The sequence below is a fragment of the Desulfosporosinus shakirovi genome, assembly GCF_020595055.1.
Taxonomy (GTDB): domain Bacteria; phylum Bacillota; class Desulfitobacteriia; order Desulfitobacteriales; family Desulfitobacteriaceae; genus Desulfosporosinus; species Desulfosporosinus shakirovi.
This window is the reverse complement of the sequence record NZ_JAJDOO010000004.1, coordinates 115,343-230,685: the sequence shown is the minus strand read 5'-3', so window position 1 is coordinate 230,685 and position 115,343 is coordinate 115,343. Positions and strand designations below refer to the sequence as shown.

The 115,343-nt window shown below is 40.8% G+C and carries 112 protein-coding genes, 1 riboswitch and 1 other annotated feature (1 of these 114 cut by a window edge); of the genes, 26 read left to right on the top strand and 86 right to left on the bottom strand.

The features are described 5' to 3' along the window. Positions 1–121, bottom strand: the start of a protein-coding gene (locus tag LJE72_RS05895; RefSeq protein WP_229246694.1) for a cache domain-containing protein. 1,037 nt of this gene lie to the left of the window's left edge; 121 of the gene's 1,158 nt are visible here — the first part of the coding sequence; the start codon lies at positions 119–121; the stop codon falls past the left edge of the window. A 166-nt stretch (positions 122–287) separates the two neighbouring features. Here LJE72_RS05895 and LJE72_RS05890 point away from each other — a divergent pair, with 166 nt between their 5' ends. Further along, positions 288–743 carry a YbjN domain-containing protein gene (locus LJE72_RS05890; RefSeq protein WP_229246693.1) on the top strand — a complete coding sequence of 152 codons (456 nt, stop codon included), beginning with the start codon at positions 288–290 and terminating at the stop codon, positions 741–743. Between the two features lie 91 nt (positions 744–834). Here LJE72_RS05890 and trhA read toward each other — a convergent pair whose 3' ends face one another. After that, on the bottom strand, positions 835–1,485 hold the full coding sequence (gene trhA / locus LJE72_RS05885; RefSeq protein WP_229246692.1) for a PAQR family membrane homeostasis protein TrhA: 651 nt from the start codon (positions 1,483–1,485) through the stop codon (positions 835–837). Between the two features lie 215 nt (positions 1,486–1,700). On the opposite strand from trhA, the gene LJE72_RS05880 reads away from it, so the two are divergent. Further along, positions 1,701–1,907 carry an alpha/beta-type small acid-soluble spore protein gene (locus tag LJE72_RS05880; RefSeq protein ID WP_073032711.1) on the top strand — a complete coding sequence of 69 codons (207 nt, stop codon included), beginning with the start codon at positions 1,701–1,703 and terminating at the stop codon, positions 1,905–1,907. Positions 1,908–2,002: 95 nt separating this feature from the next. On the opposite strand, the gene LJE72_RS05875 is transcribed toward LJE72_RS05880, so the two are convergent. From LJE72_RS05875 to LJE72_RS05785, 19 genes are all read right to left on the bottom strand, one after another. Then, positions 2,003–2,200, bottom strand: a complete 198-nt coding sequence (locus LJE72_RS05875) for a hypothetical protein (protein WP_073032712.1) — start codon at positions 2,198–2,200, stop codon at positions 2,003–2,005. Between the two features lie 247 nt (positions 2,201–2,447). Further along, positions 2,448–2,648, bottom strand: coding sequence for a CopZ family metallochaperone (locus LJE72_RS05870; RefSeq protein WP_229246691.1), 201 nt, complete (start codon positions 2,646–2,648; stop codon positions 2,448–2,450). A gap of 239 nt (positions 2,649–2,887) precedes the next feature. After that, a complete protein-coding gene (locus tag LJE72_RS05865; RefSeq protein ID WP_229246690.1) occupies positions 2,888–5,629 on the bottom strand; it encodes a heavy metal translocating P-type ATPase in 2,742 nt (913 codons plus the stop codon). A 28-nt stretch (positions 5,630–5,657) separates the two neighbouring features. Continuing rightward, the gene (locus LJE72_RS05860; RefSeq protein WP_229246689.1) at positions 5,658–5,951 is read right to left on the bottom strand and encodes a metal-sensitive transcriptional regulator; all 294 of its coding nucleotides are present in this window, start codon (positions 5,949–5,951) and stop codon (positions 5,658–5,660) included. 392 nt (positions 5,952–6,343) lie between these two features. Next, complete coding sequence (gene hutH / locus LJE72_RS05855) at positions 6,344–7,912, bottom strand: histidine ammonia-lyase (protein WP_229246688.1); 1,569 nt, start codon at positions 7,910–7,912, stop codon at positions 6,344–6,346. Between the two features lie 150 nt (positions 7,913–8,062). Further along, positions 8,063–8,503: a HutP family protein gene (locus LJE72_RS05850; RefSeq protein WP_229246687.1), complete on the bottom strand. Its 441-nt coding sequence runs from the start codon at positions 8,501–8,503 to the stop codon at positions 8,063–8,065. Between the two features lie 170 nt (positions 8,504–8,673). After that, entirely contained in the window at positions 8,674–9,276 is a 603-nt protein-coding gene (locus LJE72_RS05845) for a methyltransferase family protein (protein ID WP_229246686.1), read from the bottom strand. A 72-nt stretch (positions 9,277–9,348) separates the two neighbouring features. After that, a complete protein-coding gene (locus LJE72_RS05840) occupies positions 9,349–11,499 on the bottom strand; it encodes a heavy metal translocating P-type ATPase (protein WP_229246685.1) in 2,151 nt (716 codons plus the stop codon). A gap of 90 nt (positions 11,500–11,589) precedes the next feature. Beyond that, complete coding sequence (locus LJE72_RS05835) at positions 11,590–12,015, bottom strand: ArsR/SmtB family transcription factor (RefSeq protein WP_229246684.1); 426 nt, start codon at positions 12,013–12,015, stop codon at positions 11,590–11,592. A gap of 225 nt (positions 12,016–12,240) precedes the next feature. After that, positions 12,241–13,821 carry an oleate hydratase gene (locus tag LJE72_RS05830; RefSeq protein WP_229246683.1) on the bottom strand — a complete coding sequence of 527 codons (1,581 nt, stop codon included), beginning with the start codon at positions 13,819–13,821 and terminating at the stop codon, positions 12,241–12,243. Between the two features lie 259 nt (positions 13,822–14,080). After that, a complete protein-coding gene (gene dhaS / locus LJE72_RS05825; RefSeq protein ID WP_229246682.1) occupies positions 14,081–14,656 on the bottom strand; it encodes a dihydroxyacetone kinase transcriptional activator DhaS in 576 nt (191 codons plus the stop codon). Positions 14,657–15,037: 381 nt separating this feature from the next. After that, positions 15,038–15,532 carry a spore coat protein gene (locus tag LJE72_RS05820; RefSeq protein WP_229246681.1) on the bottom strand — a complete coding sequence of 165 codons (495 nt, stop codon included), beginning with the start codon at positions 15,530–15,532 and terminating at the stop codon, positions 15,038–15,040. An 87-nt stretch (positions 15,533–15,619) separates the two neighbouring features. Further along, the gene (locus LJE72_RS05815; protein WP_229246680.1) at positions 15,620–16,915 is read right to left on the bottom strand and encodes a methyl-accepting chemotaxis protein; all 1,296 of its coding nucleotides are present in this window, start codon (positions 16,913–16,915) and stop codon (positions 15,620–15,622) included. Positions 16,916–16,966: 51 nt separating this feature from the next. Further along, a complete protein-coding gene (locus LJE72_RS05810; RefSeq protein ID WP_229246679.1) occupies positions 16,967–17,866 on the bottom strand; it encodes an MBL fold metallo-hydrolase in 900 nt (299 codons plus the stop codon). Positions 17,867–18,028: 162 nt separating this feature from the next. Next, positions 18,029–19,801 carry an acyl-CoA dehydrogenase family protein gene (locus LJE72_RS05805; protein ID WP_229246678.1) on the bottom strand — a complete coding sequence of 591 codons (1,773 nt, stop codon included), beginning with the start codon at positions 19,799–19,801 and terminating at the stop codon, positions 18,029–18,031. Beyond that, the gene (locus tag LJE72_RS05800) at positions 19,792–20,082 is read right to left on the bottom strand and encodes a hypothetical protein (RefSeq protein WP_229246677.1); all 291 of its coding nucleotides are present in this window, start codon (positions 20,080–20,082) and stop codon (positions 19,792–19,794) included. Before LJE72_RS05800 ends, LJE72_RS05805 begins: the two co-directional genes overlap by 10 nt. A 123-nt stretch (positions 20,083–20,205) precedes the next feature. Beyond that, positions 20,206–21,363 (bottom strand): thiolase family protein, encoded by a 1,158-nt coding sequence (locus tag LJE72_RS05795; protein WP_229246676.1) that lies wholly within the window; start codon positions 21,361–21,363, stop codon positions 20,206–20,208. Positions 21,364–21,375: 12 nt separating this feature from the next. Next, positions 21,376–23,763 (bottom strand): 3-hydroxyacyl-CoA dehydrogenase/enoyl-CoA hydratase family protein, encoded by a 2,388-nt coding sequence (locus LJE72_RS05790; RefSeq protein ID WP_229246675.1) that lies wholly within the window; start codon positions 23,761–23,763, stop codon positions 21,376–21,378. A 52-nt stretch (positions 23,764–23,815) separates the two neighbouring features. Further along, positions 23,816–24,403, bottom strand: coding sequence for a TetR/AcrR family transcriptional regulator (locus tag LJE72_RS05785; protein WP_229246674.1), 588 nt, complete (start codon positions 24,401–24,403; stop codon positions 23,816–23,818). Positions 24,404–24,647: 244 nt separating this feature from the next. On the opposite strand from LJE72_RS05785, the gene LJE72_RS05780 reads away from it, so the two are divergent. From LJE72_RS05780 to LJE72_RS05765, 4 genes are all read left to right on the top strand, one after another. After that, positions 24,648–24,818, top strand: coding sequence for a hypothetical protein (locus tag LJE72_RS05780; protein ID WP_229246673.1), 171 nt, complete (start codon positions 24,648–24,650; stop codon positions 24,816–24,818). Positions 24,819–25,148: 330 nt separating this feature from the next. Then, positions 25,149–25,877, top strand: coding sequence for a (Fe-S)-binding protein (locus LJE72_RS05775; RefSeq protein WP_229246672.1), 729 nt, complete (start codon positions 25,149–25,151; stop codon positions 25,875–25,877). Further along, positions 25,874–27,289, top strand: a complete 1,416-nt coding sequence (locus tag LJE72_RS05770; RefSeq protein ID WP_229246671.1) for a LutB/LldF family L-lactate oxidation iron-sulfur protein — start codon at positions 25,874–25,876, stop codon at positions 27,287–27,289. The genes LJE72_RS05775 and LJE72_RS05770 overlap by 4 nt, the downstream gene beginning before the upstream one ends. Positions 27,290–27,294: 5 nt before the next feature. Next, the gene (locus tag LJE72_RS05765) at positions 27,295–27,984 is read left to right on the top strand and encodes a LutC/YkgG family protein (RefSeq protein WP_229246670.1); all 690 of its coding nucleotides are present in this window, start codon (positions 27,295–27,297) and stop codon (positions 27,982–27,984) included. Here LJE72_RS05765 and splB read toward each other — a convergent pair. The 3 genes from splB to LJE72_RS05750 form a co-directional block, all read right to left on the bottom strand. After that, positions 27,981–29,024 (bottom strand): spore photoproduct lyase, encoded by a 1,044-nt coding sequence (splB, locus tag LJE72_RS05760; protein WP_229246669.1) that lies wholly within the window; start codon positions 29,022–29,024, stop codon positions 27,981–27,983. The two genes, LJE72_RS05765 and splB, sit on opposite strands and share 4 nt — an antisense overlap. A 40-nt stretch (positions 29,025–29,064) precedes the next feature. Beyond that, positions 29,065–30,744: an ABC1 kinase family protein gene (locus LJE72_RS05755; RefSeq protein WP_229246668.1), complete on the bottom strand. Its 1,680-nt coding sequence runs from the start codon at positions 30,742–30,744 to the stop codon at positions 29,065–29,067. A gap of 171 nt (positions 30,745–30,915) precedes the next feature. Further along, positions 30,916–31,206, bottom strand: coding sequence for a phasin family protein (locus tag LJE72_RS05750; protein ID WP_229246667.1), 291 nt, complete (start codon positions 31,204–31,206; stop codon positions 30,916–30,918). Between the two features lie 564 nt (positions 31,207–31,770). Here LJE72_RS05750 and LJE72_RS05745 point away from each other — a divergent pair. After that, positions 31,771–32,481: a C40 family peptidase gene (locus LJE72_RS05745; RefSeq protein ID WP_229246666.1), complete on the top strand. Its 711-nt coding sequence runs from the start codon at positions 31,771–31,773 to the stop codon at positions 32,479–32,481. Positions 32,482–32,587: 106 nt separating this feature from the next. On the opposite strand, the gene hprK is transcribed toward LJE72_RS05745, so the two are convergent. Continuing rightward, on the bottom strand, positions 32,588–33,481 hold the full coding sequence (hprK, locus tag LJE72_RS05740; protein WP_229246705.1) for an HPr(Ser) kinase/phosphatase: 894 nt from the start codon (positions 33,479–33,481) through the stop codon (positions 32,588–32,590). Positions 33,482–33,678: 197 nt separating this feature from the next. Here hprK and LJE72_RS05735 point away from each other — a divergent pair, with 197 nt between their 5' ends. After that, complete coding sequence (locus LJE72_RS05735) at positions 33,679–33,966, top strand: UxaA family hydrolase (protein ID WP_229246665.1); 288 nt, start codon at positions 33,679–33,681, stop codon at positions 33,964–33,966. A gap of 45 nt (positions 33,967–34,011) precedes the next feature. After that, positions 34,012–35,169 (top strand): UxaA family hydrolase, encoded by a 1,158-nt coding sequence (locus tag LJE72_RS05730; protein WP_229246664.1) that lies wholly within the window; start codon positions 34,012–34,014, stop codon positions 35,167–35,169. A 278-nt stretch (positions 35,170–35,447) separates the two neighbouring features. Here LJE72_RS05730 and LJE72_RS05725 read toward each other — a convergent pair whose 3' ends face one another. Next, entirely contained in the window at positions 35,448–36,659 is a 1,212-nt protein-coding gene (locus LJE72_RS05725; protein WP_229246663.1) for an NADP-dependent isocitrate dehydrogenase, read from the bottom strand. 356 nt (positions 36,660–37,015) lie between these two features. On the opposite strand from LJE72_RS05725, the gene LJE72_RS05720 reads away from it, so the two are divergent. After that, a complete protein-coding gene (locus LJE72_RS05720) occupies positions 37,016–37,588 on the top strand; it encodes a xanthine phosphoribosyltransferase (RefSeq protein WP_229246662.1) in 573 nt (190 codons plus the stop codon). A gap of 178 nt (positions 37,589–37,766) precedes the next feature. Here LJE72_RS05720 and LJE72_RS05715 read toward each other — a convergent pair whose 3' ends face one another. From LJE72_RS05715 to LJE72_RS05685, 7 genes are all read right to left on the bottom strand, one after another. Then, complete coding sequence (locus tag LJE72_RS05715) at positions 37,767–38,165, bottom strand: TIGR02328 family protein (protein WP_229246661.1); 399 nt, start codon at positions 38,163–38,165, stop codon at positions 37,767–37,769. A 149-nt stretch (positions 38,166–38,314) separates the two neighbouring features. Further along, a complete protein-coding gene (locus tag LJE72_RS05710; RefSeq protein ID WP_229246660.1) occupies positions 38,315–39,031 on the bottom strand; it encodes a M48 family metallopeptidase in 717 nt (238 codons plus the stop codon). Positions 39,032–39,193: 162 nt separating this feature from the next. Then, the gene (locus LJE72_RS26015; RefSeq protein ID WP_229246659.1) at positions 39,194–40,585 is read right to left on the bottom strand and encodes a methyl-accepting chemotaxis protein; all 1,392 of its coding nucleotides are present in this window, start codon (positions 40,583–40,585) and stop codon (positions 39,194–39,196) included. A 336-nt stretch (positions 40,586–40,921) separates the two neighbouring features. Continuing rightward, entirely contained in the window at positions 40,922–41,404 is a 483-nt protein-coding gene (locus LJE72_RS05700; RefSeq protein ID WP_229246658.1) for a methyl-accepting chemotaxis protein, read from the bottom strand. A gap of 77 nt (positions 41,405–41,481) precedes the next feature. After that, complete coding sequence (locus LJE72_RS05695) at positions 41,482–42,561, bottom strand: methyl-accepting chemotaxis protein (RefSeq protein WP_229246657.1); 1,080 nt, start codon at positions 42,559–42,561, stop codon at positions 41,482–41,484. Between the two features lie 260 nt (positions 42,562–42,821). Further along, entirely contained in the window at positions 42,822–44,792 is a 1,971-nt protein-coding gene (locus LJE72_RS05690; protein WP_229246656.1) for a PAS domain S-box protein, read from the bottom strand. 316 nt (positions 44,793–45,108) lie between these two features. Further along, the gene (locus LJE72_RS05685; protein ID WP_229246655.1) at positions 45,109–45,540 is read right to left on the bottom strand and encodes a DUF2695 domain-containing protein; all 432 of its coding nucleotides are present in this window, start codon (positions 45,538–45,540) and stop codon (positions 45,109–45,111) included. 298 nt (positions 45,541–45,838) lie between these two features. Between LJE72_RS05685 and LJE72_RS05680 the strand changes: the two genes are divergently transcribed. After that, on the top strand, positions 45,839–46,273 hold the full coding sequence (locus LJE72_RS05680; RefSeq protein WP_229246654.1) for a hypothetical protein: 435 nt from the start codon (positions 45,839–45,841) through the stop codon (positions 46,271–46,273). A 116-nt stretch (positions 46,274–46,389) separates the two neighbouring features. Here the strand turns inward: LJE72_RS05680 and LJE72_RS05675 are convergent, their stop codons facing one another. The 5 genes from LJE72_RS05675 to LJE72_RS05655 form a co-directional block, all read right to left on the bottom strand. Continuing rightward, positions 46,390–47,331, bottom strand: coding sequence for a DMT family transporter (locus LJE72_RS05675; RefSeq protein WP_229246704.1), 942 nt, complete (start codon positions 47,329–47,331; stop codon positions 46,390–46,392). 234 nt (positions 47,332–47,565) lie between these two features. Continuing rightward, positions 47,566–47,856: a hypothetical protein gene (locus tag LJE72_RS05670; RefSeq protein WP_229246653.1), complete on the bottom strand. Its 291-nt coding sequence runs from the start codon at positions 47,854–47,856 to the stop codon at positions 47,566–47,568. A 176-nt stretch (positions 47,857–48,032) separates the two neighbouring features. After that, positions 48,033–48,233: a YjfB family protein gene (locus LJE72_RS05665; protein ID WP_282437839.1), complete on the bottom strand. Its 201-nt coding sequence runs from the start codon at positions 48,231–48,233 to the stop codon at positions 48,033–48,035. A 137-nt stretch (positions 48,234–48,370) separates the two neighbouring features. Next, positions 48,371–50,242, bottom strand: a complete 1,872-nt coding sequence (locus LJE72_RS05660) for a putative ABC transporter permease subunit (RefSeq protein ID WP_229246652.1) — start codon at positions 50,240–50,242, stop codon at positions 48,371–48,373. Between the two features lie 4 nt (positions 50,243–50,246). Continuing rightward, positions 50,247–51,020, bottom strand: coding sequence for an ABC transporter ATP-binding protein (locus tag LJE72_RS05655; protein WP_229246651.1), 774 nt, complete (start codon positions 51,018–51,020; stop codon positions 50,247–50,249). Between the two features lie 377 nt (positions 51,021–51,397). Between LJE72_RS05655 and LJE72_RS05650 the strand changes: the two genes are divergently transcribed. The 3 genes from LJE72_RS05650 to LJE72_RS05640 all read left to right on the top strand — a co-directional run bounded on the left by LJE72_RS05650 (position 51,398) and on the right by LJE72_RS05640 (position 53,195). After that, entirely contained in the window at positions 51,398–52,003 is a 606-nt protein-coding gene (locus LJE72_RS05650; protein WP_229246650.1) for a DUF3793 family protein, read from the top strand. Between the two features lie 34 nt (positions 52,004–52,037). Then, positions 52,038–52,241 (top strand): hypothetical protein, encoded by a 204-nt coding sequence (locus LJE72_RS05645; protein ID WP_229246649.1) that lies wholly within the window; start codon positions 52,038–52,040, stop codon positions 52,239–52,241. A gap of 408 nt (positions 52,242–52,649) precedes the next feature. Further along, a complete protein-coding gene (locus LJE72_RS05640; protein ID WP_229246648.1) occupies positions 52,650–53,195 on the top strand; it encodes an NADH peroxidase in 546 nt (181 codons plus the stop codon). Positions 53,196–53,250: 55 nt separating this feature from the next. On the opposite strand, the gene LJE72_RS05635 is transcribed toward LJE72_RS05640, so the two are convergent. The 6 genes from LJE72_RS05635 to aroF all read right to left on the bottom strand — a co-directional run bounded on the left by LJE72_RS05635 (position 53,251) and on the right by aroF (position 59,163). Beyond that, complete coding sequence (locus LJE72_RS05635) at positions 53,251–53,862, bottom strand: phosphoribosylanthranilate isomerase (RefSeq protein ID WP_229246647.1); 612 nt, start codon at positions 53,860–53,862, stop codon at positions 53,251–53,253. After that, complete coding sequence (gene trpC, locus LJE72_RS05630; RefSeq protein WP_229246646.1) at positions 53,859–54,653, bottom strand: indole-3-glycerol phosphate synthase TrpC; 795 nt, start codon at positions 54,651–54,653, stop codon at positions 53,859–53,861. Before trpC ends, LJE72_RS05635 begins: the two co-directional genes overlap by 4 nt. Then, positions 54,650–55,666, bottom strand: coding sequence for an anthranilate phosphoribosyltransferase (trpD, locus tag LJE72_RS05625; protein ID WP_229246645.1), 1,017 nt, complete (start codon positions 55,664–55,666; stop codon positions 54,650–54,652). The genes trpC and trpD overlap by 4 nt, the downstream gene beginning before the upstream one ends. Further along, the gene (locus tag LJE72_RS05620; RefSeq protein ID WP_229246644.1) at positions 55,663–56,244 is read right to left on the bottom strand and encodes an anthranilate synthase component II; all 582 of its coding nucleotides are present in this window, start codon (positions 56,242–56,244) and stop codon (positions 55,663–55,665) included. The genes trpD and LJE72_RS05620 overlap by 4 nt, the downstream gene beginning before the upstream one ends. Further along, entirely contained in the window at positions 56,244–57,710 is a 1,467-nt protein-coding gene (trpE, locus tag LJE72_RS05615) for an anthranilate synthase component I (RefSeq protein ID WP_229246643.1), read from the bottom strand. Before trpE ends, LJE72_RS05620 begins: the two co-directional genes overlap by 1 nt. Positions 57,711–58,146: 436 nt before the next feature. Beyond that, positions 58,147–59,163: a 3-deoxy-7-phosphoheptulonate synthase gene (aroF, locus tag LJE72_RS05610; protein WP_229246642.1), complete on the bottom strand. Its 1,017-nt coding sequence runs from the start codon at positions 59,161–59,163 to the stop codon at positions 58,147–58,149. Positions 59,164–59,247: 84 nt separating this feature from the next. Next, positions 59,248–59,502, bottom strand: a binding site (T-box leader). 304 nt (positions 59,503–59,806) lie between these two features. On the opposite strand from aroF, the gene LJE72_RS05605 reads away from it, so the two are divergent. Further along, a complete protein-coding gene (locus tag LJE72_RS05605; protein WP_229246641.1) occupies positions 59,807–60,877 on the top strand; it encodes a branched-chain amino acid aminotransferase in 1,071 nt (356 codons plus the stop codon). 269 nt (positions 60,878–61,146) lie between these two features. On the opposite strand, the gene LJE72_RS05600 is transcribed toward LJE72_RS05605, so the two are convergent. The 3 genes from LJE72_RS05600 to LJE72_RS05590 form a co-directional block, all read right to left on the bottom strand. After that, complete coding sequence (locus LJE72_RS05600) at positions 61,147–61,362, bottom strand: FeoA family protein (protein ID WP_229246640.1); 216 nt, start codon at positions 61,360–61,362, stop codon at positions 61,147–61,149. Positions 61,363–61,463: 101 nt separating this feature from the next. Continuing rightward, the gene (locus LJE72_RS05595) at positions 61,464–61,604 is read right to left on the bottom strand and encodes a hypothetical protein (protein WP_229246639.1); all 141 of its coding nucleotides are present in this window, start codon (positions 61,602–61,604) and stop codon (positions 61,464–61,466) included. Positions 61,605–61,628: 24 nt separating this feature from the next. Next, entirely contained in the window at positions 61,629–64,493 is a 2,865-nt protein-coding gene (locus LJE72_RS05590; protein WP_229246638.1) for a phosphodiester glycosidase family protein, read from the bottom strand. A 337-nt stretch (positions 64,494–64,830) separates the two neighbouring features. Between LJE72_RS05590 and LJE72_RS05585 the strand changes: the two genes are divergently transcribed. Next, positions 64,831–67,530, top strand: a complete 2,700-nt coding sequence (locus tag LJE72_RS05585) for a UPF0182 family membrane protein (RefSeq protein WP_229246637.1) — start codon at positions 64,831–64,833, stop codon at positions 67,528–67,530. Positions 67,531–67,574: 44 nt separating this feature from the next. Here the strand turns inward: LJE72_RS05585 and LJE72_RS05580 are convergent, their stop codons facing one another. The 15 genes from LJE72_RS05580 to LJE72_RS05510 all read right to left on the bottom strand — a co-directional run bounded on the left by LJE72_RS05580 (position 67,575) and on the right by LJE72_RS05510 (position 80,883). After that, the gene (locus LJE72_RS05580) at positions 67,575–68,048 is read right to left on the bottom strand and encodes a VanZ family protein (RefSeq protein ID WP_229246636.1); all 474 of its coding nucleotides are present in this window, start codon (positions 68,046–68,048) and stop codon (positions 67,575–67,577) included. 118 nt (positions 68,049–68,166) lie between these two features. Further along, complete coding sequence (locus LJE72_RS05575) at positions 68,167–68,925, bottom strand: Uma2 family endonuclease (protein WP_229246635.1); 759 nt, start codon at positions 68,923–68,925, stop codon at positions 68,167–68,169. 257 nt (positions 68,926–69,182) lie between these two features. Further along, entirely contained in the window at positions 69,183–69,446 is a 264-nt protein-coding gene (locus LJE72_RS05570; protein ID WP_229246634.1) for a hypothetical protein, read from the bottom strand. A gap of 53 nt (positions 69,447–69,499) precedes the next feature. Then, positions 69,500–70,339, bottom strand: coding sequence for a hypothetical protein (locus tag LJE72_RS05565; protein WP_229246633.1), 840 nt, complete (start codon positions 70,337–70,339; stop codon positions 69,500–69,502). A gap of 10 nt (positions 70,340–70,349) precedes the next feature. Beyond that, a complete protein-coding gene (locus LJE72_RS05560; RefSeq protein ID WP_229246632.1) occupies positions 70,350–72,557 on the bottom strand; it encodes a heavy metal translocating P-type ATPase in 2,208 nt (735 codons plus the stop codon). A gap of 13 nt (positions 72,558–72,570) precedes the next feature. After that, positions 72,571–72,945, bottom strand: a complete 375-nt coding sequence (locus LJE72_RS05555; protein WP_229246631.1) for an HMA2 domain-containing protein — start codon at positions 72,943–72,945, stop codon at positions 72,571–72,573. Next, positions 72,942–73,520 carry an HMA2 domain-containing protein gene (locus LJE72_RS05550; RefSeq protein ID WP_229246630.1) on the bottom strand — a complete coding sequence of 193 codons (579 nt, stop codon included), beginning with the start codon at positions 73,518–73,520 and terminating at the stop codon, positions 72,942–72,944. Before LJE72_RS05550 ends, LJE72_RS05555 begins: the two co-directional genes overlap by 4 nt. A 619-nt stretch (positions 73,521–74,139) precedes the next feature. Next, entirely contained in the window at positions 74,140–75,237 is a 1,098-nt protein-coding gene (locus LJE72_RS05545; RefSeq protein ID WP_229246629.1) for a GGDEF domain-containing protein, read from the bottom strand. Positions 75,238–75,510: 273 nt separating this feature from the next. Then, entirely contained in the window at positions 75,511–75,894 is a 384-nt protein-coding gene (locus LJE72_RS05540) for a NifB/NifX family molybdenum-iron cluster-binding protein (protein WP_229246628.1), read from the bottom strand. A gap of 198 nt (positions 75,895–76,092) precedes the next feature. Further along, on the bottom strand, positions 76,093–76,350 hold the full coding sequence (locus tag LJE72_RS05535) for an NADPH-dependent FMN reductase family protein (RefSeq protein ID WP_229246627.1): 258 nt from the start codon (positions 76,348–76,350) through the stop codon (positions 76,093–76,095). A gap of 531 nt (positions 76,351–76,881) precedes the next feature. Continuing rightward, entirely contained in the window at positions 76,882–77,031 is a 150-nt protein-coding gene (locus LJE72_RS05530) for a FeoB-associated Cys-rich membrane protein (protein WP_229246626.1), read from the bottom strand. 2 nt (positions 77,032–77,033) lie between these two features. Beyond that, a complete protein-coding gene (gene feoB / locus LJE72_RS05525; RefSeq protein ID WP_229246625.1) occupies positions 77,034–79,037 on the bottom strand; it encodes a ferrous iron transporter B in 2,004 nt (667 codons plus the stop codon). Between the two features lie 75 nt (positions 79,038–79,112). Further along, positions 79,113–79,325 (bottom strand): FeoA family protein, encoded by a 213-nt coding sequence (locus LJE72_RS05520; RefSeq protein ID WP_229246624.1) that lies wholly within the window; start codon positions 79,323–79,325, stop codon positions 79,113–79,115. A gap of 397 nt (positions 79,326–79,722) precedes the next feature. Continuing rightward, positions 79,723–80,271 (bottom strand): hypothetical protein, encoded by a 549-nt coding sequence (locus LJE72_RS05515; RefSeq protein WP_229246623.1) that lies wholly within the window; start codon positions 80,269–80,271, stop codon positions 79,723–79,725. Between the two features lie 177 nt (positions 80,272–80,448). After that, entirely contained in the window at positions 80,449–80,883 is a 435-nt protein-coding gene (locus LJE72_RS05510; protein WP_396390449.1) for a DUF3102 domain-containing protein, read from the bottom strand. 71 nt (positions 80,884–80,954) lie between these two features. Between LJE72_RS05510 and LJE72_RS05505 the strand changes: the two genes are divergently transcribed. Together LJE72_RS05505 and LJE72_RS05500 are read left to right on the top strand one after the other, a co-directional pair. Then, positions 80,955–81,242, top strand: coding sequence for a hypothetical protein (locus tag LJE72_RS05505; protein WP_229246622.1), 288 nt, complete (start codon positions 80,955–80,957; stop codon positions 81,240–81,242). A 726-nt stretch (positions 81,243–81,968) separates the two neighbouring features. Beyond that, a complete protein-coding gene (locus LJE72_RS05500) occupies positions 81,969–82,349 on the top strand; it encodes a metal-dependent transcriptional regulator (protein ID WP_229246621.1) in 381 nt (126 codons plus the stop codon). An 87-nt stretch (positions 82,350–82,436) separates the two neighbouring features. Here LJE72_RS05500 and LJE72_RS05495 read toward each other — a convergent pair whose 3' ends face one another. The 7 genes from LJE72_RS05495 to LJE72_RS05465 form a co-directional block, all read right to left on the bottom strand. Then, entirely contained in the window at positions 82,437–83,663 is a 1,227-nt protein-coding gene (locus tag LJE72_RS05495) for a hypothetical protein (RefSeq protein ID WP_229246620.1), read from the bottom strand. Between the two features lie 114 nt (positions 83,664–83,777). Further along, entirely contained in the window at positions 83,778–84,026 is a 249-nt protein-coding gene (locus LJE72_RS05490) for a TIGR03905 family TSCPD domain-containing protein (RefSeq protein WP_229246619.1), read from the bottom strand. 231 nt (positions 84,027–84,257) lie between these two features. Beyond that, the gene (locus LJE72_RS26010; RefSeq protein WP_229246618.1) at positions 84,258–84,914 is read right to left on the bottom strand and encodes a pentapeptide repeat-containing protein; all 657 of its coding nucleotides are present in this window, start codon (positions 84,912–84,914) and stop codon (positions 84,258–84,260) included. Positions 84,915–84,979: 65 nt separating this feature from the next. Further along, positions 84,980–85,180 (bottom strand): hypothetical protein, encoded by a 201-nt coding sequence (locus tag LJE72_RS05480; protein WP_229246617.1) that lies wholly within the window; start codon positions 85,178–85,180, stop codon positions 84,980–84,982. 231 nt (positions 85,181–85,411) lie between these two features. After that, on the bottom strand, positions 85,412–86,209 hold the full coding sequence (locus tag LJE72_RS05475) for an ABC transporter permease subunit (protein WP_229246616.1): 798 nt from the start codon (positions 86,207–86,209) through the stop codon (positions 85,412–85,414). Between the two features lie 76 nt (positions 86,210–86,285). Beyond that, positions 86,286–87,083 (bottom strand): ABC transporter permease subunit, encoded by a 798-nt coding sequence (locus LJE72_RS05470; protein WP_229246615.1) that lies wholly within the window; start codon positions 87,081–87,083, stop codon positions 86,286–86,288. Between the two features lie 5 nt (positions 87,084–87,088). Continuing rightward, a complete protein-coding gene (locus LJE72_RS05465) occupies positions 87,089–87,973 on the bottom strand; it encodes an ABC transporter ATP-binding protein (protein ID WP_229246614.1) in 885 nt (294 codons plus the stop codon). Positions 87,974–88,199: 226 nt separating this feature from the next. On the opposite strand from LJE72_RS05465, the gene LJE72_RS05460 reads away from it, so the two are divergent. From LJE72_RS05460 to LJE72_RS05450, 3 genes are all read left to right on the top strand, one after another. Further along, positions 88,200–88,526 carry a DUF421 domain-containing protein gene (locus tag LJE72_RS05460; RefSeq protein WP_229246613.1) on the top strand — a complete coding sequence of 109 codons (327 nt, stop codon included), beginning with the start codon at positions 88,200–88,202 and terminating at the stop codon, positions 88,524–88,526. Beyond that, positions 88,517–88,807 carry a YetF domain-containing protein gene (locus LJE72_RS05455; protein WP_312038896.1) on the top strand — a complete coding sequence of 97 codons (291 nt, stop codon included), beginning with the start codon at positions 88,517–88,519 and terminating at the stop codon, positions 88,805–88,807. Before LJE72_RS05460 ends, LJE72_RS05455 begins: the two co-directional genes overlap by 10 nt. A gap of 165 nt (positions 88,808–88,972) precedes the next feature. Next, positions 88,973–90,295 carry a radical SAM protein gene (locus LJE72_RS05450; RefSeq protein WP_229246612.1) on the top strand — a complete coding sequence of 441 codons (1,323 nt, stop codon included), beginning with the start codon at positions 88,973–88,975 and terminating at the stop codon, positions 90,293–90,295. Between the two features lie 132 nt (positions 90,296–90,427). On the opposite strand, the gene LJE72_RS05445 is transcribed toward LJE72_RS05450, so the two are convergent. The 10 genes from LJE72_RS05445 to LJE72_RS05400 form a co-directional block, all read right to left on the bottom strand. Next, a complete protein-coding gene (locus LJE72_RS05445) occupies positions 90,428–90,772 on the bottom strand; it encodes a hypothetical protein (protein WP_229246611.1) in 345 nt (114 codons plus the stop codon). 94 nt (positions 90,773–90,866) lie between these two features. Continuing rightward, on the bottom strand, positions 90,867–92,579 hold the full coding sequence (locus tag LJE72_RS05440; protein ID WP_229246610.1) for an ABC1 kinase family protein: 1,713 nt from the start codon (positions 92,577–92,579) through the stop codon (positions 90,867–90,869). A gap of 62 nt (positions 92,580–92,641) precedes the next feature. Continuing rightward, positions 92,642–92,908: an AbrB/MazE/SpoVT family DNA-binding domain-containing protein gene (locus LJE72_RS05435; protein ID WP_229246609.1), complete on the bottom strand. Its 267-nt coding sequence runs from the start codon at positions 92,906–92,908 to the stop codon at positions 92,642–92,644. Between the two features lie 329 nt (positions 92,909–93,237). Beyond that, the gene (locus LJE72_RS05430) at positions 93,238–94,113 is read right to left on the bottom strand and encodes a dimethyl sulfoxide reductase anchor subunit family protein (RefSeq protein ID WP_229246608.1); all 876 of its coding nucleotides are present in this window, start codon (positions 94,111–94,113) and stop codon (positions 93,238–93,240) included. A gap of 33 nt (positions 94,114–94,146) precedes the next feature. Then, entirely contained in the window at positions 94,147–94,698 is a 552-nt protein-coding gene (locus tag LJE72_RS05425; protein ID WP_229246607.1) for a DMSO/selenate family reductase complex B subunit, read from the bottom strand. 15 nt (positions 94,699–94,713) lie between these two features. Beyond that, positions 94,714–97,257, bottom strand: a complete 2,544-nt coding sequence (locus LJE72_RS05420; protein ID WP_229246606.1) for a molybdopterin-dependent oxidoreductase — start codon at positions 97,255–97,257, stop codon at positions 94,714–94,716. A 38-nt stretch (positions 97,258–97,295) separates the two neighbouring features. Beyond that, positions 97,296–98,006, bottom strand: coding sequence for a TorD/DmsD family molecular chaperone (locus tag LJE72_RS05415; protein WP_229246605.1), 711 nt, complete (start codon positions 98,004–98,006; stop codon positions 97,296–97,298). A 182-nt stretch (positions 98,007–98,188) separates the two neighbouring features. Then, positions 98,189–98,734 (bottom strand): 4Fe-4S dicluster domain-containing protein, encoded by a 546-nt coding sequence (locus LJE72_RS05410; protein WP_229246604.1) that lies wholly within the window; start codon positions 98,732–98,734, stop codon positions 98,189–98,191. Further along, entirely contained in the window at positions 98,731–100,791 is a 2,061-nt protein-coding gene (locus LJE72_RS05405) for a molybdopterin-dependent oxidoreductase (protein WP_229246603.1), read from the bottom strand. Before LJE72_RS05405 ends, LJE72_RS05410 begins: the two co-directional genes overlap by 4 nt. Positions 100,792–100,834: 43 nt before the next feature. Next, positions 100,835–102,058: a PucR family transcriptional regulator gene (locus tag LJE72_RS05400; RefSeq protein WP_229246602.1), complete on the bottom strand. Its 1,224-nt coding sequence runs from the start codon at positions 102,056–102,058 to the stop codon at positions 100,835–100,837. Positions 102,059–102,370: 312 nt separating this feature from the next. On the opposite strand from LJE72_RS05400, the gene LJE72_RS05395 reads away from it, so the two are divergent. Beyond that, positions 102,371–103,261, top strand: coding sequence for a hypothetical protein (locus LJE72_RS05395; RefSeq protein WP_229246601.1), 891 nt, complete (start codon positions 102,371–102,373; stop codon positions 103,259–103,261). 80 nt (positions 103,262–103,341) lie between these two features. Here LJE72_RS05395 and LJE72_RS05390 read toward each other — a convergent pair whose 3' ends face one another. The 3 genes from LJE72_RS05390 to LJE72_RS05380 form a co-directional block, all read right to left on the bottom strand. After that, positions 103,342–103,791, bottom strand: coding sequence for a CBS domain-containing protein (locus tag LJE72_RS05390; RefSeq protein ID WP_229246600.1), 450 nt, complete (start codon positions 103,789–103,791; stop codon positions 103,342–103,344). 125 nt (positions 103,792–103,916) lie between these two features. Then, positions 103,917–105,167 (bottom strand): MBL fold metallo-hydrolase, encoded by a 1,251-nt coding sequence (locus LJE72_RS05385; protein ID WP_229246599.1) that lies wholly within the window; start codon positions 105,165–105,167, stop codon positions 103,917–103,919. Between the two features lie 17 nt (positions 105,168–105,184). Further along, positions 105,185–105,388, bottom strand: a complete 204-nt coding sequence (locus tag LJE72_RS05380; protein WP_229246598.1) for a DUF3006 domain-containing protein — start codon at positions 105,386–105,388, stop codon at positions 105,185–105,187. A 334-nt stretch (positions 105,389–105,722) separates the two neighbouring features. On the opposite strand from LJE72_RS05380, the gene asnB reads away from it, so the two are divergent. After that, positions 105,723–107,609 carry an asparagine synthase (glutamine-hydrolyzing) gene (asnB, locus tag LJE72_RS05375; protein ID WP_229246597.1) on the top strand — a complete coding sequence of 629 codons (1,887 nt, stop codon included), beginning with the start codon at positions 105,723–105,725 and terminating at the stop codon, positions 107,607–107,609. A gap of 134 nt (positions 107,610–107,743) precedes the next feature. Here the strand turns inward: asnB and LJE72_RS05370 are convergent, their stop codons facing one another. From LJE72_RS05370 to LJE72_RS05355, 4 genes are all read right to left on the bottom strand, one after another. After that, positions 107,744–109,057, bottom strand: coding sequence for a hemolysin family protein (locus LJE72_RS05370; RefSeq protein ID WP_229246596.1), 1,314 nt, complete (start codon positions 109,055–109,057; stop codon positions 107,744–107,746). A gap of 143 nt (positions 109,058–109,200) precedes the next feature. Next, positions 109,201–110,523, bottom strand: coding sequence for a hemolysin family protein (locus LJE72_RS05365; protein ID WP_229246595.1), 1,323 nt, complete (start codon positions 110,521–110,523; stop codon positions 109,201–109,203). Between the two features lie 147 nt (positions 110,524–110,670). Further along, a complete protein-coding gene (locus tag LJE72_RS05360; RefSeq protein ID WP_229246594.1) occupies positions 110,671–111,138 on the bottom strand; it encodes a hypothetical protein in 468 nt (155 codons plus the stop codon). After that, positions 111,135–112,244: a ParM/StbA family protein gene (locus LJE72_RS05355; protein ID WP_229246593.1), complete on the bottom strand. Its 1,110-nt coding sequence runs from the start codon at positions 112,242–112,244 to the stop codon at positions 111,135–111,137. Before LJE72_RS05355 ends, LJE72_RS05360 begins: the two co-directional genes overlap by 4 nt. A 170-nt stretch (positions 112,245–112,414) precedes the next feature. Further along, positions 112,415–112,589, top strand: a riboswitch (cobalamin riboswitch). A gap of 110 nt (positions 112,590–112,699) precedes the next feature. Here LJE72_RS05355 and cobT point away from each other — a divergent pair. The 3 genes from cobT to cobS all read left to right on the top strand — a co-directional run bounded on the left by cobT (position 112,700) and on the right by cobS (position 115,247). Beyond that, a complete protein-coding gene (gene cobT, locus LJE72_RS05350; RefSeq protein WP_229246592.1) occupies positions 112,700–113,779 on the top strand; it encodes a nicotinate-nucleotide--dimethylbenzimidazole phosphoribosyltransferase in 1,080 nt (359 codons plus the stop codon). Between the two features lie 83 nt (positions 113,780–113,862). Beyond that, positions 113,863–114,504 (top strand): bifunctional adenosylcobinamide kinase/adenosylcobinamide-phosphate guanylyltransferase, encoded by a 642-nt coding sequence (cobU, locus tag LJE72_RS05345; protein WP_229246591.1) that lies wholly within the window; start codon positions 113,863–113,865, stop codon positions 114,502–114,504. A 5-nt stretch (positions 114,505–114,509) separates the two neighbouring features. Further along, positions 114,510–115,247, top strand: coding sequence for an adenosylcobinamide-GDP ribazoletransferase (gene cobS, locus LJE72_RS05340; protein WP_229246590.1), 738 nt, complete (start codon positions 114,510–114,512; stop codon positions 115,245–115,247). Positions 115,248–115,343: the final 96 nt, after the last annotated feature.

Here is a 115,343-nt window from a genome sequence, read left to right as displayed (position 1 = left end):
CAATTGCTGCATCAACTGCACCATGCTTAAAATGCCACCCTAAAACGAAGATTAAACTTGATGCTAAGACAACTAAGGAACCAAGCATTAGCAAAAGAATCTGATGTTTTAGTGAACGCAATAGCACTCCTCCCTCGGAGATAAATTTTCTTTAAGATTAATTCGTTGTCAAACTATTAAAAACCTTTCTTCTATTATACTATTTATTTATATTCTAAAATTGGAAGGAATTTGCTATCTTAATGTTGAATTTGTTAAAAAACAAGCGAAGATTTAGGAGGGTAATTATGTCCTTATTTCGAGTACTCTATGAAATTCTAAGTCAAAACGGTTGGGAATTTGATTTTGACAACAAGAATGGAATCATCAAACTTGAGATTAGCGGCATAAATACTGATTTTCACGCATTCCTTTTTGTTGATGAAGAACAAGAATCATTGCTCTGCAATACTCATATTGATCAAAAAATCCCCTCCTCTAAACGCCTTGAAGTTTGTGATTACATGAGTCGTGTTAACTACGAACTGATCAATGGTAACTTTGAAATGGATATGGATAACGGGGAGATAAGGTACCGTACATTTCTTGATCTGGCTGACGCTCGCCCTTCGCAAGACCAAGTACTTAACATTGTTTGGAACGGAGTCCTCGGGTTTGACACATATTACCCTGGTCTAATGAAGCTCGTCTATGGAGATTACAGCGCAGAGGAGGCAGCCGCCTTTTGCTCTGATGAAACATAAAAGGAGTGGTATCAAAAAATACCGCTCCTTTTATTTGCATAAATTTATTGAACCAATTGATGTAACTTTGATTCATTATAGAAAACCCAGTCTATTCTGTCATGGGAATAATGTATATAAGAATCATTATATAATGCACGATACTGCCGGCACCAATAAATAAATGAAATATCTCATGAAACCCAAAGCGCTTCGGAAAGAAATCACAGATCTTAGTAGCATATATAATAGCACCTACGGTATAGGTAAGTCCTCCTAATGCCATGAGAATAATTGCACCCATCGGCAAATTCTTGATAAGCTGCAAGAATGGAACCAACGCAATCCAACCTAAAGATAAATAGAAAGCAGAAGATACATATCGAGGTGCATGGATAAACCAAATTTTTAATAACATTCCTATTAAGGCCAAGCCCCAAACAACACTTAGCATTGCCCAGCGCCATGCCCCTTCCAATCCATAATAAAAAACCGGGGTATAGGAACCTGCAATTAATAAATATATTGCTATATGATCGACCTTTTTCAAAAGAAGTTCTTTTTGAGGAGTTGTTCGAACCCAATGATAAAGCGAACTGGCACCGTAAAGCAAGATCATACTAACACCATAAACCGTCATTGTAATAAGCTTAGAGATATTATTCTTACTTAGGATAATTAGGAATACTAGTCCAACAATTGCAGCCACAAACAAAACAAAATGAGTCCAAGTGTTTACCGGTTCCTTCATCTTCAAAACCATTTTGTATCCTCCCAACTATCCAAGTACTACTAAGTACATTCTAATTCTAAACCTTATAATCTATAAAATCAACTAGAATCAATCTTTAGGCCAAACAATTCTGAAAAGGAAAGGTCTCTATATTGTAGCAATAATTACCTGAGTAAGAAATCGGCATAAACACATAATAAGAATGTTCCAGTACACAAACATAAATTTAAAGGAGGGTACCTATCATGGCAGGAGAAAGAAACACTAATACACCCGCAACTAAAGGTGCTTCACAGCAATTGGATCAATTTAAGTATGAAGTAGCAAATGAAATGGGCCTTCAATTAGGTGGCGACCGCACAAGCCGTGAAAACGGTTCAGTTGGTGGTCAAATGACCAAACGCATGATTCAGTTCGCGGAAGAACACCTTAAAGGTGGAACCAAAATCTAACTTCCAATGTTAGTTACTGTTAAGAAGGATATCGAAAGATATCCTTCTTACTATTATGTTTATAAACAGCAAAATTTAAAAGGAGCTTTGGGCTCCTATTTAATCGTTCCGTCTGTTTCTTCAAGGTGTTTTTTCTTCGAAGCTAAATGGGCTTTTACATCTTTAATTTGGTGAGCACTTAACTCTTCAGCATTTTCCAATAAAAACTCTTCGTTTTTATGGATGTTCCGCAGTGTCAATTCAATCTTTTTTAAATCCTCATTTTTTGTCTTATTGCCATCATTTCTTGGCATTGTCATCACCTCATAAATAGTTTATCCAAAGATAATTTATTAATCCGAGTTCTCTTCTTGAAAGGCTTCTCGAAGGATTTTATCTATTTCTATGGGATCAATCATTGATAGTTAGTGGATGGTGTAATCCAGAATGACAAGTATAGCTCATAGGAGTAATTAGAATTAAAAAACCTGTATCTTCTATTAAAATAATAAAAGATACAGGCACCAGTGTCTTGATCTAAATTTTACTTGAAATTGAGGCTCAGTCTTCAACGGAATATCCAGCATCCACTACAGCTTTAACAAGATTCGCAGGTTCTGCATTTCCGGTTATGACAGCTTCTTTGCTCGCGAGATCGACTTTGACACTTTCAACGCCGCTTACCCCTTGCAGTGCTTTTTCAGCTCTCATTTTACAATGGTTACAGGTCATACCCTCAATTTTTAGGACGGTTTGGCTCATTTTTTCACCTCCTAGTTCAGAAGTCAGGGATCAGAGGCCAGAAGCCAGATGACAGTTAACTTCCGCAAAGATATAAGCATAAGATTACTTGGAAAAGGTTCAACTCAATTTCTTAATGACCAGTTGTCTCAAAGTATTATTCAAAATTGAGTTATATCTTTATCCTCTTACATGTAATGTACTTTAGAGGAATAATTACTTCTAAATGCCAAACTTTCTACAATAAATAAATCTTAATTCTAAGCAGCCAGCTTTTTATCATAGTTTTTCAACAGGAGAGAACTAGTTACTACGGACACTGACGAGAAAGCCATGGCCAGCCCTGCCCACTCGGGCGGTAATAGTTGTCCAGTTAAAGGATATAGGACACCTGCGGCAATCGGGATACCAATGACATTATAAATCAAAGCCCAGAATAGATTTTGCTTGATTTTACGAAGTGTTTTTCGCCCTAATCGAATCGCACGTTCTACATCAAGCAGGTCATTGCGAACCAACACCACATCCCCGGTTTCCTTGGCCACATCAGTCCCTGATCCGATGGCAATTCCGATATCGGCTTGAGCTAAGGCCGGAGCATCATTAATTCCATCTCCAACCATCGCCACCTTAAAGCCTTGGTCTTGATACTTCTTAATAATGCTGATTTTATCTTGTGGTAAGATTTCGGCAATCACCTCATCAATTCCGACCTGCTCACCGACAACAGTGGCGACTTTTTTATTGTCTCCAGTGATCATAAACGTCTTCAAACCCAACTGATGTAGCCTTTTAATAGCCTCTATCGTACTCTCTTTAACCACATCAGCCAGGGCGATCAGTCCGATTACTTGTCCTCCTAAGGCTATGAAGCTAGTCGTTCTGCCTGATTCAGCCAAACGCTGAAAGTCACGCTCTGACTCTTTAACGTCTATCTTGAACTTGTTAATCAGTTTAATATTTCCAATTAGTAAAGTTTGCCCTTCATAGGTACAGATAACACCATAGCCGGCCTCTTCATGATAATTCTCAACCTCTTGAATTGCGAGCAGTTCCTTCTTTCCCGCTGCAACGACCGCCTGAGCCAAGGGATGAATCGAAGGATTTTCCCCTGCTGCAGCAATTTTCAGGACATTTTGTCTTGAGTAATCCGCATAGGGTATGATATCCGTTACTTCGGGAGTTCCCTTAGTTAATGTCCCCGTTTTATCGAACCCAATGGCTTGCAAATGAGCAATCCCTTCCAGCACTGCTGCAGATTTAAAGAGGATTCCTCTATTTAGCCCCACCCCACTGCCAACCATAATTGCCGTAGGAGTCGCTAACCCCAAAGCACAGGGACAAGCAATCACTAACACTGCAATAGCAGCTGTAAAGGCAAAAACAAACGTACTGTCAAGTACAACGTACCAAATCAAATAGGTAATAACCGAGATGGCAACTACTGTTGGCACAAAATAATTAGAAATCTTATCTGCCAGTCTCTGAATCGGAGGCTTTACTCCCTGAGCATCCTCGACCATTTTAATAATTCCCGAAAGGACGGTATCCTTACCCGTTTTAGTCGTTTTAACCTTGATACTTCCTGAACGATTTATGGTAGCCCCAATTACAGGGTCCCCGACTCCTTTGTCAACAGGAATGGATTCCCCGGTCAGCATTGCCTCATCAATGCTCGCTGATCCTTCGATAATCTCACCATCCACCGGTATTCTTTCTCCGGATTTAACAATGGTAATATCCCCAATTTTCAGATCTGACGCAGCAACTTCCTGAACTTCACCACTGACCCATAAATGTGCTTTATCAGCCTGTAACTCTAACAGCTTTTTCAAGGCCTGACCTGCTCGCCCTTTTGCTTTTGCCTCAAGATATTTTCCAAAGCGTACAAAAGTAATCAACAATGCCGACGTATCAAAAAAGTTGGGCCCTTCAAAAAAAATTGAGGGGATAAACATATGAAGGGTTGTCATTAAACTGTATCCATAAGCAGCTGTAATCCCAATCGCTACCAGGACATCCATATTAGCTGAGCGGTTTTTCAAAGCATGGTAAGCACCGCGATAAAATGTCCAACCAGCTGTAAACTGGACGATAGTTGCAAGGATAAGCATTGTATACATTAGGGATCTTGACATGGGCAGGAACATAATCGGCATTATAGGCAAGGAAAGAATCGCACTGAAGATGAGCCAATTTCGTTGTCTAATCGCCGTACGATCATCTTGATTCTCGTCCTCATTCGCCATCGGAGTATACCCTGCATCACGAACCTGCTCGAAAATTTCTTTCATATTCACAACACCGGGATCAAACTCAACAGTCACTGTTTCACTCGCTAAATTAACGGCAACGTTCTGGACTCCCTGAGTTCCCTTAAGTTTCTTTTCAATGGCCAAAGCACAGTTTGCACAGGTCATTCCGCCAACTTTAAATTGTTGCTTTCCATCGTCTGCACTCTGTGCGCCATACCCAAGATCTTTGATCTTCGTCAAGAGATCGTTTTCCTTAACCACATCAGGGTCCATTGCCACTGTAAGTTTTTCAGTGGCAAAATTAACTGCAACTGATTTGACCCCCGGCATAGATTTAAGACCTTTTTCAATGGTCAAAGCACAATTTGCACAGGTCATGCCACTGATCTTGAAAAGTTGTTTTTGCTCCGCCTTGGCGGACATTCCCTCTGTTTCATTAAGCTCTTCAATATCTTCTGCTCTTGCCAATTCTTGTTCTTCTACTTGCTCCAAACTCACTTGATCATCCAGACCAACGTTTATGTTTTCTAATGAATAACCAGCCTCTTCAATTTCCTGCTGAACATCCGACAAATTGACCTGAGCAGGGTCCCAAGTAAAAGTAGCCTTTGAGTCTTCCAGCGATACTTGAACCTGTTCTACACTGGGGAACTTTTCTAGAATCTTAGTGACATGGTTAACACAATGCTGGCAGCTCATTCCATATACAGGAATCTCTTTATTCTCACGGTTTGCTTCTTCCATCATTTTAATCCTCCAAACTAAGATCCCAGTACTACCGAATCATGCGGAATATGGTCTTTAGTACCTCATCAACAACTTGATCATCATCCCCTTGGAGTCTCTCTTTAACACATGATTTCATATGCTTTTCCAAAAGTAATCGAGAAGCTCCATCCAGGGCAGATTGAGCGGAGGAGATCTGATTTAAAATATCATCACAGTAAACATGACGTTCAATCATCCCTTTAATTCCACGAATTTGACCCTCAATTCGATTCATTCTAGTTACAAGTTCTTTGATTGTTTTATCGTCATGATGACTCAGTCGTTCACCTTGCTCCGTCACTTCACTCTCACAGACTGAACACTTGTGTACTTGCTTTTCTTCGGATTTCGTCTTAATCACCTCTGTTTTATAGTATACCCCCCTATACCATATGTCAATTGAAAAATGTCCATTGATATTGAATAAAGTAATTATTTATACGTTTCCCAATTAATCCTTTACTATCCTCTTACCTACAGTACATTGAACTTCTTTGTAATAAATTATTTAATATATTTTCAGTTACATCAAAACGTTTTGTTGGTTATGGTTCAAACAATTTAATTTTAAACGAATCAAAAAGTGCTTCATTGAGCTATATGAATTTCATATCGCCAACGAAGCACCATTAAAATCTATAGGTTGCCTAACATCTAAACATCAAACTATTTATCAGAAATTGTGTTTATACTTCACGAAAATATAATCCCTTTTCTGTCCAATTCAAATCGAACAGCGTTAGCTATTTTTCCTGAAGAAATTAACTCCTTGGCCAGATTAAGCTCCATATACATGACACGATCCTCTCCAAGTGAAGCTACCTTAGACCTAACAAGCCGGTAAGCACCTTCACTTCCCTTGCCAAGTTGAAGTTCTTCTTTGCCGGTTCTGAGATCCAGACCTTGACAGGCTGCTAATAATTCCATCCCCAATACATGCCCTGTGTTTTCTATGATACTTCGGGCCTTACGGGCTGCAATTGTTCCCATACTTACATGGTCTTCCTGGTTTGCGGAGGAGGGGATCGAGTCCACACTCGCCGGATGGGCTAAAACCTTATTTTCCGAAACTAAGGAGGCAGCAGAATACTGCACGATCATAAATCCGGAATTCAAACCTCCGTTGGGGGTTAAAAATGCAGGCAGCCCACTTAGGTTAGGATTAACCAAACGTTCTAAACGTCGTTCTGCGATATTGGCCATCTCTGCCATTGCTATGCCAAGAAAGTCCATCGCCAAGGCAATAGGTTGACCATGAAAATTTCCACCCGAGAGAACTGCGCTTTCATCTGGGAAGATTAATGGATTATCAGTGGCCGAATTGATCTCGGTTTCTACGACTTTTTTTACGTAGGCAACTGCATCTCCAGAAGGGCCATGGACTTGAGCAATACAGCGAAGTGCATAGGCATCCTGCACTCTGGGATGTTGTTCATTTGCTACGAAAGTACTTCCCTCCGTCAACTGGCGGATCTTTTTTGCAACGTCGTTTTGCCCCTGGTGAGGACGTACTGCATGAATTTTCGGATCAAAAGCATCAAGAATCCCCTCCAGCGCTTCAAGAGACAAGGCAGCTGCAATATTTGCTGACTCACATAAGATCTCAGCATCCCAGACAGCCAAAGCCGCAATTGCTGTCATAACCTGGGTTCCATTAATAAGAGCCAAACCCTCTTTTCCTTCCAGAACTACGGGCTCTATCCCTGCTTGCGCAAGAGCCTCCCGCCCATTCATGCGACGCTCTTTATAAAACGCTTCCCCTTCACCCAGTAAAACCAAGACTATATGGGACAAGGGGGCTAAATCTCCACTTGCGCCAAGGGATCCTTTTTCTGGTACGACAGGAACAATTCCAGCATTCAGCACATTGATCAATGTCTGGAGAGTTGAAAGTCGAATGCCTGAAAAACCTTTTGCTAAGGCATTTGCCCTAAGAAGTAAAATCCCCCTTACAACTTCCGGTGCTAGGGGTTCCCCTACACCCGTTGCATGGCTCATGATAAGGTTGCGTTGTAACTTTTTGGCATCATCTTTGGAAATTAGCACATCGCTAAATTTGCCGAAGCCGGTAGTGATTCCATAGACGGTTTGATTTCCTTCGATTAATTGATCCACATACTCTCTGGATTTCAGAACTCTTTCCTTGGCTGTCGGGTGCAATTCCACCTTGGCGGCGTACCGTGCAACCGCAACCACTTGCTCTAATGTAAGGGTTTCTCCATCCAAAGTGACTTTAGTTTTTTCTGCTAATACAACGCTCATGTTTTGTCCTCCTTTTAGAGCAATGAAAAAAAGAGGATTAAGCTATAAACTTTCGTCTACAGCTTAGCCCTCAAACATCTAATAACTCTGAGCATACTCTATTTTATTGCAACTTTCTAAAATAAATACGTTAATGCAAGTTCAAATCTTTTAAAGATGATTTATTCCTAAACCACAAACCTCATGTTCATGCCCTTTAATAGGTGCACCAATCATTCCGTACATGCTGACAGCAATCCAGAGGTCATCTAAATCCTCCAGTATACGCGGCCCTTTGACAATTGCAAAGCGTAGTCCCACTGTGCGCAAAATATTTCCCAGCTGAAGCGGTCCCCGTCCTAACCCTTGCAGAGCATCAAGAATGGCATGATAAAGGGCATGTTGCGAGCGATAACTATCATCGGTTAGCCCCCCGCGTTTGGCTGCTGTTTCAACAGCAGCGATAATCTTTTGGACATCCATAGAACCAACCTTACCAGTCACGACATCAAAGCCCATTTCTCGAGCACGCGTAACATAGTCGTCAGTTTCATTTCCTTCAGCCATCGCAATTAGTAAGGCCGTTTTGCCAATAGATGAACAATGTATCATAACTGCCCCCTAATTAAAACGTGACTCTTCTTTTATCTATGTCAAGCCTCTGATTACTTCCTAATCGTACAGCTGACCCTACTCTTATAATAGACGAGAAACGCGCATCATTCAATAAAAATTTTCACTCGGGTTAATAATTCAAACCCCTGGGGCTGGCATATCCGGACCTAGATATATCTCCTTGTATTATAGAAATATTTTAAATACTCATCATGAAATGTTTCTTTCAAATGCTTTTCTTCTTGTACTATTAAGTGATGAATCGCCCAAATATTGAGGACGGCTATACCTAAGGTTAAGATATTGGGGTAAGTAACAAAAAGTCCGATAAACATCAAGTCAAATCCTACAAAAGCAGGATTTCTTGTCAACTGATAGATTCCATCAGTTACAAGAGATGATTGGGTACTCTTATCAATACCTACACGCCAAGACGTTTTCATCGAGATCATTGCCACAATGAAAATTGCTAACCCCAATGCCATGATCAGAATTCCTAAACCGCTCAAATACTCATTTCTAGCTAAAGGAACGATCCGGTAAGATATAGCCGGTTCAAATAGGGAGAGTAAAAACCACATTAACCCCCATATAAACGTTGTAGATTTTACAAATGCTTCAGTTCTTCTTATTTGAGAGTCGGTTTTACCTTTTGTGAGGACATTGGCCTGTATTTTATGCTTTTTCTTTAGAATCATTAATTTTACCAAATAAGAGAAAAGAAATATTAGAAATAAGAGTAAAGAGAGACTATTCTTTATATCCGACACAGGCTTATTCCTCCATAAAATGAACTCGTTTAATCAAAGATGATACTGCCTCTTCCACACTTCGCGAAAAGTTTATGGGCGAATAATTAGCGAAGGGCTGGTATAACGCCTCACTCGAGTTGCATTCAAAACTGCTAAAAGGGCTACCCCAACATCGGCAAACACCGCTTCCCACATAGTGGCAATTCCTATTGCCCCTAAGAAAACAAAGCCTAGTTTAATCCCTAAAGCAAATAAAATGTTCTGCCAAATGATCTTCTTTGTAAAACCGGCGATATTAATCGCAGTAAGGAGTTTGACTGGTTGGTCTTCCATGAGTACCACATCTGCGGCTTCGATTGCTGCATCTGATCCCAATCCACCCATAGCTATTCCAACATCTGCACGTGTAAGGACTGGGGCGTCATTAATTCCGTCCCCTACAAAGATAACCTTCTCATTACTGCCTTTTTCAGCCATCAGCCTTTCTAACCAAGCAACCTTATCTTGGGGCATTAAATCCGCATGGAATTCTGAAACCCCCAAATCATCCGCCACGCTTTGGGCTACCGTCTGAAGATCTCCTGTCAACATGACAGTTTTAATACCTGAGTTCCCTAAGGCTTGAATGGTTTCCTTGGCCCCAAGCTTTAGACGATCTGCAATAAGAATATACCCCGCATATTCCCCTGAAACCGCTATATGAACTAGAGTTCCTGCTTGCCCATAGTTCTCAGTATCGGGAATCTGAATACCCGCTTCCCTCAATAGAACGGCCTTTCCTACTAAAACATCATACCCTTTGATTTTTGCTTGGACTCCTTTTCCGCTTATTTCCTGGTAGTCCTCGATGGTCCCTGGTTCAAGGGGTAATCCGTAACTGTCACGAATCGATTGGGCAATTGGATGACTGGAATGGATTTCCGCTGCAGCCGCAATCTCCATGAGAAACTCGGAGCTATATCCTTTAGCCGGGCTTAGTTTTACAACTTCGAAAACTCCTTGGGTTAGCGTCCCTGTTTTATCAAAAACAACCGTCTTAACCTTGGTCAGCGCTTCAAGGAAGTTCGCCCCCTTAACTAGAATCCCCTGTCGTGATGCTCCTCCGATACCGCCAAAATACCCTAAAGGAACCGAGATTACTAAGGCACAAGGGCAGGAAATCACAAGAATTGTTAAGGCACGATAAATCCATTCACTGAACGTCCCTGCCCCAAGAAGGGGAGGAATTACCGCAATTCCCAAAGCAATTAAAACCACTGCCGGTGTGTAATAACGTGAAAATGTAGTGATAAACTTCTCTGTGGGTGCTTTACGAGAGCTGGCGTTTTCCACAAGGTCCAGGATTTTTTGCACAGAAGACTCAGCATAAGGTCGAGTAACTCGAACTGTGAGCACACCACTTGAATTGACCATCCCAGACAAAATCGCATCTCCGGTTTCAATATTCCTTGGAACTGATTCTCCAGTCAAGGCTGAAGTGTCCACAAATGATGAACCTTGCACAACTTCCCCGTCCAGTGGAACCTTTTCACCCGGACGAACTAAAATTGTTTGCCCAACTTGAACCTCTTCAGGGGCAACCTTGAGAACTTCTAATTGATGAACGAGGTTTGCATAATCTGGCCTAATATCCATTAGGGCTTGGATCGAGTGTCGAGAACGGTTCACCGCCAAGTCTTGAATATACTCCCCAACTGTATAAAACAACATAACCCCGACTGCTTCCGGCAATTGATTAATGGCAATTGCTCCGATCGTGCCTATTGACATTAGAAAATTTTCGTCAAACAATGCCCCTTTAGTAATATTTCTCAGGGCTGTATATAAAACTTCATATCCGACCAGAACGTAAGCGGTTAAAAAAACAGCATATTCTAAGACCCAAAAGAGATTGAACCCAAGTATTGGTAATAACAGTCCTACAGCAAGCAAAACACTTGCAACAACCATACGAATTTTTTGCCACTGACCATCTGAGGAGCTTTCCTCTTGTTGCAGGCTCTTACCTAGTTGGTTTACTGGTTTTAATATTACTCCTGGCTCAATTCGATCAATAATACCTTGGGCAACCTCAACGGCTGTTAATGGCAGATAGACCGTCTGGGTAGCAAAATTTAAGGAGGTTTCTCCAATCGTTTCTTCAGAGCAAAAGGCTCTTTCAATTTTTAGGGCACAATTTGCACAACTTAAACCTTCTAAACGGTACTTGATCCGTTCTTGACTTTGTTGTTCTAGACTCATTCTTTTCTCCTCCAAACCAAATATCTTAAATTGTTAGCTGCTGGGATGTCGAGGTTCGAAGTCACAATTTAAATATCGCTCTGCCAAATGTCAGTAAGTTTCCTTACGACCCTCCGAAATGTGCTCCAAGCCTTCACGGTAAAGTGCCATAACGTGGTCGTCATCTAAAGAGTAATAAACCATCTTTCCTTCCCTGCGATACTTTACAAGATTGTCACTCCGAAGAACACGCAATTGATGGGAGGTAGCCGATTGACTCAATCCTAAAAGTTCCGCTAAGTCACAGACGCAGAATTCGTTTTTTGCTAAGGCGTCCATGATTCGTACTCGTGTAGGATCTCCAAGTGTCTTAAATAAATCAGCTAAATGATGGGCCTGTCCCCCGGGGATGAGTGTTTTTCGAACTGATTCGATCAAATCAGTATGGACACATAAGATCTCACACACCGGGATATCTGAGGACTGTGTTGTAGATTCCGAAAGTCGATTCTTCGATTCCTCCGTATTTCCAGCCATGGTAAAGCATCTCCTCACGTATGATTATATGTTCATATGTATATTATACCGAATAACTATTTTTTATCAATCCTTTTTGCCACGAGATTTCCAATTTATTTTAAGACTTCATGATGTTCTTCATGAAATTAAGCTGCCACACCCAAGGAAAAATCGGGCAATAGCAGCTTAACTTGTATTTATGGAAACTCGTTTTTACAGAATTTAATTAGACTTATGGCATTTTTATCTGTAGGAAGTCACAAAAGCACTAAACAAGCTTCTAATATCATATTGATACTGATTGATGGAATTAATTTCTTTATTGATCCCAAACAATTTGTAGACAGCAATCCTTGCCGAACGTATAGAGTATTCTTCAGTGAAGACCACATCATTCGGTATTTCGCAAAATTGGCCGACAAAAGCCAAATTGGTCGATCCTTCGGGAATGATCTGCGGTCTGTCTCCAATGGCTCTGGGCATGAATTGAGACGTGATAAATGGCATCATACAAGGTATACAATTAGCTGACTTTAAGATCGCTTCATGATCGTTCTCAAATTTCAGATGATATAGCAGCTCAGTTAGAATCTCCTCACCAGTACATTCACTCATCCTTTTCTTAACATAATTCCCAACATTGTCAGGATATAGCCCATACCCCCAAAACACCTTGACCTTTCCAGGCTGGTTTAAAAAGTGCGGTTGATAGGCCAGTACGATTGACATTAGCCAATTGGAATCTTTAAAGGTAACCAGAGCTCCTGAGCCCGCCTTATTACGCGAAAATTTCTCCATCAAATCAAAGAATCTGGAATCTTGACATGTGACTGTGAAAGATTCCCACTTTGAGCCGGCAATATCGTTATCAAAGGAAGTTGGGTTTCCTAAACCCGGCTTTTTCTTAGCGATTGTATCCCACAATTTCCAAGAGTTCCCCTTACCGTTCAGAATTGGCGCTTTAGTCATTGACCCCAAGCTATAACCATCCGTCATGGATCCGTTTGTGACGATAATCCGATCTCCTTCATTAAGCTCGATCAATCCTATAACATCGTTTTTAGTATAATGAATTGCTGTTACGGTAATGCCATCTGAATCTTTAAAGTCCAGATCTGTCACAGTACATTTCATTTCAAAATCAACTTCGTGCTGATCTAAATATTTTTTTATTGGCAGAATGATTGAATCATATTGATTATACGGGGTTCTCGTAACCCCTTCTAAAGTCTGAATTCTTGGGAACTCATGCATAAAACGAATCATATAGCGTTTTAATTCGACCGCACTGTGCCAAGGTTGAAAAGCGAAGGTAGTCGCCCACATATACCAGAAGTTGGTCTCAAAGAAATGATTGCTAAACCAATCACTGATTCTCGCCTTACCCATCTTTTCCTCAGGGGTAATAATGAGTTTGGCCATAGCCAGGCGATCACTAAGATCAAACCCCATTGACATAACATCTTCTATCTCACCGTCTTTGTTAACCAGCCGAGCCTTAGCATGAGTCGGATGTGCCCTATCGAATTCCAAAATTTCGGTTCTCACCGATCGATTTGCATCATCCAGAGAGGGTATAGAACTTAATAACTCCCAAGTGTTCTCATAAGTTTCGTCATTGAGCATTCTTCCGCCGCGAATAACATATCCCTGCTCGGAATCTCCAGCCCCATCATTGCTTCCGCCGATAATTTTCATTTCTTCGATAATATGAATATTCTTGCCCGGAAAAGCGCAATCCCTAATCAAATAAACCGCACCGGCCAGAGAAGCTAACCCGCCACCAACAAAATAAACCTGTTCTTTTTCATAGTCTTTTTTCATTATACCTAACCTCCATCATTTCGTTTTCGATCCTCTTTAGATTCGACACTTTATTTATAACGTTTTGAAACCCGCATTAATATGAACACAATACTCGCAGTGTTTAATTTTTTTACACAGAAAAGAATTTGTATAGTTTTTTATATTAGTTCTATAGACAACATGCAAATGTTCAAAAACAAATTTCAAAAAAAGAACCTACAGGTAAAACACTCTCTCAAGTGTCCAGTCTGTAGGATTGATCAAATCACCATCTTTGTTATAACTGATTATTTCTTTTTTCATATCTTTTTAGTGCACTGGCAAAATTCCCCTCCACCAGCTCGCTTAGTTTTTCTACGATAACTTCAGGTTTTTCCTTCATATCTGTTTTCATCCATTGAATCACCAACCCGATAAATGCCAGTGTATAGAAATCTGCTATGAACTTCTTATCCTCGTCCTTAACCTTCATGTCTTTAGATACTTCATTGACCACACCCATTAGTAATTCAAACGAAACCGAATGAAGAAAGGAGTCTAGATGATCTCGACCTAAAGATTTTAAGGTATTTACACAAAAAGCCTTATTCTTCTCGATATAAAGGAAGATTTTTAAAAACCCATCCTCCCAGGTCGTATAAGTCTTGTAGTTAGCTATACTCTCTACCGCTTCTGTTGTATAGATCCAACCTAACAAATCAAAAATATCCTGAAAATGATAGTAGAAGGTTTGACGATTAAGCTCGCAATCATCAACAATTTCTTGAACTGTAATCTTGTTCAGGGGGACCTTTTCCATCAAACGCTTTAAAGAGGTTGCCAGCGCTTTTTTAGTCAATGATGACCTTGGCATTCTTCTTCCACCTTTTTATAAGTATATTAAGCACACTCGCCTATGACTTGCAAAGTATTGCAATTAGTACCTCTCAATTATAGCATAATCGAGCAGTCTTCCTAGCTATGCTCGCCTTTTACTTTTCATCCTATATCTTTTAAAAATATGTTATCTTATATGGCAGAAATGACAAGCGTATCTTCGCGACGCTGTCATTCCTTGTACAGTCAAAAGTGGTGTAAGGGTTCAGCAAATAAGCCATTGATTCATCACACATGAATCAATGGCTTATTTGCTTACTTCTTCTTAGCATTCATCACTGTCTCAGAGATTTCGACGTAAGTCTCCACTGGAGACTTACGCCACTTAAGAATCGATGTTTACAGCTAAGTTAGAGATCTACTGTACTTGATACATACCTTGGCTTTGCATATATTGAAAAATTCCTTCGCCATGTTGCTGTTCTTCTTTTTGAATATGATTGAGAACTTGCCGTACATTAGTATCTCTAAATTCAAACACTGCAGTATCATAGGCACCCGATACATATTTTTCTGTCATTAACATGTCTTTACAGAGTTTAGCATCTTCTTGGTTATAATTGCCTTGAACTGTCGAGGTCGTTTGGGCTTGATTTCCAGCGGTTTGCTGTTGGTTCTGAGCTTGCTGACCTTGTCCTTGTTGTCCCCCCATATTAGGCACTTGTCCGATTAATAATTGATTAATCGTATTCAAGTGTTCTTGCTCCTGTGCTGAATAAGAGTTAAAGAGCTGTTTCAATTGAGCATCTTGGGCTTGATTAGCATATTTAGTGTATTTATCGACGCAGGTCTCCTCGTGAGTTCTTTGATCCATCAACAGCGATTTTTCCTTTTGTGATAGTTGAATTGGCAATATAAAGCACCTCCTTATTTCTGCTTTATATTGTTTTCATTATTCCCGATTCTATGCATACCTTTATCGATTTGAGTTTACAGGGCCCTATATTTGAAATTTATCAACTTCATTCTGAAGCTGACTAGCGTTTTGAGCCAGAGATTGGGCTGTTGTTGCAACAATTTGCATAGATGCCGCGACTTCCTTAGTTGATCCCTCAATAGTTTCAGCTTTTATCACCGACTCATCTGAAACCTGCTTAACTCTATCTACATAGAGGTTTATTTCTGCCATACTTCCAAGCATTTGCTCGCTTGAGGCAGCTATATCCGAAATATTACCTGCGACATCTTTAGTCGAATCCGTAATAACCGTTAAAGTTTCTTGAGCCTCATGAATCGTTGCCACACTTTCTTTGACTTTAGCATCTGTCAGCATCATTCCTTGAACTGCATGATGAACGCTATGTTGAATAAGAGTCGTTATTTCCGTAACATCTCGCGTTGAAGAGGCTACATTTTCTGCCAGTATACGAATTTCATCGGAAACCACGGCAAAACCTTTTCCATGTTCCCCAGCCCGTGCAGCTTCAATTGCAGCATTAAGCGCCAAAAGATTAGTTTGTCTTGCTACTTGGGCAATCGTTTCTGTGATCGAACCGATGCGATTCGATTGCTCGGCAAGTTCTTCAATTAACTGCACGGATTTGTTCACTGCCCTATTAGTTTCTTCCATAGTGGTTACGATGAACGAAAGCTTGGCTAACCCATCATTCGAATGTTTTTCGGATTTTATCGCTTCGAGGGAAACAGATTGAGCTTTTTCAGCGATCATTTGAGAGGCTTTTTCAAGTTCTGTTACCATAACCTTCATCTGTTGCTGTATTCGCGCCTGATCTCGGGTCTCTAAGGCCATATGAGCAGTATAATCGGCAACACTGCTGTTCGTAGCCGTTACCTCCTCAGAGCTGGCTGATAATTCTTCTGCCGAAACAACCCAGGCCTTCGACATCATGCCTATCTCCCTTATAACACCTCCAAAGTTATCCATCATATGGTTAAATGCCTGCGCTAATTCTGCGACATCGCTCTTTTTTAAAACACTGATTCTTTGGGTTAAATCCCCTTGAGCTACCTTAACAATTCTTTCTTGCATCATATAGATGGGTTTTAGAAAGCTCACATACTTTTTTAAGGAAGTAAAAATCCCTGTTAGGATGCCTGATAGTAAAAACAAAAGAAATAAAGAAATCGAATTTGACCGATCAAGTTCCATGACATAAATAATAACAAGTCCCATTGCGGCTACCATAGGAATGACCGTCAATAATGTTTGACTTATATACTTGACCAAGCTGACCGTTTGCTTCTTTTCTTCAAAAGTCCCATCCCTAACTTCCATTTAAATGCCTCCTTTCTCATGTCCCCAATATACTTATACTGAATCATAAGGTCAGCCTATCCGGCTTTTTAACTGTTCCCATCCATAAATATAGTGTAATTGTATAAAAAGCACTCCCGGATGGATCTTTTGATTGCCCTTTGAGGCGCTCAAATAAACGCTCTCAGCTGGACGATGCTTAGTCTTCTGATGATACAATTTTTCTCTGATTTCTTGACATCGAGTAATCAAATTTCCACTGGGTAAACCATGCCCCGGTAAATACATCTTGGTCTGCAGGGCCTCAATTCTATTTAAACTCTCTAGATAACTCGGCATGCCGCTTACCACATGCCCCTCTTCTTCCCAGATGCCGGGATAGGGAATCTCATCCGGGAGCAACATATCTCCTGAAAAGAGTAAAGAATCTTTCTCATTATAAAAAGAGAGATGTCCTGCCGTATGACCCGGTGTCAGAATAGCACGCAACAGATTATCACCTGCCATAACGGTCTGTTCCGGTTCGATTAATACTACCTGATCTGGTAAGGCTGTTAAGCATTGCAGTCGTTTATATATTTTTAGCATTCCTGGGATCTCCATTTCTGGCACACCCCATTCTTGGGTTGCCCATTTATTAAGACTGGAAAAGGCTTGCCCTTGAACAAAACCAGTCCACTCTTGGTAATCCCGTGAACCTATAATTATTTTTGCTCCTTCTTGTGCAAAGGTATTTGCCGCTCCTGAATGGTCAACATGCCAGTGAGAAACCAAGACCTGTTCCAACCTTTTTATCCCTACCTTTTTCATTCCTTCATGAACTGCTTCGATTACTTCCGGGGTATTAGTTCCTGTATCTAATAAGGTAGGAAGCTCTCCTGCAAATAGGTATAAGTTAACTGCTTCCACATTGATGGGGACAGGAATTTTCAGCATATAAACATTGTTAGATACTTCCTGTATGTCAACCATATATAAAATACCTCCTAGAAATAAATGAATGTTCATTATTATTATATCTATAATAAAGTACAATTAAATAAGTAAAGAATAATTGATTAACAAAAGGCCATGTCATAAACAGACGATGGCCTTTTTGTTGTAGTCACAGTTATTTAGGTCTCTTTGTATACTTTAGTAGTTTACTGGATAACACTCTTTCTCAATAATATATTTAGCAATTTCTTGACGCATTCCGATCATATCGACATTCGGCCTGCGGACAAGCTTGCGCATTCCTGCCAGAACAGTACTGAGAGAATCCCCTTTCTCTACTGCACAAAGTACTTCTTTTGCCTGTAACTCAAGAATATTAAATGCTGCATAAGCTCCCAGGGTTGCGGCTCTCTCAACGAATGCTTTATGCTCGTCGGAAACATTCATGTTTTGAACTTTCTGCGCACGAAGAACACCACTTTCCATGGCGTAGACTTGGAGGACCATCTCGGCCATACCTGTCAAAACAAATTGATTGTCTTTCAAAGCCATACCCAGGTTCTGAGCTGCCAATCCTGCAGCCATTAAGCATAGTTTCTTTGCTTTCTGTGTCATTTGGTTAAGTGCTTCTAACCCTTCTGCATCTCCGCCCATTCCAATGGAGACCAGATCTTTGCTGACAGCTTGAGCTGCTTGAAGCAATGGAAGTTCACCCGTCATAGCCCTTTTCAGGAGTGTTCCCGGCACAAGCAGACGGTTGATCTCATTCGTTCCTTCAAAAAGACGATTGATGCGGGAGTCCCTATACATACGTTCAATTGGATATTCTTTAATAAATCCGTAACCGCCATGAATCTGAACCCCTTCATCTACGGCAAAATCCAAAACTTCAGAAGCGTAGACCTTATTTAAGGAACATTCAATAGCGTACTCCTCTAAAGCCTTACCAGCTTCTTTACGGCAATCACCAGTCAGATCAAGTCCATGGAAGCCACTCTCCATAAGACCTGCAGTACGATAAACAACGCTTTCAGCCATATATGTCTTGGTAGCAATTTCTGCAATTTTATGTTGAATCACCCCAAACGTATTGAGAGATTCTCCAAATTGTTTACGCTCGGAAGCATACTTTAAAGCAGTTTCCAAGACAACTTGGACACTGCCGATTGCCCCAGCGGCCAATTTAAAGCGGCCAACATTCAGGATATTGAAGGCAACAACGTGTCCTCTTCCAAGCTCACCGACTACATTTTCTACAGGTACCTTAACATCTTCCAAGATAACCTGACGTGTAGAAGATCCTTTAATCCCCATCTTTTGTTCTTCCGGTCCAAATGAAAGACCCGGTGTTTCTCGTTCAACGATGAAATTAGTCATTTTCCCATCTACTTTAGCATAGACCAGGAAGACATCCGCAAAGCCAGCGTTAGTGATAAATTGTTTAGTTCCATTAAGGATATAATGAGTACCCTCCGCATTAAGAACAGCTGTGGATTTCGCACCCAAAGCATCTGATCCTGAGCCAGGCTCAGTTAAGCAGTAAGCAGCAACTTTAGTGCCGTTGCCAAGCCCTGGGAGATATTTAGCCTTTTGCTCAGGTGTACCAAAATAAACGATTGGCAAGGTCCCAATCCCTGTATGCGCTGCATAGGCAACTGCAAAGGATCCACCGCGGGGAACTTCTTCACCCACTACTACCGTCGAAGCTTTATCAAGAGCCAATCCGTCAAACTCCTCAGGAATTTCCAACCCCAGCAATCCCAATTCCCCGGCTTGGCGCATAAATTCACGAACAACACCTTCTTGTTGCTCTTCCATTTCTTCTATCTTCGGAGCAACTTCTTTTGACATAAAATTATGGGCCATCCTCTTAAGCTGCTTATGATCCTCATTTAACTCCTCACGAACATATACCTGATCCGGAGAAACTTCAGCTAGCAAAAATCCGCCTCCGCGTAATTCTAATTCCATAATATATCCTCCTCATTCTCGAGATACAAAGTTCGACGTTGGAGGTTCGCATTGAGACGTTCAGTTTCGAACGGTATAACATTGAACCCATTTCTTTCAACTCTGCACCCTAACATCTTCTCTTTTCTTCTAAAACCTACATCTCTACCCACAACGTTCCAGGCGTACTCCCGTCCCACGTCCCCTTCTTCAGCCCATCGACCAGAAAGAAAGGGGACAATTGCCAAGTGAACCCATTCGTGGGAGTTCACGTTAAAGCGAGTGCCGATGCTGAAGGCCAATTTCGCCCTGGTTCACATCCTGCGCCACCCAGAGGTTGGCGAAATTCCTTCAGCATCCAACGAGCCAGGGAACGGGAACGTGGGTGAACGGGCAATTTCCCCTGACTTTCACAGACCCCCAAATTATAATAACTCGTAAACTCCAGCAGCACCCATCCCGCCACCGATACACATGGTCACCATACCGTACTTTAACTTCCGCTTAGTCATTTCACTTAAGAGTGTAGCGCTAAGCTTAGCACCAGTACAACCGAGCGGGTGTCCGAAGGCAATAGCTCCCCCATTAACATTTACCTTTGACGGATCTATGTCCAGCGTCTTAAGGATCGCCAGGGATTGAGATGCAAAAGCCTCATTTAATTCAAACAAATCGATTTGGTCAAGGGTCAATCCGACTTGTTTTAACACTTTAGGAATCGCCTTAATCGGACCAATACCCATCAACTCTGGTTCAACACCAGCCACTGCAAATCCGCGCCATACGGCTATAGGTTTCAGACCAAGCGCTTTCATTTTTTGTTCTGACATAAGCAGGCTCATGGCTGCACCGTCACTGGTCTGGGATGAGTTTCCAGCCGTCACTGTACCACCTGCCTTAAATGCTGTCCTTAATTTCGCAAGTGACTCTGCAGTGGTCTCCGCACGAATTCCTTCATCTTTGGTGAACCACTTTTCACCGGGTTTTCCATACATAGGCAACGGAACCGGTACTATCTCATCATCAAAACGCCCGCCGCTTTGAGCAGCCCAAGCCTTTTGATGACTAGAAGCTGCAAAGGCATCTTGTTGTTCACGGGTTATTTCGTATTTCTTGGCAACATTCTCAGCAGTAATCCCCATAGATACATAAGCCAGTGGGGAATGCTCTGCCAAGTAAGGATTTGGTGCAGGTTTCATACCGCCAAGTGGAACGGCAGACATGCTCTCTGCTCCTCCGGCAATCATCACATCTGCTTCGCCTAAGCGAATTCGGTCAGCTGCCATAGAAATCGCCTGCAATCCTGATGAGCAGAAGCGATTGATTGTTACGCCAGGGACATCAATCGGCAGGCCCGCACGCTGAGTCATTATTTTGGCCATATTCATCCCTTGTTCTCCTTCAGGAAAGGAGCAACCAATGATGCAATCATCGATCTCTGTTTGATTAAGTGACGGTAGTCTTTTTAAAATATCTTGTATTACATAAGCGCCCAAGTCATCTGGACGTACAAGTGCCAAGGAACCTTTAATTGCTTTACCTATGGCTGTCCTCTTCGAGTCTATAATGAAGGCTTCTTGCATTCTTTTCCCCCCCTAATTCCGTAATGGCTTGCCTTTGGCGAGCATGTGACGAATACGATCCTGGGTCTTTGGTTCGCCAACTAAGCTCATAAAGGCTTCACGTTCCAGGTCTAAGAGATATTGCTCATCCACGAGCATTCCTGCCGGGCGATCTCCGCCGGTCATTGCAAAAGCAATTTTCTTGCCTATATGCTGGTCATGCTCTGAAATATAATTTCCTTCACGCATTCCATGCAGAGCTATTTCTAAGGTTGCACGAACGCCGGCCCCACCAATTTTGTATTTCGTTGGTAAATTAGGTCGGAAGTTACGAGCTAAGTCAATGACTCGCGCCTTGGCGTCCAATATAAGATGGTCCGGATTCATGCTATAGCGATCATGGACACGTAAGAAGCCAAGCTGTCGCGCTTTTTCTGCGCTTGTTGAAACCTGAGCCATGGCCACGATTTCAAACCGTTTGGCAAAGAAGTAATCAGGAGAGACTTGCACGCCTGGGAGAATTCCTTCCATAGCCCGTATGGCCATTTCCTTGGTTCCTCCGCCGCCAGGAATCAAACCAACTCCAACTTCAACCAGGCCCATATAGGTTTCTGCTGAAGCTTGAATGGCATGGGAGTGCAGGCAAACTTCCGCTCCGCCTCCCAGAGTCATACCGAAGGGAGCCGCTACGACAGGCCTTTTAGCAAATTTCAATGCCATTGTTCCATTTTGGAATTGACGAACCATGTAATCGAGATCATCCCAGTTTTCTTCTTCAGCTTCTAAGAGAATCTGCATTAGGTTTGCGCCCACGCAGAAATTCTTGCCTTGATTGCCTATGACCATTCCCAGAAAGTTTTTCTCAACTTCTGCCAGCGACTTATGAATCATGGTTAAAATATCGGCACCAATAGAATTGCTCGGAGAGTGGAATTCCAAGCAGGCTACTCCATCCCCCAGGTCAATCAGACTTGCTCCGGCATTGCCCAAAATTTTCTTGCCGTCTTTATGAGCTTGCTTGAGCGAAAACTCATAGGGACTTATTGCTTTTTTGTGATACTCGCCTGCTTCGAAATAAGAGACTTCTCCTGACTCTTTCTTTTGATAAAAACACCCATTCCCTTTAGAGAGCAATTCTTCGACCAGAGGAGGCAGGGTTCCACCTTCTGCGACCACGCGATCTGCGATTGTTTTAACTCCAAGAGCATCCCAAATTTCAAACGGTCCCATTTGCCAGTTAAAGCCCCAACGCATCCCTTCGTCAATTCCGGAAATATTATCTGCAATATCTTTGGAGATTGTTGCTGCATACAGCAAGACAGGCTTTAATACATTCCAAGCAAACTCTGCCCCAAGATCTTTACCATTTACTAAAGTGCGAATCTTTTCGGTCAAGCCGCCTGCAGCTTTTGCTTTATCGAGAGAAGCAAATTTAACACTTTTTTTCGGAACATAAGTCATCGTATGCGGATCGAGAACTTCAATGACTTTGCCTTGAGGTCCTTTAGATTTCTTGTAGAATCCTTGCTTTGTTTTATCTCCAAGCCAGCCATTAGCCAGCATTGTTTGCATGAATTCAGGCAATGTAAAATTCTCTTTTTCGGCAGGGACCCCAACTGCTACAGTATTAGCTGTATGAATAAAGGTATCTAAACCGACAAGATCAACTGTTCTAAAGGAAGCACTCTTTGGACGTCCCATCACGGGTCCAGTGAGAGCATCTACCTCATCCACGGTCAAGCCGGAACGCAACATTTCCTGAAGCGTCACCGCTAAGCCAAACACACCAATACGATTAGCGATGAAATTTGGTGTATCTTTCGCTAGGACAACCCCTTTGCCCAAGACTCTCTCTCCAAACTCGGATAGGAATGTTATAATTTCCGGGTCGGTATTAGGGCCGGGGATAATTTCTAAGAGTTTCATGTAACGCGGGGGATTAAAGAAATGGGTTCCGAGGAAATATCGAGTAAAGCTTTCTGGCAACTCTTCTACCATAGCTTTTAAGGAAATTCCAGAGGTATTAGAAGTGACAATCGTGCCTGGACGGACGTGGGCAGCGATTTTCTTGAAAAGGTCCACCTTAATGTCGAGACGTTCCACGACAACCTCAATTACCCAATCAACTTCGCTTAAGCGCGCTAAGTCGTCGCTTAGATTTCCAACTTCAATGCGATCCGCGAATTCTGGAACTAATAATGGGGCGGGATTCATTTTCAATAACTTAACCTTATTGCCTTCCGCGATACTATTTCGTACCTTCCGATCCTCCATTTTCAATCCGGCTGCTTCTTCTTTAGCCGACAGTTTGGAAGGAACAATATCCAACAACAGGCTCGGGATTCCGGCATTGGCCAAATGTGCAGCGATGGTGCTCCCCATCACGCCTGACCCTATTACCGCTACTTTATGAATCTGCATTTCCATCCTCCTCTCGTTTCGGTTCAACGGCACCTCGTTATATATCTTACGGTTATTTTCTTAACCGAAGTGCGCCCTCAAACAAAGCTAACATTGGTTCTATTCCGCTGCTGAGTGTTCGCGGACTCCGCGCCATCACCCAATCGGTTGTGGCCTCATCTAAGGATCCGAAGATCATTTGACGAGCTGTTCGTTTATCAATCTTAGGAACTTCTCCACACTCTATACCTTGCTGGATCACCCCCTCAATAAGGTTAAAGTAAGCTGATACAGTAACATTAATGGGTAACCGCACACGCGGTTCGGACTGCCTAAGCTCCAGTTGAGTCACGATGGCAATTGACCTGTTTTGTTCCATATAAGTAAAATGTGTTCTTACAATCGTCCGTAAGCGCGCTTTTGTCGTCTTGCACTGTGAAAGTTCACGACTTACACCTGCAATAAACTCCCCCATTCGTTCCTGAAAAACGCGTATGAGAATGTCTTCTTTGCTTTTGAAGTATAAGTAAATGGTGCCATCTGCAACTCCCGCTAAGCGGGCAATCTTGTTTACCTGACATTGATGAAAGCCGGATTCTGCAAAAGCTTCAATAGCAGCATCGAGAATCCGTTGAAATTTACCCTCGCGCTGCATGTCCATGAAATCTGCTCCTCACCTCTCAAATCAGTAAATAATTCGATACTGAATGAATAACCATTCATTAAGTCAATCATACCATAGCCTCGTCGGAAAATAAATAGATTTTTCAGAACCTTTGGCTCAATTTTAAATTAAATTTATGGATCTTGACAATAAGTACGTCTGCCTTATGATTAAGTTGTGGAATACTTCGATTAAATACCCCTCAATCAATTAATATCACCCAGTTGAAAGGACGAATAGAATGAAAGTCAAGATTTTCAGTTCCCCTGATTCCCGAATCTTAGAAAACCAAGTCAATCAATGGTTAGATGACAACAGTTGGATTAAGGTGCTTAATATCACTCAAAGCGCTGGCTCAGCCACTGTCCTCTCCATCTGGTACGACGAACCTAATGTACCTATTCTCGGTTAAGTCCGCCGGTCATGACGATAAGCGGACGAGCTTATTGCCACACTGCAACTCATTACGCATACTCCAGCACTGTGGATTGGCCAAGTGTCCCTGTAGCCATACTCGAACAAGGATGTTCGAGGTTAGAGCATCGCCACGGATGGCTCGATGCCGTGACGGCAAGAAGGGACTTCCATATAAGTTTAAAAAGAGAAGCTAAAGCTCTGAAAGGCTAATAGCTTCTCTTTTTGCATATAAAAACACCCTGCCCGCATCAAAATCCAATTGATGAGGAAATACTAAGACAACTGCCTCCCCATAAAAATAGTGATTTTCAAAAGGATGGTGTTTATGAAGGTTTCTCTCTTCGCAACCTGCCTGACTAATGCCTTTTATCCGGAAGTGGATCTGACAATGGCGAAAATATTAAAACACTTAGGGCATACTGTCGACGTTCCCGAAGGGCAAGTCTGTTGCGGCCAAATTGCTTTTAATTCCGGCTACGTTGACGATGCTCGAGAAGTTGCCCGGACACTTATCGATTCCTTTGAACGAAGCGAAGTTGTTGTAGGTCCAAGCGGCTCGTGTATAGCGATGATTCATCACTATTACCCTACCTTATTTGAGAAGGAGCCTGTTTACCTGAAAAAAGCAGAAGATCTCATTCACAAGAGTTATGAGTTTACCCAATTTGTCGTTGATGTATTGAACAAGCCTGATCTGGGAGCTCACTACAAAGCAAAGGCTACCTATCATCCTTCCTGCCACGCGACACGGCTTCTAGGGATTGGTGAAGCTCCCCTGAAATTGCTTCAGCACGTGAAGGGACTCGAACTTCTCCCCCTGCCCGAGGCCCAACTTTGTTGTGGGTTTGGTGGAACGTTCTCTGTGAAAATGCCTAAGATTTCTGAGGCAATGGTCGCCGAAAAAGCAGAGCACGTTCTCACATCTGGTGCAGATATACTCCTGGGACTCGATATGGGTTGCCTTATGAATATTTCCGGCTACTTAGAAAAGATTAATAAACCCGTGAAAACTATGCATATCATACAGTTGCTGGGGGAGGGAATGAAATCATGACCATGTACAACCTAACCACCGATCAACGCGTAGATAAGGCCCTCGCCGATAACTTCTTACGCCAAGCCACTCGCAGGGCTACTGATCGTTTACGGAATAACAAGTACAAAGCATCTGACGAACTGGGAAATTGGGAAGAGTGGCGTAACGCTGGAGAAACTATCCGTAAACATGTGATTGCTAACTTGGACTTTTATTTACAGCAACTAATTGAGCAAATGGAAAAACGAGGAGTGCATGTTCATCTGGCCAAAACCCCAGCTGACGCTGTAGGCATCGTCCGTAACATTGTTCGTGAACATGACGCAAAAAGCGTACTGAAATCTAAATCCATGATCTCTGAGGAAATTCACCTCAATCACGCCTTAGAGGAGGATGGTGCCGCCGTCGTCGAAACAGACCTTGGGGAATATATCATCCAAATTGCCGGCGAGCCCCCTTCTCATATCATTGTTCCGGCAATGCATAAAACACGCCAGCAAGTTGCGGATTTATTCGAACCTATCGCTGGTCACGCCTTAAGCTCTGACACCCCGACTCTTACCCGTTTCGTCCGTATTCAAATGCGGGAACAGTTTCTCCGAGGGGATATCGGAATCACCGGGTGCAATTTCGCTGTAGCAAATACGGGAAGCATCGTCATGGTAACCAACGAAGGAAACGGACGAATGGTAAGTACTTTGCCCCGAGTCCAGATCACACTCATGGGCATGGAGCGGATTGTCCCCTCATTTCGGGAACTCGACATTATGTTAAATTTACTCGCCCGGAGTGCGACAGGGCAACGGCTCTCAAGTTACACAACCATCCTCACCCCTCCTAAGAAATCCGCCGATTCGGATGGTCCGGAAGAATATCACCTTGTAATCCTAGATCATAACCGCTCAGAAATTCTGGGAGATAAGCTGTTCCGCACAGCTTTGAACTGTATTCGCTGTGGAGCATGTTTCAACGTATGTCCAGTATACCGCCAACTTGGAGGACATGCATACGGCTCTGTATATTCTGGCCCCATCGGATCTGTGATCACTCCGTTATTGGAGAAAGATTGGAAAAAATGGGGTCACCTCCCCTACTTCTCTTCACTTTGTGGGGCTTGTACCGAGGGCTGTCCTGTCCGTATCCCTCTCCACGATCTCTTAGTAAAACTTAGGATGCGTAAAACTCAAAGCGGACACACTCCTCAAGTTGAGCAACAGATCTTCAAAGCCTATCGCTACCTCTTCACTCGTGAGAAAACCCTGCGCAGAGCACTCCGATTAGGCGCTCATTTGCAGCGGCCATTCGTGCGAAATCATCGGATTACCGGCGGTCCGGCACCACTTTCCAACTGGACCAAGAGCCGCACCCTCCCCATGGTTGCCCCCAAACCCTTTATGCAAATTTGGGCTGATTTAAATAATAAGAGGTGAGAGCAATGACCAATACTACTGAATTTATCAATCACCTGGCGTCCAAACTAGGTCGTCCCACCCCCACTGAAACTCCTCCTCCGGTTGAGATATCTGTTCCCCAATATCGTTTATCCAACACAGAAGAACGAGCCTCTATCTTCTTGCAAAATTGGCAAGCCTTAGGGGGCAAAGGGGCTATAGTAAAATCTGACAACGATATGCTCCAATGCCTCAAAGAATGGTTTGGAGACCTGCCTGTCACTTGGTTTAAAGATAATCCTCAAGCCCTCATTGCTTGGGATATGCTCCCCTCAATTGCGGAATCCGCCTTTTCCACATTAAACTGGCCCCTTACCCGCTACACTCAATCATCCCTAGACCCTCGCGACCGTTATTCCATCGCTGCTCATGCAGAACTTGGCATTACAGGTTCTGATTTGGGAATCGCGCTTTCCGGTACAATCGTGATGAATAGTGATCCCTTGAGAGGACGGGCAGTAAGTCTGCTCCCCCCTCGTCATCTCGCCTTTATTGAGACCACAAAGATTCGGAACAACCTCTTCGAAGTCCTCGAAGAAATCTCAGCGTTAGGAACTCCCCCGGCGGCCATAGAGATGATCTCGGGCCCCAGCCGAACATCCGATATAGAAATGGATCTATCCATCGGGGTACACGGTCCCATTGAAGTTTATGTTGTCGTGACAGACAATTAGATAAAATACTCCACCTGGGCTAAGGGAAAATAACCCTTAGCTTCTTTTAAGAAAAATTCTTTCATTTCCAATAGTTCTTCCGGTTGGTAGATGTATTTTCCGTAACCAAACTGCCCGTACTTAAATTTTCGCTCAGCCTCTTCCATGGGTAAGGAGGAGTTCGGAAAAACTCCCAAAATATTAGTTTTTGCTCTTGAAGTAAAGCGATGGGAGATAAATTCAAAGGTTAATTGCTCTGAGGACCAACCGGACGGAGCCCTTTTTACCAATTCTTCTGAGGTGCGCTCCAAAAGCCTGCGATAGGCATCTTGCCATCCTTCAAACCTAAAAATGGGAGCAATAATAAAGCCTAAAGGATACCCCGCTTTCAAGACTTTCCCTGAGGCAATAATGCGTTCTTCTGGAGAGGGAGTTCCATGTTCATATTTTTTTACCACCTCAGAGCAATTCAAACTAAAGCGAAACCGAGTATGACCTTCATGTTTAGCGTCGAGTAGACTATCTACCTCCGTGAACTTGGTGACAAAGCGAAAACGCCCGTTGGTTTCACGTCCAAAAAATTCGATTGCCTGCTTCAAGGCCCCAGAGTATCTCTCCACCGGTACCGGATCTGAAGTTGCAGCCCCTTCAAACTGAGTAATTTCCGGAAGTCGCTCTAGAATCAATTTTGAAGCTATACCTAAAATCTCTTCCAGATTGACATAAATCCGCACGTAGGGTTTCTTCCCTAAAGTGGTTGCCAAATAGCAGTATTCACACATGCCTGGACAACTCGTGACAAGGGGCAACTGATAATGAGCAGACGGTTTACACGATTGAAATGTCCCACTGCGACGCACCCCGATCACCAATGTTCGCTTGGCTTCCCGATACTGAGTTGTTGCAGTATTCCCCGGAATTCCTGTAATTCGATTATGGGAAGAAGTGGGACTTACCGATATCCCCATCTGTCGGAATTTCTCCTCTAAGGTTTTTCCTAAGGGATAATCAAGAGCACTTGGCTCATAAAATACTCGAGTCGGAATAAATTCTAAGGACATTTTGATCACCTCAGGAGTAGGTTGCCCTAAGATTGACTAACTAAAACTTCCCCGATTTAAAAATAGAGATAAACAGCCAAAGCAACATCAGACCAGCCATCGCTGCTCCAATCTCAATAACGGAGATATGCCAAAACATAATAGGTTGCTGGCCTAAAGCTGAAGCAACAATGATTCCTGCCATAACGATACTAAAGGAAAGCAAAACAATACTAAAGGATATCTGATTTGTAATCCGATCCAATTTCCTAAGGAAAATATCCAGCTCCGGAACGCTGACTTCTATGCGAATACGCCCTCGTACTAAATTCCCCATCAAATCTTTCATTTGTTTAGGAAGATCGACTAAAAGATCACCATAATCCGAGACATTATGCCATAGCCTGCCCGCAATGGTACTTGGTTTGTAACGTTCCTTAAGGAGTTGAATTCCAAAGGGTTCTGCCATATCCATAATACTCAAATTGGGATCTAATTTTTCCACAATTCCTTCTAAAATCAGTAAGCACTTGGCCACCATGGTAAAATCTGAGGGAATGCGTATCTGATGGCGGAAGGCAACTTCAAAAAGGTCGCTAATCGCCTCACCAAGACTGATCCGGCTCATAGGAACATCCATGTACTTTTCTCGTAATTCATCGACATCATTACCTAACAGGGATAGATTGACATCCTCAGGAACTATCCCTATTCGTAAAACCGCTTTAATCATACTCTCAGTGTTCTGACGCATCATAGCGATAATTAAGGAAGCGAAATTATGTTTCATATCTAATGTAAGTCTGCCAACCATACCAAAGTCGATAAAGGAAATCACGCCCCCCCGTAAAAGAAAGACGTTTCCGGGATGGGGGTCAGCATGAAAAAAGCCTTCGATTAATATCTGATGGAAGAGCGCTTGAACAAGTTGTTCTGCTATTACTTTATGGTCGTACCCATTTTTCTCAAGAGCTTCAAACTGATTCAGCCTTAAACCTTCAACAAACTCCATGGTTAATACTTTTCGAGTAGAGTAATCCCAATAAATCGAAGGAATGTGAACCAACTTATCATTCTTAAACTGCTTTGCTATTTTCTCCGCATTTCTGCCTTCAATAGTATAATCCAATTCATTACGAAGCGACTTGGCAAACTCTTCGACGACATCGCACAATTGGAGACGTTCCATTCGTTTCATACGGTTTTCAGCCAAAGCGGCTAAATCCAACAGGATTTCTAAATCAGTTTCTATCATAGCTTTTATCCGAGGACGCTGTACCTTAACAGCAACCAGTTCTCCAGTAGCACGCAGTTGCGCACGATGAACCTGACCAATAGAGGCAGCTGCAATCACTTTTTTATCAAATGAGGAAAAGATATCCTCAAGGGGGAAACCTAGTTCTTCCTCAATAATCTCAGTCACTTCTTCAAAAGAGAAGGAGGGTACGTTTTCTTGCAGTTTTTCCAGTTCACAAAGAATTTCTTGCGGGAAGATATCCGCACGAGTACTGGCAATCTGCCCGATCTTAATATATGTAGGACCCAACTCCTCAATCACTAAGCGTATCCGCTCCCCAACCGACATAGGGTCCATCTCTTCAGTATCCGTAAAAAGTCGTTTAGGCAGAGAAAGCATATGTAAAAGTCCCATCTCTTCCACAAAAAAACCAAAGCCGTGGTGAGCTAAGACTTTAGCGACATCTCGATACCTTTTAATATGGCGTATTCTTTTGCCAATCATAAGAATTCGTCCCCTTTATTCGAGGTTCGTGATTCAGATTCAAAGTTTAACTAACGCTCCTGATACTTTACCATTACGTTAGCTTACTAACTATTTAAAGATCTGCTATATTGAGGGCCTGAATTTTATTTCAGGCCCCGTTTGAGTATCCTTGATTTGATTTAAGCTGTTCTATTGCTTGTTTTCCAGTTCCTGAATTCGTTTTTCTAATCGCTCAAAATCCGCTTTACTCGGAACATTTAGGTCTCTGAGAACTTTTTCCAATTGTTCATGAATTCGGGCATTCATCTGTTTCTGCTCAGCTTCCCCTTTCTCTAACAATTCTTTAATGAGGTCTTTAGATTCTGCAGTAGACACTTCACCCTTTTTAACTAATTCATCAACAAGCTTCTCAATTTGTTCTTTACTCACCACCGCTAAACCTAACCCAAGGGACAACCCTCTTTTGATAAGGTCTTTCATAACGCTCTCCTCCTTTATCCGACTTGTACCATATTTATAAACCATTTGTATCATTATAACTCGTAGTATCTTAGTTACACTAATAATTGTTTACAAAAACAGTTAAATTTATTTATTCGTGACTAAATACTCATTGAAATAATCTGTGCTCTGTAAAACTCATTATGATTACCCGTCCACCATGCACCTCAATTTTTGCTCACCAGCAAATACCCTTATTCCATCCATTAGTTATTCTTAAAAATATTATTGGCAAAGCATATACAATAAGGCCTCTGCGAATTAATCGCAAGAAGCCTTATTGTAATACCATTTAAACGGCAAAGGATTAACCCTCTTCCAAAAGTCTAATTCCTCTCTTATACTTTTAAACCAACATCTTCCAAAGACAAGCTGATAATTATCCGTTATACTAGGGAACAACTTCAACAAACTTAGTCAGTTGGGAGTTCCCTTTAATCTCTTATCACGGCATCTGGCCATTTTAGATTTCAAAACCTCAGCTAAGAATATTATTTTTAATCCAACTTTTCACAAATAACGCAAACGAAAGGAATGACGAAATTGAAAGCTATTAAAAATATAAAGTGGTCCGTTCTCCTAGTTCCCCTTATTTCAGCATTCTTCTTTGTGACAATTATCACAGCCGCCCCGAAAACAATAACCGCTAAAATGGATGATCAAGAAATTCAAACCATTGCCGCAGCGACGACAGAAACGACAAATGATCTCACAGCGCCCCAACCTGCTGTAGACCCACAAGCTGTTCCTATTCCAGCTAACACAAGCACCCCTTCTACTACACCAGCTCCAGCTAACACTCCGGCGAAAAAGGCACAGTCATCTCGGTCAACAGATTCAAGCAGTACTCCGAGTAAACCTACAACCGCCAAACCGACTTCACAACCAACAAACGCAAGTGCCATTATCGCTACTGGCAAACAGTATATTGGAGTAAAATATGTTTTCGGTGGAACTACACCGGCTGGATTTGACTGTTCTGGGTTCGTTCAATATGTTTTTGCTAAAAACGGCATAAATCTTCCTAGAGTTTCTCGTGATCAGTTTAAAATAGGTACTGCTGTATCATTTAGCAATCTGCAACCAGGAGACTTAGTCTTCTTCTCTTTAGCCAAAAACGGAGTAATTGACCACGATGGAATCTATGTAGGCAATGGTCAATTTATCAATGCATCCAGTTCTAAAGGCGTAACCATCTATACTATGGGAACTTATTGGAAATCCGCTTATGTCGGAGCAAAACGAGTTTTATAGTCATTATAAGTCAGTCTATTCAACGCTAAAATATTAAGGCGGGGGTCTAACAAAACATCTTTGATTTCGTTAGCCCCCCGCTCTGTATAAGCTTTCACTTTATTTTTCACCTGTTTCTGATAGGAGGCGTTACTTGCCCTTTGCAATTGCGATTCCAATTTTGGATCACAGCTACTTCAATAAGCGTTGCAAGATTGCGCCCCGGCCGAACCGGAATCGTAATCTCAGGAACCGAGATTCCTAAAATCTGTCGTGTTTCAGGAGTATCAATCCCCATACGATCATAAATCTTATCTTGCTTCCAATCTTCCAAGTGAACGATAAAGTTAATTACTTTTTCATCTCTCGCAGAACCTGCTCCAAAAAGCGTCGTAACATCAAGTATCCCTAAACCACGTACCTCAAGCTGATGCCGAATTCGTTTTGGTGCAGTGCCCAGCAGCCTTTCTTCATCTACTCGCCGAATTTTCACGATATCAGCAGCAACCAACAAATGCCCGCTCTTTATTAGTTCTAAAGCAGCCTCACTTTTACCAATCCCTCGCTCCCCAGTAATCAGAATCCCTGCTCCGTAAACATCAACTAACACTCCCTGAACATTAGTACTGGGAGCTAACTGGTTTATAAGGTAACGAATTAAAAGATAAAAAAGTTGAGTCGAAGAGCGAGGGGTTGTTAAGAGAGGAATCTTCCGCTCACTGGCCAATTCGATAAACTCCAGGGGAATGGTTAAACCCCGGGTAATAATTACACAAGGTACTTCTGCAAGCATTACTTGAGCGAGTTTTGAACGGCGCACAGAATAATCGAATTGCTGGATTAATCCTAATTCAGTCCGACCGTATACTTGAATACGTTTGGGCGTCAAATGTTCTAAATAACCCGCCAATTCAGCACTCGGACGTTTTAAGCTATATTCTGTAATCTCTTTGTCCAATCCCACATGCCCTGCTAAGACCTCAAAATTAAATTTCTCTACCAATTGGTTTACCGTAAGCAATTTTAACCCTCTTTCCAAACAGGGGATGCCCCTCCGTTTTCATATGTTTCCCGCTATAGAAATATATTATAAACTATTTCTGAAAATCTTGCTTCCTTTTGTCCTTAAAATATTTAGAAAGTGTTTACAATACCCCTTGTTTCCAATATTCTAAGGGTTAGGCATAATTTATATTTACAGTAATAGGAGGTAACCCCTTGAAGAAGCAGGCCGTCGTGATAAACCCTAAAGATAACGTTGCCACAGTAGTGGAAGACTTCCCTTCCGGTACTATCATTCATTTTTTTATCGGTCAATCAGAACATTCTCTCCAATTATTAGAAGACATTCCCCTTGGACATAAACTTGCTATTTGTGCAATTCAGGTCGGACAAGATATCCTCAAATATGCTGAAAGTATCGGGGTCGCCACTGAATTGATTCGACCCGGACAACATGTTCATGTACACAATTTAGAAAGTCGGCGCGGAAGCAGAGATAAATAATTATTCTATGAAATACAAACATCATTGATCTTAAGGAGGATACTCATGGATATATTAGGTTATCGTCGTCCCGATGGTAAAGTAGGCATTCGTAATCATATTTTAATTATCCCCACTTCCGTCTGTTCGAGCACCGTCGCAGCAAATATTGCCAATCAAATCCCAGAAGCAGTGGCACTTCCCAATCAACATGGTTGCTGTCAAATAGGTCCCGACCACCTGCAAACTGTTAGAACATTGATTGGCTTCGGCAAAAATCCAAATGTCGCTGCCGTACTTGTGGTGGGTCTTGGATGTGAAGGGATTCCTATTCGAGAAACCGCCGCGGAAATTGCTGCATCCGGCAAACCAGTTGAGGTCGTCATCATCCAGGAAATCGGCGGCACCTTAAAAACTGAAGCTGAAGGCCTGCGCAAAGTAAGTGAATTAGTCCGCCAAGTTTCACATCTTCAACCCGAAAAGGTTGATATCTGCGAACTAAGTTTAGCCATAGAGTGCGGAGGATCTGACTTCACCTCAGGACTTGCCTCTAACCCTGCTGTCGGTATCGCTGCTGATCTATTAGTTGCTGCCGGAGGCAACGTCATGTTGTCTGAAACTACAGAATTTATCGGAGCGGAACATGTCCTTGCACGTCGAGCTAAGACGCCGGAAGTTGCTGAAAAACTATTTAAAATAGTGCAAGACTGTGAAGAACGGGCCAAGTTTTTAAACGTCGACATTCGTGATGGCCAGCCCACACCCGGTAACATTGCTGGTGGCATTAGCTCCATTGAAGAAAAATCTTTAGGGTGTATCTATAAAGCAGGTCATGCCACCATTCAAGACGTACTTAAATATGGAGAAATTCCTAAGGGCAAAGGGCTTTATATCATGGATACGCCTGGTCAAGATATTGAATCTATTACTGGAATGCTCGCTGGAGGAGCTACGGTTGTGATCTTTACTACGGGGCGCGGAACTCCAACCGGTTCTCCAATTGCGCCTGTGATTAAAATTACCGCAAATAATCGTACGTATAAGACGATGGAAGACAACATTGACCTTGATGCATCCCCCATCATCTCCGGTGAAGAAACCATCGAGCAAGTTGGACAACGAGTTTTTGAAGAAATCCTGGCAGTGTCAAATAGACGAAGAACAAAAGCAGAGAGCTTAGGATATAAAGACTTTGGAATTTACAAGATTGCACCCACCTATTAATCAGACAGAATTTTTCGCAGAACAAACTTCTTGGGTAATCGCTAATACGAGTTAACAACGTCGAAGATATTATAGAGCCCTCATCATTACTGCGCTTCATATGAATCTCATTATTTGAGAAGGAGCCCTTCGCCGGAAATTACCGGCCAAGGGCTCCTTTTGACGTTTTACTCAACTTGCAGTCCTCATAATTAAATTCCCACACAACATTGCCATTCCAGTCCACACAAAAAAAGCTCCATCGGCAGTTCACAGCGACCGATGGAGCCGGATCATAATTATCCGCGTATTTTATCAAGTGTCTGCCTTATCTCGATAAGAAAACGTTCTGTACTGACCGTTTTCTTATTAGGAAGTTCCGAGATAAGCGCCAGATCTTTTGTCATAATTCCTGCTTCAATTGTTTTCAATGAAGCTTCCTCTAATTGATTCGCAAACTCAACCAATTCCTTTAGTCCGTCAAGTTCTCCGCGTTTTCTTAAGGCACCCGACCAAGCAAAAATTGTCGCCATAGAATTCGTCGAAGTTTCTTCCCCTTGAAGATGTTTATAATAATGCCTGGTAACAGTACCATGAGCAGCCTCATACTCGAAATTGCCATCCGGTGATACCAATACTGACGTCATCATTGCCAAACTCCCAAAGGCTGTAGCGACCATGTCAGACATAACATCACCGTCATAATTTTTACATGCCCATATGTAACCTCCTTCGGAGCGAACCACTCTGGCAACTGCATCGTCAATGAGAGTATAAAAGTATTCTATCTTAGCCTCTTCAAATCTTTCCTGATACTCCTGATCATAAATTTCCTGGAAGATATCTTTAAAGGTATGATCATATTGCTTGGAGATTGTATCTTTGGTGGAAAACCACAGATCCTGCTTTACTTCAAGGGCGTAATTAAAACATGCGCGTGCGAAGCTTTCAATGGATTGGTCAAGATTGTGCATTCCCATGAGAACACCCTTATCTTTGAATTCAAAAATCGTCTGACGAGTCTCTTCCCCTTTTTCGTTGGTAAAGACAAGCTCAGCCTTACCTGGTCCGTCTACTCTATACTCTACATTCCTATAGATATCTCCATAGGCATGACGGGCAATGATAATGGGTTTCTTCCATGAAGGTACTAATGGCTGAATACCCTTTGCAATGATAGGAGCACGAAAAACAGTTCCATCAAGAATCGCTCTTACAGTGCCATTAGGACTTTTCCACATTTGCTTTAGCTTATACTCTTCCACTCTCTGAGCATTTGGTGTAATCGTCGCACATTTGACAGCTACCCCATATTTCTTGTTTGCCATAGCAGCATCAATTGTGATTTGATCCTCTGTTTCATCCCGTTTCTGGAGACCAAGATCATAATACTCTGTTTTTAATTCGATGTAGGGTTTAAGTAAGATTTCTTTAATGGAATTCCAGATGATTCTAGTCATCTCATCTCCATCCATCTCCACTAACGGGACATTCATTTGAATTTTCTGCACGTTTCCATTTCCTCCTTAGTGATGCCTCGTCGAATCTAGGACTAGTCCTAGATTCCAATGTTTTTATACTTCGACAAAATAAATGTTTTTCCTTTTCCTCAAACACGTTATCAACTAGGTTTATCTCCGTTATACAATATTATTCGTTAACCTTGATCACTAACCTATATAAAAGCCCCAGATTTTTATATTAAACAGCTAACTCCCCAACTCAATTGAAAAACCAGCCCTAACTAAAAAAAATTAAATTGATTTTTTACGATTATCAAGATATTCTATTCATTAATACATTTTGTATATCTACCTTATTAAAAAGAAGCAGTGTTTTATACTTAGAAGGGAGTATTTTACCACATATGAAGCTCTTGAAAGAAAAAATTCGTAATAGCGCAAAAATAACCGAAAATAGAATCATTCAAGTTGATAGTTTCTTGAATCACCAATTGGATATTACTTTGTTCAATGAAATAGGTAAGGAATTCAAACGCAGGTTTTCAACTAAAGAAATAACAAAAATTGTAACCATCGAAACCTCTGGTATAGCCATTGCAAGTATTACCTCTCAATACTTTAATAATGTACCAGTAGTCTTTGCCAAAAAACATGCCGGCCTCAATATGAATCACGATGTTTACGAATCGAAAGTTTATTCTTATACTAAAGACCAGGAATATACTATTAAAATATCCAAAGAATTCATATCCTCAAATGACAAAATATTGATTATCGATGATTTTCTTGCTAGTGGAAGTGCACTCCTGGGTTTAGTTAGTTTAGTATCTCAGAGCAACGCTGAAATCTCTGGTGTGGGTATCGTCATAGAAAAATCATTTCAAGGGGGAAGAAAACTCGTAGAGGAAAAAGGCCTGCAGGTAGAATCTTTGGCGATCATCGACTCGTTGAAAGACGGTCAAGTATTTTTTAACTAGGCTAATATTAAGCAAAGCAGATGTTAGACATGTTGAAAATTGCTACAGGTGGCTTGATAAAACAAAACTACAAGATACCCTTAGAGGATGTCTTACGACACATCCTCTAAGGGTATCTTATCTTATCTTATCTTTATTTGCTTCCGGCTAGGTCAAACTGTATTTAGCTCTGCCTCCTTCATCCATTAAACAAAATGATTATTCCTTTACTGCGCAGGTTTTCCAAACACTCTTTAAGGTACTTTTCATTGTGTTCGGGATACACAAGAAACATCTTGCTTTCCTCGTCTCTCAGATGTTGAATTTCTCGATGATCAGGCTGGAATCGCGGTGCCGATTTCCCACGGTATCCGGGATCAATCCAACAACTTTCGGGATTGTATCCGCGCCGCTTCATCTCGTTCATTACCCTCACATGATAACTCCACAATCGTTCTCGAGAATAGCGAAAAACATAATTAACTACTGAATGAGGCTTTCCCCAGCTGTTCCCACGAAGTGCGCAGCATTCCCTATGTTGTCCCAAAAGTTGTTGTCTTGGCAAAAGTGAGAGCAAATTTTCATGCCATAAACGCATACTGTACTCTCCCTTATTTTTTTATTTGATTAATAAGAAGTTCTTATAATCATCACTCCCCCAAGAGTAATATATAAGTGCTCTAGGGGGAGTGATATAATCAATTAACATAGGCACCTTTATGGCTGATTGAGAGCTGGTTTTGGTCATCACAGTCTTAAATTTTGCCCATGATCCTTAAACCACTTTCTCCAATCTGCGTATTCCGGTATAAACTCTGCAACCCTCTGCCAAAACTGCTTAGAATGATTGAGATGGGTCAAATGAGCCAGCTCATGAATAATAATGTAATCCATCGCTGAATCAGGGGCCATAATAATACGCCAATTCAAATTAAGATTACCTTTACTTGAACAACTCCCCCATCTTGTCTTCTGTTCCTTAAGTCGAAATGTTTGGAAGGAAACCTGCATTCTCTTGGCCTGTTTATCAAGCTTATCTTGCAGAATCTTGCGCGCTTGCGCTTTATACCATAACTTGAGTGCTTCCATGATATTCAACGCACAGTCCTGTTCTAGTAAATCCATTGGCAAGTTAACCACGAGCAATTGACCCTCCAGAAAAACTCTAATCATTTTACGAGGATACCTTATAATTTTTAACTCTATGGTATTTCCACGATATAAAAACTGTTCACCATCGATATATCTTGCCGGGACTTTCAGCGTATCTCGCTTCACGAGCCAATGTTTTAAAATCCACTCCTGCTTGGTGCTTAATAAGTCTTGCAGTTGCTTGGCAGACACATTTTTGGGCGCTGAAATGCGAACGCGATCTTCAAGAATGCTCAGTGTTATTCTTCGATAACGAGTACTCCGTCGTTCCTCATAAGGAATAGTATGATCTCTTATAGTCAGTTGCTCCATTAAAGGTTGCTCCTTACTGAATATGGCCTTTCAAATTTTACAGTAGCTTAATCCTTTGTTGATGTCAATACGCTCCATAATAATCTTACATATAAGTAACCCTCAAAGTGATCTACCTAATCACTTTGAGGGTTACTTGTATTCATCACGCAAGTTCAGCAGTCAATCTCTGCATTCTGCTTGAAGTTGGCTTAATATGTTAACAACTTCTTGAGAAGACTGGGTCATTTGCACAAGAATTTGTTCTGCTTTTGCAGAATTTCCTTCTTCGAAGGCTTCTGCTGCTTGGCGGGCCAGCTCATGGACTTGTTTATGGGGAACTTCAAGGTCATTAATAGCAGGTAAATCGGCGCATTTATTGTTTGCTAGATTATCTACCCATTTTCCCAGACGACAATCATGGTGATTACCTACTTCACTAGACTTAATATTTTCAAAGCCCAATATCATGTTGTATATCCGCCAAGTCCAGAGCAGATGGTCCGTCTTGTAGAGTTCTAACGCTTGGAGAATATCCATTTCAGGGACTCTCTGAATTTGCTCAAACCTAATGTTTTGCAGATCTCGACTGAGGTTATAAATCCCCTGGCCTGTAATCATAGCGATATCATTGATATTCTCAGAAGCCTGGGACACCGTACCAATACTCCTTGAAGATTCCTCGCTTGCAGCACTTTGTTCCTCGCTTCCGGCTGCAATATTATGAATGTCATGAGCGACCGACTCGAAATTCCGAATAATTTGTTGCAGAGACTCGGCAGCCTCTTGCATCACAGACTTTCCACTCTGCATTGTTTGACTAAGTGACGTAATCTTTTTTGTTGTTTCTACTGAATTATGACTTAAGTCAGTAATTTTATGACTAATATCGGAAACTGATTCTTTTGTATACTCCGCTAATTTACGCACTTCATCTGCAACGACTGCAAAGCCTCGCCCATGTTCTGCAGCCCGAGCTGCCTCAATAGCCGCATTGAGAGCTAACAGGTTAGTTTGGTCCGCTACCCCTGATATCACGCCCACAATTAGCTCTATCTCCTGCATTGAACTCATAACTTCCTGAACTTGCTGACTAACTTTTTCAAACTCATCAAAGGAATGCTCCACAAATTGGATAGCCTGTTCAATCTTTTGTCCTCCGGTAACTGCAGCCCTGGTTGATTCCTCTACAAATCCTGATGAATTGGTTGCTGATACGGCAACCTCACTGGCGGCTGCACCTAGCTCTTCAGCCTGGGCCGAAAGGTTTCCCAGTTGCATGGTCTGTTCTTGAATTTGTTTCAGCATCTGACGAATCGACGTCATACTAGTGAGATCTTGAACTGCTCTATCAAATTTTTTCAATGAGAGCTTCGTTGAGTCTTGTTGCTCCGAGATGACACGGTTCAAAATTTCAACAGTCGGATATAATGGACTTGCAGAATGGATGTCGATTTCGATCTTTTGTGTAAAATCGCACCCTTTTAAACACTGATATAACTTTTCATAATCTGACTTTTCGTCCCCTATCGAAGATTCCTTCGATATTTTTTTAGAGAATAATATTTTGCCCACGTCCCCTTAACTTCAAAAATTAATACACAATGGATTTTTTCCAAGTTATAGCAAGTTTTGAATTTTAAACTGAATTTACTCTATTTTGTATTCTTAGAATTATTATAGGTGCATTAGATCCTAAATTCTATGATTTGCATAGATATATTTTCAAACAAAAAGAGCATCTTATCTATCCTTGAAGGATAAATAACTATTCGACTATTGACATAAAGTCTGTGCCGTAAAACCTAATAAATATATAGGCCAGCTTTAGAACCATAGTCAAGAGACTAATTTCTCTAAAACCTAAACTTGGAAATCCCCTCTTGTAACCTTTCGGTACTTTTCTTCGAGCTATTTTGTTAATTCTAAAATACCATTAGATTTTAGGGTGATATCTGTGGCCTCTTGAGCAATATTTGTCGTTGCCCCAGCTCCCTCATAAGCTGCCTTGGAAACTCCATCAATCGTCAAGAAGACCTCTTTCATCGAAGCTAAAATTTCTTCTGAAGCAGAGCTAAACTCCGAAACGAGATCATCTACAAACTTTGCATCTTCATTATACCTGTCAGCAACATTGAGCATTGTACTATAATCGTCATGAACATCTGCCGACATAAATTGGAGCAATCTATTGGCACTGTTAGTAAGACCATCCACCGCACTAATAACCTTGACTGTAATATCTTGTATCTTAATGACAGTATCTTTGGACTGTTCGGCGAGTTTTCTGATTTCTTCCGAAACTACTGAAAAACCTTTCCCCGCTCCTCCCGCTCTGGCCGCTTCTATTGCCGCATTTAAGGCTAGAAGGTTAGTTTGTGCGGTTATTTGCATTATGGATTCAGATAAAATGCTAATCTGGTTAACTATTTTTGAATTTTCTATAGCTATTTCAAGTTCATGCTTAGTCCCTAAGAAAATGTCGAAGGCCTTTTTGCTACATTAACCATTTCTTTCGTTTCTGATGCTCTATTATTAATCTTCAAGACTTCTAATGCGCCACTTTGAGCACTTTCGGCTAATGATTCAACAGTTTTCTCAATTTCTTGAGCAGTAGCTGTCATTTCTTCTGCTGAAGCAGCAGTTTCTTCCATACCCGCAGACAATTCTTCAGTGCTCGCAGATACATCTTCTAAACCCGAATTAAGAGCATTTACATTTTCCGAAACACATCTAACTACAACTTCTATATTTTCCGCTTCACTTTGTACATTCATTATCATATTTTTAATGTTTTGTATCGTACTATTCAGTCCATCTGCAATTTCTTTAATTTCATCGTTTGAAGTTACCTCACAGGTATTTGTTAAATCTCCTGAAGAAATTTTGGTGAGGGAACTATGAATTCTAGCAATGTTTTTAGAGATACTTCTAACAAGGAGCACCGAAATAATAATTCCCAATAAAATGGCAACTATGGAAAAGGTGGCAATAGAAATAATAATTTTGTTTACTTGCGCTGCTACACTGCCTTTTTCTACTCCAACAAAAAAAGCGCCAATTGTCTTGCCATTGGAGTCTTTAATCGGAGTATACTTTGTTTGATAAAGCCTATTTGTTACAATCGCATCTCCTTCATAAATTTCTCCTTGCTTTATAACTGTATTTGCCACTTGTTCAGACATTTTGGTACCCGTCGCTCTTTTGCCGTCTTTCATAACATTAGTAGCAATTCTTGTATCAAATAAAAATATTGTGCTAATGGAGTCCGTATCACTTTTTATAGCATCTACTAACTCGTTATCATCATTTATTATTTTCGTCCCTTTTAAGAGTTTATCTCCATCAGTTTGCCATTCACCTGGATATCTTTCATCCAGTAGTCTATAACCGCTCTTTGAACTGCTTTGAATTTGTTGACTCACATTTCTTTCAACCATAGCATTAACTCCAAAATAAACCTCTACTAAAATAGCAACTGCTAGAAACATTAACAAAGAACTTATCGTAAAAATAATTTTAGCTTTAAATTTCAAATTAACTCTTTTCATAACTCGTCTTCCTTTTTAAAGGTAAAGCAAAATACTTTACATTATAATTATAAAAAATATCATTAAAGATTAAAGTAGAATTTCATTCTATTGTTATACGCGAAAAAATCCATCATATTTTCGGATTTGACTATCAATATAAATTAAATTCTCTGACTATATCATGAATTTAATCAAACCTCTTTTCTATATCCTTCATGGATATAACTTTCAACAAATAAATACGTTTCTTATCTTTTGTGGCTATTCATTTTCCCTTATTATCTAGGGGTTGGATTACTAATCATCAATTTGTGTAATTTGATGGCAATAGCAAGTGCTAACCTGATATCAACGTTATCAAGGGACACGCCTAGAATCTTTTCTAATCGTTGTTTGCGAAAAAACAACGTCTTATAATGAATAAATAACTTATTCGCAGCATCTTTCAGACTATTATTTTGCAGAATCTCTTCTAGAGTAATTAAAAGGTCTGATCCTTTTTCAGAGTCATGTTCAATTAGAGGGCCTACCATTTTCCGAACAAATTCTAAAGAATAGTCTTTTCCGTAAATCAAAGAAAGAATCTGAAAAAGCCCGACATCCTTATGGTAATAGATTCCCCCTTGACCTTGCACTTGACATTGTGCTGAAATAAGAGTGTTGCTTGCTTCTTGATAACTGTCCTTTATACTGTTGGTACCACAATGGATATCACTTATTCCTATTATAATATTAAAATTCAATTTTGATCTTCCAATAATTTCCTTAAGTTCAGACGCTGCTTTCATACTATTTTCCCAAGAGTCCTGTGGATTTCCATCCTGACACAATACCCCTATCTTATCTCGATTATCCCAGACAATATATCTTGAATGAGTACTTATAAGATAGAGTATTTGATTCATTTGACTCTTTGAGGGTTTAGAATTTTGGTTGTTTCGATTTTTCACATCAGATCCTTGGAGCAGAATTAAGCAACAGTATAACGGAGAATCTAAAGTAATCCCAATTTCTTTGGCCATCATGTGTGTTTTTTTATTGTCAATTATCATGCCACTAAGAATATCATTTATAAAATCGCTTTTACGTTGCAATTCATATGTGAATTTAAGCATTTGATCAACTTCAAAACGCCCCGTGATGTCAGATATGACCACAACCACAGTCCTCTTCCCGTTAATCCGGTATTGCATCGGACCTATACGCCCCTCAATATAGCGTTTCTCAGACCCGAAATACATTTCTCGAATCATCGTTTTATTCTCGCCGGTTGATACGACATTACTGACGTCTTCCAGCATCAAATCTGCAAGATCTTGAGGAAACAATTGATGAAATGTCATTCCCTGCATTTTTACGCTGGACTCCATTTGTACTCCACTGTTTCCAAACACCTCTACATAGCAGCCATCTTCGTCAACGATGGCACTGTTATCAGGAATAGCTTGAGCAAAGTCCCTTAGCTTATTTTCGCTTTCTAAAATTCGACTCTCTGTTTCTTTCATTTTGGTAATATCTGTCATGACTCCTACTGCCCGTACTGGTTGCCCTTTTTCATTGCGGATGATTTTCCCTATGGCATTGACCCATCGGTATGAGCCATCTTTGTGGAGCATACGATGCTCAACTTCGTAATGATCGGTCTTTCCATCCCTGCTTTGTTGTATTGCCAAAGTAAGTTTCTCGTTATCTTCAGGATGCCAACGACTTTGCCACTCTTTTGCACCACTAGTTAGCTCATGTTCTTCATAACCAAGAATCCCTTTCCATTGTTTATCCATATAGGCAGAATCGTTAATCATATTGTAATCCCAAATCCCAGATTTTGTACTAGAGAGAACCAGCTCTAACCGCTCACGATTCTCCCTCAGTTCTTTTTCAACCTGCAATCTTTCCGTTACATCTACCATTGATAAAATAATATGTTTTTTTTCTTTTAAATTAATGATTCGTGAAGAGATTTCTACATCTCGAATTTCACTGCTTTTGAGTCTATGTTTGCTAATCAAAGTTTTAGGCCTGCTTATATCCTTCATCCACTCAGAGATTAATGACGGCTCCCCTGTGTCTATGTCAAATATCTTCAACCTCAGGAATTCATTAGTGGAATAACCATAATAATCAATGGCAGTTTGGTTCACTTCTGCAATGTCTCCTGTGTCTATATCTATAATAATCATAGCCGTCGGACTAAAGAAATAAATTTCTTGGTACTTATCCATGCTATAATGCTCAATTCTCTCAGACATAAATCAACCTCTCTCTTGTATATCTCCATATTATTCTATAATTCGACATTTTAATAAAATTACCTCTTAACCTTATTATTTGGCTATAAAATTTTCCACAGTATGATTTCTGCCTATATGCCACCAGATCGCTAATATAATTATTGCAGATATTCCATTGAATCAAAAAAGGATGACTCCTGTTTAATACAGAAATCATCTTCTTTAGTTCAACCGTTTATATGTCCTTTAGACAGCTCATGGCTTGACTTAAAGTTAACTCTTTCAGTGTTCCTATTGTTACGACACCAGTTTTAGCCTACTTATTTATTGAAGGCTATTTACCTATCAATTGGCTCTCGATATTGTAAAGAATCTCACAATCACAATTCCCATCATTTTTTTTAAACACCTCAAAGATTTCGTTAATTTTTCCTCTGCTTAATTGCATTTGAGTAAGGATTTGTTTGCTCAAACGCAGCGTATGGTCACAGTTTAGTCCGGATAGCTTCTCATTTAACCTGTAAAAAAACATTCTGTGAAAGAGTAAACTTAGTAATTCACAGTCCTTGTTTAGGCTTGCTTTCTCATAATTATAGAGAGAGTCGTATTCTAGACTTATAGTTTGTAATCCAGAGACAAGTCTGCGATTGACTTCTTCTTTTACTAGCTTCCGGTCTTTAGAAACCTCCTTGTCTGGAGATAATTGTTCCCTGAGTTCTCTTCGTTTCTCTTTATTAGCGGTTCTTTTAGCGTTACCTAGTGACATGAAATCGCTCCCCGTTCTATAGTTTATACTAAAGATATAAATAACTTATATTGAGAGTAGTTTCAATGCCCAATATCTTGCTATGAAGCAAATAAGATAATTATAACTTTACTTCAGTTACCTTTACTTTTACCGAAGATTAACGGATTATTCCTTTATTATAGACTCTTATTTAGAAAAGAGTAGGAATTAACCCCTCAACCAAGTGCTGAGTATAACTGTTATTTAATAATTTACTTACTTTTGAATATTAATTTAAATACAGGCTATAATATCTCACATTAAGGAGGTATCCCATTTGAGAGATAGAGTTGTACAAGGTTTTATCGGAGGAGTATTTGGTGCAATTGTGATGAATATTATTGATTGGCTTATATATTTTAGTGGCTTCCATAACGAAAGATTATTTGATTGGGCTTCTATTGTTTTACTTGGTAAATTAGCGTCAGGGACTGGTGAAGGTATTTTTGCTCAATTAGCGCAAATCTTCTTTTCCGGATTTATTGGCATTCTCTTTTATTTTCTAATACGAGACAATAATCATCTCATATTTAAAGGGTGGATTTTCAGCATATTTATATGGTTTTTCTTATATGGAGCAGCGATTGGATTTAAGTTACCCCATTTAGAAAACCGTGCTTTATTTGCTGGCATATCTCATTTTATCTCTGCTTCTTCCTTCGGACTTGTACTTGCATATTATCGAAATAGAAATATGACGTTGACAAGCTAATACATTCAAGGGAATATCGCGCCTCTCAGGCATTGTAATACGCTCCCCTTGAAGTATTTATTAGGAGCTTCGAATGAGTCCTTTTCTCCACTGCTGTAAACTTTCGTAAAGGGCAATCAGCTTTTCTCCCTTTGTCCGAAGAAACTATGTAAGATCATGCCCAGAACGATAAGAAGCATTCCTGCCATCGACCACATTGTCGGAAACGGCCCCTGAAGAATTACCAATTCACCTAAAAGGGCAAAGATTACTTCCCCAGACTGTGTCGCTTCCACTGCAGCAAGCTTGTGGACATCACCCTTGGTCATATCAGTTGCTGAAAAGAAAAGAATCGTTGCGATAACACCGGATGAAAGTGCGACAATAACCGATTGCATCGTTTGATTGCCGCTCGGAAGTCCGACCTTCACTACCCCTATTATCGATAATATAAGCCAAAAAGGCAGACTCGCAAGCGTCATTCCAAGGACTCTTTGATAGGTGTCAAATCGTCCTGCACACTCCTCCATCATCTTACGATTACCTAAAGGATAAGCAAATGCCGCAACCAAAACGGGTAAAATTCCAAATATTATCTCTTTAGCCGTAAGAACCTGAGCCTGTTGCAGTTGCATCAGACCAATGCCCAATAGAATGATTAATGAAATGGCAAGGCCTTTCACAGGTATAGAAGAGCGGACTTTCTTTAACCCCGTTTCTGTTTGAATTGCAGTATGAAAAAACGGAACAAGTAAAGAACCAGCTACGATGGTAATCTGCCACATGCTTGCCACTAACCAGGCTGGTCCATAATCAGCTGCCAAGCAAAGAGGTGCATAAAAAATCCCGAAGCCAATCGTGCTCCATAAAAGCCAAATCATAGGTCTCTGGCCCATATCTAATAAGAGCGGTTTTAGATTTCTCCTTGCCAAAACAAGGACAAGAAGGGGCGGTAGCATAAATGCATATCTTAGAACTGCGCTCCAAATCCAACTTCCACCTGACAAATCCATAGCACGGTTAAAGACAAATGTCACTGCAAAAAAAAACGATGCCAAAATACCAAGCATAATTGCCATCAAACTCATCTACCTCATCAATCTATTGTCATTTTTATATGTTATAAAGATAACACAAGTTAATTACATTAAGTAGTGTAAGTCAAAGGATTTGTCCCTCAATCCAGCCGAAATCATGACCATAAAATATCCAATTTTTGAGGCTTAGAGCTTATATGTAATTAACTTATAAAATTATAGTCTTTGAGTGCTTAAATGACTAACAAAAAGTCCGCACTAGGCGGACTTTTAAAATTATTGGAAGCTTTGACCTTGTTGATTTTGACTTTGTTGAAATGCTTGTTGTTTCTGATTCATCTCTTCTTGAGTCATATTTCGATTTTTCTGTTGTGCAGACTGTAATTGTTGTGATTGACTCTGTTGCATATTTTGGAATTGCTGCGATTGACCTTGCTGTGTACTTTGATCAGAATTTAAGGAATTAAAGTTTTCAGCTTTTTGTTCACCTTGTTGTGCCTGCTGAGCTTGTTGTTCGAACTGTTGTGCACTTTGTTGAGCTTGTTGTCCCTCAGTGTTGTTGATCATTAGAAACCTCCTCAAGTTTATTTTCAAAGTTTAGTATTATCCTAATTTGTTAGTTTTATGTTTTTGATTTTGATTTTGATTTTAAATATACAAGAAACCAAATAGAAAAGGGGCAGGTAGGCTGTTTCAATTTATCTAAAACAGCCTACCTGTCCCTCGTTCCCTTCCCTTATACTTTAGGCTTGTATATCTAAATTAGCTCCTAGGAAAGGCTGGACAGACGTTTCCATGGCCTTAGCATTCACACCTTCGAGAGACATCAGTAAATCACTTTGATTTACGGCAACATCCATTGCCATTTTCATAACGGCTAGACTCGCCTGTTCATGAACTTTGTTTTGATTAAGCACTGTTGACATGGCTGCAATGTCCAACATTGATCCCTCCTCGGCAGTGCGTCATTCAGACGACGCTCCTTTTTAATTATATCCAATATTAATCAACTTTCAAGAGCCCCCTTCTCTTGTGATAGAAAAAGGTGCCACTACATGATTTTGTATGATCAAGGCTTTTTTCAAGACCAACGTTTTTTACCTAACTTTTTCTTTCCGCCTGTGACGAGTTCAACCCGAAAACCTTTCCTGCTCTGGCGAACTGTAGCCGCCATGAATCCAAAAAACATCAAGGCCCATACTCCACCCGTTACGATAATTCCCAGCAAAATCCTCAAAGTTGTCGACCACAGTAACGGCCGGCTCAAGAGATATAACGCATAAATTATTCCTGACAAAAAACCGCCTTCAAAGGTTACGGGCGGCAGATCCCGAAGAATTGCGACTAACTCATCAGGCAGAAAAATATACGTTAACCCTAATGCCAATAAGAGTGTAAAGAATAAGTTAATCAGATACATAAACAAAGTCGCCCCAGGGGAAATACGCTGTTGCGGAGAGTCTGGATTATAGCGGCAGTTATTAATGGAATAAAAGAGCCCGATGGCACTTGACCCCAAGGAAAGGAACACAGCTCCAAATGCCAGTGCCAAGGTTAATGTTGTGGAGACACCTATTGCTAAAGCAGTGCCGACTAACAAGGCTTCCATCAACAACAAGGTTGGTAGAATAGCAGCCACTAATTTCCCCCATACCACCGGCCATCCTGCAAGTGGAACACTATTCAGAAGCCAGTCGGATTCGCCCTCCCTGCCAAAAGATTGTAAAGCCAAATTACCGCTGAACATAATAGTGTACATAATTAAAACTAATATTAAGGAGGCTCTGCTGGATTCTGCTTTGAAAAATAGAAATTGAGCGACAAAGAAAAGCATGATGATCAAGGGAACCAAATAACCGAACCATTCCCGAGTGTCACGTTTCATGGAAAGCAAATCTTTCTTGGCTACCGCCCACATTCCTAACCAGGGAGAGGCAGTACCGCTAACTTCTTCTTTAAACGCTAAATAGGAAGTCAGCTCCTGTTGATGATGCTCTTCCCCACTCGCTGGGACAATTCGTTTTTTACGACGCCTGCCGCCTTCTCCTTGGCTAAGCGAAATGAATCCTCTGCGAAATCCCCGCTCAACAAGATTGAATGCCATCATAAAAAGAAATGCACCCGCTAAGAGTATCAACAAGCTCCATCCCAGTCCGACAAGGAAGCTTCCCGAAATTCCTGCAACTAAAGCAAGCGAACCCCAGCCCCAAGGGAAAAAGTCCATTGCGCTAAGCATTTGCTCCTGCCCGGCTATCCAAGAACCTATGTTGATCTCACTCTGGTTGTTTAACAACAGATTAGGAATTTGAAATACAAGGGCAATTAAAATCCCTGCCAAAGCTCCAATAAAGCCTACGGCCTCTTTACTTCGATGCGGGGGTACAATGCGCATGATTATCAGATTGATTAGTTCAGCTATTGCTGTACCCATTGCCCACAACCCAATACCCACCAAGAAAACCAGGATGTAAAAGGAGGCCCCGGCTTGAAAGAGTAAGCCATAAAAAACTCCCGGTAAGAAAGCAAACAATATTGCTGTCAATAAGTTACTTCCGATAACTGCCAGGGACTTTACAGCGAAAACTACCTTGATGGGGATTGGTGCCATGAATAGGAGTTCTAAATCATCGGACATGTAAAGGGCAGCAAATGCGGCTGTAATTCCAAAGAAAATTTGGCTGACTAATCCAACCATAAATAACAACGAGAGAAACCCTTTGGCTGTTTGAGGGGGCATTGTCTTTAAGGCTCCATAGGCAAAATAACCCAAAGAACCTAGGATGGCGAGCAATCCAAGCAAAAGGACAGCCATCCCAATCAGTGTGCCCACTGGCCTATGACGCATCTTATTCCAGCTCACGCGCATTTGGTTTTTAAGCAGCAACATAAAGTCTTGTACAAAAGAATGACTTTGTGGCGGATCACTTAAGGGAGGAGGCAATAATATTTTCATGATTTTATCCCTCCTCCAGACTCTTAATTAAATCAGCATTTTCATTCCCTCCAGTTAGCTCCAGGAAGATATCTTCCAAGCTTTCCCCACCATGCCCAACCTTCTGGCGAAGTTCCTCGGGACTCCCCTGAGCAATCAGCTGACCGTCCTTAAGAATTGCCACACGATGGCACATTCTCTCAGCAATTTCAAGAATATGAGTAGAAACAAAAACTGCTGCCCCCTGCCGCGCCAGCTCCTGTAAGACATCCTTCAACAAGCGGGCACTTGCAGGGTCTAGTCCGACAGTCGGCTCATCCAGAAGGATTACTTTGGGCTGATGGATGAGTGCTGATGCTAACACTACCTTTTGACGCATACCGTGGGAATATCCTTCTAATAATTCATCAGCTCGATCTCTAAGTCCAAACATGCCCAGAAGTTGTTCCGCCCTTTCCTTCATGACATCTTTAGGAACCCGATATAGAGCAGAAATAAGATATAAAAATTCCCGTGCTGACAGCTTACCGTATAATTTAGGCTGATCAGGCACATAGGCCATCAGCGCCTTAGCTTTAGTAGGCTGTTTGCTAATATCATAGTCACAAATAAAAGCCTCTCCTTCACTGGGATCGAGCAGGCCGGTTAACATTTTAATGGTGGTAGTTTTACCCGCACCGTTCGGTCCCAGGAACCCGAATATTTCTCCGCCCTTAACCTCTAGGTTAAGACCTTTGACTACCGAAACGGGACCATACCGTTTAGTCAATTGATGGGTCTTGATTAAGATACGTTCCAAGAATAGCGCCCCTTTAAAGTTTATTTAATTGTTAATAACTTGATGCAAATGTTTACTGAAGTTTTAATTGCCCTTAGCCTTATCTTCCAAAGAAACTTGCACCAACTTCCTAGGTTTTAGTATCCTACATCTTTGCGAGGAATAATCATAAGAGCCGGAATTTATGGCGAATAATTCTAATTTCGCGTTTGTTGTTTAAAATCCCTTTATAAAGGTTCCCATAGATCAAAAACCATTTCTGTATACAGTTAATCCCCAGCAATGACTTTTACCGTTTAACTATTAACGATGCCACAAATCAAATATGGAGGAATAAATAGTGTTTGACCGTAGAATATATAGAGTATAACGACTAAATTAACACAAAGGAGTTAAACGTGCAAGAACAGTTGGATCATCTCAATACTATGCATTTGGGGAAACTCGTAGCTTGGGCGAAAGACAAAACCTTTCATGAGAAAAGTCTCTTTTTAGTCGAGAGCCTTGCATCTCTGGTCTTAGGCATAAAACCATCTGTGCTCCTAAACGTGTCAGTAGAGAATGAAGCAGAATGGATTGAATTTGTAGCGTTATTTACTCAACAAAAAGGTCTGCAGATCAAGGAAATTCGAGAACTAAACGGGCGGCTGCAAGTGATTTTTTATCAAAGAGAGAAGTTAGACTTCGTATTGCGACAAAAACCTGTTCAAGAATTTTTAAGGACTTTAAACTATCCCAAGCAATACTCGCTGGAGGCCTATCTGAGTCTTCTCAAACACAGGATAATATCGCTTAAATTCCCTCATGAGGTCGGAGTTTTTTTAGGATATCCCTTGAAGGATGTCTTGGGTTTCATGGGACTTCTGCCCCTTCCCTATAAAAGAACACAAGGTTGGCGGATTTATGGAGATGAACTGCCTTCAAATAAAGTTTACGAGAAGTACCGACAAGCTCGCAGTATAATGAGAAAGCTGGCCGTAAATATTGATCAAGAGACGACTTAGAATAGGATTGAATGTAAGAAAGTGAGTGTTAGCCATGAATTATAAATGTCCCTACTGTAATACTGTCCATAGTGGGATTGAGTGGGACTCGGTAACGCTAAAGGAATTGGCTATAGACAAGATTAATGACTTTAGCGACAATGATATCGAGTCGATCGAAATGAGTATCCCTGGCTATCATTACCTTTGCCCATGCTGTGGAGCGGATATAAATACTAGCGAGATTAAGAAAGTGTAATAGGTCAGGTCGTTTTTTAGGGGACTTCTGGGCACTTGGTGCGAAGGAGCTAGACTCCATCCTACGGCGCGAATGTATTCGTCTGTGGATATGCCCCTTCGGCATAAGTCTAACCTCAGCACAATTGTATTCGTTACGGGCCGTGCGCTTTCGGCGATACTCTCCACCGGAGACTATCGTACTGGAGTCTTACGTCACCGAAGTCTCGATGTTCAGCTTTAACTGAACGAGTTCCTTGTTAAACCTTTGTTTGAATTGTAAAGTTCAAGTAAAGGTTTTTTATATGAACGGAATAAAAACTTTATGTAATCACTTGACTTTTATAATAATTATAATATAATAAGAAATGTAAAAAGCGTACAGCTAACGACGCATAAAATAATAATATTTAAAGAGGAGAGGATTTTAATGAAAAAATTTGTTTGCGCTATCTGTGGTTACATTCATGAAGGAAATGAGGCTCCCGATATTTGCCCTCAATGTAAGGCCCCGAAGGGTAAGTTTTCAGAGAAAGTTGAAGGGGTTTTGGAGTGGGCTGATGAGCATAAAGTAGGAATTGCTCAAGGGGTTGACCCAGAAGTCATCGAAGGATTAAGAGCTAATTTTACCGGTGAATGTACAGAAGTTGGTATGTACCTAGCGATGAGCCGTCAAGCGGATCGGGAGGGTTATCCTGAAGTCGCCGAAGCTTACAAACGGTTTGCTTGGGAAGAAGCAGAACATGCAGCGAAGTTTGCCGAACTTTTAGGAGAAGTCGTTGATGCAGACACCAAGAAGAACCTGCAACTAAGGGTGGAAGCTGAATGTGGTGCAACTCAAGGGAAAAAGGACCTGGCTACTTTAGCGAAGAAACTCAATTTAGATGCAATTCATGATACAGTTCATGAAATGTGTAAGGATGAAGCTCGTCACGGTAGAGCCTTCAAGGGATTACTTGACCGTTATTTCAAATAAGCAAAATTAGTCATACAATAAGCACGCCGAAGAATGTCGGCGTGCTTTGCTTATTTTATATACTCCTAATCAATCTCACTATTTCCAGTATTTTACCCCTATCCTTAAATCCATCGGTTTCGACTCCACTGCTTATGTCTACGCCAAACGGCTTGACCGCACTCATCGCTTGCAATACATTTTCGCTGTTTAGTCCGCCTGCCAAGAAAAAGGGTTTCTGAACTGCATCAACAACCTTCCAATCGAAGGTTTCCCCTGTTCCGCCTGCACTCTTGTCAGAAAAGGCATCTAGTAAGAGATAGTTGCAATTCAACCTCTCGGCTGCTTTGATATCTTCCCTTGAACGCACTCTGACCGCCTTGATGACGGGCTTTCCGCTTTCCTTCCGGAGCCTTTCGATATAAGTCGCCTTTTCCTGTCCGTGGAGTTGAATAAAATCTATAATACCAATAGAACAAATATCCAAGATTTGTTCTATTGTCTCATCCACAAAAACCCCGACAGTCTGGATTTTATCATCCAGCAGTTCTTTCAAGCCGAAGGCATCCCTTGGCGTAATTCGGCGTTTACTATTGGCAAAGACAAAGCCCACATAGTCTGGATGGGCTTCATTAACCGCCTCAATATCACACACTCTGGTCAGGCCGCACAGCTTTATTTTGGTCATGGGCCTTCCCCTCGTTTGCCTCGCAGGTTTTTCATGACAGCAGCCTTATCTTCATTTCTCATAAAGGCCTCTCCGATCAGCACCGCATCAACATCGCTTTTACGTAGCCTCATAATATCCTCAGGTTTCTGGATGCCGCTTTCAGAGACAAGCAGAACCTCCTTTGGCACCAGATGTCTCAAAGAGGCCGTCATATTCAAGTCAACTTCAAAGGTTTTCAAGTTCCGATTATTGATACCAATAAGCCTCGCACCTGCCTTCAGGGCAGAGTTAATTTCCTCTTCAGTATGGGTCTCCACAAGTGCTGACAGTCCCAGACTGTCGGCTATCTGGATATATTCACTTAGTCTGTTTGTGTCCAACAAACCGCAGATATACAGTACAGCATCCGCGCCAATAATTTTAGACTCGTAAATCTGATAGCTATCAATGATGAAATCCTTACGCAGAACAGGGATGTTCACTTGAGCCTTTATTTCGCTCAAGTAGCTGTCACTGCCCAGGAAGAATTTCGGTTCCGTCAGTACGGAGATTGCATTCGCACCAGCGCTTTCATATTCCTGAGCGATTTTTAGGTATGGAAAAGATTCACTGATTATCCCCTTAGAAGGAGAGGCCTTCTTTACCTCACAGATAAAAGCCATCTCATTATTTGATAAGGCCTTTTCGAAAGCAAAAGGTTTTTTATTTTCGATAGCCAGCGCTTCTTTTTCTATCTTATCGAATGATTTTCCCTTTTTTAATGCATCTACTCTTCCGGTTGTATAAAGGGCTATCTGATCCAATATCATAATTCTACCTCATTCGATAGGGCAATAAATTTTTCCAGTTGGGCTTTGGCCGTCCCACTGTCAATGATTTCTGCCGCTAATCTTACGCAATCCCGAAGTGTTGTATGGCTATGGAACATATATAGACAGACCGCAGTGTTTAGCAAGACGATATCACGCTTAGGTCCCTTCTCTCCATTCAGTATATCTAAAGCAATCCTGGCATTTTCATCAGGATTCCCACCTACCAGTTCTTCCGGTGTACATTTTTTAAAACCTAACTGTTCAGGATCAAGAAAGAAACTATTTAACTTGCCTTCAAAGACCTCGCAAACAGTCGTCGTGCTGCATAACGTAACCTCGTCTAAGCCATCATGTCCATGTACCACCATGGCACGCTTTACTCCCAGATTCGATAGTACCCTAGCCAGAGGCTCTACTAAATTTTCATCGTAAACCCCCAAAAGTTGGGTGTTTGCTCCGGCTGGATTCGCCAGTGGACCTAAAATATTGAAGATCGTACGGACAGCCAGTTCTCTTCGGACCGGCGCGGCATATTTCATTGAGGCATGGTAGGTTGGCGCAAACATGAAGCACAAACCGATCTTACGCAGAATTTGTTCGCTTTTTTCCGCGTTAACATCAATTTTCACTCCCAAAGCTTCAAGCAGATCAGCGCTTCCGCATTTGCTCGATACAGATCTGTTCCCATGCTTGGCTACGGCTACACCTGCTGCAGACACGACTAGAGCACTTATTGTGGAAATGTTAAAGGTATTCGCTTCATCTCCGCCTGTCCCAACAATATCCAGAACATCCATTCCCGTTTTTAGTTTCGTACACTTTTCGCGCATGACCATAGCGCAAGCCGTTATTTCCTCGATGCTTTCTCCTTTCATTCTCATGGCCGTCAGAAATGATGCAATTTGGGCATTGGTAGCCTCTCCATTCATGATTTGCTCCATAACGGCCTTCGTTGTATTGAGATCAAGATCTTGTCCATTGACTATTTTATAAATCGCATTCATGATCATTTACTTGCACCTCCTAACCCCAGAAAGTTTGCAATGATCATTTTTCCTTTCGGTGTCAGTATAGATTCCGGATGAAACTGAACTCCATACACCTCATAATCTCGATGTTTCACACCCATAATTTCCCCGCTTTGATCCTCGGCAATTACCAACAGTTCATCGGGGATGCCTTGTTTTTCAGCAATCAATGAGTGATATCTGGCTGCTTCGATGATCGGTGGCAGCCCTTTAAAAATCTCATTGCCGTTAGCAATATGGATACTGCTCTTTTTACCATGCATCATTTTCTTAGCATGAACTATTTTTGCGCCGTAAGCCTCACAGATCGCTTGATGTCCGAGACAGACCCCCAAGATTGGGGTTGATTCTTTGAGCTTTAAAATAGTCTGCTCACAAACTCCAGCATCGACGGGAAAACCCGGTCCCGGAGAAATAACTATATGAGTCGGTTGCAGAGCTTCAATTTCTGAAACACTCAACTCGTCATTGCGCACCACTTTAATATCATCGTTTATTTCCCCAATGAGTTGATACAGGTTATAAGAGAAGCTGTCATAGTTGTCGATCAGTAAAATCATTAGTCCATCACCTCCTGAGAAAGCATCAAGGCACGTATGACTGCCATCGCCTTATTTTCACACTCCAGGTACTCACTTTCAGGAACACTATCAGCAACGATACCCGCCCCTGCCTGAACATATACGTTATTATCCTTTTTGACGGCCATTCTAATGGCGATACAAGTGTCCATATTCCCAGAGAAATCGATATACCCAACTGCACCGCCATAGATTCCTCTGCGAGCATTCTCCAAATCATCGATTATTTCGCAGGCACGGATCTTAGGTGCTCCTGAAAGAGTCCCCGCCGGCAATACTGACATAATCGCGTCCAAGGCATCCTTATCCTCTCTTATCTCACTGTTCACCTCTGAAGCAATGTGCATCACATGGGAAAAACGTAAAACTTTAAGGTGATCTTTTACTTTCACACTGCCAAATTTACTGATCCTGCCCAGGTCATTTCTTCCCAGGTCCACCAGCATGTTGTGTTCGCTCAGCTCTTTTTCATCCTGCATTAATTCCTCCTCGATCTGCTTATCCTCTGCCTCCGTAGCTCCTCTCGGCCTGGTCCCGGCAAGCGGGAAGGTTGCTAATCGGCCATTTTGCAACTTTACCAGAGTTTCAGGTGATGTCCCTGCGATCTCAACATCTTTGGTCTTTATAAAGAACATATACGGCGAAGGATTTGTCGTCCTTAAAACCCGGTAAGTGTCCATCAAACTGCCTTCCATTTTAGCTGTAAAACGCCTCGATAGTACTACTTGAAAAATATCCCCATTGAAGATATGTTCCTTTGCCTTTCGGACCATTGCTTCATAGTTGCTTTTTGAAATATCCGACTGAATCTCAGACTTTAAGACGGGCTTGCTAACTGCCTCCGAAATGTTTTGCTTTATTAACTTGATGATATTATCGATTTCGAAGCTGGCTTTCCGATAGCCTTCTTCTAATGCTTCAGTTTTTACATTGATAATGATAATGATCTTTTGTTTTAAGTGATCATAAGCAATCACCTTGTCGAAAAGCATTAATTCCATATCATTAAAGTTATCGATGTCTATGCTTTTTGGTTGAAGTGTCTTTTCGAAATATTTGATGAAATCGTAAGCAAAATAACCAACAAATCCTCCTGTGAAGGGAGGGAGAAAATCAAAATGGGGGGTTTTATACTGAGACAAGATTTCTCTGACCACTGCTGTTGGATTTTGCCCCTCAAGCTTAAAAATCGTGCCATTATTGATCTCAATTTTATTATCCTTACAAGTCACTTGCGTGACGGGATCAAACCCTAAAAACGAGTATCTGCCCCAAGCCTCACCGCCCTCCACACTTTCCAGAAGATAATATCGGTGGCTGATGGAATCAATGGCTTTCAGTAAGGCTATAGGAGTTCTAATATCTGCGTAAATCTCTCTGCTAACAGGTAGTATCGTATACCCTTGGGCAATCTTTTTAGCATCATCTAAGCTTGGTCTTAACATATAATTTGCTCCTTTCTTTTAGTGGCAGGCGATGGTCGCCATTGTTGCACTTATGCTTCCAGACGAAGACACTGTCTTCGCACGTATTAGCCCTTCTTGCAGTACACAACGAAAAGTTATACTTTCTGAGTAGTAAAAAAACACTCGCCCGTTGACATTCTTGTCAAGGACGAGTGCTTAATTCACTCGCGGTACCACCTTGCTTTGCAGAATTTTTATTCCTGCACTCTCATAAGAATACCAACATATTCCCCACAATAACGTAAGTGTTACGTCGCAGGATACTCCGGGAAAACCCGTTTCATTGCGCCCTCAACGGTCCATTTGCTATACTGCGTTCTGCAGGGTTTCCAGCTCCCCCCGCTCTCTGTAAGTGCACGTTATAACGTTATCTCCGCTTCAACGGTTTATTCTCTATATGCATTTTTAGAACGGTTTAGTTATTAATCTTGCCCTCAAAAGATACTCTCCGCTTTAAATCATTCATAAGAGCTGAGAACTGTGGCAGATCCAGTGATTGAGCACCATCACTCAAAGCCTCTGCAGGGTTATTATGGGCCTCAATCATCAGACCATCTGCTCCAACCGCAATGGCAGCCTTGGATAAAGGAGCCACTAAACTGCGGATTCCGGCTGCATGGCTTGGATCTACAATCACTGGCAGATGTGATTTTTGTTTTAATAATGGAACAGCCGAAAGATCCAACGTATTTCTTGTCATAGTTTCGAAAGTACGAATTCCTCTTTCACATAATATGATCTGCGTGTTTCCTTCAGACATAATATATTCTGCACTCATTAAAAACTCTTCAATGGTATTACATAACCCTCTTTTCAGAAGTATCGGTTTATTGCATCGTCCAACTTCCCTGAGCAGATCAAAATTTTGCATGTTGCGTGCACCGATCTGAATTACATCAACTTTCTCAAAGAGGGGCAATTGGGTTTGATTCATAATCTCAGTAACAATTGGCAACCCAGTTTCTTGCTTAGCGGAAAGAAGAAACTTTATACCCATGTCCTGAAGTCCTTGGAATGCGTAAGGTGAGGTACGCGGCTTAAATGCACCTCCTCGCAATAATGTTGCCCCACTGGCCTTGACAGATCTGGCGATTTGAACAACTTGCTCCTCACTCTCTACTGAGCAGGGACCAGAAATCACTTGAAAAAAGCCTTCTCCTATGGTTATATCTCCTACTTTAACGAGAGTATCATCCGGATGGACTGTTCGATTAACAGCTTTATAAGGCTCAGTTACACGTTTACCGTATTCTACAATTTCGTTGGTTTGAACGATAAAGTCAACATCGATTTTTGCCGTGTTTCCAATCAGGCAGACTACAGTATGCTCAGTTCCCGTGCTTAAAAAGGTGGAATATCCTTCAGTTTCAATCCTCTGAACAAACTGGCTGATTTTTTCCTGCGAAACATTCTCCTTTAGTACAAAGACCATCTGATATCACCTCTTAATACCATGATGAGAACTCCTTTCTTAACTCATTGAGTTTTAGGGTAAAATAAAAAAGCTTCTGCCCCTTAAAGGGACAAAAGCTTTTAAACTTCTGCGATACCACCCTGATTGACGATTCATAGAATCGCCCACTCATTTTGCATACTATCATATGCACCCCACTGATAACGGACGGGGTTCCCGTCAGCGTCTACTCCTGCACCGCAGTTTCAAGCTGCCCTCACAAGCCCATTCAGAAAAATCTATGCTGTTGCAATCCCACCGCCTGCAACTCTCTGGATACACCCAACTTTTCGTACTTCTCTTGTTCAAAGGTTTTGTGTTTAGGAAATTGTATCTTGTTAGATCAAATCTGTCAATAGCGATTGATACTTTATTCTAATCACTAAATGATTCCTCGATTCTTAATGATCACTATCAATTGTTATTGACGCTCGTAAATCCACTTTATTTTTACACAATGGTCAGAATATACCTATAACGGTACATAAAGTATATTATCCAGAAAACATGTACACAGTATACATGGTCAATAGTCGAACATTTTTTATCTTTAGTATTGAACAACTGTCTTACAAGGATTATGATTTATAAGATACCTAAAAGAGTTTTGGAGGCAATTGTTATGACGGATATTATCGTAAATACAGTAGACAAACCGGGAGTATTACCCACCGATGAGAAGCTAGGTTTTGGGAAGATTTTCACAGACCATATGTTTGTCATGGATTATGAGACCGGCAAAGGATGGCATTCTCCAAGGATCATTCCCTATGGTGAGTTTGCCTTCGTTCCTGCAACCATTGTTTTTCATTATGGGCAAGCGATTTTTGAAGGGATGAAAGCCTTTAGGGCCGCAAACAATCAGATCGCAGTATTTAGAACAAAGCAATATCTAAATCGCTTCAATCGATCAGCTGGTCATCTTTGCATACCCCCGATTGACGTTGAGGAAGTTCAAGCGGGCTTATTTAAACTATTGGAATTAGAAAAAGACTGGATCCCCGGCACACTGGGCACCTCGCTCTATATAAGACCATTCATCATTTCTACCGATAGCTACATTGGGGTAAAGGTAGCTAGTACTTATAAACTGTTTATTATTCTCTCTCCTGTTGGAGCCTATTATGATACTGGTTTTAATCCGGTAAGCATTAAAGTAGAAGATAAGTATGTTCGCGCTACAAAAGGCGGACTCGGACAAGCCAAAACTCCGGCCAATTATGCCTTGAGTCTATCCGCTCAAGCCGAAGCCCATAACGAAGGTTTTGACCAAGTCTTATGGCTGGATGCAGTCCACCGCAAATATGTTGAAGAAGTTGGAACGATGAATATCTTCTTTAAGATTAAGGGTGAAATCATCACCCCAGAGCTAAGCGGCAGTATATTAGGCGGAATCACTCGTCATACCGTGCTGGAATTAGCCCAAAATTGGGGCGTGAAAGCAACTGAACGGCAGATTTCTATTGAAGAAGTGTATGATGCCCATGCCAAAGGAGAGCTTGAAGAGGTATTCGGCACCGGTACAGCTGCCGTCATATCTCCTGTCGGTGAGCTTTCTTGGAAAGGGCAAAAAATTAAGATAAACAATAATCAAACCGGTGAATTCGCAAAAAAACTATTTGACTTTGTCACAGGAGTTCAGTATGGCAGCGTCCCTGATGAATTCAATTGGATGGACAAGGTTAAAGGCTAGGACGATCTTTGTAGCATATCATCTATACACCAAAAGGCTTAGGAATAAACATTCTCCAAATAAAGATAGGCTGTTTGCATCTAATATGCAAACAGCCTATCTGAACTACTAATCAAATACTTCACTTAAACTCAATTACAATCTGCCCCGGCTCTACAATCCAATATTGTCTAACTCCGGCATTTTCATAGCTATTGAACTTTTCTAACCTTGTCATGTATCTAACTTTTATTTAACACTGCCCTAATCTAATCTATTCAATAGATAATCTATACCATAATAGCATTTGCTAATTCGTCATCTATACTGTACCTTGCATCTTTGATGTTAATTATATAGTTGGATGCCAATTTCGAAATAATAGTTACTTTTTCACCAGGGTAACAACCAAGCGTAAATAAAAACTCACGAATATCATTGTGATCAGTATTGACAGAACTCACTGTATAAGGTGTATTTAACTTTCCTCTCGATAAAGACATCATGCTCATCTCCTTTGATAAGTAGTTTAGACTAATTACCTAACTTGCTTATCTTCATTACTAGAATCGTTTCAATGCCGAATTGTTATATTATAATTTTAACCTTATTGATAATGAAAGTCAATATAGTCTTGCCACTCCGCAACTCTTTTGTGTGCCAGATTCAGCACTTTTCCCCTGCCTGATAATCCCAACCCGAAGCTGTTCTGATGATTTACTGAAAAGCCGCTTCCTCCCATACTCATGAAAAACTCTCCTCAAAGCAATTACTATTGGGATGATCTCACTCCCAAAAGACTTTTAAATTCATAGGTTATATTATTACCCATTACCGTCACCTCAAGAAATTTTGTAGCAGTCGGCTTTTCTGGAGAAAAGTCAGGAATACTAAAACCAGCACAGGAAATATATCGAACTCCCCTATCCAGTTCACTTTGATTTACATTTCCCTGAAACAAGACCCAAACATTTTTTCCGGTTTTCTCCCGATATTCAGCCAAGGTATCCTTGAGCAAATCACCTTCTTTGGCATTTATAAAAGTAGCCGGAGCGCCTGACATGACGATGAAAGCATTGCTGCCACTCAGGGTGTCTAATTCCTTGAACAACCATAGCCATTGTTCAGGGTCACTTCTCCGAAGTCCACCTTTGCTGATATCCAACTGAATGAAGCTACTGTTCTTATAATTATGGGTTCTATATTCAGAATCAGTAATTAGAGCAGGTTTTTCTATATTTCTGACAGCGGATGGAGCTTGGCTTCCGGTATAAACCGCCATGTCCAAATTTTTATTAATATACTTTGTCATTTTGTCTAACAGTTGCTCTTCCATAGTACTATAGCTTTCCTGCCTACTGCCAAAAACTGAAAACTTAAAACTTTCAGGACCCGAACTAAAATTCGTTGTTCTGTTGGCCTCATCTTGGGGGATTGTATCCTGAGGGGTTTGGCTTTGGTCTATTACCGGATGGTTGAGCACCTTTGCCGTAAGGTCGTCAAAATAAATCTTCCCCCTGCCCTCAGCAGGGTCAATATTTTGCACATAGAGTCTCACAAAATTGGTTGGCGTCTGAATTTTCTCCAGTGAAACCTCCATTCTCTTCCAACCTGTCCAATCTAGTTTGTCAGCAATTACAAGCTGATATTTCCTCCCTGTGTCATCCAGGACTTCACCGAGGACCCGGTTTAAACTTTCATGTGTATTGTATACCCAGACGGCTAAGTGGGAAGTGTCAGAATCAAGCGCAATCCCTGCTCCCGTGAAAACTAAGGAAGCTTCACTTGAGCTTTGCTTCTCTAAAAAGTCATAGACTAATTCTCCGGAAGTATTTCCTCCATAAATCTGATCTGTAGAAAGCTGAAAAGTACCTCGGGCTATCTGCGGGTCGGCGTGGAAGAAAGCCTGGTCGTCTTCGAAGGAATAGATTGTATTAGTAGAATCTGCATAGATCGATACAGCAATATAGGCATGAACATCCTCGACACTTGCTTCGATATATCCTGCACCCACTGCAGTGGCTTTAAGAATTCCCTCTTTGAAATCTTCAATTTCTCCGCTTACTGCCCACTGAACATCTTCCGGCTGAATTGTCGCTTTAAAGCCCTGTTGGTCGTAGCCTGTTACCTGAAGGGTTTGGCTCTGTCCAAGAGGTATGTCCAACTTATCTGGACTAGTTCTAAGCTTGACGGGAGCACTTAAGGAAAGGATATCCAATTCCGCTGTTAATTCTCCTACTTTGGCAATTATTTTACCCCTGCCTGCAGAAGTGGGCTGAAATTGATTATTTATAAATCTCCCTTCAATTCCGCTCACACTCCATTCTATCTGTTGAGGATCAACCTCTGCCGGATTAGCAAAACTGTCCACTCCCCTAAGTGTAAATTTTCTCGAACTATGAACAAAAATATTAGAGTCCTCAGTTTCCAAAATCAGCTCCGTTAACGGACCGGAGGGGGCCTGAGAAAAAACTCCGATACCGTTCGCAACAGAACGCAAAGAACCCTCAGAAGGTATATTGACAATATCTAAGGTGGAAGTTCCCGACTTTCTAGCTGCCATGGTAGTAGATCCACCGCCATCAAAAATCAGAGCGTTGTAGGCACCCAATTCCAGCATGAGTTGCGCGGACTCGGTCTGGGTGAGACCGACACTGTTATCCTGTCTGCCATCCACCGTGACCAATATTAGTTGTTTTCCATCCTCTGAGCTTCCGGCCAAGGTTCGAGGGTTCTTATTATTGAAACTCTCAGTGCTAAAAGAAAAGCTCTCGGGAATCTGACCGTCCTTGACCAGTATGGAGGACCCAGTTGCAGACATTTGCAGATCAGACCAGTCTGGGTTGGAGGTAACAGTGAATTGTGCCGGATTTCCAGGTTTGAAGGTTTCCAGAAGTTTGACAGCTTGTTCTCCCCGGGAAATCACAACATAACCTTTGTCAGGCATGGTTGCGGCAGGCAAAGCTTGTCGAATTTCTATCACCTGTCCTTGGGATACCAGGATTTCCACTAAATCAGGATACTTTTCAGAGGCACCAAGGGTAGCAGGTCCCCATTTATTATCCAACACGGTAATATCACTATATTGCTGACGGCTAGGCTGGTTGTACTGAGACACAGCAAATGAAGCATTGTTGTGTCCGGTTAAGGTAAGTGTGTTTTTCCAGTAGTTAAAGAGTATCTGACCTGCATTATCGAGAGAGAGGGAAGCCATTTCATCATTGTTTTGATTGTACCATCCAGATGTGGCTAAGAGGTCTCCTGCTCGTACAATGGGTCCGTCAGGATATCCGGTGCCTCCATCCATTGGATTGAAGAAACTGGCATTCACGGCGGCAACCGCACCCTTTTCCTCCGCTAAAGCAAGTATTGTAGAAAGTTGATCCGTGGTCTGGTTACTAGCCAAGGTATCTATTTTGATATTAGGATTTGTGGTATCAATACGTAAAACTTTGATATTTAACCAACCATCTGCTGTAAACCGTGAAATATGTTCTAAAGTTGCTCCCTCTGTGATGGTATGTTGGGAACTAGTCTGATAGAGGGTCTTCGCTTGGGCTGCCGCTGTACTGGAGATGGTTGTGACAGCGCAGAATGTTGACAGTAAGATTACAAGTAGTTTTTTTAAATAAGTCATTACTTTCCTCCTTGTTTGCTTTTTCACAATAGGATCCGGCTTCTGATCAAATAATTAATCAAAGCCCAGCTTTAACCTACAAACTCTATTGCATTATCTGTCTTATTTTAGAGGTTTATTATATCAAATCTTATCACTATCTTCTATCTTCTATAACACGCTTTGACTAATACCTTCGTTCCTGCAGGAAACATCCCGGACAACTGCTCGGTTTATATCTTTGAAACAAAAATTAATATACTCCCTCACTTGACAAACTAAGCGATGGACTTCAAACTGAATTAACATATCAATTCTTGGAAATTAATATGTTAATGAGTTCAATTGGAGGAATTAAATGTTAGATTTTCTTAAGAAGTATAAACTGCCTCTTATCCTAGTCGCCTTGGTAATTTTCTTAGTAATCACAATTACATATTATACCAATTACCTGTGGTACCAAAGTCTTGGTATAAGCCAAGTTTTCCTAAAACCTCTGCTTAGCGAATTAGGAATAAAGTCTCTGTTATGGCTTTTGGGCTTTGCCTTTTTACTAGTCAATTTGCTGCCAATGGCTGGCCAGTTTCGAATCAAACCATGGCCGAAGGTCTCGGTCATTACGGAAATACGCCCAAGAGTCTTCAACCTTAGTAAGATGATCCTAGTAATTATCGCTTTTATCTTATCTATTTTTTGGATCTGGGCATTGCCTCAGATGTGGGATAAGGTCTTACTGCTCTTTAACTCCGTTCCCACCGGCCAAGCAGACCCTATATTAGGTCGAGACCTTAGTTACTATCTTTTTCAATATCCTTTATATTCTCTTCTCAGTGCTGCCTTCATCAGCCTTCTATCTTTAACTATAACCGCAATGTTGGTGGGATATGGTATTAGCAGTGCTATCAATTTTGCAGGACGCAGAACCAAGCTTTCTCCTAAGGCCCTGGCACACTTTTCCATCCTGCTGGGGATCTTCATGCTTTGGTATGCCTTAACTCGAGGATTATCCATGGCCGGTTTATTGATTTCGCCATCCCCTTCCTTGTACGGTGCGGGCTATACAGACGCAAACATCACATTGCCTCTGATGCAAATAGAACGAATACTCGGAGCACTTCTTGCCCTTCTTCTTTTCGCGAACATTCGCCTCAAGAAGATCCGATTTCTTATTGGGGCACCGGCTCTGCTCCTGATCGTTTCCCTTACCGGAGGGATTGTTGGCGGAGCAGTCAACCAATTTATTGTAGGCCCTAACCAACTGTCACGTGAAACCCCCTACTTACAGCACCACATTCAAGCTACCAGAGATGCCTACAAGTTATCGAGTATTGAAGAAGTAGACTATTCAATCAATACTGAAGAAATATCATCCGAAATATTAAAAGCAAATCAGGCAACCATCGATAATATCCGCCTCTTAGATTATAGACCTTTAAAGCAGCATTACCAGCAAAACCAATCACTGCGTCTCTACTACGAATTTAATGACATTGACATAGACCGTTATCAAATTGGCAATAAATCCAGCCAAGTCATGCTCTCTGTCAGGGAACTCAACATAGATTCTCTCCCTGAGACAGCACAGACTCTCATTAATCGTCACTTTAAATACACCCATGGGTATGGTATCGTCATGTCCCCGGTTAATAAAATCACAGCCAATGGCCATCCTACCTATTATCTCCGAGACATTCCAGTTAAAAGCGACGTTGTAGACATCCCTCTGACGCAACCGGATATCTATTTTGGAGAGATGACCAATGATTTTATTGTTGTAGGGACTGAAAGCGGAGAATTTGGCTATACAGAAGACGCCGTCGATGAAAAATCAATCGTGCATTATTCAGGTAAGGACGGTGTAGAGCTAAGTTTCTTCCGCAGAGTTATGTATGCCATTAATTTTGCCAAGCCCATCCTCATCTTTTCCGATCAGATTACGTCTGAAAGCCGTATTCTCTACAATCGAAATATTGTCGATCGAATTAATAAAGTGGCTCCTTTTATTGAACTAGACAGCAATGCCTATCCTGTTATTTCTGAAGGAAAGGTGTATTGGATCGTGGATGGGTATACGACCTCCAGCAACTATCCCTATGCCGAACCTTCTGGCAAGTTGAATTATATCCGTAATTCCGTGAAAATCGTCATCGATGCCTATAATGGCGATGTCGGAATTTATAACTTTGATGTAAATGATCCGATCCTCAAAGCTTGGGAGGGTGTATTTCCAGACCTGATCAAAAGTCGCGAGGAGTTCCCCCAAGGCCTGGAATCTCATATCCGCTATCCTGCCGATTACTTCAACATCCAATCTGGCATGCTCAGAAATTATCACATGACTAATCCTCGGGACTTTTATAACCGAGAGAACGTCTGGGAGATTCCTACTGAAAAATACAGCGGAGAAGAAGTTCCCGTAGAACCGTACTATGTTACCATGCAATTACCAGACAGTGATAAGGCTGAATTTATTCTCAAGCAACCTTTTACCCCTTATAACCGTAGAAATATGGTAGGCTGGCTGGCAGCAGGCAACGATGGGGACAGTTACGGCAAATTGCTACTCTTCAGTTTCCCACGAGGGCAACAGATAGAAGGACCTAGCCAAGTTGATGCCTATATCGATCAAGACCCTGTTATTTCTCAACAGCTCAGCCTCTGGAGTCAAGGCGGGTCTAACGTTGTACGAGGCAATCTCTTGACTATTCCGATCAATAATAAAATACTCTATGTGGAACCACTCTTTATCTTGTCAGACAGCGGCAGCATCCCGGAATTACGTCGAGTCATTCTCTACTACAATGATACCCTGATCATGGAAAGCACCTTGGACTTAGCCTTAACCAAACTCTTTGGTGAATTTACGGAAGATAAGGGTGCCACAGTTCCTGATACATCAGGAACTGCTATAAGCTTACAAGAGCTCGCCACTAAGATTAATGAAGCCTTGGTCAGTCAGGAACAAGCCGCCAGAGAAGGCCGTTGGGCCGACTTCGGTACCTATGGCGAACAAATCAAGGAACTTATGAGTACTTTGACTGAATTAGTTAAGAAATAAAGCAACAGCCCGGATCTTCTTTTCTTTCTTACTTATAAAATTCATCAGTTGCGATGAGGCAACATTTTCTTTGAAGACTGGTAGACTAAGTAACCCAATACCCCACCAATCGTATTAAGCAGTACATCATCGATATCCAAGCCTCCGACATTAAATATATATTGGCAGATTTCGGCCGTAATACTGGTGAGCAGGGTGATTCCTGTTATAACGAACAAGCGCCTCATTCTTTTGAAAACAAGAGGCAGCAAAAATCCCAACGGCATAAAAGCCACAATATTGCCTGCCAGATTAATTAGGACGATACTGACTCCAAAACTATCATAGTTTTCAATATAGCTCTCGATTGTTTTCAGGGGAGTTAAGTTATAACGTCTAGGCCCACCATGAGAACGATATTTCCCAAGAAACAGCTCCCAGATAAGAACTGCTGTATAAGTCAAAAATAATAACTGATAAACCCTACTCCACACCCTCGCATACAATCGCTGGGGCTTAACGCGGTTTTGATCTGACATCTGGAAGCTCCTTTAATACCACTTAAATGACTTGGTTTAATAATACCAGTCAATAAGAATAAGTAAAGTCCCCGATAAGCACATGCCGATGGATGTGCTTATTGGAGTTTGAGGAAAATCACTCGAATACAGGTCTATGAAATATCCTGTCCAGATCCAATGCCAACCCCGGAAAATCAGGATGTGTGAATTCGTCGCCAGGTCCCCCTGCAAATACCAAGGTATAACTTGCATCTTTAAACTTATAAGTTTCCAATGTGTCCTCCTCTGGATCCACAATCCAGTAGTGAGGGATCCCTGCCTTACGATAAATCTCCATCTTCCGTAAGCGATCTTTCCGGCGATTTGTCGGGGACATAATTTCCACCACTAAATCACAAGGACCGTCGATACGTTCCTGACGCATAATTTCCCTGCGGGCACCGGAGATAAATAATATATCCGGCTGTACTACATTACTGATGGTCAAAGTAACATCCAAGGGAGCAAAAAAGAGTTCCCCCTCCGGATCATAATTATCAAAGAAAGTCATCAACCGACGTCCCAGTTCTCGCGATAATCGCTGATGATGCATCGAAGGCGATGGCTCTTTTACCAGAAATCCTTCCAGAATCTCAAACCGATAGCCAGGCTCTTCCGGAAGCTTCAAATAATCCTCATAGGTATAATCACCCTGCTTGGCGTATACATGACCTTCTTCTTTAACAGATAAGTTTCCTCCAGCCAAAGCAGCCAGCACGGCTTCTTTTTCATAGCGATATTGTTTATTTCCCAGTTCAATCGTGGGGATTTTTTTTTGCCGGGTATACCTCCAGATCGTTTCCACCGACAGATTAAGCATATCCGCCAATTCTTGCGCCGTATATAATTTCTCCATGAGGTCACCTCCAGTACAATGGTACAACCAAACACATCTATAGTCAACTAAACGCAATACAATTTCAAGTTCCAAGCAAAAACGCGGGTACTTTTCAGAACACTGGTTCCTCTGCGTCTGTGCTAAACTTTCTGTATCATTGGATTTCTACTCATAGTTAAAGCTTTTTGGAACCACCTGAATAGCAGGTGGGTTTCGTTTAGACAATAAAAATATCATGGAAAATTCCATGATATTTTTATTAACTCACTTTTATCCTATTCGACTGGAGTCGCAACTGAAAGCTGATTTGTGATCATCTCTTTTTCTGCTATCAGATCTTCAATATGTTCTTTTTGGCCCACTAATTCTTCTAACGTCATTGAATTATAGTCTTTTTTCCCAGATACGGGAATATCTATTCCTTGCTTCCTTAACAACTGATCTACCTTGTCTTCATTTTTCTTATAGAGATAATATCCAAATGCGGAAACCCCTACTCCTACTGCGAAGCCTGTTAAATGTGCTCTTGTCACGATCATATTATTTCTCTCCCCCTAAATATTATAAATGTTCTTTATATAAAATTTTAAGACTAGTATTCTAATCTTAAAAATATTATATCTTTCTTGTTTCTTAATCCTTCCAGCGCATCTCCATGTTTATCAGAGACCCTTTTTATCTGGTTTAAAAAGGAAGATGGTCTCATATTCCCTCTGATGCCTACATATTTTCTCATCATGTTACCAGAAATATTAATAATGCTTTTATGATAAAGATTTTCTTCTGATTTTACTGCTACGTCATAATACATTCGATTTTCTTCTTGGCTAAAGGCCTGAAAGGCTTGGATACTTATCCGACCTAATTCTTCGCCTGTCAAATGTCTTATGAAAGTAGAGATCCAAGTTATAGTTGATGATATCAGAAATTCCCTCTTTAACATAGAATTGAGCAAATATACAGCAGTAACGACTTCAGGGTCCGGAGTGCCGGAAATCTTTATTTCGGAAATTCCGTGATTAATTACGGCAGCTAAGGTACTTATTCCTGCATTCCACTCTAAGAGGTTTGCGATATTTGCCAAAGGGAGCAGTCCGGACTTTCCTATCCAAGCAGCAATTAAAGCTCCTAGGGCATAGTTATCAATAATATTTACTCCGACATTTTTCTTATTTTCTACATAAACAGGGCACATATTATACTCAATAGACAAGGCTGTCCCAATTCTTACAATAATTTCTGGCATTTCTATTTCAATGGGATTGTAATAGACCAAGACCGACCTCGTGATCGGGCTAAATTTTACGCAGTGAATTCCAGTATGTTCAAGGACTTCCTTTTCTAATTTCTCTATTCTCCTGGGAGGCATAGATAAAGAAATACGAACCCTCCCCGGCAATTGGTGAACTATATTCATTACTGGATAACTCATACTTCATACCTCAACTCACATTTCTTTCAAAGTTATGAAATAACAATCTGGCAGAGTTACAAACAACCAGTATCGTGGTGCTATTGTGAAGTACCGATCCCCAAAATACCGGCAAAATTCCTGTGGCTCCAAGCATCAGTCCAACTGTATTAATCCCTATGGTAGCTGCAAAATTTTGCTTTACAATAGTCATTGTTTTTCTGGACATGTTCACCATACCTGGTATTAATAAAGGATCATCGCCTGCAATAGTAACATCTGCCGCTTCAATGGCGATATCTGTTCTCGTATTGCCTATAGCTACACCCACATCAGCATAGGCTAAAGCCGGTGCATCGTTGATTCCATCTCCCACCATAATTACCCTTGATCCCTTTGATTGCGCCTGAAGAACATACTTTGCCTTATCTTCTGGCAACAATTCTGATTCAAACCCATCCATTGCCATACTATGTGCTACAACCTCTGCCGCAATGGCCAAATCTCCCGTGAGCAATTTTAACTCATCAAAGCCCAAATATCTTAACCGATTGATGGCTTTTTTCATATTCTCTCTTAAGGTATCTTGCACGCCTAAAACGCCCACTAGAACCTCTTCCAGAGATACAAAAATCACATTTTCTCCTCGATCGATTAGGTGAGTAATCTCCTTGTCCAGTTCAGAAATTTCTATGCCGTTTTCTTCCATAAACTTTCTGTTACCTACTCGGACAGTCTGATTCTCTACCTTTGTCTCTACCCCTCTGGCAACATGAACTATGGTTTCAGTATGTTCCGGTATAGTCCATCCAGACCTGCGCATCTTAGATATAATGGCAAACGCCAAGGGATGATTAGAAGTTTCTTCTGCTGCGGCGGCAAGCTTAATTACTTCTTCTTCTGTTGCATTTTTCTTGGTAACAATGCTCGTGATTTTAGGTTTTCCTTCTGTGATTGTGCCTGTTTTATCTAATATCAAGGTATCTGCTTCAGCCATTGCCTCTATTAAGTTTCCGCCTTTTAATAAGATCCCATTTTTTGCTGCCGTATGAATAGCAGCTGATAGAGCGGTAGCCGTTGAAAGTCTGACCCCACAGGAATAGTCGATAATCAGCATATTAGATGCTCTTACCACACTTTTCGTAGTAAGATAGACGATACCAGCCAAGGCAAAGTTTAAGGGGATTAACTGTGCAGAAAATCTATCTGCATAGACTTGGATTTGTGCTTTATTATTGCTGGCATCTTCTACCATACTTACAATTCTGGATACCGCAGTATCGTCTCCGACTTTTTCTGCCTTTACCGTTACATTTCCAGATTGAATCACCGTTCCTGCAAAGACACGCTCCCCTTTTTTTCTCACAACCGGCATAAACTCACCCGTAATAGCTGCCTGATCTATGACTGCCTCGCCTTCTACAATGATGCCATCAATACTGATCTTATTGCCGGTTTGTCCTAAGACTAAATCCTCTACCTGTATTTCGGACAGAGAAATTTGTACTACAGTGTCATCCTCTAGTTTTTTCCAAACAGCTGTTTCTCCCACTTCAATCATATCTTTGATGGCATTTCTCGTTCTATTCATAGTATAAGCTGTGATGAGTTCCGCTATATCAGATAGCAATATAGTAGTTAAAGCAGATACTCCGCTTCCAGAGACAAGGGAAGTGATAATTGAGGCCATAGTAAGTGTGTCGGCATTGGGTCGTTTGACAACTAACAGAGACTTAATACCACTTTCGAAAATAGATTTCGATAATCCTAAGCCGAGCAGCGCCGGAATGGTAGTAAACCGGGATAGAAGCCCCTTCTGCGGAATCAGCTCAAATCCTTTGGAAAAATTAGCAACAAAAAAAACTGCCCCTGTTACCGCAATCCTTGCTAAGATATCTTGATACGACTCCTCCTGTAGTCTTCTTTCCTTTACCGGTACATTATTTTTTTCTGATCTTTCATTTTTATGGGCTATCAAAGAATAAGTGTAGATCACCGTTTCAACGGTTTCTAAGATTTCTTCTCCATCTGCTAGTTGAGAATCAAAATAAACTAAAACATTTCCCGTGATTGTATTGACAGTTGCTTCCTGTATAATGGCTATGTTATTGAGATTTTTCTCCAAATCTAAAGCTTGCTTCTGAAGATATTTTAAAGTTCTGCATTTGATCCGCACTCTTCCCGAAATGCTATGGATAATTTCACATTTTAATAAGGGAAGCTCTTTATGTATAGGCATTATGCCCTCCTCCTCACAAGCACATCTCTAGTTTTATGACTTCTTTCATTTTCCTAACTGTCTCATCCAATTCCTCTATCTTTGTATTTTCAAGTTGGGTTTTATGGGCACCAACGATTCTAATCATACTTTTTAGGGACTTAATGATTTTTTTCTCATCAATTCTGTTTGGATCGTAGAGAATTATTGCACTGCCGGTAACATAACTGTAAGTCGCTTCCTTTACTCCAGGTATCGCTTCTATAAATTGTGTAACCGCGAAGGAATCTACTTGCCAAGCTTTAGGAATTTCCTTCATTAAAGGTATGTTTAATCTCAATCTACCCGAAATACTGTGAACTATATTTATTTTAATCATGCGCTCATATAAATTTTCTAGTAGATTCATTTGTAATCCCCCTCCAATACAAGGGACCTATAAGCCCAATACAACAGACTATAGGGATTTGATTTAGCTGCTTCCGCAGAAAAAAACAGACCTTTCATCCCATTATATAAAAAGACAAGGGAAACGGCTGTCTTGATATCTAACAATCCCTTTGTTTTTTCATATAATGAATAGCTTAAAGCTTCATTCCATTTCTTTATTTCTTTTCGTATTATTGAAATCTCTTTACTATCAATTTTATCCTCTAACCCCAAAAGTTTTATTATTATTCCTAAAATTAATATTTTTTCAATCTTATCTGTTTTATATTGTACCAATAATGAACCCGATAATATATTGACATCTACTTTCTCAACACCTTCAATCTTGCACATCTTTTCTTCTAAAATTGCTTTTCCATTTGACGAATTAAGCAAAGAAGGTACAAAAAAACGAATTCGCCCTGGAATGCAGTGCTTTATTTCCAAAGTTCCTGGAAACCCTTTAAAATAGGTTTCTTTTTTTTCTTTACCAGTTAAATGTCTTCCATAAAACAAACCAAAAAGCAACCCGCTAAATATTCTGTAGTTATTCATAAACCATATTCCTCAATACAAATGTATCGATTTCCTCCTCATTCTAATTCTGTATATGCACAATATCTTAAAAACAAATATCTGTCATTAATTGTTAATTATTGAATTATCCTGTCGAATAGCGAGACAAAACTTAACGCCCACTTTAAGGGCAATGATCATTATCTATCCGAGATCTCCCTCATCCTTACATGTGTGTCTTAACAAACCTGTTGGTTTTGGATGTGACCCCTATGAATCAAACCGAGCCGAAAAAAATTGTCTATCACCTAAAGCTTCAAGCATAGTGAACTTCGCATCTCCTCCCTCATGAGATTATCAACAGTTTAATTTACTCGTTTTCGCAACATCATTACCCTAACATGTAACCTCGGTTACCTTTTCAACTCCTCTAATTTTACTATACTCAGTTATTTTTGTAAATGATTTTCATTATCATTTAGACCATTTATTTAGTAGCGTATGCAATACATGCTTCATTTAGGAATTGATTTGGGAGGCTATGAATGAAACCTCAAAGAAAAAAGGACACTCCTTCTGGGAGAGCGTCTATACGGAATGTTCACCTGATTCGCAATACTTTTGTTTTTCCAATTCAAATAACCAGCCTAATTGAGAATTACCCCGAAATAAGAATTAACTCCTGCGAAAATATAATCTGATTTTTCCCTTCCGATTTTGCCTTGTATAATAGTTGATCAGCAGAATCAAAGAGGTTATTATTCCTGTAGTACGGGTCTGTACAAATACCTCCGGCAACTCCGCCGCTGATGGTTACGCTAATAGATTGATTATCGACACTTATAACATGGGTTTCAATAATATTTCTAATTCTTTCACAAATATCGGCACTGTCTTTCGCCGAAGTATCTGGAAATAAGATAGCAAATTCTTCTCCACCATATCTGGCAACAACGTCATTCTTTCTTATATTAGCTTGAATCAAAAAAGAAATTTCTTGTAAAATCTTATCACCTGCTAAATGGCCATAGGTATCATTGATTTTCTTAAAATCATCAATATCCAAGATGGCAAGACCGAAAGCACTTTTAGATTCACATGAACGAAGAATAATATCTTTATAATAAATGTAAAAAGTCTTGTGATTATTGAGATTAGTTAAGAAGTCCTTACTGACCATTTCGCTAAGCAAATTATTCTTGTGTTCTAAATCATTATACATATAGCACATTCTGCTTTCTAGCTTATTAATCTCATTAACTATAGTAGACATGATATGTCCTAATAAATAAAACAATGATATATGGACAATTACGTCTAGGGTAGCTAGCGCCATATGCTCATGAATAATCACCAAGAAAATATAACATATGGCTGTATAGGAACTATAAACCATTGAAAGCTTGTGATTAGAAATCATACTAATTAAAACGAGATAGACATAAAATAAATGCGATAGTATATAAAAATAATTGCGTGAAAAATATAAGAAAGAGCAAAGAAAAATACCATCTATAAAAACGCTCCAAATAAACGGCTTAAAGTCCTCTTTCCCATTTATATAAACCTTTTTTACAAATTGGGCCACCTTGATAAGTACAAATGACGCATATGCAATTATAAAAATCAAAGCAAATATAAATTCATTCTGAAACAAATACTTATTAAACAGAATGAGAAAAAAAATACTCATAACCTGAAGACCAAGATAAAACTCATAAATCACTCTTGAACGAAAATCATGTATATTAATCAAGATAACTCCTCCTTTCCTTGACAATAAATATCATTATCAAAGGCAGTATATCTATTACTATTTTTAAATGAGGTGATCCCTAGAGCTTATTTAAATTTTCGTACAGTCTTCGATAAAGAACCGCAACGAATGACAAGTTAAAGCTCATTTTACGACCGCCCCATTTTATAAACAATCTCATTATTCCTTTAAAAAAACAGCTGTTTGTAGCTATTTATTATCCAGTTCTATAGTGTTTTCTCATGGATTTAACAGAAACCTTTTCCGTTATAATCATTGCGAAGACACCCGCCTTAAGTTATCCTCTCTTTTTACATACTCTTGCAAATAGTCCATAATCTTCCCCTTAACACCAGCAATGACGTTGATACCCCGCTGCCTAAAAAGTTGGGAAGCCGTTCCTCCTATATGTCCTGTAACCAAAACATCTATTTTAATTTCGTGAAGCAGAAACTGCGCAAAAAAACGGCAAGAGCAGTCACCGGTATTTGTTCTCACTTGTTGGCCGAACAGTCCTCCCTCCAGTTTCATCAACGGATTTTCTATGAACTTTTCTGCAGTAATTTGCTGATTTTTTATATAAAAAACTGTGCACCCATTACTCTGTCCGAAATGAGGCGAAATTTCCCTTCCGATACTTGCAATAGCAACGATCATCTTTCTATCCCCTTTCATAATTCTGCACATCTTTTGAATCAAATTGTGCTTTATATTAAGTTGTTGGACCTGTCAAGGCATTCACGCCCTCTTACACTCTTTATTGCTTAGTTAAGATACTACTATTGAAGGGCAAAAATCGACTTGTTCTGGTATACATTCCAGTTAGGCATCCTTTTGCGCCAGTTTACAATCTGGCTACAGTTCAGCATCAAAAGCTTTCATCCTCTCCTCCCAATATCTAAGCCACTGCCCATCGCCCCAGAAGTCATCAGATGAAATCAAAACAAACGGTTTATCTGCACCAGTCACCTTTGAATAATCTTTCTTTTTAGCTTGACCTGCCTCTTTTATCCGCGCATTAGAATATACTACCCTGACTTGTTTGCTTGCAGCCGCTGCCATTGCTTTTCTATTGCATATATCGCTCCGATAATTTTTGACTGCTTCTTTCATTAACAACCGCCCTTTCTTATTATTTAATCACATTTAATCGATAATCATTATCAATCAAAAACTAAAAAACGTTCCCTCTAATAATTTGTATCTTTGTTTCCCAAGACTGAGCTCTTGCCTGCGATTCGGTTATGTACCTCCATTTCTCTCATGATATAGGCCGTTCAAAGAGGTTTTTAATTGCTTGATATGAAACAGATACATCCCTTATAGTTGTTACTCTTAATTTTACTATATGTATTACATAATGTAAATGATAATAGTTATCATTTATTTATTTTTTATTGAATAGCAAAAGATCTACTCATTCACTTTTATGATCAACCAAGTCAGACTCATCTAACTTGGTTGATCATAAAAAACTCCTTTCAAAAAAGGTAACAATATTGTTATTTTTCAAGGGGAATATTATTTTAAAGACGCATTACTTATTTCGCCTTGTTCAGGTCCAAAATAACGCCCTTTCTCATTCCACTAGACAGAAAAACCTTCTCCAATAATTTACTCATATTGGAGAAGGTTAGCTGTCCGCTATTTCTGTGAGTGCCTATCCGAGCATTCGGAGCACCCGCTGCATCCAGAACACTTTACACCTTTTTTCTTATCCATGACAATTTTATATATGGCAAGGGCAACGAGGGCGGCTACTACAGCAATAACTATAAAATCAACTGTGCCCATACTCATACCGACTGCATTTCGCCAGATATTTGTGTGCGTTTACTGCCTTTTCTCATAAAGTAAACAACACTCGCTACTATAATAGCCACAGCGATTAGCCCCCCGATAAATCCTGTGCCAAATGTACCAGTAGTTATTAAAGTACCGATCTGATATACAAAGAAAGCCAATACATAACCCATACTCAGTTGGAAACCAACAGCACCCCAAAGCCACTTAGGGGATTCCATTTCAGACCTCATAGCACCTATCGCCGCAAAGCATGGAGGTGTAAAGAGGTTAAATACCAGATAAGAAAGTGCGGCTACTGCACTAATACCAAATATCGCACTTACTTCTGCACTGCCGCCAACAAGTGCTAATTCTTCAACATCGATAAAGTTCGTTATACTAAAGCAAACGGCTAAAGTTCCGACTACATTTTCCTTTGCGATAAATCCTGTTACTGCCGCTGCCGCAAACTGCCACAGGCCAAAGCCAAGCGGTATAAATAATATCGCTAAGGGTGATGCAATGCTTGCCAATATACTTGTCTCCGGTGCAGTCTCTGCAACTACTTGGAACTGCCAGTCGAATGTTTGTAATATTTGTACTACGGCGTTACAAACCAGAATAATTGTACCCGCTTTAATAATGAATGCTTTTGCTCTCATTAACACGGATATGGAAGCTCGCTTTATACTTGGCCATCTGTATTCAGGAAGCTCCATTATGAAATATGACCTTGAATAATCTCCAGTAATTTTTCTAATAATTAGTGCACTTATAATTATTACAATAATCCCAAGGAAGTACATTGAAGTTCCAACCCAACTATTGTCGTTGAAAAAAACACCGGCAAAAAGTGCAATTATTGGAAGTTTTGCTCCACAAGGCATAAATGGGGTTAACATCGCAGTGGTGCGTCTTTGTCTTTCATTTTTAATGGTTCTTGTTGCCATAACGCCGGGTATGCCACAACCGGTACCAATAATCATTGGTATGATAGATCTGCCTGATAATCCGACTTTTTTAAAGAATCTATCTAAAACAATAGCTACACGCGCCATATATCCGCTGTCTTCCAATAGTGCTAAGCAGAAAAACAACACCATAATCAGCGGTAAAAATCCAATGACAGCACCGACGCCGCCAATGATACCATCAAGAAGCAAGGCACCAACAACAGGGTTTACATTTTCGCCTAGCAAGGAGGCTACACCTTCGTACAACAAGTCTATCCATCCGACAAAAATATCTGCAAATAGTGGTCCAACCCAGGTCTGCGAGATCGAGAATACTAGCCAGATTATTACAGCAAAGATCGGAATCCCCAGCCATTTATGAGCGATTATCCTATCAGCCTGATCTTGCATGGTTTGCTTTTCCGAGCTTACCTTTCTTCTCTCGACTTCCGTAACAACATTGTTTACAAAGGCATATCGTTTTTTATCAGCTTTTTCAAATTCTTCTTTTGTCGAAGCTTTTTTTATGCCAATACTTGGAGGGATTTGCTTTTTGTTTGCCTTGCCAACCGTTATTATAGCATTCAGGAGTTCAAGCAAACCGTTATCTGCCGATTTTGTCGATACGGTTTGAATAACAGGGCATTTAAGGGCATCACTCAGTGCCGGAATATCTATTGTATTGCCTTTTTTATCTGTCAAGTCACTCTTATTTAGAGCAACTACTACGGGTATACCTAGTTCAAGTAATTGTGTAGTAAAGAACAAACTTCTGCTTAAATTTGTTGAGTCAACTATATTAAGAATAACATCCGGATTTTCGTTTTGGACAAAGTCTCTGGTTATGGACTCTTCACTCGTGTATGGCGACATGGAGTAGGCACCGGGCAAGTCCACTACAATCAAGTCTTCATTCCTTGGATTAAGGCTCTGTTTAACATCCCCTTCTTTTTTCTCCACGGTAACCCCGGCCCAGTTTCCTACATGCTCGATCTTACCCGTAATAGCATTAAACAATGTTGTTTTTCCGCTATTGGGGTTTCCTGCTAAAGCAATTTTCATGATTTCCTCCTTAAATAGTTAGTTTCATCTAACTTTTATTCAGCACTACCTTAGGTAATAACACAACAAAATAATTTATACCATAATGGCGTTTGCTAAATCCTCGTCTATACTGTACCTTGCATCTTTAACATTAATTATATAATTAGATGCCAATTTTGAAATAATAGTTACTTTTTCACCTGGATAACAACCCAGCGTAAATAAGAACTCACGAATATCTTCGTGATCAGTATTAACGCAATTCACTGTATAAGGTGTATTTAACTTTCCTCTCGCTAAAGACATCCTGCTCATCTCCTTTATAATTTAATTAAGCTAAATTCGGACTGCTTGCTTATCTGCTTTAATTCAAATCGTTTTGATACTGAATTGTTGTATCTTGATTTTATCCTTATTGATAATGAAAGTCAATATCTAAGTATGTGGTTTTTCCAACTTATAACCCCAAAAAAATTGTAAGTTACCTTGCTCACGACAGTGAGTGTGTAGGCGGAAGCTGAATTACCGCCCTTATTATTCCAATAAGGATTAATGATAGCCTATTTCAAGGATAAAATATAAAGTAGTAATTATAGCGGTCAGTGATAAATCCATCTATTTAGATAATGATAATCATTCAGTTCTCATATATTATTATCTTGTTCTTCTTATAAATACATAGAAACTCATTAATTCACAACAATTAGGCCAATGATTTAATTGCTTTATTGGCAGAGTCATATTCACGCCTAATCTGCCCTGAGACTTTCTCCCCCAACTCAGTGAGGGCTATGCTACCAAGCTCAATTTCTGCTATGTCGCAAAGAAAGCTCGGGTTTTTCTTCCCCTCATTAACCGTTTCTGTGAAGTATGCAAATAAAACCGATTTTGAATGCAGTGTGTAGTCATAGTCCTCCAAGGGAATATCGTAGTCCAGAGAGATAAACCGCTTTTTCTCAAGCCCTGACAAAACCGTTCCAATCTCTTTCACAGTTTCCATGCTGTCATCAAAAACATTTATATACACTGGTGCGAGAGAAACAAATCTAGCTTCTTCTTTACTGCTACTCATAACAAAGCGGCTGACCGGTAAGTAACTGCACTGCGCAAGATCCATCAAAACGTCTATTTCCTCATTGGTGATTGTCTGAGGGTCGTGAGAATGAGCGCAGTCTTTTTCAGAATCGGAGGAATGGCTGTGGCAGCAGCTATCGCTGCAGCAGTTAGGTGATTGATCTCGCTTAATCATCATTTGTTTTTCTCCTGTTCTTTGAATTACTTTATTTGCTATACTTAAGTTAGGGTACTCTAACTTAAGTATAGCATATTAATCCTGTAGAAGGTTAGAAAACAATAAAATAAAGCAAAATTATTAAACGACTATTGCCAAACTACCACTCATAGTTTGGCAGCAAGCGGTGCATCTTCTTCATACTTCGTAGCAATGCTTGGGAGGCTGCAGTTCTTGGCCACTTATTGGTATATCGGTTTTTTTGACGGTTCGATATTCTATTGTGATTTCCCCAGGATTATCGGTCAGGGGCGTGACTTGAGCCTGCTCTTTCTCCTGAGAGATTTGCTTCCGTTCTTTGAGCGCCTGGTCCAGCTCCCGGGTGGTCATATTCTTCACATCATGCTCCATGATAAATTTCTCCCGCTCATCTTCCTGAATCCACAGCAGCAGAAAAGCCTGGTAGTAGGTCAAATTCGCCGACGTCGGCGAATTTGAGCTGCCAACCTCAGCGCCGGCAGCAAATAGTTTATCTCCATATTCTTTAAAAAGCTGCATCAGCTTGTTGGCTGTGCGCTGGGAATAGCTCACCGATTCCACCAGCCTTTTTCCCCACATTCCATGGGGGAGCAAGTCCTTGGCCTCCTTCAGGCACCTGCCGATCTCAGTTCGCAGGCGCAGTGTTTTGCGGACTTGCCACGAACATGTGCAGTACCGGGGTTCCGATGATATTAAGCAGCAACGTACCGCAATCTTCTGTGGCCGCCGCGATAAGTGCCTCGATTATTTTTATGAACGCCGGAACTTTTCTCACCAGTCCATTCCTTCAAATCTTGTCCGATGTTACCGGTGAAGGCGTCCCTGCCTATATGGCCTATCTTGGTGCACTTATACCCGCCACCGTCCTGCTCATCATGGCGATTCCATTTAGTATAAAACTCCGGAAAGCTGCCAAGGCAAAGGAAACATCTGCTGCAGGTATCGCTTCTTAGTTGCAGTATTGTTTTTATCAGGCATGAATCTTGCGTTAATAATATATCGTGGAGTCCGAGTCTTTTATTTAGGATTTATAGGATTTATGTGATCACCAATTTTGATTAATTTTAGGAGGTGAAGTAATAATCCATGAGGACTCGGGTTTTTTTATTTAAGATCTCTTCAATCGCAGACATGTAATCACCTCAGATTTATTACACCCTTATTTTTCCACAAAGTAAACCTGCTAATTGGGCCAAGGATATTACGAAAGGCTTTTTGAGCCTTATCCCGATGTAGTTACACTGGATGAATTCAGGGCAATGTTGGGCGGCACTGAAAATTGAAATTAAGAATTATTAACGCTATACTGTAATTATCCTTCGAGAATATTTACAGATAAAAAAAGAGATCACAGTCACCGCCACACCCATAAAGCGCTAGTGCATGTATACAGACACACACCAGATATTCACCACTTTCATATGCATTGAGCTTTCTTCAGATTACATCAAATCTTACAGTGAATTAACAATATCCACTTTTTCTTATATTGCTCAAGCCGATGCAAACATAATAGGAACTGTCAAACTAATTTTACATAAATATTGATTTTATAATCATCTTCCAGGAAATTGTAGCAATTCTATATAGTTAGATTCCCCTAACTGCTGATGAGGTATCGCAACTTGAAGTTGATATGAACTAATACATATTATTGATAAGTTAAAGGAGAATGTTCAATGGAAAAGTTAACATTTACCATGGAAAACTATTTAGAAGCGATATATGAGCTGTCCAGCGACGGAAATGGAGCAAGAATATCCGATATTGCTGAACGATTAAGTGTAACAAAGGCAAGCGCCAACAGTGCCATGTCAACCCTTTCAGAAAAGGGGTTGATCATAAATGAAAAATACAAAGAAATATTTCTTACTCCTTCCGGACGTGAGCTTGCCGAGTTCACATCCAAAAAGCATCAAGTTATTCAGGAATTTTTTACAAAGATTTTAAAAGTTGACGCCGTTATTGCAAACAGAGACGCTTGTGCAATTGAACATGTCATCAGTAACGATTCAATTTATGCCATGCAGGAGTTTATCCATAGAAGAAAGAAAAGATAAATTTAGAGCCACCCATGATAAAGCCGGTTTACTCAAACTGCGAACAAATGAAAAAAACGCTATTTCTAGCGTCTCCCTATAAGCAATCTAATATTTGGCTTTGATTGTATCCCTACCTAAAACGGGTCTCTCGACTATTACCTCTTTATTTAGCTCCTTAAATAGTTTTGCAACTCCAACGTGCCATGTCTTATCCTCAGCGTACTTTGTATTTATCCAAACAATTGGGTCTATCGACGGTGGTCTATTTTTGCTAAGAGTTGCTACTAAATTTGCTGCAGTTCGGGCCGAATCCAGTATATCAGTATTGTAAACTTGCCAACTGCCATAGACATTAAATGGGTTATTTGCGATCAGTTTAGCGTTTTTAACATCTTTAGGAACGTAAGCTTGCTCCTGACCTGTAATAGCAAATAACAGTAATGGATTAATATCATATTCATGGGAGACCTGAATTATTGAAGAAAAATATGGTTCCTCGCAAAGCAAGGACCCCTTTCTAGATAAGAACACAATTAAACTCTTCTCATCCACTTGCCTGTATTGCAGTGCATATGTCAGTTGCTCATCAACACCTTTATGTTGATGAGTACTCTCTTGAGCAGAGAAAGCCTCAAAATTTAGCAGCCCAGCAAATCTCATTTGAGGGTAAATTCTGTTACCGATATTATCCTGCCTTTGAACAAATTGACTTGAGTTCAAGAGCGCAATCAACATTAAAGTGGTAACTAAAACTTGATAAGGAATATACTCTCCAATTGCCCTTCCTTTAAAATATTCATACGCTGCACGAACTCTCTCAACAATAGAACCCCTAACATAGGAGGTATCTATCTCAATGGTTGAATTAATACAATCATCTTCCAGCTTGAAGGTAGATTTACCGATTATATGTTCTAATTCATAATCTAAGTACTCATTATATGAATTAGCAATCTTTGTTTGCAATAGTTCAATATGTTTTTCCTCGATTGGATTGCAACAATTCTTATTCAGCCAATGAGTAAGTGAAGCGTTAAAATTCTCTCCTGTGTCTTTTACAAATAGACATGCACGAAATATATCTGAACCATCAATATTGTAATTGCCAGTTAATACAGCCCGTTGAAGAACTTCATATTTCACCTGATCTCTGATTCCTTTATTGAAATCTTGTATATACTTATCAATCACTTGATCAATTGTATCAGCTAGGATTATCGATCGTTGCTGTATACTGGCTGCAGGATATTTTTTGTGAATATAATTTCTGAATAATATTATTTGATCACTTTGTAAAACCGAAAACTGTTTTAGTTCAGCTACAAACTCCACGAAAACCATCCTCAAAAAATTGATTTAGACAAGGCCAAGATGAACTGTTCCTTAACCCTTCCACATCTTTCCTTAATATCCTTCTAAGATCGTGGGATAACCCAGAGCAGTCCATTATTTTAAAGAACCTTCTATTGCAATTGCCAGTTGGTCCGGACATGATGTTCCATTCTGACACTTAATCCCTTTTAATCTTTTCGCAACATCTGTTGCATCCATTCCCTCCACGAGTTTGGCTATTCCTTGCGCATTTCCAGAGCATCCCTGAACAAACTTTACATCTATAAGTTTGCCATCAATAATAGAAAAGCTTATTTTTTTTGAACATACTCCATCCGGAATATATTTGATAATATTATCCATAAAATTAATACCCCATTTCAATAGTAAGAAATAAAAGACCTCTATATCAATTCCTCGGATTAAAGAGATAGATTAAAAAAACTCTCTTATTTCCCTGAGACTATACTAAGGCAACCCTTTAAAAACAAATCCGAAAAACGTTATCGTTTTGGTCACTTTCCTTAATTGACGATGATACGCTTAATCCACAGTACTCGTAGTATAAATCAAACGTTTCGCGGTAATCCGTAATTAGCTCTTAATTTTTAGCCCTAAAAGACTCGAGAAAGATATTACTTGTTCAGAGGAAACTATACATCCCTCTAGGTCCTCGACGGTTACCCCTAATCCATCTATTCTACAACTACTTAAATCAATTCCTTTCAGCTTTGCTCCGGACATGCCCGTTTGCTGTAAATTAGATTCGTCAAACCCTACTTTTAAAAACTTAGCTTTGTAGAAATCAGCATTGCATAACGTGCTCTTATTGAAATTAACTTGTTTACAATCCAAAAACCGAAATAAAGCATAACTTCCATTACAATTATCAAACAGTACATTGCGCAGAGCAGATTCAGTCATATTCGTTCCGACCATCTTACAGTTGACCATCTCTACTTTATGCAGGCCAGACTCGCTTAAATCCATATTTGATAAATCACAGTTTTCAAATCTAACATCTGTTAAATCAAGGTACCTAAAAGACACATCTATAAAATTAACGTTTTTAAAAGTCATTTGTTTAAAGGATACATGATCAGCAATTTGATTTTCAATTGAACAATTACTAATAATCCCTCGTGTAAAAGAATCCTCTGATTGGATCGTCTTATCGAGTGATAGGATATCTAACTCATTTGGGATATCAGGTGATAATATTTCAAAACAACTGGGGTTTCTATTCTTCACTCTGTAAACCTCCGCGCAAAATGGTTATCTAAAAATGACAAATTGTATTATTCTGCCCATGTGCTTTAAGAAATATCGTCGCACCTGCTGCACGCACTGCACGTGCCTTTTTCAAGCAACCCAATATTCGGGTAAATGGTTTGGCAAGGTGGATAAATCTGAGGGAACAGGACAGAGGCCATGTCGGCAATACCCCAATCCAGGCAACGCCCTTTATAATCATTGGGGCCTACTAACTCCTTTTCCTTATAAATCTCATAAAACACAAAAACCGACCTTGTAAGGTAGGTTAAGCGATTAGCTTGTGATGTAAAGCAGATACCTAGAACATTATATCATGGACGTCTTCCACTTGACAAAATATTTTCCAACTTACTCAACAGCTCTCCCCTTCATCCCAGAGACATATTTTTATTAGGATAATAACCAAACTATAACAAGTTGTCGCACATCTTCAAAAAAACACCAGAATCGAGCTTGAATGATTTTGATGAGAATCAGATATTTAAATCTCTATGCTTATAAAATACATAGGTGGCACTCAAGAGTACTGCAATAATCAGAACAGATAAAATCATATAAACAGAGTCAAAGCCTCGAAGGGAAATCAAGTTTTTCGCATCAAAATATTTGAAGGGTGTAAGGTATTTAAGCTTTTCTAACCTACTATTCAAATCTATCCCAATTGACAACATAAACGTTATTAAAAGTATTCCGGCGGCGAGAGTTGGCGCGGTCTTTGGATGCTTACTGACAGCTGCAATGACGGTCCCGATAAACAGAAAGATTATCTGTAAGATAAACATTCCTAATATTAGTCTGGTTATGTCCCCAAGGACCGCTTCCCCTTTGCTATATTTTTGCACCATAAGTATTGAGGAAACAAAGGTTACAAGATTAAGGATTAATATATTGACAAAGGACGCTAATAGTTTTGAGCTTATAATTTTATATCTGGAAATAGGCTTCGAAAATAAAAATTCTGCTGTTTTATCTCCTTCTTCCTTGGAAATTATATTGGCTCCCAACATAGCAGAATGAATCGTGGCCATCATCGCCAAGTAAATAAAAAGCACTCCGAAATAACCAATAGCCGTTGTTAAATCGAAAGTCCCCATCCCCATTACAGCCTTTAAGGATTGTGGCATTTCTGCCAGTAAGTCATTGATAGATTGACCCGAGGCTGATAAGCCTGCATATTTCCCCATACTGCTTGCAATCATTGAGATTACACCAATACTCCATATAATAAGAGCTTTTCTATTAGCCCTCATTTCTCTTTTGAAAACATTCATAACGCTTCCCCCCTATAAAGATGAAATTTCACACATCAGAAAACCACTATAATCTCAGTAGGTATATTCCCTTTCTCTAAACTGCGTGGATATCTCTCTTGGAATAAATCAGATAACTGGCTGTAATAGCAATTACGATAAAGGCTATAGTTACCATCATAAAGGAAGACTCATAACTGGAATTTTGCATGATGTAGGCGAAATCAAAATATTTAAAAGGAGTAAGATAACGTAAAGCTTCATCGCCCGTTGTCGATACCAATGCTCCAATAATAAAGAAAGCGAATACAGCACCCAAAGAGATGGAAAGAACTGATTTGATACTGGGAACTGCTAAAGAAACGAGAATACCCAAGGCTAGGAAAAAAAGCTGCAAAAAAAACAGGGTCAAAGAAAGCAGCAAGAGTACTTTTGTGCTGTACTCTTTGGTTTCTACCAGAGAGGCCATGATTGTTGCGGCTCCTAAGTAAAATACATTTGTGATAAGCAAGGAGGTGAAGGCAGCCAAAAGCTTGGATGTTACAATTTGGGTACGTGTAACAGGCTTCGTCAAAAGGAAATCGGCAGTTTTCTCACGTACTTCTTTAGATAAGATTGACACTCCTAAAATCATTGCCTGAATTGCACCAAAAAGAGAAATATACAAGAAAACATAAGAGTAAAACCCTAATATCGAACCTATATTCTCCACAGACAGCCCTAAGGCCAATCTTATTTCCTCCGGAAAGCCTTCCATCAACTTTTTGAACGCTTCCGCTTCCTGAGAAATTACGGGAAACATTGAAAGGAAAAGAATAATCAACCCAACTAAGGTGAGTGTCCAAGTAATTGTGGATTTCTTACAAGCCTTTAATTCATGCAGGAAAATATTCATCCCATTTAGGCCCCTTTTTCATAGAAGTGAAGAAATATTTCTTCAAGATCGGGTTCTTCAACCCAGACATTAATGATTTCTATCTCTGAGATCTTTTTCATGATCGAATTTATATTTCCTTTGAATAAAAAGCTGATCATATTTTGACTTACCACTAAATTACTTACACCGTCAATATTAAAGTAATTCTCATCTAGCTTTACAGTTGTTTGAACTCTGATCTTTTTATAATTGTTTTCTTGTAAGGCGCTGATCTTTTCAAGCTGTATGATTCTACCTTCTTTAATAATTGCAACACGATTACACATTCGCTGAACTTCACCTAAAATATGAGATGAGAAAAGGATTGTAGCACCCTTTTTATTTTCCTCCTGTAATAATTCAAAGAATTTTTGCTGCATTAATGGATCTAAGCCACTGGTAGGTTCATCAAGGATAATCAGTTTGGGCTCATGAAGAAGCCCTTGGACAATTCCGACTTTCTTTTTATTGCCAAAGGACAAGTCATCAATCTTTTTGTTGAGATTTAGATCCATGGCATGGGCCAACTCACTTATTCTTTTACTGCAATCTTTTTTGTAGAAACTGGCGGAGTATTTTAAAAGATCGCTGACTTTCATTTTGTCATAGTAGAAAACCTCCGATGGCAGGTAACCTATTTCCTTTTTAATTTCCGGTCCATACTTTATACAGTCCTTCCCAAATATTTTAGCGCTTCCACTTGTGGGATAAATCAGGGCTAATAACGTACGAAGGGTCGTTGACTTTCCTGCCCCATTAGGCCCAATAAAGCCAAAGATCTCTTTTTCTTCAACACTAAAGCTGACATCAATAATCCCTCGTTCCTTGCCGTAATTCTTGGTTAAATTATTAATTTCGATCACATTCATTTTGCTACTCCTTTATTCACATTAGCTATATCCCTTGTCAACTATAAAACTATTTTTTTCATTTCTTTCGTTTGATATCCAATTTTTTATATTTTAGTTCAAACTAATTTATATGGACACCAAAGTTATTTAGGTGCACTGTTTCTTCTTTAGTAATAGATTCCCTTGATTTAGGGGAATCTATCTAAATAGGGGTACGGTCAACAGTTTTAAAGGAGCTAAAAGTATGGAATTAAGTTGGATTTGGCAAGCTGTTCTTATATTTTTCGTTGGAACCTTCATCTTAAGAATTGGCGGGAGAAAATCTATATCTCAAATGACAATATCTCAAACTATTGTGATGATAGGATTAGGATCACTGATAATTCAACCGGTATCCGGAAAAGGTTTGCTCATTACTTTTGCTGTAGCTTCTTTACTAACATTACTGATGATATTTACTGAGTATCTTTCGCTTAAGTCAGACATTCTGGAAACCATTTTTTCGGGTAAAGCAGTCATGATTATTGAGAATGGTAAACCAATTATAACTAATCTAAAAAAATCAGATTAACCATCGATAAACTTGAAACTCGTTTAAGACAGGCTGGAGTATCTTCTATTGAAGATGTTCGATATGCAACGATTGAAGTGAGTGGTCAGCTGGGGTATGAGCTTAAAGATAATAAAAAGCCTGTAACAAGGGAAGATTTCATGTTATTAATGGCCGAATTATCCCAGATTAAACAGAGCCTAGGATATACCACAACACCAGCACAAACAAGCAAAAATCAAAGTAACAATATTTTCGTCGAAGTGGACAGTCATCAATTTGAAGATGAAAATGAGCCTTGAAGCACCCTGCCCAAAATTATGAAATAATCCTTTGTCCTAAGCACCAAAAATTCGTCTAGATTCTTGTATCCCAATAAAAAGGTATATACGCTATCGGAGGCGAACAACTATATTCTTGAGTCCGCAAATAATAAGCTGTTCGCTTATAAGAGAGGGGTCTATGGAATGCTTATGAATTTGTCTCCTGAACGACTGGCAACCCTAAAGAACCCTTCACTCCAAGAGTATGGGCAAATTTATTTAAAAATCGCAGATAGCTTTAATGAATGGGTTAATCAGACGGGGCTTGTCTTTGATAAAGATATCTCTGAGGAAACGTCGACAATCCTCCAGCGTCTCCAGTCCAAAGGTGCGCTCTTTAGAAATGAGGGCAAAAGCATCTACGTTAACCAGATATCTCCTGCCTGCGTCGCCTGTCAAAAAGGGGTTGGCAGCGTTTCCTTATTTATCTCTCTGATATGTCACCGTGATTGTTACTTTTGTTTTAACAAAAACCAGGACAACTACGAACTGTTTTCCAAGCACAAGAGAAACTACCGCCAAGAACTGGACACCCTGCATCATAATGGAGGTAAGTTAGTCCACCTCGGATTAACCGGGGGTGAGCCATTGCTTCATAAGGCTGAAACAGTCGATTTCTTTCAACATGCTAAAGCAAAATTTCCACGTGTTTATACTCGTTTATATACATCTGGGGATTTAGCTGATGAGGATGTTCTGAAAGAACTTCAAGAAACTCACCTTGACGAGATTCGTTTTAGTATCAAAGTCGATGACCCCCAAACTTTACAACATGACATCTTTCAGACCATAGCTTTAGCCAAAGACTATATCCCAACCGTTATGGTCGAAATGCCCGTCATTCCTGGAACCTTTGATACTATGAAGGATTTACTTTTAAAGCTGGACTCAATTGGGATTTTTGGTATTAACCTTTTAGAATTCTGTTTCCCCTTTAATAATGCTGAGGTTTTTAAGAGAAATAAGTTTAAAGTCAAAAATCCTCCCTATCGGGTTCTCTATGACTATTGGTATGCCGGTGGGCTTCCAATCTCACGCAGCGAACTAGAATGTCTACAACTTCTTGAGTTCATCCTCGATCAGAAGCTAACCCTCGGTGCCCAATATTGTTCCTTAGAAAACAAACATACTGCACAAATCTATCAGCAAAATCATGATCAACGAGTGTCAAAGACGCTGTATTTTTCTAATAAGGATTATTTTTATAAGTCTGCCAAGGTGTTTGGTGCCGACATTCCTAAAGTCCTCAAAGTCTTCAAAAAGCTCCATAACACAAATTATGTAATGAATGATGACTATCAATTTCTAGAATTTCATGTTGAAAAGATCAAAAATCTAACTAAGTTGGATATAGAAATCGGGATCTCCTATAATGTGATGGAAAAGCGTGGTGACGGAAGTTATCTCCGAGAATTAAGAATTGATGTGACCTCTCCAAAGAACTTTGATCTAAGATCAGATATATAATTTTCTAGCTATCCGCAATATTTTCTGAACACCCTACCTCACTGTCGTCTCTGAAGTGATCACTTTGTAAACCCCTTCCAGAATAAGCAGAAAGATCCTTTCCTAATTATGGAAAGGATCTTTCTGCTTATTCTATGCTTCTTGCTTATCCTCACTTTGACTCACTGGAGCTTCTCCCTTTGAACTCTCTCCGCACTGGTGTTTAAACGAGTGTTGTGCATGGTGCCCGTGATGACCACAATGCCCGTGTCCCCCACCATGGTTGGCATGTTGCTTATGCATCGCTTTAAAAAACTGATGAACTGGAGATTCGCTGCCATGATGGTCAAAGCCCGCTTGCTTAGCTTTCTCTCGGAAATTCAGGAACGCCTCGAAGGCTTCTAGCTTAGCTCTAAGCTTTTCTTTGTCCCCTTTAAGGTTCACTGTGTAACCTTCTTCATTTTCTTCGAATGTAAACTTAAAGTTCCCTAAACTCATAAATACCTCTCCTTTTTATAATCCTATTTTAATTGATGTGAACCTCTATTTGATAATTCTTCATGAATCAAACAAATCTCCAAAGACTATTTCCTTAGGGATGAAAACGCGGCTTTCGAAATCCTGAAGATTCTCTCATAGCCTTGCTTCTTTGACCCATTCCTTTTTGCCCGGAAGAATCTGAGTTGCGTTTTAAAAATGAGGCGAAGGTCAAAGCTGAAAGGATGATTAGCATCAATCCGACCTTAAAATATGAGCCTTCTAACAAAATTGTTCCTGAGATTAAAAACCCGCTGCTAAAAATCGCCCGCACAATTTTGCTTGTCTGATCCCTCTGGTTTTGTATGAGATTCAACTCAAAACTTCTCGATGGATGAACCCGAATCTCACCGCCCTCGAATCCACTAATAAGTCGATTTAATTTTTCAGGCAGAGTAATAACTTCTGCAAGAGTTTTCTTCGCTTGGTCTAGAATGAAACCTCCAGTGCCTTTTCCCGCTTCTTCTCCAGCCAGCAATTCCTCTGCATAAGGTCGAAGGGTCTTGACAAGATCAAGCTTAGGATTCAATCCAGCACAAATCCCCATAATCGTTAAGAGCGACTTTCCTAAAAACAAGGTCTGCGCCGGTATTTGAAACGGCTGAGAATACATAAATTCTCTTAATTCAAGCAGGAATTCCTCGGAATTAACGTTCCCCAGTTTAGGATCCTCAAAGACATTCCCTAATATAAGTTTAAGCCCTTTCGCTAAGGTCTGTTTATCAGCATGGGGTCGAAGGAATCCCAGCTTTTCAAAGGCTGCCACCATTTGATCAGTATCTTTCTTAAACAGGGCCAGGACAAAAGCCATCAATTCTTCCCGCATGCCTTTCTCAATCCGCCCCACCATCCCAAAGTCGATGAAAACAAGGGTTCCATCTTCTTTAACTAATAAATTACCCGGATGTGGATCAGCATGAAAAAATGCGTCGGTCAGTAATTGTTGAACATAAGCAAAGATCAAAGTGTCTGCAAGCTGTGCTCTATCTAATCCAACTCTTTCTAGGGCCTGATACTCGTTCACTTTATAACCTGAGACATATTCCATCACCAGTACATGCTTAGTCGTATATTCCCAAAACACTTCAGGAACGCTGATTCTGGAGTCCCCTGAAAAATTGGCTCGGAAGACATCTGCATGTTGACCTTCTTTAATGTAATCAAGTTCATCTTGTGTCGTTTCAACAAACTCATGATAAATCTGCTCCAAATCGACCGCTGAACTTATTTTTGGGTATCGCTTGGCAAAAGTCACCATGAACCAAAGGGCGTTAAAGTCTGTTTGAATGATTTTCTCAATGCCGGGACGCAATATTTTAACGGCTACTTTATTGTGCCCTTTTATCTCAGCGACATGAACTTGCCCCAAAGAGGCAGATGCAATGGGTTCTTGAGAAAAATTCGTAAAGACCTCAGCAATAGGTCTGCAAAATTCCTCTTCAATCCGCTTAATGATTTCGCCCGTTCCTACCGGCCTGACAGCGTCCTGCAACTTCGAAAGCTCACTTGTGTATTCCTCAGGTAGAACATCCACTCTGGAGCTGAAGAATTGTCCGAGTTTAATAAGAAGTCCTCCGAGTTCTGTAGCCGTCTCAGTAAACACGCTAGCCTGTTTACTATAAATCCCTTTGATCTGCTTCTGATAGTTTTCTTCTGTAAGGAATCGCTTTTTCTTATTAACCCACCAAAGCTGAAATACAAATTGTAGGAACATAGAGATAATCGTTCGAAAGCGTTTATCTTTAAAGAATTTAATGATGATTGGCATCAGTTTCCTCCTAGTCTTAAGCCTCGAACATTATGTTTACCTTAACTGTTATGCGCTGAATCTTACCTTTTTGTTTTATCCTGATGCGAATCCCCATCGGAACAATTAAACAATTCTTCAAAAAATTTGGTTTTTCGAAACATCATGTCTGCAAATCTTGTCATGACATCGGATTTGAATAAGATGACGACCCCTCTTCTCTTATTGCCAAGAACTATAAGTTTCTCACCCGGCAGGATACCGATCTCTTCTCTGGCCTCGGCAGGAATAACAACTTGTCCACGTTCTCCCATAACCGTTGACCCATAAAACTTACCATGATGCATCATTTTCTTACCACCTCTATAAAGTATGATACATCATACTTATCATACTTTCAAGTTATTTATTCACACTAGCTTATAGTTGCCTAATAAAATCACTTGGCAACCGCTAAGCCCTTGGCCACGGCAATTTCAACATTAACAGAACATAGGTGATTATCCCCCCTTTCATAGATGCAAGTAAGGACCTCACCTGAAATCCATTTCCCTAAAGTATAAGAGACGCCTTCAAGGCACTAAACAAAGCGAAAAATCCTTTCCCATTATGGAAAAGGATTTTTCTACGAGATCTTTCTTGTTTTAAATCCAGGCAAAACTATCAATTCTGAGTATTTTTATCCTATCATGATAGACACTGCTGAAGCATAAAATACATATCTGCCAATAAATTCTCCAACCAGGATTAAGGCCACAGCTAAGAGAATGCTGTTTGCAGGAAGAGTTTTTGCTCCTTTACTTTGCTTAACTATTACGTTTATTAGCATCATAACTCCGATTAGGGAGAGTACCCACCTAAGGACTAGTGGGATCAGGTAGCTGCCGGATAAGAGCATACTGGAAGCTTGAGCTGCTGCGTCACCACTATTAAGATTGCCAAAGTATACTGGCAGGTAAATCAAAGGAATGATTAGTGCCACTGCTGCTGCATAGCCGACTTTCTTTAAAGCAGCCATTGCCTCAGCCGATAAGGTTTGCCCTTTAACAATGTGGCCGATCAGCGCCATAGTTCCCGCATACCCCAACACGAGGGTTGCCCCGAAGAAAGCGATAAAGGTATGGGCATTGGACCAAGCCGGACGAATGGAACTGCTATAGATACTCGCCATGCTAAAAATGGTGAGCAGTCCGACTAGAGAGGTTATCCATCCTAAGGCATTGCCTGCATTTTCTTTCTGATAAGCTTTGTAGGTGGCGAACCACAAAACAAAGAACAAACCAGCCGTCAATATTTCACGACTTAACCAAGATGAACTTAGGTTCAAGATGGATCGATAGGCACCCATTGGAGTCCCCAGGTGAAAGAGCGAGAAGAAAAGGGCTAGCGCCATGATTGGCCCTACTGCCAGAAAACCGAAACTTGTCAGACGTTGAGCTGACAAAGCATCTTTTTTAGCTAACATAGAGCGAATGAGAACGAGCATAATAAAACTTCCTATTGCAAGCTGACTAATTAGGGTAAACATCATTAAGGGCCATTCTTCAGCAAACATTGATCAGGCCTCCTTTTATCACTTTGCTTGAATTTACTTCATGGCTTCTTTATTCGGAGTAATCGTAATTGACGGGTGGGTTATTCCTGATTCAGGCAGTCCCTTGATATCTGCTGTATTGCCATATTTTTTGCGCAGTTCTTCGATATCACCAAATTCAAGGGCTCTCATTTGACAAGCATCTACACAGGCAGGTTGTTCCCCTGCATCAATCAGATCCACACAGAAATTACACTTTCCTGATTTCCCTTTGGACTCAATATATTTGGGGGCTCCATAAGGACAGGACCAAGTGCACAACTTACAACCAATGCACTTTTCCTCGTCAAACATTACAATACCGTCTTTTTCCCTTTTGTACAGTGCTCCTGTCGGACAGTTCTTCGTACATTTAGGTTCTGCACAATGATTACAGGCCATGGAAAGGTTATACGCCCAAGGTTTTGGGAACTTTCCCCCTTCAAAATTATGAACTTTTCGGAAAAGAGTCCCGACTTCCAAATCGTTTTTATCACTACAGGCTATTTGACACACTTTGCAACTCGTACAAATTGTCATATCATAATAAAATCCTAGTTGTGCCATTCTTCTTCACCTCTCTTAGAAAATGATTCGTTGAGGCCATTTGACATCTGGCTCAAGGGGCTTATCGTACTTCTCAACCTTGACATTACATGAATTATAGCCTGAATGACCTTGACCCGTAGCGATATGGCCGTTGAGGATCCCGGTGCTTCCGGCCTTATCTACTCCCGCTTGTTCATCCATCTCAACCCAGGCCCCTTCTCCCAGGGCCACGACTCCCGGCATGATCCGTTCTGTGACATAGGCGGGACGGATTACGGTACCGTGACGACTTGTTACTTTCACGATATCATTGTTCTTAATCCCTAAATTTGCGGCATCGCTCGCATTCATCCAAAACTCTTGTGGGAAAGCTTCCCTAAGCCAGGGAACATTGTCCAGGGTTGAGTGGGAACGTCTATAATAATGAATCGTTACAATCTGGAAATTATAGCCATCCTTTAAGCCGTCTTCATATCCTTCCAAAGGTGGATCATATTTCGGAATAGGAGACTTTGTACTAAAACCAATTTTTTCGATCTTCTTAGAGAGGGAATCACAGTAGATTTCAAATTTACCACTGGGAGTGGCCAATTTTTTGCCAACAGGATCTGCCAAGAAATCTTCAAAACTCGTAAATTCTAATTTATCTCCACGAGATCTTGGGACTTGATAAATCCCTTTTTCTTTGAATTCTTGATAGGAGATTCGTCCGGTCTGAGGTGTCCCTTTTGCTCCGAGTTCCTGAATGTCTTCCGCAGTCATAGTTACTAATTTCTCATAATCAGATCCATCCGCTTTGATGACCTTTGCACCTGCAATTGCATTGTATAATTGTTGCTCCTCAGAAATTGGGTTAACAATTTTGGTATCTACCCCTAAGCGTTTAGCGATTTCTGTCACAATCCACATATCACTTTTAGCCTCGAAAAGCGGCTTAATAACTTGAGTATGATAAATGAGAATTTCTCGATTTCCTGTGAGTAATCCTCCCAGTCTCTCCCATTGGGATGTAACCGGTAATACTAAATCAGAATACCTAGCGTCAGTAGTCAAAAAAAGATTTTGAGCAACTGCAAATTCAACTTTTTTATGAGCTTCAATTCCTCGGGTCGCGCCGGCTCTCTGATTTAAGGTATGACTAAACCAGTTCCAGATCATTTGGATATTAACATCGATCTTCTTCCCTTTGCTTTCAGTGAATTGACCATTAAGAACCGCATCCCACATTTCCCCGCTATTGATTCGGTTTTGCGCGATGGGATTGTTGACTTTTGGGATGCCATTACCCCCGGGTTGAACTAATGCCGGCCCCGCATTAGTTGCCGAGTTATGCATATTAGGACTAACTCCCGCGCCCGGAATTCCCACATTCCCCGTCATATAGGCGAGGGTCATCATGGCATGCGGTAAGTGTTCTCCATTATTGATACGGGCTGGTGCTCCCCCTGAAATGATAGCTGCTGGTTTAGTCGTGGCATATTCTTGAGCAAACTTTTGGATGATTTCTGCGCTGACACCACAGATCTTTGAAGCCCATTCCGCAGTCTTTGGTGTCCCGTCGTAGGTTCCTAGAACATAATCCTTAAAGTTCTCTTTAGGGTCTGCGCCCTCTGGCATATGATCAGCGTCAAATCCAATCGTGCAATTATCCAAGAATTTCTGATCGAGTAAATTGTTAGTGATGATATGATGAGCCATTCCCAAGAGCAGGGTTGTGTCAGTTGCAGGGCGAACCGGAATCCATTCGTCTCCCAAAGTTCTGGCAGACTCTGTATAAAGTGGATCAATGACAATAAACTTCGCCCCGGCCTTCTTAGCTTGTAAATAGTTATAGGTCGGAAGGCCTTGACTTGATTGAGCAGGGTTTGCACCCCAGAGGATTATGAGTTTTGAATCACGCAATCTAAATCGATCATTACCTGAGGAAGCTCCATTATTCGGAAGACCTGTGACTGTACTATATACATCGGGCCATGACCCCCAGGAAACATTCCCCCACCGCTCTGTGCAACCACCATAGGCATTTAGGAGGCGTTGCGGTTCCATTCCGCCACCGGAACCGCCGGCAGGCGCAAAGAAGCCAGCATTTCCGTACTTTTCTTTGACCCGCTTAAGCTCACTGGCCATGATATCTAACGCTTCGTCCCAAGTAATACGAACCCACTCGTCCTTACCCCGAAGTTCTTTTTTGCCGCCCCCGGGTTCCCAGTTCTTACGCTTCATGGGATATTTGAGCCGATCTGCACCCAGAACCATTTTTCTGTGTGAACGTCCCCGAGCACAGCCTCTTTGTTGAGGAAAGTCCGGACTGTCCGGATGGGTATCGTCTGTTTTCTGTCGAAGGACAACCCCATCAACAACATATGCTTTGTTGAGACATCGACCCCCGCAGTTATGCCAGCATGCCGCGGTGATCCATTCTCCTTCTTTTTGGGATAACTCGGCAGCCTTTTCAGCATCAACCTTCTGCAACCCGCACCCCGGAAGAGCAACAGCCGCAACGGCACCTGCTGACAAACCAAGAAAAGACCTTCTGCTTAGCTTATGGGTAATTGCTTTGTCGACCAGATTTGCCATATAAGATTCACCTCCATAGAAATTAAAAACACACTCTTTTAGATTGCCAAGAGCTCCTCGATAGCTCTTTGATCTAATGACAAATATCCTGTCAGGATATTTGCCATTCCTTTGTAGAAATCCGTGGCGGAATTATTTACAACATCCTTGCCAAAGCGATCAACCCACGTTAGAAGGTGTTGTTGAAGGAAGCTTTTCTGATCCTCTAAAACCTCTGCATAACTCAAATCCCCGGACTTCATTTTTTCATAAAGGATAAGACATAGCTGATACATAAAATCCAGCTCCAAGCCAATGTGGTCGTCAGCTTCCTGCTGAAATTGAACTGGGAGAAATAAATATTTTAGATAGGCCTCTCTTACCGCCAGAGTTTCCTTTTGAAAAAGGAGTTTGTCCTCATTGGCATAGGCCGACTCCCAAGGGGGTGCAACTAATTGATCAGGACCGATAAACATGCGGGTATAGTCCCAAAGCAGTTCTTCCGAGACATCCTTACTAATTCCAACACTTCGGTCAAGCTGGTCAAGTGATTTTTTAACAGCCTCTATACCTTTGAGAATATATTCACTTTCTGAGGAAAAGGGAAACTGATCAATGGTATCCTTCATCAAGCCTAAATACTCTTGTGACGGTTCCGAAGCAAAAGTCCTCCTTAAGACGTCATATGCGTAGGCTCTCAGCTCTATTAGGGCCAAACCCTTTTCATTAACCGGTTTGAATGTCTTTTGAGCCATCATGCCATCTAACATATAAATCACCCCCATTCATTACTATTATTGCACATTTGGATTTGTACAAGAGTATAGATATTGCCTATTATTTTTGTATGTAAATACAAAGATAATAGTATGAGTGCTGAATAATGAAATCCCCCATGTAGATTCAGTTCACTCTACATGGGAGTACACTTACTTAATTACAACCGTCCAGATCATTCTTTAGATGATACCCAATACCTTAACTTTTCTTTGACAGGTCGAAACCGAATAGAGGGTTTCGTCAGTCGAATATCCGGAAAACCTTCTATAGTTGGTACTGTATTCTTAGGAGGCTGATCAGTATTTATGACGCTTAGAGCTCCTGTATGACACGCGCTTACACATGCCGGCAGCAGACCCACTTCTCTGCGTGGCAAGCAAAACGTACATTTACTAGCCTTTTGTTTCTCTAAGTCAAATTGAGGCGCTTTATAGGGACAAGCAGAAACGCAGGTCATACACCCATCACAACGATTTATATTAATCATCACTATGCCATCCCTGCGCTTAACATAAGCTCTTTGCGGGCAAACCCTAAAGCATTCTGGACTTTCACAATGATTACAGGATATTGAGAGGTTGTTTCCTGTGCTTAGGGATGATACTCTGCGCCAATTGACATTAGCTGGCGTAGAGTTCTCATTTTTACAAGCCATCTCGCAGGATTTACACCCGACACACCGTTCTGCATTAAACAAAAAACCCATTTGTTCAGTCATATCTGACTCCTCACGATCTTTTCCACTTCGACAAAAGCATTATAAAGCGCCGCTCCTTCACTCCCACTGTGTTTTTTCCCCATATCGGCAGATAAACCGGAAAGCAGGCTATTCACGGGTTCTTTGCCGCCCTGATAAATAATAACCATTCCTTGTAATACTTCGGGATTTAGCCGCGCTTTCCGAGTGACGCTTCCCTGAGCATTATAAATCCTGACGAGATCTCCATCCTCAACCTTTCTCTGAACAGCGTCTTGAGGATTTAAAGTTACCACATTCCCTCTCTTGTCAGAGCCTATCCACTCTAATGCCCAGTTCTGAGAATGTATGCTAGTGATGTTTTGCGGAGTTAGCATACGAAGAGGAAAGGAAAGATCACTGCTTTCAGCCCAAAACCTTGGCAAAGCTGGAAGTTTGTCATCTTTGGCATTCTTGGAGAAAATTTCAAATTTACCTGTGTTAGTTTTAAAATTTAAATCAAGCCAAGGATTATTTCCGAATTGGAGTTTTGCTGGAACTTCTTCAAGATCTCTCCAACTCGACAGCCCATAGAGTCTTAGTATTTCTGAAGTAAATTCGCTCTCAATCCATTCCTCTGCGGTGCGTTCGCTTGGAAAATTAGAGAAACCCGGCTGTAATTCATTTAGCCTTCGAGTCAATTCTTTGGCAATTTCCAAATCACTTTTAGCTTCATAATATGGTTCTATGGCCTTTTGATTAAGGGCTAACCAGTGGTGCCAATAACTCACATTTATATCGAAGTCCTCAAAATGACTTGTTGCAGGGAGTACAATATCCGACGCTTCTGCGGTTTTTGTCATAAATAAATCAACAGTTACTACCATCTCCAGCTCTTTTAACAACCTCGTCCAATCTTGAACCTCTTGGTCCTGACTCAAAGGATTTCGGGCTGCAATCCACAAAAACTTCATAGGTGGGTCCACTAGAGATAATGCCTGTGACGGATAATTATTTATATCAAGGGCTCTTGATACTTGACCATCATCGGGACCCTGAAGATTTAATAAATTCATGGGAAAAAAATCTGTACTAGGATGAAAATAATAAAAGTCTCCGCCTATTTTACCTACATTGCCCGTTAAGGCACTCAACGTGTAGATTGCTCTCACATTTTGACCGCCATTTTGATGCCTCTGTAAGCCGTAACCGCACCAATTGGTTGCCGGATCGTTTTGACTGTATAGGTCTGCAAGTAACTGCAGAACATTTTCTGCAACTCCAGTTAAACGTTGCACCTCTTCTAAACTTACTTTCTCTTGTAGATACTTATAAAAGCTTTCCCATCCTACAACATGCTCCTTAACAAACGAGGAATCATACCTGCCCTCTTCAACCAAGACCTTAGCAATCCCTAATGCTAACAACCCATCTGTTCCGGGCCGTACTTGGATATAATGGTCTGCCGTGGCAGCCGTCGCAGTATAGACTGGGTCAATAACAACAAGTACTGCTCCCTTATCTCTGGCTTGATTTATAAAGTTAAGTTGATGAACAGCGGTCCAAGCAGGGTTGGCTCCCCAAATAACGATTAGTTTAGAGTTTGTCATCGCTTCAGGGTCAGGACTTCTTCCCTCTCCAGAACTATATTCTACTGCATCCATACCTGCAGACATACAAGGGTTGCCTCTTAACTTAGTATGGGAACCAAAGCTGTTAAACATCCCTTCTGTAGCATAGTGCAAGATACCCACATTGCCTGAGCATTTGTTATAAGCGAGAGAGCGATTTGAACCATAACGATGATTTAACTCTAATAGTTTAGCTGAGATAAGATTAAATGCCTCTTCCCAGGTGATGCGCACCCAATTTCCTGAGCCTCTTGGATACTGTTTTAGGGGATAACGCAGCCGCTTGGGACTATAAACATAGCGCGTATAAGCATACCCTTTGCCACATAGGCGTCCCTGGCAGTATCCATGTGACGGGTCGCCCTCTACTTTAATTAATTTACCATCAACTACATAAGAAAGCATAGCACAAGTATTGTAACAGTTACGCGGACAAACATTCTTAAATACCTTAACGTCACTTAACAATCGTTTCTCCTCCTTTTCCAGTGCAGCTTAAAGGAAACCGAGGTTACTTATCAATTTCTGATGCCTTCAGGAATTTAATCTTAAAGGCAACCATAAGATCGAGCTTCGTGTCAAAATCATCCAGATTTACATCCAATATTTCTTGAATCTTCTTTAAGCGATAACGCAGGGTGTTAGGATGTACATAGCTTACTTTAGCTGTCTCCTTTAAATCGCATCGATGTGCTAAGAAGGTTTCCAGAGTTTTCATAAAATCAGAATTGTTGACAAGATCGTAGCGTTCGAGTTCTCCTAAAGTCTCTTTGTACAGTTCTGCTAACTCATGGCGGTCATGATTATAAAGAATCCTTGCTACCCCTAATTTAGTAAAAAAAGGGGTTCTTAAGCGTGAGTCCATCAACCTTCCCAGCTCCAAGGCCACTTTTGCTTCTTGAAAACTGCGGAAGATGTCCTTTGGATTTTTGTATATCCTTCCGATTCCTAAGCGCAATACTTTGGAGGGAATTCTTTCCTGTACGAGACTTTTTATCTTGTCAGCCAATAACTTTGTGTATTCACTTTGTTCCCGCTGACTATCCTTAGACCTAAAGAGAATAGCAATAACTTCTCCCTTTTTCTTTGTTAAAATTGTTTTTTCACTCAACTCATTCATCACTGATTGTACGCTGTCAAAAAGCATCTCAAGCAGATCTCTGTCTCCTGAAAAATAGTCGTAATTCTCTAATTCAAAGACTAAAACAAATTGTGGCCGACTCAGATCCCATCCCCATAGTTCCCCTCTGGCAATGATATCCTCCCCAGATTCTATGTTGCCATAGAGAAGGTCAAATAAAAAAGCATCAATATACCTCTTCTCAGATAACGAAAACTCTTTTTCTTTAGCTAACTGAACCGCCAAGACAAGAGAAGCAGATTCTCCCAAGCTTTTTATGGACATAGAATCCAATCCTTCATTGAAAATAATTAAAAATCCAAGGGTTTTATTTTTAATAAAACTTGGAAATTGATAAGCCTCATTCATATTGCTTCCCAAATTAATTTGATACAATTCAGGACTCTTTTCAGATCCAATATTACTACTTCTGATGAAGGAATATCTGGGGTAATCCTTATGCGTGGAAGCAAGAATTTTATGAAATTCATTTGTCACAATAACAGGAGTTTCGATCACTTTGGCTAAGGCTTCAACGATACCCGCTACTCCAGATCCTTCTGCAATTATTTTTAATAAATCAGATTGCAATCTTTGCACTTCATGAATGTCCACAAGATTCCTCCTCTCAATAGAGCCTCCTTAAAGGCTAATTCGGTGAAAATTGTATATTTTTAATATTATATCAGATATTATCGGTTTATGTTAGTAACAATGTCGAAAAATGGCATCTTGATATCTGAGTCCCAGTTAGTTTACCTCATCAATTGAACTTTAACTTTACAATTTTTTCATCCAAGGGTATCGCATTATATCAATAATATGATAGGGTTAGAAAAGAGCATTTTCCCTTTAATGAAATCGAGCATTGATTTATGTAGCTATTTCTCTCTAAAATGCACTCTTAGAATAGAAAGAGGGGAGAGAATGGAAAAGGAGATATCTTCCTTCATCCGTCTCAAGTATACCTCTGCATTCTTTGTTGTCCTTGTTACTCTCATCCTTACGAGTTCTGTATTCGTAAGTTATAAGGCAAGGGAAGCAGTCGGCAAGGAGATACTCGATGCTCACGATGTAATTCGAACTCTTAGAATGCATGGAATTGTCTTAAAGCCTGAGTCCTCGCTTAATCCGGAAGATTATAAGGTCGAAGACACCGAGCCAACTATCTATATGGATTCTCACGGAAACCAACTTTTGATTTATACACTCCGCTCCTTTATAGAGAGACAACAGAAATTTGATGAGTTTGAGCTGTTAGACAAGTTGTCGCTTGCTCTTCAAGACAAGTCTTATTACCCTAAGTTATATAAGGTAAAAAACCTTCAGTTAATCTATCTAATAGCCTATCCGTTCAAAGAAAAAGATCAGGTAGTTAATGATTATATGATGAAGATAAGTAAGGCGATCTTCAAAGATCTTAATGATGGAAAAGAGATTGTCTTCACTGGTAAAAGCGCAAGCTGGGAAGCTAAGCTTACCGTAAACTATTATGAACATTGGTGGACTGATGACAGTGAAAACAAGGTTCATCACGAGAGTTATCATACAAAAAAACCAACTCTTACTTACAAAGGTCAAATCCCTGAGCATCCGGTTCCAATGGAGTACAGCTTCAGTACCATAGGCAATAAATTTGGCGTTACGTGGGACGAAATAACCCCTGAAGAGCTTATAAAAGGACCCCACCTTGGTTCCGGAGGGGGCAATGGCTATATACCCCTGGAGAATGATGTTTACGAAGTAAAGGTAACCTTGAATGGTAAAAAAGAAGAATTTGATGTTAGTATTAGGGACACCTCTCAATTTAGCAAATAGAAATAGATGAGGACAGGTACGTTGTTTAGCTGGAAATAAACAACGTACCTGTCCCTTTTTTTACCCCTGTTTCGCTTCTATTAATCTGCAATTAAGGTTTTTATAATATCCATTCTAGTTACTATTCCAATGATCTTCCCATTCTCAATAACGGGCAATCGTTTGATCTTTTTACTAACCATTAAGGATGCTGCCTCTTCTATACTGGCCTCTTTAGAGATTTCCACCACATTCAGAGTCATGATTTCTGAGGCTTGCACCGCAATCAATTTTTTTAAATCGGATTCATATTGTTTAACACCGCGGTAATAAATAAGTGCTCCTAAAATTCCAAACACTCCAGGGATCTGTGGATTTGTTTCTTTATGTAATAAGTCTCCTTCACTGACAATCCCTACTAAATTACCAGCAGTATCAACTACAGGCGCACCGGAAATCTTATTGTCATATAATATTTTGGCGATTTCCTTGATTTCCAGATCCATTTGAATGGTAATGACATTTGTTTGCATAACATCCATGACCTTCATAAAAATCACTCCTTTTCTACATTTCCTAACATTGTAATTTTCACTTGCCATCCACTTATCGTATTGTATCATAATTTTTACATATTTGTTCATAGCCTATGGAATTGCCTTCCCTAACCTAATCACTATCTTTTAGCTGCCAGTTGCCCTTGAGCATCGTAGAGTGCTGCAGGATCGCCGTCATTGTTCCAGATATTTGATTCCGTCCAAAGTAAACTATCCGCTCCCGCCCGTGCTTTCTCTCCGCTTACAACTTTAAGCGACCCACCTGCAGTTAAGGTTGTATCCGTGGGGAAATTATAGATTTGATTGCCAACTTCACTCACTAATTTCCACCCGGTTAGATTAACCGCTGTATTACTCCTATTAGTTAAGGTCACTGCTTCTCCTTTTAAATCAACATTCGATAACTCCACCAGCCCCTGTGAAGTGGAGGCAGAGGGTGTTAGACTTGGCTCGGGTTCAGTTGGTGTGGATGAATTAGTACTTGGAGCATTTTGTATTGATACATTCTTATCAAATTTTATTGCTTCTCCATCTGTCGAAGCTACAATTGTTCCTGATTGGTCCGTTCTAAAAACTTCAATCCCTGCCTCGGCAAACCTATCTAAAACGGTTGTTGTTGGATGACCGTACTCATTATCAGCACCCACCGAAATAATGGCATACTGCGGAGATACAGCCTTTAAAAATTCACTGGTTGTTGAGCTTTTGCTCCCATGATGGCCAACTTTAAGCACAGTTGCTTTTAAGTTTTGTCTAGTCTGAAGCATTTCCTCTTCAGAAATATCTTCAGCATCCCCTTCGAAAAGAAAGGATACTTCACCATACGTCACTTTTAATACTGCGCTGAAATTGTTCAGTTCTTCATAACTGCTATTGTTGGGTGCAAGAAATATCCCTGTAATATCCGGAACATTTAAGCTCACTCCTGCTTTTGCTTGGATTTTCTTTGCGCCACTGATATTAACAGCAGCCATAAAGTCTTCAAATGTTCTGGTGTTAGAGCTTACATTTGGCATATAGACGGTTTTAGCAGGTATGCTTTGAATGACTGAATCTAATCCTCCTATATGGTCCTCATGAGGATGGGTTGCTACAATAGCTGAAAGTTCTTTGACCCCCTGAGATTTTATGTAACTTACTACTTTTACCCCATCATCATTATTTCCGCCATCAATAAGAATTGACTGTCCATCGGGGGAAATAATGAGAATACAATCCGCCTGACCTACGTCAATAAAATGAACTTGCAATATTCCATTGGTTCCAGTAACAGTCTGAGTAGGCGCAATTTCCGATCTAGCGCATCCGGAAAGACCAAACACCAAGAAAATGATAATGGGTAAGATGAACTGTTTTATGCGAAATAACACTTTTGTAAACTCCTCTTCTATTGATCGAAAAAGTTTTCCAGCAGACTTTTGGCATTTTTCGAACGCTGTAATGTTGCTTCTGAATCAAGACTTACTAAGACGTGAATTACATCCCCTTCTTTAAGATCCGCTGTCAAGACACTGCGGGGTAAATTAAACGTGGCGCGATTATCAGTTTCAATAATAGCCCAATCCCCTTCAAACCGATCTATGATATACATACCGCACTCCCCCTTTGTGATACTTTTTTAAGAGCTTGTAATGAATTGATAATCATTTTAGATAACACCAGTATATTCGGCTAATACTATAGAGTGAAGTAAAGCCTTTTTTCCACAGAACCGGATCCTCATGACTTGACCGCACCTGATTAACCTAACCATCAACTTGCATATGTCTTATAAATATCAAGCATGATCTTCATTGATAACTAGGGGGTCCCTAAAACTAAAAGCAATTATGAAAAAAACGGAACCTTTTACACCCTAAAAACATAGATTGCATAAGAAGTAGCTGATAATGATTATCTGTTTCAAACAAAGGAGGACCTACAAAATGTGCGGTATCGTTGGCATGGTAAATTGGGAGCATGATCTGACTCTTCAAAAAGAAGTTCTAATCGGTATGACAAATACATTAATTCCCCGAGGGCCTGATGCAGAAGGATATTGGCTTTCCCCACGTGTTGCTTTCGGACATAGACGACTAATAGTGGTTGATCCCCAAGGCGGTCGTCAACCCATGATTCGTCAGCGTGGTGAATATACGTTTACCCTCATCTATAATGGCGAACTCTATAACACACAAGATATCCGCCAAGAACTTATAAGCCGTGGTTATTCTTTCGAGGGACATTCTGATACTGAAGCAGTACTTCTATCCTACTTAGAGTGGGGACCCTCATGCGTAGAGCGCTTAAATGGAATTTTTGCTTTTGGAATTTGGGACAGTAAAGAGGAACAGTTGTTTATTGCACGTGACCGTTTAGGGGTTAAACCGCTCTTTTATCGTGAGCAGACCGGTTCCCTCGTTTTCGCTTCCGAAATAAAAGCTTTATTGAGGCATCCTGACATTTCCCCCATCATCGGAAAAGAAGGTTTATCCGAAATTTTCCTCGTCGGCCCGGCCCGCAGTCCCGGAGTAGGTGTTTTCGAGGGCATTTCCGAATTAAAACCAGGTCATGTTCTGTTATACTCTAAAAACGGACTGCACATTCGCAGATATTGGGCCTTACCTAATAACGTTCATGAAGACGACTTAAAGACAACCACCGCAAAGATTCGTGACCTTTTTCTGGATACGGTAAAACGTCAGTTGGTTTCAGATGTCCCCATTGGCACTCTGCTCTCCGGGGGATTAGATTCAAGTGCAATCACGGCAATCGCCGCGGAGTCCCAAGCGCAAAACAATAAAGGGCCTCTGCCGACCTTCTCTGTAGACTATGCTGAGAATGATAAGTATTTTCTTCCTAATGCTTTCCAACCCGGCGCGGATGGACCTTGGATTGAACGAATGTCTCAGACCTTCGGCACCCAACACACAAACTGTTCCTTTCATATCCCTGAACTTGTCCAGGCACTCAAAGATGCTGCACTAGCCCGCGATTTTCCGGGAATGGCGGATGTAGATGCTTCATTATTACTCTTTTCCCGAGAGATCAAAAAGAAGATCACCGTAGGGTTATCCGGAGAATGTGCCGATGAAGTGTTTGGAGGATATCCGTGGTTTCATCGTCAAGAGTCACTGGATGCTCAAACCTTTCCCTGGGCCCTTCATGTGGAAAATCGTTTACAAGTTCTATCACCGGACCTTATTGAACGTCTGCACCCCGATGACTATTTAAAAACACGTTATGAAGAAGCTCTTGCCGAAATTCCCCAACTGCCAGGTTCTTCTTCTGCCCATCAAGACAGTCGAACTGTCAAGAAGAATCTTCAACGCGAAGCCCGTATCCGAGAGATCACTTATTTAACGATAACCCGTTTCATGCCTACACTCCTCGATCGCAAAGATCGCATGACCATGGCTGCTGGGTTAGAGGTGCGCGTTCCCTTCTGCGATCATCGTCTTGTTGAATATGCCTGGAACATCCCATGGGAGATGAAAGCACTGGAAGGCAGAGAAAAAGGACTCCTCCGACATGCTCTTACCGGGGTCCTACCCGAAGATGTGCTTTGGCGTCGTAAAAGCCCTTACCCCAAAACACATCACCCCAGTTACCTATTAGCTGTTCGTACCTGGTTGCAAGAAATCATCGAAGACAGCACCTCCCCGATTCTTCCCTTTTTAAATCTCCCTGCTCTTAAGGATTTAATGAAGCTCTCTGATACTATTCCTTCGGGTCGTCCTTGGTTTGGGCAATTAATGGACATTCCACAGCTCTTTGCTTATCTGATTCAAACCAATTTCTGGTTGCGGGAAAACAAAATCCGTTTTTCTTGAGAAGTTATACAAATTATTTTAAAATCTATAGGCCTGGAAAAGATTGTTTTGCAGGCCTTTCTAGATTTAAGTCTGTAAACTAGTCTAATTGCTACAAACTCTCACACACTAAAATAAGCAACAGGTAGGCTGGATTAATGTTCTTTCGCCTCTTTGTTACTTTCAATTTCCTGAGGCTTTTTTAGAATCTTAATTTTGGTAATTCTAAACCCAATAACCTCAACAACTTCAAACTGAATACTCTCAAAGTAAATGATATCCCCTTTGACAGGCTTTCGTCCTAACCTCGAAAAGATATATCCCCCAATTGTAGAGACGGTTTCTTCCTCTAATTGAATATCCAGCATTTCTGAGACTTCTTCCATCAAGACACGTCCATTCAGAAGATATTCATTATCAGTTATTTTCTGAATGGGCGGTTGTTCTAACTCAAATTCATCATAGATTTCTCCGACTAATTCTTCCAGCATGTCTTCAAGGGTCACCAATCCAGCAGATCCACCGAATTCATCCACCACAACAGCCATATGACTTCGTTGACTTCTCATTCTTTGGACAAGATGCGAAATTGGCATCCCCTCTGGAACGGCAAGAATATCCCGCTTAACTTGAGTAATATCTTTGGTTCCCGACTGTTCTTGCAACCGAATAATATCCCGCATATGAACCAATCCCAGAACATGGTCCTTATCATCATCACACAGCACATAACGGGTATGTCCATATTTATTGATCGTCCCGATAATCTCCTCAAACGTGTCTTGGATGAAGATGCACACCATATCTTGACGTGGTACCATCACTTCACTAGCGTTACGATCTGAAAATTCAAAGACGTTATCTAACAGTTTACCTTCTAATTTATCTAAATAGCCGTGTTTTTGACTGGCATCGACTAACATTCGCAATTCTTCTTCGCTATGTGATAAGTCAGCCTCATTGGCTGGTTCAATTTTTAAAATGAGCAACACAAGGTTAGCTAAGCCATTAAGTGATCGAATAACCGGATAACAGACCCAGTAAAAGCCTTTTAAAAACCCAGCTGTAGCAAGGGCTGTACTTTCCGCTTTCTGAATTGCTAAAGATTTAGGGACAAGCTCACCCAAGACAATGTGTAATAACGAGATGATCGAAAAAGCTATTGCTATTGAAATGGTATGAGTGTAGATGGAGTTCCAACCAGCTACTCCAGCAAACAAAGGTTCGATTAAGGCCGCAATCGCCGGTTCACCTATCCAACCTAACCCCAAGGAGGAGAGCGTAATCCCCAGCTGACAAGCAGAAAGGTAAGTATCAAGTTCAGAAGCTACTTGTAGGGCAGTTTGTGCACGCGGAGAACCATTCTCCGCAAGTTCTGCCAAACGCGTCTTACGTACTTTGACTAAGGAAAATTCAGCAGCCACAAATAGTCCATTCAGCCCAACCAACAAGAATGCCATTAAGATCATTATGATACTCCAAAGCAGTCCGTCTATGATATTTTGTCCTCCTTTAATTTTCAAACACAACATGGTTTTCTTTCAGCTATTTTACTTATATTAGCTGACTATTATACATACTTAACGCAATAGCGGGGCCTAATATCGGTATATTAAATAGCTTCATGGATATTTGTTACTTCGTTATTTTTAGTTTCTTTTATCGTTCTTTTAACCATAACCTTGGTAATTCTAAACCCTAAGACTTCCATTACTTCAAAATGGAAACCATCAAAATATACGACATCCCCTTTGGCAGGCTTTCGACCTAGCCTAGAAAAAACATATCCACCGATGGTTGAAACAGTTTCTTCCTCTAACTGAATGTCCAGCATTTCGGAAACCTCTTCCATCAGGACCCGCCCATTAAGCACATATTCGTTCTCGGCCAGTTTTTGGATAGGCGGTTGTTCTAACTCGAACTCATCATAGATTTCTCCCACTAATTCTTCCAACATATCCTCGAGAGTTACCAGTCCAGCTGATCCGCCGAATTCATCCACCACAACAGCCATGTGAGTTCGTTGACTTCGCATTCTTTGGACAAGATGAGAAATGGGCATACCCTCAGGAACAGCCAAGATATCTCGCTTAATTTGAGCAATATCCTTCGAACCTGCCTGTTCCTGCAGTCGAATGATGTCTCGCATATGGACTAAACCGAGTACGTGATCTTTATCATCATCACACAGCAGATAACGCGTATGTCCATGCTCCTTAACTACTTCGAGAATCTCCTCAAACGTGTCCTGAATAAAAATGCACACCATATCTTGGCGAGGAATCATAACCTCACTAGCGATCCGATCAGAAAACTCAAACACATTATCTAAAAGCTTACCTTCTAACTTATCTAAATATCCATGCTTTTGACTAGCATCGACTAGCATTCGTAATTCTTCTTCACTATGTGATAAATCAGCTTCGTTGGCTGGTTCTATTCCCCAAATACGCAACACAAGGTTAGCTAAGGCATTAAGGGATCTAATAACTGGATAACAGACCCAGTAAAAGTTTTTCAAAAAGCCAGCTGTAGCAAGGGCTGTACTTTCTGCCTTTTGAATTGCCAATGATTTCGGGACAAGCTCACCTAATACAATGTGTAATAGTGAAATGATTGAAAAGGCTATTGCTATCGAGATGCTATGAGTATAGATTGTATTCCAACCAGCAATTCCTTCAAACAACGGTTCGATTAAAGCCGCAATCGCCGGTTCACCAATCCAACCTAAACCTAATGAAGAGAGCGTAATTCCAAGCTGACAGGCTGAGAGATAAGCATCAAGTTGCGAGGTAACCTCAAGTGCGCTTTGTGCCCTACGCGAACCATTCTCGGCGAGTTCCGCCAAACGCGTCTTACGTACTTTAACCATGGCAAATTCTGCAGCTACAAAAATGCCATTTAACCCAACCAACAAAAATGCAATTAAAACCATTATGCTACTCCAGAGCAGACCGTCTATGATTTTTCTCCTCCTTTTAATATCTGAAAACCTGATTCATTATCTTATCTATATATTGTTATTTGTACTTATGCTAAGAAATAATTATACATCACTTTTATCAGTTATATCAAAGGTTTTTTATTCCCCTCTTAAAATCTTTAAAACAGTTTCATCCTCTTCCGTTCCAATAATATGTTTCAACATATACTCGTAGCCGGAAATTGAAGTAACCTCTTCGCGCGAAATCATAATATCCGGTTTCTCGTCTTTCTCGTCTGAATGAGGGTCATCTGTTTGAATGAACAAATCTTCTAAGGTAAACGGACCCGATTGTTCCGCCTCATTCTCTACTTCTTTCTCCAGCTCTTCTGCATGAGTTTCCTCATTTTGATAACCATCATCACTGATCTCCAGTACATCTTCTGCCGCTTTATGAATCGGATTCCTAAAAAGAACTTCCCTGTTAGTCTCTATTAATACCTGTTTCAAAGTCTCTTTAATAAAGGAAGTTCTCTTTTCCGGCTCAATTTGTTGTAAAGCTAACCAAAGATCCGCTTCAGATTCATCAAAATACAGCGGAATAAATAAGGGCTGAGAAGACATCATGCTGAGTGGTCCGATTGCTTAGTAATATTGTTGACCAAAGTGGCAGCCATGATCCGAAATCCCGTGGCATTCCCAAACTGAGGGTCTTCAATCAGCATTTTATTCTCCATTTGAATATATTCATAAACCATTTCCCCAACTTTTCCTGCAACAATAACCGTATGCAATTTACCGAGCATTGGTTTTAAAGCCTTTTTCACTTCGCGTGTGATGTCAGTTCCTAACTGTGTGAGCATACTCTTCATAATCGGATTTAGGTTAATTGTCCCATTATTCCAAGGATACAGCCCGCCATTAACCCTGAAAATTTTATCCAGTTCTTTATCATCCGTTTCAATCGGATTAGCATGATCACTTGTCAAGTCTTTCAACTTTTCAGCTACTCCAATGTAAGCCCATTTCAACCCTTTTTCGATACTGAATGAGTTGGGAGGGTCGAGCATGACGCCATCGTAAAAGGTAGCAATATCTGTTGTCCTAAAGCCAGGATCTATGACCACCACATACCCGCTAAATAACTTAGCGCTTGTGGGAATTCCATATTCGTTAAGGGTTTCCTTGATAAAAACACCATAACTTTGCGGAAGTACACGAGACCGCAGTATATTTAGCTGACGGGTCGTTCCCTTCATAGGGCCGGAACGAAACTCAACGGAAAAAGATCCCTTTAACTCGGCCTCATACTTGTCCTTTAAGCTGGCATAATATTTAACCGGAACTCCGGTACCCAAATATACATTCGCTTTGGGGCTCTTTTGTGCAAGAGCTAAAGCGACTACCAGTAATGCGGTAGCTTCTTCATCCGAGGATTTATCTTCATCCCAACAATAGTGCGCTTCGTTTGGATTTAGACTCTCAGCTAAACTCCCCATAAAATAATGCTTTGCCACATCTGTGGAATTATTTTTAACGATAACGTCCAGTGATGCTATTTGTGTTTGTAAGTCTGACCCTTTACTAATTAGGGTATTTCCTAAGGTAGAAAAAATCCGTTCATTTCCTTTACAAATCACAGCAGGAAATAATACCTTCGTTTCTCCTGTGTCCAGTTTTATCGCACCGAATCCAGGATCCGCTCCGGCTACCAGTATATCGCTCTCAAACACACTTGTTCCTCCTATTCATATTCCTCTATGCAATTGCTAATAATATCAACTTACTAATACCTACCATTATATACGAAGGAAACACGCTTGTAAAAATGTCTACCCATAATTCTCGCAAATTCTCATAAATTTTCCTTGAGATTAAAAAAAAGTTGTGCTATTCTAAAAGAAAAAATATTTCCATTTTAGGTGCCCCTTTGGGGAGAATAGGGAAGTTCGGTACAAAACCGACGCGGACCCACCACTGTACTCGATGAGCTTCGTCAACCACTGGTTTAGCTGGGAAGGTAACGAGTTAAGCAATGATTCGATAGCCAGGAGACCTGCCTAAGATGTTACGTCTTTCCATAGTGTGGAAAGCGGCGGTGATGACGGTAAAGTCCCGACCACAGATTTTTTTGTGGTCGGGACTTTTCTATTTTACAAAATACGATATTATTAGAGGAGGAAATTACATGAAAAACTTAACGGAAGATCAACTCTATGCTCGATTACAAGAACTCACTTCAACCATCTTAGATCTCGACGAAGAAGCTATGGCCCAAATTCAAGTGCGCTTAGATTCACTTACAAAGCCTCAGGGAAGCCTGGGCCAATTAGAACATTTAGCCAAACAACTTGGCGGCATCCAGCGAACCTCCAACCCTAAAATTCAGAAGAAAGCCGTCCTCCTAATGGCAGGGGATCATGGCGTTGTCGAAGAAGGGGTAAGTGCCTTTCCCCAGGAAGTAACTCCTCAAATGGCCTACAATATTATGAATGGCGGTGCCGCTATCAATGTCCTTGCTCGCCAAGCGAGGGCAGAGGTTTTTTTAACGGATGTTGGTATTGCCTTCCCCATAGATGGAAACATTATTCATCAGCGAGTGGCCAACGGAACTCAGAACATGTCTAAAGGTCCTGCAATGTCCCGACATGAAGCTCTCCAGGCTCTTCTCGTTGGAGCGGAAGTCGCCGAGAAAAAGATACGTGAAGGATATAACCTCTTTGCCACAGGTGAGCTGGGAATTGGTAATACCACTCCAAGTTCAGCCATCGTCGCCCTCTTCACAAATTCCTCCATTGAAGATGTCGTCGGACGTGGAACCGGAATTGATGACGCGGGAGTCATCCGAAAACGCCGAGCTATTGAAAAAGCTATTGAGGTCAATCAGCCGAATACAACGGACGCCCTCGATGTACTGGCAAAAGTTGGGGGCTTGGAAATCGCAGCCATTGCCGGTTCAATCCTTCAGGCAGCTGCCAACCAAGTTCCGATAGTGGTAGACGGGTTCATTTCGACTGCCGGCGCACTTATTGCCGCCAAACTTGCCCCGAAAAGCATTGCCTATATGATTCCCTCTCATGGCTCCGTCGAAATAGGCCATCGCAATGCTTTAGCAGGCCTGGGTCTGGATCCTGTACTTAACTTAAATATGAGACTGGGAGAAGGAACAGGTGCTACCTTAACTTTTTACTTAGTTGAAGCCGCTCTTCATATTCTTGAGGAAATGGCCACTTTCGCTGATGCCGGAGTCAGTGAAAAATCAATCTAAGTGATCAATGAATATAGGAATACCAAGCCTTATTCAGGTCCTATTCTTGTCTTAATCACAAAACATGGGAGTCGATGAATGCTATGTCTCAATTTACACTAATTACAGGTGGTGCTCGAAGCGGCAAAAGCTCCTTTGCAGAACTTCTTGCCGCTCAGGCCAAGCGTCCGGTTATTTACATTGCAACCGCTCAGATTTGGGACGAAGAAATGGCCCTCCGCGTCAAAAAGCACCAACTACAACGTCCACCCCATTGGCGACTAATCGAAGAACCTAGGAATATCCGTGAAACTTTGCTTCAACTTAAAGATGAAGATGGGGTCATTCTCCTTGATTGTGTCACCCTTTGGCTTACTAATCTGCTCTTGGCAGGACAATCACAACCCGCGACCCCTTCCTGCCCTGGCGGGGAAGAATTCTCGATAGACCCGGAAGACGGCCATAATGCCTTCAATAACTTGCTTGAACCTCAGATCTTGGATGTGGTGAAGAACGTTGCCCATCTAGCTCAAGAAATCAAACCGCGAGTCATCTTTGTCTCCAACGAAGTCGGCCAAGGAATTGTACCTGAAAATCCTTTAGCCCGAGCTTACCGAGATTTAGCCGGACGAAGCAACCAAATTCTAGCTTCAAGTGCTGATGAAGTATATGTAGTCGTGGCAGGTATCCCCATGGAGATTAAACACTCCGGCAAAAAGTTGCTTGCTTCCCTGCTCAAGGAGTGATTAATTTGCGTGGATTTCTAATTGCACTTACCTTTTTGACTCGACTCCCTTTACCTGCACCTAAAGTTGAAATTACCTCTGAAGAATTTTCACGTAGTTATCGTTATTATCCCTTGGTCGGACTTGTCATTGGGCTAATTCTCTGGCTTCTGGCGAAAGGGTTAACTCTTTTCCTCCCCCCCTTGGTTCTGGGTGCGCTCTTGTTGGTTGCGGAGTTAATGCTTACAGGAGGGCTCCATCTCGATGGGTTCATGGATAGTATGGATGGTTTATTGTCCGCCCGTAGTCCTGAACGCATTCTGGAGATCATGAAGGACAGCAGGATTGGGGCTCATGCCTGTATGGCTCTCTTTGGCTTACTGCTCCTGAAATTCTCCTTGCTCGCCAGCCTGACCCCCTCTCAGTTTCCCATCCTCCTGGTTATGCCCATGCTCTCACGTTGGGTATTTCAGATTGGGATGGTCGGGTTTCCTTATGCCCGCCCCCAAGGACTGGGAAAAGGCATCCATGAGACAACCCACTGGCTTCAGTTTCTTTTCAGTGGGGGGTTAGTTCTAGGAGCCTCCTTTTATCTAGCCTCATTTGCCGGCCTTATCGCTTTTGGAGTCTGTGTCCTTGCTGTAACCCTTTGGGCTGCCAGGATTTCCTCCCTATTAGGTGGATTAACCGGTGACCTTTACGGAGCAATAATTGAGCTTTCTGAAGTTGTCTGTTTATTGGCCGCTTTTCCCTTTCTCAGATAGTGGACGTTCTTTTATCCACGTTCGAGGGGGCCGTAACGAAACTTGAGATTTTTTTAAACTGGTGGTGCGTTATCCCAAAATAGAGGACTGTACACC

What these genes read in the sequence shown, in the direction of transcription:
- LJE72_RS05890 (WP_229246693.1), top strand. Translation starts at nt 288, where the DNA reads ATGTCCTTATTTCGAGTACTCTATGAAATTCTAAGTCAAAACGGTTGG.
- trhA (WP_229246692.1), bottom strand. Translation starts at nt 1,485, where the DNA reads ATGGTTTTGAAGATGAAGGAACCGGTAAACACTTGGACTCATTTTGTT.
- LJE72_RS05880 (WP_073032711.1), top strand. Translation starts at nt 1,701, where the DNA reads ATGGCAGGAGAAAGAAACACTAATACACCCGCAACTAAAGGTGCTTCA.
- LJE72_RS05875 (WP_073032712.1), bottom strand. Translation starts at nt 2,200, where the DNA reads ATGCCAAGAAATGATGGCAATAAGACAAAAAATGAGGATTTAAAAAAG.
- LJE72_RS05870 (WP_229246691.1), bottom strand. Translation starts at nt 2,648, where the DNA reads ATGAGCCAAACCGTCCTAAAAATTGAGGGTATGACCTGTAACCATTGT.
- LJE72_RS05865 (WP_229246690.1), bottom strand. Translation starts at nt 5,629, where the DNA reads ATGATGGAAGAAGCAAACCGTGAGAATAAAGAGATTCCTGTATATGGA.
- hutH (WP_229246688.1), bottom strand. Translation starts at nt 7,912, where the DNA reads ATGAGCGTTGTATTAGCAGAAAAAACTAAAGTCACTTTGGATGGAGAA.
- LJE72_RS05850 (WP_229246687.1), bottom strand. Translation starts at nt 8,503, where the DNA reads ATGATACATTGTTCATCTATTGGCAAAACGGCCTTACTAATTGCGATG.
- LJE72_RS05840 (WP_229246685.1), bottom strand. Translation starts at nt 11,499, where the DNA reads ATGAGTCTAGAACAACAAAGTCAAGAACGGATCAAGTACCGTTTAGAA.
- LJE72_RS05835 (WP_229246684.1), bottom strand. Translation starts at nt 12,015, where the DNA reads ATGGCTGGAAATACGGAGGAATCGAAGAATCGACTTTCGGAATCTACA.
- LJE72_RS05830 (WP_229246683.1), bottom strand. Translation starts at nt 13,821, where the DNA reads ATGAAAAAAGACTATGAAAAAGAACAGGTTTATTTTGTTGGTGGCGGG.
- dhaS (WP_229246682.1), bottom strand. Translation starts at nt 14,656, where the DNA reads ATGCCAAGGTCATCATTGACTAAAAAAGCGCTGGCAACCTCTTTAAAG.
- LJE72_RS05815 (WP_229246680.1), bottom strand. Translation starts at nt 16,915, where the DNA reads ATGGAAGTTAGGGATGGGACTTTTGAAGAAAAGAAGCAAACGGTCAGC.
- LJE72_RS05810 (WP_229246679.1), bottom strand. Translation starts at nt 17,866, where the DNA reads ATGGTTGACATACAGGAAGTATCTAACAATGTTTATATGCTGAAAATT.
- LJE72_RS05805 (WP_229246678.1), bottom strand. Translation starts at nt 19,801, where the DNA reads ATGGAATTAGAATTACGCGGAGGCGGATTTTTGCTAGCTGAAGTTTCT.
- LJE72_RS05795 (WP_229246676.1), bottom strand. Translation starts at nt 21,363, where the DNA reads ATGCAAGAAGCCTTCATTATAGACTCGAAGAGGACAGCCATAGGTAAA.
- LJE72_RS05790 (WP_229246675.1), bottom strand. Translation starts at nt 23,763, where the DNA reads ATGCAGATTCATAAAGTAGCGGTAATAGGGTCAGGCGTGATGGGGAGC.
- LJE72_RS05785 (WP_229246674.1), bottom strand. Translation starts at nt 24,403, where the DNA reads ATGGACATGCAGCGCGAGGGTAAATTTCAACGGATTCTCGATGCTGCT.
- LJE72_RS05780 (WP_229246673.1), top strand. Translation starts at nt 24,648, where the DNA reads ATGAAAGTCAAGATTTTCAGTTCCCCTGATTCCCGAATCTTAGAAAAC.
- LJE72_RS05775 (WP_229246672.1), top strand. Translation starts at nt 25,149, where the DNA reads ATGAAGGTTTCTCTCTTCGCAACCTGCCTGACTAATGCCTTTTATCCG.
- LJE72_RS05770 (WP_229246671.1), top strand. Translation starts at nt 25,874, where the DNA reads ATGACCATGTACAACCTAACCACCGATCAACGCGTAGATAAGGCCCTC.
- LJE72_RS05765 (WP_229246670.1), top strand. Translation starts at nt 27,295, where the DNA reads ATGACCAATACTACTGAATTTATCAATCACCTGGCGTCCAAACTAGGT.
- splB (WP_229246669.1), bottom strand. Translation starts at nt 29,024, where the DNA reads ATGTCCTTAGAATTTATTCCGACTCGAGTATTTTATGAGCCAAGTGCT.
- LJE72_RS05755 (WP_229246668.1), bottom strand. Translation starts at nt 30,744, where the DNA reads ATGATTGGCAAAAGAATACGCCATATTAAAAGGTATCGAGATGTCGCT.
- LJE72_RS05750 (WP_229246667.1), bottom strand. Translation starts at nt 31,206, where the DNA reads ATGAAAGACCTTATCAAAAGAGGGTTGTCCCTTGGGTTAGGTTTAGCG.
- LJE72_RS05730 (WP_229246664.1), top strand. Translation starts at nt 34,012, where the DNA reads ATGGATATATTAGGTTATCGTCGTCCCGATGGTAAAGTAGGCATTCGT.
- LJE72_RS05720 (WP_229246662.1), top strand. Translation starts at nt 37,016, where the DNA reads ATGAAGCTCTTGAAAGAAAAAATTCGTAATAGCGCAAAAATAACCGAA.
- LJE72_RS05715 (WP_229246661.1), bottom strand. Translation starts at nt 38,165, where the DNA reads ATGCGTTTATGGCATGAAAATTTGCTCTCACTTTTGCCAAGACAACAA.
- LJE72_RS05710 (WP_229246660.1), bottom strand. Translation starts at nt 39,031, where the DNA reads ATGGAGCAACTGACTATAAGAGATCATACTATTCCTTATGAGGAACGA.
- LJE72_RS05700 (WP_229246658.1), bottom strand. Translation starts at nt 41,404, where the DNA reads ATGCAAATAACCGCACAAACTAACCTTCTAGCCTTAAATGCGGCAATA.
- LJE72_RS05695 (WP_229246657.1), bottom strand. Translation starts at nt 42,561, where the DNA reads ATGAAAAGAGTTAATTTGAAATTTAAAGCTAAAATTATTTTTACGATA.
- LJE72_RS05690 (WP_229246656.1), bottom strand. Translation starts at nt 44,792, where the DNA reads ATGTCTGAGAGAATTGAGCATTATAGCATGGATAAGTACCAAGAAATT.
- LJE72_RS05685 (WP_229246655.1), bottom strand. Translation starts at nt 45,540, where the DNA reads ATGTCACTAGGTAACGCTAAAAGAACCGCTAATAAAGAGAAACGAAGA.
- LJE72_RS05675 (WP_229246704.1), bottom strand. Translation starts at nt 47,331, where the DNA reads ATGGCAATTATGCTTGGTATTTTGGCATCGTTTTTTTTTGCAGTGACA.
- LJE72_RS05670 (WP_229246653.1), bottom strand. Translation starts at nt 47,856, where the DNA reads ATGATCAACAACACTGAGGGACAACAAGCTCAACAAAGTGCACAACAG.
- LJE72_RS05665 (WP_282437839.1), bottom strand. Translation starts at nt 48,233, where the DNA reads ATGTTGGACATTGCAGCCATGTCAACAGTGCTTAATCAAAACAAAGTT.
- LJE72_RS05660 (WP_229246652.1), bottom strand. Translation starts at nt 50,242, where the DNA reads ATGAAAATATTATTGCCTCCTCCCTTAAGTGATCCGCCACAAAGTCAT.
- LJE72_RS05645 (WP_229246649.1), top strand. Translation starts at nt 52,038, where the DNA reads ATGAATTATAAATGTCCCTACTGTAATACTGTCCATAGTGGGATTGAG.
- LJE72_RS05640 (WP_229246648.1), top strand. Translation starts at nt 52,650, where the DNA reads ATGAAAAAATTTGTTTGCGCTATCTGTGGTTACATTCATGAAGGAAAT.
- LJE72_RS05635 (WP_229246647.1), bottom strand. Translation starts at nt 53,862, where the DNA reads ATGACCAAAATAAAGCTGTGCGGCCTGACCAGAGTGTGTGATATTGAG.
- trpC (WP_229246646.1), bottom strand. Translation starts at nt 54,653, where the DNA reads ATGATATTGGATCAGATAGCCCTTTATACAACCGGAAGAGTAGATGCA.
- trpD (WP_229246645.1), bottom strand. Translation starts at nt 55,666, where the DNA reads ATGATCATGAATGCGATTTATAAAATAGTCAATGGACAAGATCTTGAT.
- LJE72_RS05620 (WP_229246644.1), bottom strand. Translation starts at nt 56,244, where the DNA reads ATGATTTTACTGATCGACAACTATGACAGCTTCTCTTATAACCTGTAT.
- trpE (WP_229246643.1), bottom strand. Translation starts at nt 57,710, where the DNA reads ATGTTAAGACCAAGCTTAGATGATGCTAAAAAGATTGCCCAAGGGTAT.
- aroF (WP_229246642.1), bottom strand. Translation starts at nt 59,163, where the DNA reads ATGGTCTTTGTACTAAAGGAGAATGTTTCGCAGGAAAAAATCAGCCAG.
- LJE72_RS05605 (WP_229246641.1), top strand. Translation starts at nt 59,807, where the DNA reads ATGACGGATATTATCGTAAATACAGTAGACAAACCGGGAGTATTACCC.
- LJE72_RS05600 (WP_229246640.1), bottom strand. Translation starts at nt 61,362, where the DNA reads ATGATGTCTTTATCGAGAGGAAAGTTAAATACACCTTATACAGTGAGT.
- LJE72_RS05595 (WP_229246639.1), bottom strand. Translation starts at nt 61,604, where the DNA reads ATGAGTATGGGAGGAAGCGGCTTTTCAGTAAATCATCAGAACAGCTTC.
- LJE72_RS05590 (WP_229246638.1), bottom strand. Translation starts at nt 64,493, where the DNA reads ATGACTTATTTAAAAAAACTACTTGTAATCTTACTGTCAACATTCTGC.
- LJE72_RS05585 (WP_229246637.1), top strand. Translation starts at nt 64,831, where the DNA reads ATGTTAGATTTTCTTAAGAAGTATAAACTGCCTCTTATCCTAGTCGCC.
- LJE72_RS05580 (WP_229246636.1), bottom strand. Translation starts at nt 68,048, where the DNA reads ATGTCAGATCAAAACCGCGTTAAGCCCCAGCGATTGTATGCGAGGGTG.
- LJE72_RS05575 (WP_229246635.1), bottom strand. Translation starts at nt 68,925, where the DNA reads ATGGAGAAATTATATACGGCGCAAGAATTGGCGGATATGCTTAATCTG.
- LJE72_RS05570 (WP_229246634.1), bottom strand. Translation starts at nt 69,446, where the DNA reads ATGATCGTGACAAGAGCACATTTAACAGGCTTCGCAGTAGGAGTAGGG.
- LJE72_RS05565 (WP_229246633.1), bottom strand. Translation starts at nt 70,339, where the DNA reads ATGAGTTATCCAGTAATGAATATAGTTCACCAATTGCCGGGGAGGGTT.
- LJE72_RS05560 (WP_229246632.1), bottom strand. Translation starts at nt 72,557, where the DNA reads ATGCCTATACATAAAGAGCTTCCCTTATTAAAATGTGAAATTATCCAT.
- LJE72_RS05555 (WP_229246631.1), bottom strand. Translation starts at nt 72,945, where the DNA reads ATGAATCTACTAGAAAATTTATATGAGCGCATGATTAAAATAAATATA.
- LJE72_RS05550 (WP_229246630.1), bottom strand. Translation starts at nt 73,520, where the DNA reads ATGAATAACTACAGAATATTTAGCGGGTTGCTTTTTGGTTTGTTTTAT.
- LJE72_RS05540 (WP_229246628.1), bottom strand. Translation starts at nt 75,894, where the DNA reads ATGATCGTTGCTATTGCAAGTATCGGAAGGGAAATTTCGCCTCATTTC.
- LJE72_RS05535 (WP_229246627.1), bottom strand. Translation starts at nt 76,350, where the DNA reads ATGAAAGAAGCAGTCAAAAATTATCGGAGCGATATATGCAATAGAAAA.
- LJE72_RS05530 (WP_229246626.1), bottom strand. Translation starts at nt 77,031, where the DNA reads ATGGGCACAGTTGATTTTATAGTTATTGCTGTAGTAGCCGCCCTCGTT.
- feoB (WP_229246625.1), bottom strand. Translation starts at nt 79,037, where the DNA reads ATGAAAATTGCTTTAGCAGGAAACCCCAATAGCGGAAAAACAACATTG.
- LJE72_RS05520 (WP_229246624.1), bottom strand. Translation starts at nt 79,325, where the DNA reads ATGTCTTTAGCGAGAGGAAAGTTAAATACACCTTATACAGTGAATTGC.
- LJE72_RS05515 (WP_229246623.1), bottom strand. Translation starts at nt 80,271, where the DNA reads ATGATGATTAAGCGAGATCAATCACCTAACTGCTGCAGCGATAGCTGC.
- LJE72_RS05505 (WP_229246622.1), top strand. Translation starts at nt 80,955, where the DNA reads ATGTGCAGTACCGGGGTTCCGATGATATTAAGCAGCAACGTACCGCAA.
- LJE72_RS05500 (WP_229246621.1), top strand. Translation starts at nt 81,969, where the DNA reads ATGGAAAAGTTAACATTTACCATGGAAAACTATTTAGAAGCGATATAT.
- LJE72_RS05490 (WP_229246619.1), bottom strand. Translation starts at nt 84,026, where the DNA reads ATGGATAATATTATCAAATATATTCCGGATGGAGTATGTTCAAAAAAA.
- LJE72_RS05475 (WP_229246616.1), bottom strand. Translation starts at nt 86,209, where the DNA reads ATGAATGTTTTCAAAAGAGAAATGAGGGCTAATAGAAAAGCTCTTATT.
- LJE72_RS05470 (WP_229246615.1), bottom strand. Translation starts at nt 87,083, where the DNA reads ATGAATATTTTCCTGCATGAATTAAAGGCTTGTAAGAAATCCACAATT.
- LJE72_RS05465 (WP_229246614.1), bottom strand. Translation starts at nt 87,973, where the DNA reads ATGAATGTGATCGAAATTAATAATTTAACCAAGAATTACGGCAAGGAA.
- LJE72_RS05460 (WP_229246613.1), top strand. Translation starts at nt 88,200, where the DNA reads ATGGAATTAAGTTGGATTTGGCAAGCTGTTCTTATATTTTTCGTTGGA.
- LJE72_RS05450 (WP_229246612.1), top strand. Translation starts at nt 88,973, where the DNA reads ATGCTTATGAATTTGTCTCCTGAACGACTGGCAACCCTAAAGAACCCT.
- LJE72_RS05445 (WP_229246611.1), bottom strand. Translation starts at nt 90,772, where the DNA reads ATGAGTTTAGGGAACTTTAAGTTTACATTCGAAGAAAATGAAGAAGGT.
- LJE72_RS05440 (WP_229246610.1), bottom strand. Translation starts at nt 92,579, where the DNA reads ATGCCAATCATCATTAAATTCTTTAAAGATAAACGCTTTCGAACGATT.
- LJE72_RS05435 (WP_229246609.1), bottom strand. Translation starts at nt 92,908, where the DNA reads ATGATGCATCATGGTAAGTTTTATGGGTCAACGGTTATGGGAGAACGT.
- LJE72_RS05430 (WP_229246608.1), bottom strand. Translation starts at nt 94,113, where the DNA reads ATGTTTGCTGAAGAATGGCCCTTAATGATGTTTACCCTAATTAGTCAG.
- LJE72_RS05425 (WP_229246607.1), bottom strand. Translation starts at nt 94,698, where the DNA reads ATGGCACAACTAGGATTTTATTATGATATGACAATTTGTACGAGTTGC.
- LJE72_RS05420 (WP_229246606.1), bottom strand. Translation starts at nt 97,257, where the DNA reads ATGGCAAATCTGGTCGACAAAGCAATTACCCATAAGCTAAGCAGAAGG.
- LJE72_RS05415 (WP_229246605.1), bottom strand. Translation starts at nt 98,006, where the DNA reads ATGTTAGATGGCATGATGGCTCAAAAGACATTCAAACCGGTTAATGAA.
- LJE72_RS05410 (WP_229246604.1), bottom strand. Translation starts at nt 98,734, where the DNA reads ATGACTGAACAAATGGGTTTTTTGTTTAATGCAGAACGGTGTGTCGGG.
- LJE72_RS05395 (WP_229246601.1), top strand. Translation starts at nt 102,371, where the DNA reads ATGGAAAAGGAGATATCTTCCTTCATCCGTCTCAAGTATACCTCTGCA.
- LJE72_RS05390 (WP_229246600.1), bottom strand. Translation starts at nt 103,791, where the DNA reads ATGAAGGTCATGGATGTTATGCAAACAAATGTCATTACCATTCAAATG.
- LJE72_RS05380 (WP_229246598.1), bottom strand. Translation starts at nt 105,388, where the DNA reads ATGTATATCATAGATCGGTTTGAAGGGGATTGGGCTATTATTGAAACT.
- asnB (WP_229246597.1), top strand. Translation starts at nt 105,723, where the DNA reads ATGTGCGGTATCGTTGGCATGGTAAATTGGGAGCATGATCTGACTCTT.
- LJE72_RS05370 (WP_229246596.1), bottom strand. Translation starts at nt 109,057, where the DNA reads ATGATCTTAATGGCATTCTTGTTGGTTGGGCTGAATGGACTATTTGTG.
- LJE72_RS05365 (WP_229246595.1), bottom strand. Translation starts at nt 110,523, where the DNA reads ATGGTTTTAATTGCATTTTTGTTGGTTGGGTTAAATGGCATTTTTGTA.
- LJE72_RS05360 (WP_229246594.1), bottom strand. Translation starts at nt 111,138, where the DNA reads ATGATGTCTTCTCAGCCCTTATTTATTCCGCTGTATTTTGATGAATCT.
- cobT (WP_229246592.1), top strand. Translation starts at nt 112,700, where the DNA reads ATGAAAAACTTAACGGAAGATCAACTCTATGCTCGATTACAAGAACTC.
- cobU (WP_229246591.1), top strand. Translation starts at nt 113,863, where the DNA reads ATGTCTCAATTTACACTAATTACAGGTGGTGCTCGAAGCGGCAAAAGC.